99 protein-coding genes (2 of these 99 cut by a window edge) are annotated in these 115,343 nt (G+C 45.2%); 43 read left to right on the plus strand and 56 right to left on the minus strand.

Translation table 11 applies throughout. The annotated features are described in order from the left end of the window. Together BG260_RS00235 and BG260_RS00240 are read right to left on the minus strand one after the other, a co-directional pair. Positions 1–192, minus strand: partial view of a hypothetical protein gene (locus BG260_RS00235; RefSeq protein ID WP_069129932.1) — the 5' portion only. The gene continues 27 nt to the left of window position 1, outside the view; 192 of the gene's 219 nt are visible here — the first part of the coding sequence; the start codon lies at positions 190–192; its stop codon lies off the left edge, out of view. Positions 193–440: 248 nt separating this feature from the next. Beyond that, the gene (locus tag BG260_RS00240) at positions 441–1,862 is read right to left on the minus strand and encodes a DASH family cryptochrome (RefSeq protein WP_218089702.1); all 1,422 of its coding nucleotides are present in this window, start codon (positions 1,860–1,862) and stop codon (positions 441–443) included. Positions 1,863–2,003: 141 nt separating this feature from the next. Between BG260_RS00240 and BG260_RS00245 the strand changes: the two genes are divergently transcribed. From BG260_RS00245 to BG260_RS00255, 3 genes are all read left to right on the plus strand, one after another. Next, complete coding sequence (locus BG260_RS00245; RefSeq protein WP_069129934.1) at positions 2,004–3,239, plus strand: hypothetical protein; 1,236 nt, start codon at positions 2,004–2,006, stop codon at positions 3,237–3,239. Between the two features lie 151 nt (positions 3,240–3,390). Then, on the plus strand, positions 3,391–5,013 hold the full coding sequence (locus BG260_RS00250) for a BCCT family transporter (RefSeq protein ID WP_069129935.1): 1,623 nt from the start codon (positions 3,391–3,393) through the stop codon (positions 5,011–5,013). Between the two features lie 7 nt (positions 5,014–5,020). Then, on the plus strand, positions 5,021–5,926 hold the full coding sequence (locus BG260_RS00255) for a universal stress protein (RefSeq protein WP_069129936.1): 906 nt from the start codon (positions 5,021–5,023) through the stop codon (positions 5,924–5,926). An 85-nt stretch (positions 5,927–6,011) separates the two neighbouring features. Here BG260_RS00255 and BG260_RS00260 read toward each other — a convergent pair whose 3' ends face one another. Together BG260_RS00260 and BG260_RS00265 are read right to left on the minus strand one after the other, a co-directional pair. Next, a complete protein-coding gene (locus BG260_RS00260; protein ID WP_069129937.1) occupies positions 6,012–7,295 on the minus strand; it encodes a metal-dependent hydrolase family protein in 1,284 nt (427 codons plus the stop codon). 58 nt (positions 7,296–7,353) lie between these two features. Next, on the minus strand, positions 7,354–9,027 hold the full coding sequence (locus tag BG260_RS00265; RefSeq protein ID WP_069129938.1) for a M1 family metallopeptidase: 1,674 nt from the start codon (positions 9,025–9,027) through the stop codon (positions 7,354–7,356). Between the two features lie 345 nt (positions 9,028–9,372). Here BG260_RS00265 and hisS point away from each other — a divergent pair, with 345 nt between their 5' ends. Next, positions 9,373–10,635 carry a histidine--tRNA ligase gene (gene hisS / locus BG260_RS00270; protein ID WP_069129939.1) on the plus strand — a complete coding sequence of 421 codons (1,263 nt, stop codon included), beginning with the start codon at positions 9,373–9,375 and terminating at the stop codon, positions 10,633–10,635. A 16-nt stretch (positions 10,636–10,651) separates the two neighbouring features. Here the strand turns inward: hisS and BG260_RS00275 are convergent, their stop codons facing one another. The 3 genes from BG260_RS00275 to BG260_RS00285 all read right to left on the minus strand — a co-directional run bounded on the left by BG260_RS00275 (position 10,652) and on the right by BG260_RS00285 (position 17,481). Continuing rightward, on the minus strand, positions 10,652–12,439 hold the full coding sequence (locus BG260_RS00275) for a SulP family inorganic anion transporter (RefSeq protein WP_069129940.1): 1,788 nt from the start codon (positions 12,437–12,439) through the stop codon (positions 10,652–10,654). A 108-nt stretch (positions 12,440–12,547) separates the two neighbouring features. Further along, entirely contained in the window at positions 12,548–14,704 is a 2,157-nt protein-coding gene (locus BG260_RS00280) for a cation:proton antiporter domain-containing protein (RefSeq protein WP_069129941.1), read from the minus strand. A 152-nt stretch (positions 14,705–14,856) separates the two neighbouring features. Further along, on the minus strand, positions 14,857–17,481 hold the full coding sequence (locus tag BG260_RS00285) for a cation:proton antiporter domain-containing protein (RefSeq protein ID WP_141691488.1): 2,625 nt from the start codon (positions 17,479–17,481) through the stop codon (positions 14,857–14,859). Positions 17,482–17,585: 104 nt separating this feature from the next. Between BG260_RS00285 and BG260_RS00290 the strand changes: the two genes are divergently transcribed. The 4 genes from BG260_RS00290 to BG260_RS00300 all read left to right on the plus strand — a co-directional run bounded on the left by BG260_RS00290 (position 17,586) and on the right by BG260_RS00300 (position 21,478). Continuing rightward, positions 17,586–19,103: a M28 family peptidase gene (locus BG260_RS00290; RefSeq protein ID WP_176719392.1), complete on the plus strand. Its 1,518-nt coding sequence runs from the start codon at positions 17,586–17,588 to the stop codon at positions 19,101–19,103. A gap of 135 nt (positions 19,104–19,238) precedes the next feature. Further along, complete coding sequence (gene lysA / locus BG260_RS00295) at positions 19,239–20,387, plus strand: diaminopimelate decarboxylase (RefSeq protein WP_069129944.1); 1,149 nt, start codon at positions 19,239–19,241, stop codon at positions 20,385–20,387. Between the two features lie 467 nt (positions 20,388–20,854). Continuing rightward, positions 20,855–20,995, plus strand: coding sequence for a hypothetical protein (locus BG260_RS14095; RefSeq protein ID WP_176719393.1), 141 nt, complete (start codon positions 20,855–20,857; stop codon positions 20,993–20,995). Between the two features lie 96 nt (positions 20,996–21,091). Continuing rightward, positions 21,092–21,478, plus strand: coding sequence for a lipase chaperone (locus BG260_RS00300; RefSeq protein WP_069129945.1), 387 nt, complete (start codon positions 21,092–21,094; stop codon positions 21,476–21,478). 22 nt (positions 21,479–21,500) lie between these two features. Here BG260_RS00300 and BG260_RS00305 read toward each other — a convergent pair whose 3' ends face one another. Then, positions 21,501–22,151 (minus strand): STING domain-containing protein, encoded by a 651-nt coding sequence (locus BG260_RS00305; RefSeq protein WP_069129946.1) that lies wholly within the window; start codon positions 22,149–22,151, stop codon positions 21,501–21,503. Further along, positions 22,148–22,642 (minus strand): YybH family protein, encoded by a 495-nt coding sequence (locus BG260_RS00310; protein ID WP_069129947.1) that lies wholly within the window; start codon positions 22,640–22,642, stop codon positions 22,148–22,150. The genes BG260_RS00305 and BG260_RS00310 overlap by 4 nt, the downstream gene beginning before the upstream one ends. Before the next feature lie 385 nt (positions 22,643–23,027). Here BG260_RS00310 and BG260_RS00315 point away from each other — a divergent pair, with 385 nt between their 5' ends. Next, a complete protein-coding gene (locus BG260_RS00315) occupies positions 23,028–25,253 on the plus strand; it encodes a DUF5916 domain-containing protein (RefSeq protein ID WP_069129948.1) in 2,226 nt (741 codons plus the stop codon). A gap of 150 nt (positions 25,254–25,403) precedes the next feature. Continuing rightward, positions 25,404–26,201, plus strand: coding sequence for a dienelactone hydrolase family protein (locus BG260_RS00320; protein WP_069129949.1), 798 nt, complete (start codon positions 25,404–25,406; stop codon positions 26,199–26,201). 64 nt (positions 26,202–26,265) lie between these two features. Here the strand turns inward: BG260_RS00320 and BG260_RS00325 are convergent, their stop codons facing one another. The 3 genes from BG260_RS00325 to BG260_RS00335 form a co-directional block, all read right to left on the minus strand. Next, on the minus strand, positions 26,266–28,050 hold the full coding sequence (locus tag BG260_RS00325; RefSeq protein WP_069129950.1) for a M61 family metallopeptidase: 1,785 nt from the start codon (positions 28,048–28,050) through the stop codon (positions 26,266–26,268). Positions 28,051–28,185: 135 nt separating this feature from the next. Next, positions 28,186–29,463 carry a dipeptidase gene (locus BG260_RS00330; RefSeq protein WP_069129951.1) on the minus strand — a complete coding sequence of 426 codons (1,278 nt, stop codon included), beginning with the start codon at positions 29,461–29,463 and terminating at the stop codon, positions 28,186–28,188. Between the two features lie 75 nt (positions 29,464–29,538). Next, positions 29,539–30,795 (minus strand): sialidase family protein, encoded by a 1,257-nt coding sequence (locus tag BG260_RS00335; RefSeq protein ID WP_069129952.1) that lies wholly within the window; start codon positions 30,793–30,795, stop codon positions 29,539–29,541. Between the two features lie 143 nt (positions 30,796–30,938). Here BG260_RS00335 and BG260_RS00340 point away from each other — a divergent pair, with 143 nt between their 5' ends. Next, positions 30,939–32,933 (plus strand): ABC-F family ATP-binding cassette domain-containing protein, encoded by a 1,995-nt coding sequence (locus tag BG260_RS00340; protein ID WP_069129953.1) that lies wholly within the window; start codon positions 30,939–30,941, stop codon positions 32,931–32,933. A 1-nt stretch (position 32,934) separates the two neighbouring features. Next, entirely contained in the window at positions 32,935–33,603 is a 669-nt protein-coding gene (locus tag BG260_RS00345; RefSeq protein WP_069129954.1) for a WbqC family protein, read from the plus strand. A 208-nt stretch (positions 33,604–33,811) separates the two neighbouring features. On the opposite strand, the gene BG260_RS00350 is transcribed toward BG260_RS00345, so the two are convergent. The 3 genes from BG260_RS00350 to amaB all read right to left on the minus strand — a co-directional run bounded on the left by BG260_RS00350 (position 33,812) and on the right by amaB (position 36,418). Further along, complete coding sequence (locus BG260_RS00350) at positions 33,812–34,279, minus strand: PH domain-containing protein (RefSeq protein ID WP_069129955.1); 468 nt, start codon at positions 34,277–34,279, stop codon at positions 33,812–33,814. A 67-nt stretch (positions 34,280–34,346) separates the two neighbouring features. Next, positions 34,347–34,763, minus strand: coding sequence for a DoxX family protein (locus tag BG260_RS00355; protein ID WP_069129956.1), 417 nt, complete (start codon positions 34,761–34,763; stop codon positions 34,347–34,349). Between the two features lie 134 nt (positions 34,764–34,897). Further along, entirely contained in the window at positions 34,898–36,418 is a 1,521-nt protein-coding gene (amaB, locus tag BG260_RS00360) for an L-piperidine-6-carboxylate dehydrogenase (protein ID WP_069129957.1), read from the minus strand. 90 nt (positions 36,419–36,508) lie between these two features. On the opposite strand from amaB, the gene BG260_RS00365 reads away from it, so the two are divergent. Next, positions 36,509–37,282, plus strand: coding sequence for a TrmH family RNA methyltransferase (locus BG260_RS00365; RefSeq protein ID WP_069129958.1), 774 nt, complete (start codon positions 36,509–36,511; stop codon positions 37,280–37,282). Between the two features lie 220 nt (positions 37,283–37,502). Then, positions 37,503–38,837, plus strand: coding sequence for a PhoH family protein (locus BG260_RS00370; protein WP_069129959.1), 1,335 nt, complete (start codon positions 37,503–37,505; stop codon positions 38,835–38,837). Positions 38,838–38,889: 52 nt separating this feature from the next. On the opposite strand, the gene BG260_RS00375 is transcribed toward BG260_RS00370, so the two are convergent. From BG260_RS00375 to BG260_RS00400, 6 genes are all read right to left on the minus strand, one after another. Further along, positions 38,890–40,134, minus strand: a complete 1,245-nt coding sequence (locus BG260_RS00375) for a BaiN/RdsA family NAD(P)/FAD-dependent oxidoreductase (RefSeq protein ID WP_069129960.1) — start codon at positions 40,132–40,134, stop codon at positions 38,890–38,892. A gap of 102 nt (positions 40,135–40,236) precedes the next feature. Next, positions 40,237–40,998 (minus strand): FecR family protein, encoded by a 762-nt coding sequence (locus BG260_RS00380; RefSeq protein ID WP_069129961.1) that lies wholly within the window; start codon positions 40,996–40,998, stop codon positions 40,237–40,239. Positions 40,999–41,013: 15 nt separating this feature from the next. Next, complete coding sequence (locus tag BG260_RS00385; protein ID WP_176719394.1) at positions 41,014–42,120, minus strand: hypothetical protein; 1,107 nt, start codon at positions 42,118–42,120, stop codon at positions 41,014–41,016. 141 nt (positions 42,121–42,261) lie between these two features. Beyond that, positions 42,262–43,248, minus strand: coding sequence for an NAD(P)H-quinone oxidoreductase (locus BG260_RS00390; RefSeq protein ID WP_069129963.1), 987 nt, complete (start codon positions 43,246–43,248; stop codon positions 42,262–42,264). A 10-nt stretch (positions 43,249–43,258) separates the two neighbouring features. Further along, positions 43,259–44,725 (minus strand): lipopolysaccharide biosynthesis protein, encoded by a 1,467-nt coding sequence (locus BG260_RS00395; protein WP_069129964.1) that lies wholly within the window; start codon positions 44,723–44,725, stop codon positions 43,259–43,261. A gap of 2 nt (positions 44,726–44,727) precedes the next feature. Further along, entirely contained in the window at positions 44,728–45,654 is a 927-nt protein-coding gene (locus tag BG260_RS00400) for a glycosyltransferase (protein WP_069129965.1), read from the minus strand. Between the two features lie 48 nt (positions 45,655–45,702). On the opposite strand from BG260_RS00400, the gene BG260_RS00405 reads away from it, so the two are divergent. Next, the gene (locus tag BG260_RS00405) at positions 45,703–46,524 is read left to right on the plus strand and encodes a glycosyltransferase family 2 protein (protein WP_069129966.1); all 822 of its coding nucleotides are present in this window, start codon (positions 45,703–45,705) and stop codon (positions 46,522–46,524) included. 4 nt (positions 46,525–46,528) lie between these two features. Here the strand turns inward: BG260_RS00405 and BG260_RS00410 are convergent, their stop codons facing one another. The 3 genes from BG260_RS00410 to gatC are packed head-to-tail and all read right to left on the minus strand — an operon-like array spanning position 46,529 to position 50,217. Continuing rightward, positions 46,529–47,389, minus strand: coding sequence for an ATP-grasp fold amidoligase family protein (locus tag BG260_RS00410; protein WP_069129967.1), 861 nt, complete (start codon positions 47,387–47,389; stop codon positions 46,529–46,531). Then, positions 47,386–49,875, minus strand: a complete 2,490-nt coding sequence (locus BG260_RS00415; protein WP_069129968.1) for a YfhO family protein — start codon at positions 49,873–49,875, stop codon at positions 47,386–47,388. Before BG260_RS00415 ends, BG260_RS00410 begins: the two co-directional genes overlap by 4 nt. Before the next feature lie 51 nt (positions 49,876–49,926). Next, positions 49,927–50,217 carry an Asp-tRNA(Asn)/Glu-tRNA(Gln) amidotransferase subunit GatC gene (gatC, locus tag BG260_RS00420; protein ID WP_069129969.1) on the minus strand — a complete coding sequence of 97 codons (291 nt, stop codon included), beginning with the start codon at positions 50,215–50,217 and terminating at the stop codon, positions 49,927–49,929. Between the two features lie 188 nt (positions 50,218–50,405). Between gatC and BG260_RS00425 the strand changes: the two genes are divergently transcribed. Beyond that, positions 50,406–50,897 (plus strand): metallophosphoesterase, encoded by a 492-nt coding sequence (locus tag BG260_RS00425; RefSeq protein WP_069129970.1) that lies wholly within the window; start codon positions 50,406–50,408, stop codon positions 50,895–50,897. Positions 50,898–50,957: 60 nt separating this feature from the next. On the opposite strand, the gene BG260_RS00430 is transcribed toward BG260_RS00425, so the two are convergent. From BG260_RS00430 to BG260_RS00475, 10 genes are all read right to left on the minus strand, one after another. Next, positions 50,958–51,968, minus strand: coding sequence for an isocitrate/isopropylmalate dehydrogenase family protein (locus BG260_RS00430; RefSeq protein ID WP_069129971.1), 1,011 nt, complete (start codon positions 51,966–51,968; stop codon positions 50,958–50,960). 79 nt (positions 51,969–52,047) lie between these two features. Beyond that, a complete protein-coding gene (gene tsaD / locus BG260_RS00435) occupies positions 52,048–53,034 on the minus strand; it encodes a tRNA (adenosine(37)-N6)-threonylcarbamoyltransferase complex transferase subunit TsaD (protein ID WP_069129972.1) in 987 nt (328 codons plus the stop codon). Positions 53,035–53,166: 132 nt separating this feature from the next. Then, positions 53,167–55,095 carry a molecular chaperone DnaK gene (gene dnaK / locus BG260_RS00440; RefSeq protein ID WP_069129973.1) on the minus strand — a complete coding sequence of 643 codons (1,929 nt, stop codon included), beginning with the start codon at positions 55,093–55,095 and terminating at the stop codon, positions 53,167–53,169. Positions 55,096–55,134: 39 nt separating this feature from the next. Beyond that, entirely contained in the window at positions 55,135–55,563 is a 429-nt protein-coding gene (locus BG260_RS00445; RefSeq protein ID WP_069129974.1) for an Hsp20/alpha crystallin family protein, read from the minus strand. Positions 55,564–55,682: 119 nt separating this feature from the next. Next, positions 55,683–56,972 (minus strand): 3-phosphoshikimate 1-carboxyvinyltransferase, encoded by a 1,290-nt coding sequence (gene aroA, locus BG260_RS00450; RefSeq protein WP_069129975.1) that lies wholly within the window; start codon positions 56,970–56,972, stop codon positions 55,683–55,685. A 2-nt stretch (positions 56,973–56,974) separates the two neighbouring features. After that, entirely contained in the window at positions 56,975–59,962 is a 2,988-nt protein-coding gene (locus BG260_RS00455) for a tetratricopeptide repeat protein (protein WP_069130026.1), read from the minus strand. Between the two features lie 88 nt (positions 59,963–60,050). After that, positions 60,051–60,719: a CBS domain-containing protein gene (locus tag BG260_RS00460; RefSeq protein WP_069129976.1), complete on the minus strand. Its 669-nt coding sequence runs from the start codon at positions 60,717–60,719 to the stop codon at positions 60,051–60,053. A gap of 1 nt (position 60,720) precedes the next feature. Further along, positions 60,721–62,007 carry a GTPase HflX gene (gene hflX, locus BG260_RS00465; RefSeq protein WP_069129977.1) on the minus strand — a complete coding sequence of 429 codons (1,287 nt, stop codon included), beginning with the start codon at positions 62,005–62,007 and terminating at the stop codon, positions 60,721–60,723. 26 nt (positions 62,008–62,033) lie between these two features. Next, positions 62,034–62,624 carry a hypothetical protein gene (locus BG260_RS00470; protein WP_069129978.1) on the minus strand — a complete coding sequence of 197 codons (591 nt, stop codon included), beginning with the start codon at positions 62,622–62,624 and terminating at the stop codon, positions 62,034–62,036. After that, the gene (locus tag BG260_RS00475; protein WP_083750002.1) at positions 62,625–64,736 is read right to left on the minus strand and encodes a BatA domain-containing protein; all 2,112 of its coding nucleotides are present in this window, start codon (positions 64,734–64,736) and stop codon (positions 62,625–62,627) included. 194 nt (positions 64,737–64,930) lie between these two features. Between BG260_RS00475 and BG260_RS00480 the strand changes: the two genes are divergently transcribed. Beyond that, on the plus strand, positions 64,931–67,510 hold the full coding sequence (locus BG260_RS00480; RefSeq protein ID WP_083750003.1) for an FG-GAP repeat domain-containing protein: 2,580 nt from the start codon (positions 64,931–64,933) through the stop codon (positions 67,508–67,510). A gap of 8 nt (positions 67,511–67,518) precedes the next feature. Here BG260_RS00480 and BG260_RS00485 read toward each other — a convergent pair whose 3' ends face one another. From BG260_RS00485 to BG260_RS00540, 12 genes are all read right to left on the minus strand, one after another. After that, a complete protein-coding gene (locus BG260_RS00485) occupies positions 67,519–68,421 on the minus strand; it encodes a TIGR01777 family oxidoreductase (protein ID WP_069129980.1) in 903 nt (300 codons plus the stop codon). A 42-nt stretch (positions 68,422–68,463) separates the two neighbouring features. After that, positions 68,464–69,267 (minus strand): phosphatidate cytidylyltransferase, encoded by an 804-nt coding sequence (locus BG260_RS00490; protein WP_069129981.1) that lies wholly within the window; start codon positions 69,265–69,267, stop codon positions 68,464–68,466. After that, the gene (locus BG260_RS00495) at positions 69,264–69,548 is read right to left on the minus strand and encodes a hypothetical protein (RefSeq protein WP_245683871.1); all 285 of its coding nucleotides are present in this window, start codon (positions 69,546–69,548) and stop codon (positions 69,264–69,266) included. Before BG260_RS00495 ends, BG260_RS00490 begins: the two co-directional genes overlap by 4 nt. Continuing rightward, entirely contained in the window at positions 69,548–70,477 is a 930-nt protein-coding gene (locus BG260_RS00500; protein ID WP_069129982.1) for a type II CAAX endopeptidase family protein, read from the minus strand. Before BG260_RS00500 ends, BG260_RS00495 begins: the two co-directional genes overlap by 1 nt. A 3-nt stretch (positions 70,478–70,480) precedes the next feature. After that, positions 70,481–71,056: a DUF4199 domain-containing protein gene (locus BG260_RS00505; RefSeq protein ID WP_176719395.1), complete on the minus strand. Its 576-nt coding sequence runs from the start codon at positions 71,054–71,056 to the stop codon at positions 70,481–70,483. 19 nt (positions 71,057–71,075) lie between these two features. Continuing rightward, positions 71,076–71,510, minus strand: a complete 435-nt coding sequence (locus tag BG260_RS00510; RefSeq protein WP_069129984.1) for a DUF2085 domain-containing protein — start codon at positions 71,508–71,510, stop codon at positions 71,076–71,078. Beyond that, on the minus strand, positions 71,507–71,947 hold the full coding sequence (locus tag BG260_RS00515; protein ID WP_069129985.1) for an acyl-CoA thioesterase: 441 nt from the start codon (positions 71,945–71,947) through the stop codon (positions 71,507–71,509). Before BG260_RS00515 ends, BG260_RS00510 begins: the two co-directional genes overlap by 4 nt. Beyond that, positions 71,947–72,918 (minus strand): acetyl-CoA carboxylase carboxyltransferase subunit alpha, encoded by a 972-nt coding sequence (locus tag BG260_RS00520; RefSeq protein WP_069129986.1) that lies wholly within the window; start codon positions 72,916–72,918, stop codon positions 71,947–71,949. The genes BG260_RS00515 and BG260_RS00520 overlap by 1 nt, the downstream gene beginning before the upstream one ends. Positions 72,919–72,985: 67 nt before the next feature. Beyond that, positions 72,986–73,321 carry a gliding motility protein GldC gene (gene gldC, locus BG260_RS00525; RefSeq protein WP_069129987.1) on the minus strand — a complete coding sequence of 112 codons (336 nt, stop codon included), beginning with the start codon at positions 73,319–73,321 and terminating at the stop codon, positions 72,986–72,988. A gap of 7 nt (positions 73,322–73,328) precedes the next feature. Then, entirely contained in the window at positions 73,329–74,333 is a 1,005-nt protein-coding gene (locus tag BG260_RS00530) for an RluA family pseudouridine synthase (RefSeq protein WP_083750004.1), read from the minus strand. Positions 74,334–74,400: 67 nt separating this feature from the next. Next, positions 74,401–75,642 (minus strand): S1C family serine protease, encoded by a 1,242-nt coding sequence (locus BG260_RS00535; RefSeq protein ID WP_069129988.1) that lies wholly within the window; start codon positions 75,640–75,642, stop codon positions 74,401–74,403. Beyond that, positions 75,639–76,613 carry a DHH family phosphoesterase gene (locus tag BG260_RS00540; protein ID WP_069129989.1) on the minus strand — a complete coding sequence of 325 codons (975 nt, stop codon included), beginning with the start codon at positions 76,611–76,613 and terminating at the stop codon, positions 75,639–75,641. The genes BG260_RS00535 and BG260_RS00540 overlap by 4 nt, the downstream gene beginning before the upstream one ends. 125 nt (positions 76,614–76,738) lie before the next feature. Between BG260_RS00540 and BG260_RS00545 the strand changes: the two genes are divergently transcribed. Continuing rightward, positions 76,739–77,362 carry a thiamine diphosphokinase gene (locus tag BG260_RS00545; RefSeq protein ID WP_069129990.1) on the plus strand — a complete coding sequence of 208 codons (624 nt, stop codon included), beginning with the start codon at positions 76,739–76,741 and terminating at the stop codon, positions 77,360–77,362. Positions 77,363–77,364: 2 nt separating this feature from the next. After that, complete coding sequence (locus BG260_RS00550) at positions 77,365–78,777, plus strand: sodium:solute symporter family protein (RefSeq protein WP_069129991.1); 1,413 nt, start codon at positions 77,365–77,367, stop codon at positions 78,775–78,777. Here the strand turns inward: BG260_RS00550 and BG260_RS00555 are convergent. From BG260_RS00555 to BG260_RS00570, 4 genes are all read right to left on the minus strand, one after another. After that, entirely contained in the window at positions 78,774–79,061 is a 288-nt protein-coding gene (locus tag BG260_RS00555) for a hypothetical protein (protein ID WP_069129992.1), read from the minus strand. The genes BG260_RS00550 and BG260_RS00555 overlap by 4 nt on opposite strands. Beyond that, positions 79,058–79,474 (minus strand): tRNA (adenosine(37)-N6)-threonylcarbamoyltransferase complex ATPase subunit type 1 TsaE, encoded by a 417-nt coding sequence (gene tsaE / locus BG260_RS00560; protein ID WP_069129993.1) that lies wholly within the window; start codon positions 79,472–79,474, stop codon positions 79,058–79,060. Before tsaE ends, BG260_RS00555 begins: the two co-directional genes overlap by 4 nt. A 1-nt stretch (position 79,475) precedes the next feature. Further along, positions 79,476–81,020 (minus strand): T9SS response regulator signal transducer PorX, encoded by a 1,545-nt coding sequence (porX, locus tag BG260_RS00565; protein ID WP_069129994.1) that lies wholly within the window; start codon positions 81,018–81,020, stop codon positions 79,476–79,478. 182 nt (positions 81,021–81,202) lie between these two features. Then, positions 81,203–81,730 carry a ComEA family DNA-binding protein gene (locus BG260_RS00570; RefSeq protein ID WP_069129995.1) on the minus strand — a complete coding sequence of 176 codons (528 nt, stop codon included), beginning with the start codon at positions 81,728–81,730 and terminating at the stop codon, positions 81,203–81,205. 94 nt (positions 81,731–81,824) lie between these two features. Between BG260_RS00570 and BG260_RS00575 the strand changes: the two genes are divergently transcribed. Beyond that, positions 81,825–82,622: an alpha/beta fold hydrolase gene (locus tag BG260_RS00575; RefSeq protein WP_069129996.1), complete on the plus strand. Its 798-nt coding sequence runs from the start codon at positions 81,825–81,827 to the stop codon at positions 82,620–82,622. Between the two features lie 9 nt (positions 82,623–82,631). On the opposite strand, the gene BG260_RS14100 is transcribed toward BG260_RS00575, so the two are convergent. Then, entirely contained in the window at positions 82,632–82,802 is a 171-nt protein-coding gene (locus BG260_RS14100; protein WP_176719396.1) for a YegP family protein, read from the minus strand. A 185-nt stretch (positions 82,803–82,987) separates the two neighbouring features. On the opposite strand from BG260_RS14100, the gene BG260_RS00580 reads away from it, so the two are divergent. From BG260_RS00580 to BG260_RS00590, 3 genes are all read left to right on the plus strand, one after another. Further along, the gene (locus BG260_RS00580; protein ID WP_069129997.1) at positions 82,988–83,725 is read left to right on the plus strand and encodes an NYN domain-containing protein; all 738 of its coding nucleotides are present in this window, start codon (positions 82,988–82,990) and stop codon (positions 83,723–83,725) included. A 111-nt stretch (positions 83,726–83,836) separates the two neighbouring features. Beyond that, complete coding sequence (locus BG260_RS00585) at positions 83,837–85,519, plus strand: N-acyl-D-amino-acid deacylase family protein (protein WP_069129998.1); 1,683 nt, start codon at positions 83,837–83,839, stop codon at positions 85,517–85,519. A 157-nt stretch (positions 85,520–85,676) separates the two neighbouring features. Continuing rightward, positions 85,677–86,954, plus strand: coding sequence for a sensor histidine kinase (locus tag BG260_RS00590; protein ID WP_083750005.1), 1,278 nt, complete (start codon positions 85,677–85,679; stop codon positions 86,952–86,954). A gap of 24 nt (positions 86,955–86,978) precedes the next feature. On the opposite strand, the gene BG260_RS00595 is transcribed toward BG260_RS00590, so the two are convergent. Both BG260_RS00595 and BG260_RS00600 read right to left on the minus strand, forming a co-directional pair. Next, positions 86,979–89,516, minus strand: a complete 2,538-nt coding sequence (locus BG260_RS00595; protein WP_069130000.1) for a serine/threonine-protein kinase — start codon at positions 89,514–89,516, stop codon at positions 86,979–86,981. A 26-nt stretch (positions 89,517–89,542) separates the two neighbouring features. Further along, the gene (locus BG260_RS00600; protein WP_069130001.1) at positions 89,543–90,100 is read right to left on the minus strand and encodes a sigma-70 family RNA polymerase sigma factor; all 558 of its coding nucleotides are present in this window, start codon (positions 90,098–90,100) and stop codon (positions 89,543–89,545) included. A gap of 253 nt (positions 90,101–90,353) precedes the next feature. On the opposite strand from BG260_RS00600, the gene BG260_RS00605 reads away from it, so the two are divergent. The 3 genes from BG260_RS00605 (at position 90,354) to BG260_RS00615 (ending at position 93,235) form a co-directional block, all read left to right on the plus strand. After that, positions 90,354–90,887 (plus strand): OsmC family protein, encoded by a 534-nt coding sequence (locus BG260_RS00605; protein WP_069130002.1) that lies wholly within the window; start codon positions 90,354–90,356, stop codon positions 90,885–90,887. A gap of 53 nt (positions 90,888–90,940) precedes the next feature. Continuing rightward, a complete protein-coding gene (locus BG260_RS00610) occupies positions 90,941–91,765 on the plus strand; it encodes a class I SAM-dependent methyltransferase (protein ID WP_069130003.1) in 825 nt (274 codons plus the stop codon). 66 nt (positions 91,766–91,831) lie between these two features. After that, a complete protein-coding gene (locus BG260_RS00615; protein ID WP_069130004.1) occupies positions 91,832–93,235 on the plus strand; it encodes an FAD-binding oxidoreductase in 1,404 nt (467 codons plus the stop codon). Here BG260_RS00615 and BG260_RS00620 read toward each other — a convergent pair whose 3' ends face one another. Together BG260_RS00620 and BG260_RS00625 are read right to left on the minus strand one after the other, a co-directional pair. Further along, positions 93,236–94,468, minus strand: coding sequence for a M48 family metallopeptidase (locus tag BG260_RS00620; RefSeq protein WP_069130005.1), 1,233 nt, complete (start codon positions 94,466–94,468; stop codon positions 93,236–93,238). A gap of 151 nt (positions 94,469–94,619) precedes the next feature. Beyond that, a complete protein-coding gene (locus BG260_RS00625; RefSeq protein ID WP_069130030.1) occupies positions 94,620–95,378 on the minus strand; it encodes a patatin-like phospholipase family protein in 759 nt (252 codons plus the stop codon). 83 nt (positions 95,379–95,461) lie between these two features. Here BG260_RS00625 and BG260_RS00630 point away from each other — a divergent pair, with 83 nt between their 5' ends. From BG260_RS00630 to BG260_RS00650, 5 genes are all read left to right on the plus strand, one after another. After that, positions 95,462–96,400 carry a ring-cleaving dioxygenase gene (locus BG260_RS00630; protein ID WP_069130006.1) on the plus strand — a complete coding sequence of 313 codons (939 nt, stop codon included), beginning with the start codon at positions 95,462–95,464 and terminating at the stop codon, positions 96,398–96,400. Between the two features lie 98 nt (positions 96,401–96,498). Beyond that, the gene (locus BG260_RS00635; protein ID WP_069130007.1) at positions 96,499–97,173 is read left to right on the plus strand and encodes an alpha/beta hydrolase; all 675 of its coding nucleotides are present in this window, start codon (positions 96,499–96,501) and stop codon (positions 97,171–97,173) included. A gap of 56 nt (positions 97,174–97,229) precedes the next feature. Beyond that, positions 97,230–98,813 (plus strand): cation:proton antiporter family protein, encoded by a 1,584-nt coding sequence (locus BG260_RS00640; protein WP_069130008.1) that lies wholly within the window; start codon positions 97,230–97,232, stop codon positions 98,811–98,813. Then, on the plus strand, positions 98,803–99,456 hold the full coding sequence (locus BG260_RS00645; protein ID WP_069130009.1) for a DsbA family protein: 654 nt from the start codon (positions 98,803–98,805) through the stop codon (positions 99,454–99,456). Before BG260_RS00640 ends, BG260_RS00645 begins: the two co-directional genes overlap by 11 nt. A 54-nt stretch (positions 99,457–99,510) precedes the next feature. Beyond that, positions 99,511–100,410, plus strand: coding sequence for a diacylglycerol/lipid kinase family protein (locus BG260_RS00650; protein WP_083750006.1), 900 nt, complete (start codon positions 99,511–99,513; stop codon positions 100,408–100,410). On the opposite strand, the gene BG260_RS00655 is transcribed toward BG260_RS00650, so the two are convergent. Next, positions 100,404–100,598: a hypothetical protein gene (locus BG260_RS00655; RefSeq protein WP_069130011.1), complete on the minus strand. Its 195-nt coding sequence runs from the start codon at positions 100,596–100,598 to the stop codon at positions 100,404–100,406. The genes BG260_RS00650 and BG260_RS00655 overlap by 7 nt on opposite strands. Before the next feature lie 341 nt (positions 100,599–100,939). Here BG260_RS00655 and BG260_RS00660 point away from each other — a divergent pair, with 341 nt between their 5' ends. The 12 genes from BG260_RS00660 to BG260_RS00710 all read left to right on the plus strand — a co-directional run. Then, positions 100,940–102,172, plus strand: a complete 1,233-nt coding sequence (locus tag BG260_RS00660; protein ID WP_069130012.1) for an aminotransferase class I/II-fold pyridoxal phosphate-dependent enzyme — start codon at positions 100,940–100,942, stop codon at positions 102,170–102,172. A 167-nt stretch (positions 102,173–102,339) separates the two neighbouring features. Further along, positions 102,340–104,430: a S9 family peptidase gene (locus BG260_RS00665; RefSeq protein ID WP_069130013.1), complete on the plus strand. Its 2,091-nt coding sequence runs from the start codon at positions 102,340–102,342 to the stop codon at positions 104,428–104,430. Positions 104,431–104,801: 371 nt separating this feature from the next. Continuing rightward, positions 104,802–105,299 carry a GbsR/MarR family transcriptional regulator gene (locus BG260_RS00670; RefSeq protein WP_069130014.1) on the plus strand — a complete coding sequence of 166 codons (498 nt, stop codon included), beginning with the start codon at positions 104,802–104,804 and terminating at the stop codon, positions 105,297–105,299. Continuing rightward, positions 105,271–105,402, plus strand: coding sequence for a hypothetical protein (locus tag BG260_RS14430; RefSeq protein WP_281179563.1), 132 nt, complete (start codon positions 105,271–105,273; stop codon positions 105,400–105,402). Before BG260_RS00670 ends, BG260_RS14430 begins: the two co-directional genes overlap by 29 nt. 31 nt (positions 105,403–105,433) lie before the next feature. Continuing rightward, positions 105,434–106,189, plus strand: a complete 756-nt coding sequence (locus BG260_RS00675; RefSeq protein WP_069130015.1) for an outer membrane lipoprotein-sorting protein — start codon at positions 105,434–105,436, stop codon at positions 106,187–106,189. A gap of 106 nt (positions 106,190–106,295) precedes the next feature. Next, complete coding sequence (locus BG260_RS00680) at positions 106,296–107,513, plus strand: ABC transporter permease (RefSeq protein WP_069130016.1); 1,218 nt, start codon at positions 106,296–106,298, stop codon at positions 107,511–107,513. Positions 107,514–107,531: 18 nt separating this feature from the next. Further along, entirely contained in the window at positions 107,532–108,752 is a 1,221-nt protein-coding gene (locus tag BG260_RS00685) for an ABC transporter permease (protein ID WP_069130017.1), read from the plus strand. 265 nt (positions 108,753–109,017) lie between these two features. Continuing rightward, a complete protein-coding gene (locus BG260_RS00690; RefSeq protein ID WP_069130018.1) occupies positions 109,018–109,713 on the plus strand; it encodes an ABC transporter ATP-binding protein in 696 nt (231 codons plus the stop codon). A gap of 142 nt (positions 109,714–109,855) precedes the next feature. Then, complete coding sequence (locus BG260_RS00695) at positions 109,856–111,016, plus strand: hypothetical protein (RefSeq protein WP_141691489.1); 1,161 nt, start codon at positions 109,856–109,858, stop codon at positions 111,014–111,016. A 232-nt stretch (positions 111,017–111,248) separates the two neighbouring features. Next, a complete protein-coding gene (locus BG260_RS00700) occupies positions 111,249–111,785 on the plus strand; it encodes an REP-associated tyrosine transposase (protein ID WP_069130020.1) in 537 nt (178 codons plus the stop codon). A 262-nt stretch (positions 111,786–112,047) separates the two neighbouring features. Beyond that, the gene (locus BG260_RS00705) at positions 112,048–114,903 is read left to right on the plus strand and encodes a serine/threonine protein kinase (protein ID WP_069130021.1); all 2,856 of its coding nucleotides are present in this window, start codon (positions 112,048–112,050) and stop codon (positions 114,901–114,903) included. Between the two features lie 221 nt (positions 114,904–115,124). Beyond that, positions 115,125–115,343, plus strand: part of the annotated coding region (locus BG260_RS00710) for a DEAD/DEAH box helicase (RefSeq protein ID WP_069130022.1) (this coding region is incomplete at its 3' end). 897 nt of the annotated region lie beyond the right edge of the window; 219 of its 1,116 annotated nt are in view.

The raw sequence follows: 115,343 nt of genomic DNA on the forward strand, positions 1-115,343 counted from the left end.
AAACCAATATACATAACCGCAGTTGTCACATATCTTATTTAGAGCATCACGGTTCAGCCAGTCGAAACTGAAAAAGCTGGCACCCCGTGTATTCATCAGCGTACGGCGCGTCCAGAATTGATCGTGATCGCAAACCGGACAGGTTATCTTCTTTCCATCTACTGTAAATTCTTTCACTTCTTTTTTGGGCATAATATCATTTTTTGATGGCTGTTGATCTGGTTTTCAATGTATGTTAATTAAAGAAATTGTTTGGTTGAATTCACATCAAAGGGGGGCTTTTCTAGTAAGAGAACGCAGAGAGATCTCTTTATTCTAACCCCGTGCATTTCAATAGGAGATCTCTCCACTCTCTCACTCCGTTCGTTCGGTTAAGATGACAGCAGCCAATCGTAAGAAAGTGGTGAGCAAAGCGAATGCATCGAGAGATCTTTGTCTACTCAGTCTCGTTTTTTAACCTCCTCATAGCTCTTCTCAAGATCAATCATAGGTTTTGGAGAGTCCTTACCCAAAATGCACTCATTCAGCTTTTGCTGATCTTCACTCATCTTCCACGGCTCGTGCACAAACTCATCCGGCACATATTTCAGCTCCGGCAGCCAGTGACGCACATACTCTCCGTCGGAGTCATATTTTTGTGCCTGCCCAACAATGTTGAAGTAACGGTTCCGGGGATCGTGTCCCACGGTTGAATTATACGCCCAGTTTCCCCAGTTGCTGCATACATCGTAGTCGAGCAGCAGTGATTCAAACCATGCGGCGCCCCAGCGCCAGTCAAAGTTGAGATTTTGTGCAAGGAAGCTGGCTACATTTTGCCTTCCCCGATTGCTCATGTATCCGGTCCGTTTCAACTCACGCATATTTGCATCTATAAACGGGATTCCCGTTTCTCCTTCCTTCCACTTCTCAAACCTGGTTTGATCTGTTCGTTTTTCCAGGTTTTTCTCCTGAATGCCACCCAGCTTAAAAATTTTATCGCCGTGCTTGCGGGCTGAGTATCGAAAGTAGTCGCGCCAGATCAATTCAAACTTCATCCAATATGTAGATACATTTTTATGAACCTCGTTCTCATACTTCTCAATCTGATTGTGAATAGATCTTGCAGAAATACAGCCATGAGCCAGCCAGGGAGAAAACTTAGACGAGAAATCAGCACCCAGCAGACCATTTCGCTTAAATTTATAGTTTCTGAGCTCATCACTTTTAAAGAAGTAGTGATTCAACCTTTCCCACGCCTCATCCTCTCCGCCTTTAAATTTTAGCACGGCTCGACCATCCGGTTCAACGCTCTGAAGGCCCAGATCATCTAAAGCGGGCAACTCACCCGGATCGTCTATTTCGATAAACTCTATATTCTCAGGAACCGGCAGAGGTTTCCGAACTTCACCTTTTTTCTCCACTTTCTTTCGAAACTGCGTAAAAACATCCGGAATCTTGACAGGAGCAAAAGGCAGATCATCGGGTTGATACATCTCATGTCCCCAAAATTTTCTTATACGTATATCTACGTAGTTTTCAATACGTTTTTCTACCTGCTTTTCCTCAGATGTAACCTCAGCATGGTAGTAGAGCTGATCGATATGATAGGTTTCTATCAGTCGGGGAATTACATCTTCTGGCTTACCCATCTGAACAACCAAATTTCCACCGGCTTTTTTCAGGCTCTCCCGCAAACTGATCAGGGATTCAATCAAAAATTGTGACCTGAATGAGCCCGTTTTGGGCCAACCGTGCTCCGTTTTTACATAGTGCCTTGGATCAAAACAGTACAATGCGACTATCTTTCCCTCTTCTGCTCCTCTAAAGAGCGGTTCGTGGTCTTTAATTCTTATATCGTTTCGATACCAGATCAGTGTATTCATTTGCTCATTCTGCATTTAATTAATCTTCACAGGCAACATGGAAACGCTTTGAAAGCATTCCTTTTTTATTGGAATGATTCCGGCTCTATTCCCCTTATATGTTTCTGAAGCCGTAAATCAATGCTAACTAAACAGTTAACAATGAGAGAATTACATACAGCAATTACTTCCTTACTAATCGGCATTATTTTTACACTCTTTTCGGGTGTATTGTTCATTGCCGAAGCACAATCTGACGACGAGTCATCGCTCCATGTCGGTGGCGCGCTGCGTTATAACTTGCTTCTTCAAAGTTACGAGAGCGATATCGATGCAAACAGTTCTCAGTTCACATGGGACACTTGGAGAATTAATGTTCTATATGATAACCCCGGAGGAATCGGGCTGAATTTCGAATATCGGTTCTACCCTACGTTTGGTACTCATTTCATTAAACAGGGATGGCTTGATTACTCTATTTCCGAAAATACAGAGGTACAATTAGGTGTTACGCAGGTTCCGTTTGGTAACATTCAGTACAACTCCAATAACTGGTGGTTTAGCCTCCCTTATTATGTGGGTCTTGAAGATGATCATGATATGGGAATAAAATTCACCCATACCACAAATAACATGCAGTGGGATTTTGCCTATTTCTTCTCGGCTGATCCTGAAGGCCCGGTTGGCGGTGACGGAAACTTTGGCGTTGGCGGGTCCGGCCGTTACTCTTATGACGTAATTCCTGGCGACGATGCCTCCCTCACTGAGAGAAACCAATTTAATGTTCGCGGCGCCTATCAGTTCGATAGCGGAGAGTTTGGGGCGTCTGTTCAGTATGGACAGCTCTACAATTCCGTCCGTGACGAGATGGACAGTCAATACGCATTTGCCATTCATGCAGATTACAACGTTGGGAACATCAATATCAAACCGCAATTCCTGTACTACGGCATGGATGTAGCGGATGATTCGGGAACAGATCTTAGCACCGTTTATATGGGAGCCTATGGAATTCCATACGAGGTCTCCACTGAAGCCTGGATTGCGACTCTTGGACTCTCCTACTCATACGATGTTGACTGGGGACCGGTAACCAACATTAACTTTTATAATGATTTCAGCTATATGCAGAATACAATTGGTGAGGGAACCACAACTCTCGCATCCGGTGATCAGCTAACGCTGGATGACAATTTTCAGCACACCATTCAAAATATTACAGGCTTCATGGTTACTGCTGGCCCAGTCTTCACCTATTTTGATATTGCGCAAGGTGTTAATCAACCCTGGCTTACCGACAACTTTGGAGTTGGTGTTGGGCCCGGTCACGAAGACCTTGGACTCGGTGACTCAGAGTATAACATTCGATTCAACATCAACATCGGGTACTACTTCTAATTTGGTAACAGATCAAATCTATCTTGGCGATTGAATTGTCAATGCAAACTGCACTACCAATTACCCTTTGCGGGTGATTTGGCGGTGCATACCAAATTTACCATTTTAGAGTCGCCAAGCTCATTAACCTTAACTTAAAGGTAATAAACGTATGGCTTTACGAGGACAAGACGACAAACCGGAGTCTCAAAAAACCGGTATTAACCGATACTTTGACATTCACAAGCCGGTTTTCTGGCCGTCGGTCATTTTAATTACACTTTTGATCGTCGGAACGTTAGTTACCGGGGAAGCTGCAGAGGAGGTGTTCAGTACAATTCAATCCAGTATAACAGATTGGGCAAGCTGGCTCTTTGTAGCTGCCGTTAATATTTTCATCGGTTTTGCACTCTACTTTGCGTTCAGCAAGTATGGAGGAATCCGGCTTGGAGGAGAGGATGCCGAGCCCGACTTCAGCACGATGGCCTGGTTTGCCATGCTCTTTAGCGCCGGTATGGGAATCGGCTTGATGTTCTTTGCCGTGGCTGAACCGATGTGGCACCTGCTCTATCCGCCTCACGCCGAAGCCGGTACAATAGCTGCCACCCGCGATGCAATGGGTGTTACCTTTCTCCACTGGGGTTTACATGCATGGGGCGTCTATGCAATTGTAGCCCTGGCACTTGCATTTTTTGCCTTTAACCGCGACCTGCCCCTCTCCTTCCGATCAGTATTCTACCCAATTTTGGGAGATCGAATTGATGGATGGATCGGTGATGTTATCGATATACTTGCCGTTCTTGCAACGCTCTTCGGGCTTGCAACTTCGCTCGGCCTGGGGGCTTCTCAAGCCGGTGCCGGTATCGAGTATGTTTTTGGGCTCGAGAACACAACCAACCTTCAGGTAATGATCATTATCGGTGTAACGGCAGTCGCAGTGGTTTCTGTTGTACTCGGAATTGATAAAGGGGTAAAAGTGCTGAGTGAATTCAACATTCGTGTTGCTGCACTTTTTCTGCTTTTCATCCTGGTTGTGGGGCCAACCCTCTATATTTTAGGATCATTCGTACAGAATATCGGCCACTATGCACAGAACTTCCCATCCTATGCATTCTGGACCCAGTCTTACGAAGAGGGTGAGTTTATGTCTACCTGGACTGTTTTCTACTGGGCCTGGTGGATTTCATGGTCGCCTTATGTAGGTATGTTTATTGCCCGAATTTCACGGGGACGAACGGTTAAACAGTTCGTTTTGGGAGTTCTAATTGTCCCCACTCTCATTACCTTCTTATGGATGAGTGGATTTGGCGGGAGCGCACTCTATCTCGAAACCAACGGAATTGCAGAAATTGCAGCCGCGGTAGAGGCAGATCAAACCACCTCACTATTCATCCTGCTGGATCAGTTTCCATGGGCTATTATCACATCGTTCCTGGCAATTATTCTGGTTCTGAGTTTCTTCGTTACATCTTCTGACTCCGGCTCACTGGTTATTGACGGACTTACAAGTGGCGGTAAACTGGATGCACCGGTTGGACAGCGAATTTTCTGGGCATCCACCGAGGGGCTTGTAGCCGCGGTACTCCTGATTGGCGGAGGTCTGACTGCACTTCAGGCGGGAGCCATTAGTACAGGATTGCCATTTGTTATAGTTCTGCTGGTAATGTGTTACAGTCTGCAACGGGGTCTGCACAAAGAACATCAGGATATGATGCGTCAGGACAGAGACAAAGAGCGTCAGTCCTACAGAGACCTTGTCATGAATGCTATTAAAAAACAAAGAAAATCGGAGTGAGGAAATTATGAAAGATTCAAAACACTGGTTAGCGTGCCTCGATCTGTCCAACATGGACGAAATCCTGATCGGGTACTCTGCATTTTTAACATCGGTAGTGAAACCCAAAACCATCACATTTTTCCATACGGTTGAATCGGGACCAACAGCACTCGAAATTGTTGAACAGTTCCCGGAAATTGAGACCGAAGAGGAGTTTCTCGATCTGATTCGCGGCGAACTCAAGGAAAAAGTTGAGGGCCATTTTGATGATGACTCCATCGAAATAAGAATTGTCATCAAACAGGGAAAACCCACCGATCAAATCATTGATCTGGCCAACTCCTTAGAACCCGACCTTATTTTGATGGGGAAAAAGATCGGTTATGCAGGAGAGGGAGTGGTTCCGCGTCGAATTCTCAAATATGTCTCCTCATCAATTCTATTTGTTCCGGAGAACAGCCGTTATAACCTTGAAAAGGTATTGGTCCCGGTTGATTTTTCTGAACAGTCAGCAAAGTCCGTACAAACGGCAAAAGCTCTGGTGAACGATGAAAATGTAACAGCACAGCATATCTATCGATATCGGGCTCAGTTCTTTCCGTACACTCTCTCCGATGAAGAGAAGCGTGAGGTTGACTCGAAGATTGAGAAGAAGATGCAGAAGTTTATAAATGAGAACGGTATTTCTGATAAGGTGAATTTTGTTCTCACTCTGCATAAAAAGGGAAAAGTAGCTGATGAAGTCTACAACCAGGTTGTGAAGGATCAGGTCGATTTTATAATCGTATCGTCCAAATCAAAGAAACTGAGCAGTATTGTCGGTCACGATTTTACCGATAAGATGGTCGACTATGCTTTCGGTGTTCCGCTTCTGGTTCAGAAAAACAAGGAGAAGCACCGCAAGTTTCTGAAATCCCTTTTCGGAGATTAATCTGAAAATATAACCCAACAAAAAAGCCTGGAATCAACTCCGGGCTTTTCTATTTAAAACCGATGTTTAAACACTTTTTGCAGTTCTAATCGTGTTTGTAGACCACACCCTCCTTCATCACAAAACGGACATTTTCGAGTGTAGAAATGTCCCGAAGCGGATTCCCGTCTACGGCAATTATGTCGGCTAATTTACCTGCTTCTACCGACCCTATCTGATCTTCCAAACCTAATACAGCTGAAGCGGTCTGAGTTGCACTCAGTAGTGCCTCGGCTTCAGGCATCCCCACTTCTACCATGTAGCCAAACTCTTGGGCATTATCGCCGTGGTGGAACACACCGGCATCAGTACCAAATGCAATTTTCACTCCATACCGATACGCTTCTGCAAAAGTGTTCTGAATAAGCGGACCGATTTCACGTGCTTTTGGAACGACCAGCGGGGGATAGTATCCATCCACTTCCGCTTTTTCGGCTACAAATTTCCCTGCCGTAATGGTTGGAACATAATATGTGCCATGATCTACCATTGCCTGTATCACCTCTTCATCCATATATGTTCCATGCTCAATGGTATGAACCCCGGCTTTAACCGCCCGCAGCATACCCTCTTTTCCATGGGCATGAGCAGCCACATGCATCTCATAATCGCGGGCTGTTTCAACGATCGCCTGCAGTTCATCATTCATGAACTGAGGATTTTGTCCCGATTTTGCGACACTCAAAACTCCGCCAGTAGCCGTTATTTTGATATGATCAACCCCCAGTTTGTAGTTCTGCCGGACAGCTTCACGTGCTTCAACCTCGCCATTCACCACGCCCAGTTCCGGGCCCGGACTTCCCATCAAATCTCGTTTAAAACTGTTGGTTGGGTCTGCATGTCCACCGGTTGTTGCCAACGATTTTCCAACACTTATCACGCGGGGACCTTCCACATAACCTGCTCGAATGGCATCTCTCAAAGAAGTATTCACTCCCGAACCGCCCAGATCTCTTACCGTTGTAAAACCGGCCATCAATGTTCTTTTGGCATAGAGAGATGACTCGAACGCTACATCTTCAGGATTCTTCGTAAAGCGATCCAGATAGCGGCTGGGACCCGTTTCATTCTCAAGGTGAACATGCAGGTCAATCAAACCGGGCAGTACAGTTCTGTTGCTTAAATCAATTAAACTGCTTTCAGAATCGGGACGAAGAAATCCATCTTGAACTTCAACAATCCTGTCTCCATCTACAATAATCGTCACATTCGACCTCATCTCTTCTCCGGTTCCGTCAAACAGATAACCGGCATGGATGTAAGTCTGCTGAGCCTGAAGGCTTGTTGCAAGCCCGGCAATCAGAACAATTAAAATTAGGCGTACTTTCATGATTCTCCTTTAGTTTTGTTTTGTGGAAGGTATAATGAACCAATGCATTTCGTAACGATTATAATTTTTTCAAAATCCAGTGATGCGGATCCACTTCAAAATCGGCACTTTCAGGGATTTCAAATGAGATTCGGTTATTCTCGGGTACCAGTGTAATCCACTCCTCATTCACCCGAACTTCAACCGGCATCGGGAAGTTAATATTCCCCGGAATGTGCCACTGCATCACCACCTGAAGGCCCGCCCGTGTTACGGACAGCTCCGGCATTTCAGCCTGACGCAGATAAACCTCAAACAGCCACGCCAGATCCATCCCGGAAATATCTTCTGCCAGGTGAAGCAGGTCATCGGTAGTGGCGTATCGGACCTGTTCACCGGTAGTAATACTCTCCATCTCTTCTGTAGGGTATGCAAATCGCCTGAGAATTCTGAAAAAGTTCTCATCACCCACTACGTATCGTAACGTGTGCATGAACCAGGCTCCCTTATAATAGACATCGCCGCCGCGCTCGCCTTCTCTGATATCAAGCGAACTCATCGAAGATTCTCTTGGAGCCGTTGCCCTTGTTGATCTGATTCTGGTTCTTAAAAACTCCATCATCTCACGATACGACTCCTCTCCATTTAAATGTTCTGCGTAGAGCGGCTGCATGTAAGTTCCAATTCCCTCGTGAATCCAGAAATCGCGCCAGTCCCAAACCGAAACCAGATTTCCCCACCACTCATGGGCCAGCTCATGCTGATGGAGATCATCATAGCCTGCATTTTGCCCGAAGAGGTTGTCATTTTCAAAACTTGCGCCATAAGCAATTATTGACTGATGCTCCATTCCAAGGTAAGGCGCATGGGCTACACCGTATTTATCTGCCCTGAAGGGGTACGGCCCGACAATTTCCTCAAGGAACCGGATCTGTTCGGCAAACTGCGGGAAGAGGCGTTCGCTCTGTTCCCGAAATTCGGGCAGGAACCAGAATGTGATCTCCATCTCATCCCCCGCCGTACTGGTAAACGTTTCACTGATGGTTTCGTACGGTGCAGCGTTTACCGTTACGTTGTAGTTGTTGATCGGGCTGGAGACAAACCAGTGTGAGGTCTTCCATCCGTCGTCATGCTCGGTCACTCCCCGGCTCCTGCCATTTGCGGCAACCACAAGATTTTCGGGCATGGTGTAGTTAATAGCTACAGAATCCGCCTTATCGGTTGGATGGTCCTTATTTGGCCACCATGTCCAGGCCCCGAGTGACTGAACTGCTACCCCAACCCACGGCTCACCGGAAGGAGTACGATCCCAAACCATCCCGCCGGTCCACGGAGGATTATCTCCAACAATCGGTTGTCCACTGTAAGCTACATCCACAGATGTACTGAGGCCCGGTTGCAGTGTTTCAGGGAAATAGAGGTAAAATGTTTTGGAAGAACTGTTACGCTCAAGTTGTATCGGTCGTTCCCTTTCGTCACCGATCCAGTTCACAGATTCAATACTCAGTCTCGGGTCGAGATCGAGAGCTATGACGTTGGTCGGATGAACCACATGGAAATGAATTCCAACATTTCCCGACACCGTACTGTCTGCCGGGTCAATTTTCAGATTTAAATCGTAATAGTGAACATCGTAAGAAGCTTTCTCCGGCGGTAGCTCACCACCCGACTCGTAAACCAACTCGCGATCTTGAGCAAAGCCATTCAGTGCGATAAGAGATAAAAACAGTGTTAGAATTACGGTTCTGAGCATAATGTAGTCGTTATGTTTTCTTTTCCGTCAAAATAGAAAATTTCAGCTTAGTCGCTATAAGGGAATCTCAATCAATTTTAATGGTCCAAGAATAAAAATATTCACAACAGGAAGCTCCGAGGAAGCCTGTGACTGGACGGGGTTCGATGTTATATAAACAGAAAACTCCTTCGGAGAAGGTTCGGTTTTTCGATTCATCCAACATAAATATGGTCTATCCGCGAAACTACGGCCAATCATGTGCTATTTTACTCTTCCAATCTTCGAAAGGAATCTTACTATCTTTGCAAAATCAACCTTATCTTTGAGCCGAATTAACACAAACTCTGTAATCGCGACTGAAGAATGGCGCAACCCAAATACACCACACACCTCGGAATGGTAGATATTCTGCCTGATGAAGTACGAAAATGGCAATATCTCGAAAACCTGATCCGGGAAGAGGCCGAGAAGTTTAACCTCGAAGAGATCCGTACGCCTATTATGGAGCAGACCGAACTGATTGTCCGCGGCTTGGGTCAACTTACCGATATCGTCTCCAAAGAGATCTTCTCTTTCAGCCGCGGTGAAGACAATTACGTGCTTCGCCCGGAACTTACGGCACCTGTGGTTCGATCCTACGTCGAGAATCACCTCGATCAGCGCGGCGGTTCGCAAAAGCTCTACTACATCGGGCCGATGTTCCGTGCCGAGCGACCGCAGAAGGGACGTCAGCGCCAGTTCCACCAGTTTGGTATGGAGGTAATCGGCAGCAGCGATCCCGTGGCCGACGTGGAAGTGATCGCCTTCATGATTCACATCTATAAGAAAGTGGGAATCACCAATACAACGTTGAAGCTCAACTCGATCGGAGATCCCGAGAGCCGCGAAAAGTATAAAGAGGCGTTAAAAGCACACCTCAAACCAAACTTTGACAAACTGAGTGAAGTATCCCAAAAACGATTTGAAAACAATCCCCTGCGAATTCTCGACTCCAAGGAAGAGGAAGATCAGCCATTCATCGAGAGTGCACCGGTTATTACAGAGTACCTGGGAGAGGACTCTCTGGCTCACTACAATAAAGTAAAAGAGTATCTGAATGATCTTGAGATCCCATTTGAAGAGGATCCCTACCTGGTGCGCGGCATGGATTACTATACCCAAACCGCTTTTGAGCTGATCAGTCCCGACCTAGGTGCACAGGATGCACTGGCCGGTGGAGGGCGGTACGACCTTCTGGTTGAAGAGATTGGCGGGCAGCCCACCCCGGCGGTCGGTTTCGCCGCGGGCATGGAACGCTTGATGATCGCATGTGAAGAGCTGGGTATTACGCTGGGAACAGAAAAAGAGGTGGACGTTTATGTGGTAACACTTGGCGATGAAGCCCGCAAATGGGGGATCAAACAGTTACCTGTTTTACGTGATAAAGGACTTTCAGCAACGATGGACTACATGGGGCGATCGATGAAAGCCCAGATGAAGGATGCCAATCGCGAAAATGCACGTTACACCCTGATTGTAGGAAGCAATGAACTTCAGGAAGGAAAATTTACGCTGCGCAATATGAGAGAGAGTGAAGAGGTTTCACTGACGTTGGAAGAGGTGATTCAAAAATTAACTCCCGGATAACAATCGAAAGGATTACTCAATCCGCATCATCCAGATAGTCGCGAAGGCGGTGGGGCGTTTCTGCTTCGTCGTCTCCGTTTTGCTCATACTCTCTTTCTTCCTCCTTGTCCCACTTCTCAAGAAGGTAGATAATCGCATCATGCGTGGTTTCATGAAAATGGGTGCCACCGATTTTCCGGGCCAGCCCTGACCGCATCAGCAATTTTTGAACCGGTGTTTTCAGTCCGGCAAAATGCAATTCAATATCCCAATCCTCAAGCGTCTCTTTCACAGATTGAAGCGTCTCAATAGCTGTGGTGTCAATGTCGTTAATACTCTTGGCATCAATCACTACCGCACGAATCTGTTTATTTTGTTCTCCACTCTGCTGGATAATAAAATCCTTGATATAATCAGCATTGCTGAACTCCATGGATGAATCAAATCGAAGCAGCAGCAGTTCGTCAATCGACTTCGCTTTTCGATTTCGTTCAATATCCCTAAAATTTCTCGAGCCCCGAATATGCCCCAAAACGGCTACATTTGGGCGGCTGGTTCTGTAGAGGACGGAAAGCAACGAAGCCCCGATTCCGAGCAAAATACCCTCCTGAATACCAATAATAAGTGTACAAGCAAAGGTGAAAATAGCAATATATGCCTCTGATGGCTTGGTTCTGAACAGGTAGCGCAACTCTTTCACATCAATGAGAGAAATAGTTGCAGCAATAATAACCGCTGCAAGAGCCGGCATCGGCACAAAATAGAATAACGGTGTTAGGAAAAGAAGTGTGAGACCAATAATAATGGCTGTCACCACATTGGAGAGAGGCGTTCGGGTTCCCGCCTCATCGCTCACAGCCGTTCTGGAAAAACTGCCCGACATTGGTGGGCTTTGGAAAAAACTTCCTACAAAATTGGCCATCCCCAGTGCAAAAAACTCCTTGTTAGCATCAATCGGGTATTTGTACTTGTTGCCAAATGTTTTACCCAGAGACATAATCGCCATCAACTGAATAAGAACCAGAGTAGTTACCGTTGGAACTAATCGCCTCACATCATCCAGTGTGAATTCATGAAGCTGAAAGGAGGGCAAACCGGATGGAATCACACCGATCACATCAACATGATAGCGCTCCAGATTAAAAAACCATACAGAAAACCCGCCGGCGGCAATCAGCAGAAGTGCTCTCGGGAAGAGCGGATTGATCTTCTGCAGCACAAATAAAAGGATGAGCCCCGATCCCCCGATGGCCAGTGCTACCGGGTTAATCATCTCAATCTGCTCAAAAAGCTGCATGGCAAGAACTCCCACATACTGTGTTCGTTCAAGTTCAACTCCAAACAGGTTACCCATTTGGCTGAATCCAATAATGATGGGTGCAGCAACCATGAATCCGTAGATCACCGGTTTGGAGAGCAGATTCACCAGGAAGCCCATTCTGAAAAGCGACATGGCGATGTGAACCAGGCCAACAAGCATGGTAAGAAGCAGCACCACCGTCACATATTTGTCCGTTCCGGGATCCGCCACCAGTGATGCACCGGAGGCTATAATGATCATATCGGTGGCTACAATCCCCAGAGCGAGATGCCGGGACGTACCAAAGAGTGGATAGATGAGAAGAGGAATAAGCGAACCGTAGAGACCGTAAATAGGTGACAAACCGGCGATAACTGCATACGCCATCGCCTGGGGGATCTCAATCACTCCAACAGTAATACCGGATTTCAGGTCACCGGCTAAATCCTCTTTTGAATAGTTCGGCAGCCAGTTCAGTATATTGAACCGGCCTTTGATCCATGCCAGGATTGCCGTCAGTTTCATCTCTATTCGCCCTATGTGATAATCAGCTTTTGTTCACAAATCAAAGTTAACTGAACAATTCCCAAGAGTCCACCATGGAATAAGGTTAAGCGGAAAAAGCAATTTCCCTTATGTGTTAAAAACAATAACCGGACAAGGAGCCATTCGAATGATGTTCTCTACACGAGGTCCAAGATAGAGCCGGTTGGTTCCCGGTCTGATATTGGTGCCCACCACAATGAGGTCGATGTGATTCTCTTCTGCAATGGCTCTAATTACCTCTTCCGGACTTTCCCCTTTCCGAACCATACTTTCTGTTTTTACACCAAATGCCTCACCCAGCTTCTTCAGCTCCCCAACCGCATCTTCCGCAAACTGCTCACGGCTCTGTTCAATATCAGATTTCACATTCTGAACAGGACGGAGTTCATCCATCATTACGTTCAGGGCAAGAACCTCTTTATTTGAATCTGACTTAGCCACATAAAATGCCAATTCTGCGGCATTTCGGGAAGCTGAGCTGCCGTTCGTGGGAACCATGATTCTCTGAGGCGTCCAGTTCTCCGGAACACTGCCCGCTTTTACAATCAGCGTTGGGCATGGAGCAAATCGAGTAATAAAATCTACAATCGGGCTGAAGAGATGAGCTTTTACATCCACATCTTCTGTGGCACCCAGTACAACCAGGTCGTAATCTTTTTTCGCCTCATCCAGAATTGCATCACCCGGTTTATCCGAAACCACAACTTTAGTCACAACCTCGTGCAGATTGAAATATTGAGCCAGGTTATTCAGATACGTTTCACACGATGCCCGGTCATCTTTCGTGACCGTCATAATTGTGAGCGAAATTTGAGAGTCTTCACCAATCAAATCCAGAATCTGAGCCTCGGTTGACTGAATATTCTTCTTATTGACATCAGCCTCTTTACGGGTTCGAACCGGCAGCAGCACACGATGGATATCGGCAACCAGACTCTCCGCCTCCAGCTCCTCTTTCTTCAGTCGCTTCTCCTCCTCTTCACCGATGGTGACCCGCTTTAATACCCAGCGCAGTGCAAAAGGTGCCATCAGAGATGTGGCAATCGCCATCACAACAATGATGGAAAACATATCCTGCGAAAGTATACCCAGCCGCAAACCAATGGTTGCGATAATGATCTCCATCGCACCGCGGGCGTTCAGTCCGGCTCCAAAACTGAGGGAGGTCCAGTGATCTTTTCCGCCGATAACCCTTGCCCCTGTGTAAGTTCCAATCACCTTACCGAGCGTGGCGATGGCAATCACAATCAGAGTAATAACGAGCAACGTTGGGTCAAACAGGTTCAGCATGTTCACCTTAAGACCGGCAACGGCAAAAAAGATAGGTGCAAATATTCCCAGCGCTATACTCTCCAACTTGTTCACAACCTCTTCGGGCAGACGCGGCATCATTCCAAAAAGAATACCCATCACAAAAGCACCCAGGATAGCCTCAAGATTCAGCAGTTGTGTTATGGCACCCCAGAAAAAGGCGAGAATAATAACAAGGGAAAGAATCCGGTCGGTACTGATCACCTCATCCTGAACATAAACCAGCAATTTACGCACCATCCACCGGCCCAGGGTGAAACTGATAATCAAAAATGCCAGCACGCTTCCAACTGTTGTAAGAACGGTTCCGGTGGTAACAGCATCTCCGGCGGCAATACCGGCAACAATTGAGAGCAAAATCCACCCGATGGTATCATCGCTCATGCCTGCTGCGAGAATAGTCTGGCCAATATCGCGGCGCATCAGGTTCATGTCCATCAGCACCTTAGCAATAACCGGAATGGCTGAAATTGCCATGGCCGTTGCTACAAACAGAGAAAATACCAGCCGTTCGTCAGAATCCGCAAGTAGAAAGTCTGGCAGATGCTGACCAAGAAAAAAACCGGTGATGAACGTGACCGAAATACCGCCAAAAGAGACACTGATTGCCGTTTTGGCGTGTCGCTTAATGAGCTGGATATCGGTTTCGAGTCCGGTTATCAACAGTAAAAACATGGCGCCCAGCAGGGAGATAACCTCCAGAAGATAACCACTGACTTCCGTTTGAGGGATGATGAGTTCACCAAATGCAGGAAAAATACCCGCCAAAAGTGAGGGGCCTAAAATGATACCGGCCAGGATTTCACCAATAACCGATGGCTGACCGAGTCGTGTGGCCACTTCGCCAAATGCTCGGGCAGCTAAAAGAAGAACACCAACCTGAAAAACGAGAAGAAAAACATCATGATGTGGAGCAGCGGAAAATACGTCCATAGAATAAACCGAATCCGGTTAAAAAGTTTAACAGTTTGACGGCAAAAATAGTTATTGTTTAGATGAAACTAAAAATTATCGAAAATAACCGCCGTCATTCCTTAAATTTTGAATGTTCTTGTAGAGCCTGAACACTCATAGAGCAGATATTTTTACACTTCCGTTTCCATAACGGCCCGATAAACCTCGGCAGCTGTTTTTGCAGCCCGTACTGCCTTTAGGTTCTTACCCGGTTTGATGAGTTGAGCAACTTCGTTTACTCCCTCCAGGTGTTTTTCCGGTGAGCAGGATTTAGGACTGAGCAATATCAAAATAACATGTGCGGGGTGTGCAACCTGTTTTAGATTCAACCCCTTGTCGCTTACCCCTACAAACAGAAGCTGTTCATCCACTTTAGAGGTATGAGCTTCATAGAGCAGCACACCTGGCATTACCTCAGGGGTGTAATCAGCCGAATTTTTGAGCAGCCGTTTGGTTATTCGGCTCAAATCAATATGATCAAATGCGGGATCTTTATGGATGATCTGCTCCAGTACTTGGTCCGTTTCAGCCTCTTCAAGCCCTATCTTTATCCGTTTTTGTTGCAATAGCTGCAGATTCTCCCTCTCGGGTGAGCTTCCTCCTGCCCGCTCCCGGCCCTGAGCCGGATAGATGGTAATAAAGCTCAACTGTGGATAGCGCTGAGCTATCACCCTGGGTAAACGATCCAGCCCCGGCCGCCAGGAAACGGATCCGTCACGGGCGCTGAGTAAAACAAACAGGTCCTCTTCATCTTTAAAATCATCGTACCACGCCGGCAGATCCCCCCACTTCTCGATGACTTCAAACGTTACATCGGGCTCCGGCTGAATATTATCCACCCTAGGTTTCACATAGTTCTGACGTGCGGTTGTGGTTACAATCACCAGTTCATCTCCAATCTGATCTGCCATCAATTTAAGCGATCTTACTGCTTCGGTGAATCCCGGTTCAAACTCAGCAAACGGAGGCATTGCAACTACAATTCTCTTTGATGTGTTCACGGGGCGCTCAATTTTACTCACCATAATCATGGTTTGAACCTCCTCCAGAAGCTGATCCAGAATACTTCCAAAAATCTTCTGTTTGGCTGATATCTGTCCGTTCCAGCCAATAATGATGTTTGAAATCCGCATCTCACTAACCGCACGGGCAATTCCCTTGGCAATATTGAAATCAACGCGTGTAACAGGGTTGACCGGCACATTCGCCGCGGCTGCGTGAATCACGGCGTGGCTCAGCATCTTTTCTCCCCTGGCAACCTGCTCTTCGGCATCCCGGCCATCACGGGCTACTGTTAGCGGATAGAGTGGCTGATCCAGTTTCTGATCACGTACCATAAACGCAATATCCATCAATGCATCTGAAGTTTCAGGATTGGCCAGCGGAACCAGAATACGCTGCGGTGCTTCCGACGGTTTATACGGCTTCTTATCCTCCTGAGTAGCCACTTCACGTCCATACTTCTCAACCAGCCATGGGCCGACCAGGCAAGTCATCAAAATCATGATCACCACTGCATTTACCGCCGTGGAGTCAAAAAATCCCAGATCAAAGCCAATTAGGGTCACGGCAAGCGTGGCTGCAGATTGAGGAGTCGTGAGTCCATAAATGACAAACCCCTCCTCTTTAGTAAACTTAAACAGCGAGGTGATACCGAATGACGCAAGTCCCTTTCCTATAAAAACGAGCAGCGTAAAAATGATCGCCTTGAACCATACATCCAGACTTCCCAGAACCGAAACATCCACCAGCATACCTACGCTTATCAGAAAAAACGGAATAAAAAGTGCATTTCCCACAAATTGAACCCGGCTCATAAGCGTACCGCTGCCGGGTACCAACCGGTTTAAAAGGAGTCCGGCTAAAAAAGCACCAATAATTGGGGCGAGACCTGCAAGTTCGGCAAAGAAAGCTGTTGTAAACAGTATCGCCACCAAAAAGATGTAATCCATATTGCCTTGCGATTTTACATTTCGAAAAAACCAGCGTCCGAGCCGCGGCAGCAATATGACGGAAACGGCCACAAATGCGATAACAGAGGCGGCAAATCCGGTCCAATATCCGGCACCGCTATTATCCCCTGCGGTTCCGGCAACGATTGCGAGCACGCCCAAAGAGAGGGTGTCAGTCACAAGCGTTCCACCCATCGACATGGTGACTCCCATATTTTTGGTAATCCCCAATCGCTCAGCAATTGGGTAGGCAAGCAGAGTATGCGAACCAACAATTGAACCGAGAAGCAGTGAGGTTGCAACGGAGTAGTTAAGCAGGTACACACCTGCTGCTAATGCAGCCATCTGAGGCAATAGAAAAGAGACCAAACCAAAACCGATACTCTTATTCCGAAGTTTTTCAAACTGAATCAAATCCAGCGAAAGGCCGGCCATAAACATCAGATAGAGCAGTCCGACGGTTCCAAGAAGCTCAATGGTAAAATCCCGTTCAATCAAACCGAGGAGCCCGGGTCCTACAACGGTTCCGGCCAGAATCAACCCTACGATTGATGGCAATTTCACCTTTTTGGCCAGCATGGGTGCCAGCAGAATGATGAGCATCACCAGGGCAAAGATGATAACCGGATCCTCAAACGGCAATTGATATGAAAAAATTTGGTCCATGCGAATAACAGCAGTTACTTCAGGGTTGAAAGCAGGCAGGATACCGCTTTGATATGAAAAAAACATTAAAACGGATGTCAAATCTTTCAATCCGCATTTGTTTGTTACTTTGAATTCTTTATCCTCTGCTCTGAACATAATAGCCCAGAGCCGGTTATTTTGAAGTTCAAAACTTTTTGTTTGCAGTACCGTATTAAGGTCAACCGTTCTGACATACTTAAATATCAATGAAATTAAATCTCATGAAACGAATACTTCTCGGACTTTTCGTCGTCCTTGCATTCACGTCGATAGACGTTCAAGCACAAAACCCTTCCGCCCAGGATATCGAACAGTCTATTCTGAAAAGCGATGTTGAATTTGACATCTACTTCCTCGCTTCAGATGAATTTCTCGGCCGCGATACCGGTACCCAGGAGTTGAAAATTGCCTCTCGCTACATCGCCACAAGATTTCAACAATATGGCATGAAAGCAGCCCCCGGGCTTGACGGATACTATCAACATGTACCATTCCGAATGAACCGGGCGCCGGAATCGATACAGATGTCTGTGTTAGACTCCACATTTACCCTGAACCGACACTTGGTTGCAATGAGTCCATACCGGGGAGATACTGAAGCAGACGTGGTTGTTCTGGAGTACGGATCGCAGGATGAGATTTCCAACCACGAGCTGAATGGTAAGATTGTGATTGCCAAAGCCGGATTGCAGGGAGATGAAAACCCTCAACAGCTATTTCAAATTTCTGCGGTTAAACGAGCTCAGGTTGCAGAGGCAGGCGGTACCGGTTTGATCGAGATCTATCAAAATCAGCAGCTACCATGGCAAACCCTCGCCGGGTTCATGAATCGTGATCAATTGTCCCTGGATACTGATAGTGGTTCAACCAATGAAGAAACCTCCCCTATACCACACCTCTGGATGAACGGCCTTGCGGGAGATATAGACATGTTTTTGAGCGGTATCCCAGGTGAAACGATCTCACTATCAGTTAAAGGAGAAGAAAGCCGAACATTTTACAGCCGGAATGTGGTTGGCATAATTGAGGGAAGCGACACGAACTTAAAGGATGAGTACATCCTGCTGTCGGCTCACTACGATCACACCGGAACGACGGGTGATCCGAGCCAGGAAAACTACATTAACAATGGGGCAAGGGATAATGCTGTAGGTACAGCCGGTATTCTGGCTGCTGCCAAGTATCTCTCCGAAAATCCACCAAGGCGATCTGTGATCGTTGCCGCCTGGACCGCAGAAGAGAAGGGATTACTGGGAAGTGGTTATTATGCGGAGAATCCGCCGATACCACTCCATCAAACCGTTTACAATTTAAATATTGACGGCGCCGGATATAATGATATCACCAAGGTAACTGTAATCGGTCTGGGCCGGACCGAAGCCGATGACGACCTGAAAGCATCTGCCGAGGCATTCGGCCTGGAGGCGATTCCCGATCCGGTTCCCGAGCAAAACCTGTTTAACCGATCGGATAATGTTCACTTTGCACGGGCCGGAATTCCGTCCCCAACCTACAGTATGGGGTTGACCGCATTTGATGATGAGATCAACAAGTATTACCATCGCCCGACCGATGAACCACACACAGTTGATTATGAGTACGTAACAGCTTACATCCGTTCATACGTAATGGCTGCAACCCTGATTGGAAATGCTGACAAGGCCCCATTCTGGCTTGCCGGTGATGAGTATGAACAGGCCGGTTTAGAGCTTTATAATTTCGAGACAGAAAACTACTGAGTTCCCATTTAATTAACTATCAACCTGCCGTTTCCAGGCTCTTTTTTCGGGAAACGGCAGTGAAGGGTCTGACTCACTGAAAAGTATTCATAGTATTTCGTATCATAAGCGCCCTTACTTAACCAACTCAATTTGATGTTCGACGCTGAAACCATAGAGATCTTCAAATCTCATAAAACTCCGTTCTACTACTACGACCTTGGCCTGCTCCGCCGTACACTGGATGAGATCAAAACACATGGACTCTCGAAGGGGTATCATGTGCACTTTGCCATCAAGGCTAATTTCAATCTGCCCATTCTTGAAGAGATTCGTAAAGCGGGACTCGGCATCGACTGCGTGAGTGGAAATGAGATCAAACGAGCCATAGAATCCGGCTTTACAGGGAAACAGCTCGCTTTTGCCGGCGTGGGGAAAACGGATGAGGAGATTCAGATTGGGCTCGACAACAACATTTTTTCCTTTAACTGCGAGTCGCTACAGGAGCTCGAAGTTCTGAACTCGTTAGCCGGGAAAAGCGATAAAACGGCAAACATCTCCATCAGGCTAAACCCGAATGTAGAGGCCAAAACCCACAAATATATCACCACCGGGCTGAATGAGAACAAGTTCGGCATTACGGCTGACAAACTCCCGAAATTGTTTGAGATGCTCCCCTCCCTGGAGAATATCAGCCTCACCGGAATCCACTTTCACATAGGATCACAAATCACCGATCTACAGCCATTCAAAGATCTTTGTGATCGCGTAAATGAGATGCAGGATCTGTTTGAGAAGAATGCAATCCGTCTTCACCATATCAACGTGGGCGGCGGTTACGGAATTGATTATGAGAATCCCGATGATAACCCCATTCCCGATTTTAAATCTTTTTTTGAAGTGTTTGACAGAAACCTTGAACTGCGAGAAAGCCAGCAGGTGCACTTTGAACTGGGCCGGAGCATTGTCGGCCAGTGTGGCAGCCTGATCTCCAAGGTACTTTTTATTAAAGAGGGGGTGACAACCAACTTTGCCGTGATCGATGCCGGTATGACCGAACTGATCCGCCCTGCACTCTACCAGGCAAACCACCGGGTAGATGTACTCACGTCAGATAAACCACACAAAACGTACGATGTAGTCGGGCCAATTTGTGAAACATCCGACACCTTTCAAAAAAAGGTTCAGCTGCCTGAATTGCAGCGTGGTGACCTGGTGGCCATCCGAAGTGCCGGAGCCTACGGAGAAGTGATGAGCAGCGGCTTCAATTTACGGGAACGTGTGAAGGCAGTATATTCAGAATAGAAACTTGGGTATAAACTACCTTACAAATCGGTCAACACATAAACAGCCTCTAATATCAGAAGTGCGCATAGACAAGAGAATTCTGACCCTATCTGTCTTTAATACTCTTTCTTTCTGAGGAATTACACCAAGTTCAAATAGAAGCCTCAGAACCGGTGCTCAGCCTGCACAAATTTCCCGACTGGTCAACCCCGTATGATCAAACCGCAGGGTAAAATTAAGGGGAAATGGGATAATAATATGCACACTCTATTGGAATCATTGGCACGAATAAAGTGAATAACTGATTGCTGAATCCAATATCCAGAACTGAGTGAATATTAAAATTTATACAGATCACTATTTTAAATTATACATTTTTATATACATTAAGCACCTCGGGCTTAATAAGTTAGCTTGATTAAAATTCGTGATAAACTTGCTGATCTATCAAGAATCAAACAACTGTCAACGAAAACGGAGGTGCCATGATATTCAATCACGTAATCTCTGCAGTACTTACCTTAGCTCTACTCCTCATTCTATCAATTCCTGCCCATAGCCAATCAACTCTTGAAGATCCTGCCGATCAGGCCGGATATGGGCTTACTCTTAAAGTCAATTTCTGACCAAATGATACGCGCTTGACCTAACCGGGATTTGCAAAACGTTCTACATCGTATTTTGCAAATCCCATTATTTATTCAACTCCTTAATTCACTCCCGTGGAAAATTACTCTAAGCTTCTGATTCCCATCGTTCTATTTTTACTATCATTCATCATGATCGGAATACCCTACTGGCTCATACCGATTCAAGAGGTTACTCTCCCAAATGCACTCTATAGTCCGGCACTGACTGCAGTAGCGGTTGCCACAGCTCTTCTGCACTATCTTACAGAAAATACATTCATCACAAGCGTAAACATCATGGCAATGGTTTTGCCCGCCGTGGTTATGAGCAGAGTCATTGCGGAGGGCATTATCGATCCCACGTCTCACAATCTCTGGCCAATTGAGCTGATCATCGCCATTTTAATGGGCTATGCTATTGCACTTCCCTCTACGGTTGTCGGTGTCGCTATTCGAAAGCTCTTCGATCGACCCGTCTAAACATCAAAACCTTGACTCTTTATCACACCTTCTCAACTTTTATGCGTCTCAAAACGTAATCCTGCCGGTTATCCTCCAAAAGATCTTCCAGCTGCTCCGCAAACCCTTCGTAATATTGCCGGATCTTTTTCGGTTTGGTTTGACCCAGACTTATTTTCACAAAACGGGGTAGTGAAAACAGTGTTCTTGGGAAATCTGCAATTTTTAATCGATCTCCTTCTACCTTCGCACGCGACCAAAACGGAGTCCCGTCTTTTGCGTTGATGATATCGATATTTTGATATCCTTTCTGATTATTTAGAACATCTGAAATCTGATCCAGGCTATCAGAGTTCATCGGCATGTAAACCGTTATCTCAATACTGTTTATATCAAAGTGCATAGATTTATGTTCATCCCGGAACCTCACCTCCGTTCTTTTACCAATGTTCCGTGCCATCGGCTCCAAAAAGTTGATAAAATATCCGGTTGCAAGAATTTCGGCCAGTGCTTTCTCTTTCTTACCCAGATTGTTATGAATAAAAAGAGCAATCAACCCAAAAAGAACGGCAATGCCAATAATGACCGGAATCCAGGGTCGCTCGAAATAGGGAAGCGTACCCATGATGGAAACAATAGACGGCATCAGTGATATTCCAAAGTCCATCACCGATAAGAACTCTTTCCATTTCATGGCTGTGATTCCTCTTCAGGCGGGTTGTTAAACAACATCGTCTGTATCCTCCAGCCGCCATCCGGATCTTTTTTCCAGTGAATTAGTGCCCGGGCATCATACGACCACTCTTCTCCTTCATTTGAAATCCATTCCGCCCGAAAGGTGGCGAACTCCACGGCTACATCTCCGTTAAAATAGATCGACTCCGTTCTGTGCCTGTAGTCGACGGGCTGATGGTTATCAAACAAAAATTGATAAAACTCCCTGATTTCTTCCCGGCCGCTATTTGTCTTGTAATTATTTGGAATGTTGAGAGCATCAGCCTGATAGATCGATACTGAGGCTTCAGCATCACTCGCTTTCCAGTTTTGAGTAAACTGATTCCATAACTCCCTTAATTCCCCTTCCGGGTTTTCCGGGGCAGCACTCCCCGCCGATTGATTTGTGCATGATGTAAGTGCAGCGAAACCGAATACACTTACTGTAAAAAGAGTTGAAAGTACTTTCATAGCTATCGCTTTTTGAGTGATGGTTTGAGAGCAATAGCGCTGGAAAGGTGATATAAAAGCTTGTCGTATGATCAACTTAACTAAATTTCCGACAACCTTTGTCTTAGCTAATTAACCCAATTCATAGGTTTATTTCAATATCTGCACTCATCCATTTTATGGTTAACACAAACTAAATTTTTTACGTATTGCCTTCATCCGTTTTCCTATATTCTCTCATTGGTCTGAAATCTTTACATAATCGGCAAAACGTATCATACAGATCCAAGCGATACATCTGCTGAATAATCCATCTGCTTGATTCCCCGAATAAGAGTAGGAAACATCAGTATGACATACCCGGTTTTACAAAATCTTTATTAAATCAAAATCTGAAATCTATCGGATGAAACTGTTATTTCTTTCTGCTGCTCTTTTTAGTCTGTCTATTCTGCCTGATCAACCCATACTTGCTCAAACTACCCAGCCGGTTCCCGCTCCCACAGACTTTGAGGTGCACGCTGTATTTACAGATACGCCCCCATTTATTGATGGTAATCTGGACGATCCGGTCTGGCAGGAGATCCCTCCCATCACCACATTTACGCAGGTGTGGCCTCGCGACGGTCAACCGGCTACTGAAGACACCGAGGTTCGTATCGCCTACGATCGCGACAACCTCTATTTCGCCTTTCGTTTTTATGATGAAAATCCTGACCTGATCCGTGCCAAAAACCTGGAGCGCGGCGGACGTAACAACAGAGACGACCATGCCTATATCGGGATAGACACCTACCTCGACGGACGCAACGCCTATCTGTTTGAAATGAACGCTCTCGGCACACAGGATGATGCCCTGGTAACGAATGAAGTTCTCAACTACGACAGTTTTTCATGGGATGCGGTATTCTTGAGTGAAACTGTGATTGATGATGAGGGTTGGACCCTGGAAGTTGCCATTCCGTTTCGCCAGCTTCGGTTTCCTGAAGGTGAAGAGCTGGAATTTGGGTTGATGGTGTCACGTATGATCAACCGCAAAAATGAGCGCGTTCTCTGGCCGGCGATTGGGATGGAGTATGGCGGAAGTTTTGGAGTGCTGGCAGCCGCTTCTCAATATGGTCGACTGAAAGGATTGAAGGGGATTAACAGAGGAAAAAATATTGAGATTAAACCGTACGTGATATCCGGTGCACAGGAAGTTCGCCCGAGCCTGCAGGAGGAAGCCACCGATATCGACTATACCTACGACTTTGGCGGTGACCTGAAATATAGTCTCTCCTCCAACATAACGCTCGATCTCACTGTAAATACCGATTTCGCCCAGGTTGAAGCTGATAACGTTCAGCTAAACCTGACTCGCTTCAACCTTTTTTTTCCGGAAAAACGGGAGTTCTTCCTGGAGCGAGCCGGGCTTTTTGAGCATGGAAATGTCCGTTCAACCCAAACCTTTTTCTCCAGAAATATCGGTCTGACCGATCAGATTCTGACCGGAGCAAGACTTACCGGCCAAACCGGACGCTACTCTATCGGCCTGATGAATATTGAAACCGGCGGTGGAATGCGCGATCTATTTGGAGTCAACTCAACAAACAATACAGTAGCTCGCTTGCAGGCAAATGTTTTTCCAAGGGCAACGGTTGGAACCATTTTCACCAACGTTGAGCGTCCGGACGGATTTAATCGCGCGCTCGGCCTCGACACTAAATACCGTTTCTGGAGCTCCAGCCAATTCGATGCCTGGTTCACCAACGTCTGGGATGAGAACAGTATGCTGAACGATGCTGCCGGAAATATCTCCCTTCAACTTGAGAATGATCTTTATGAAGGCGGAACATCATTTACGTCCGTCGGAGTTAACTATCGGCCGGAGCTTGGCTTTGTACGCCGGCGTGATTTTCGTCAGTACTCTGCAAATCTCGGATATAAACCCAACGTCGATTTCAACTTGATCCCCTCTATCCGAAAACTCTATTTCCGAACTTCTTTCGACTATTTTGAAGGGCAGGACGGCACACTTCAAACCACTGAATTTTCAGCTTCCATACGGTCTGAGTTTGGAAACCGTCAATCATTTGAAGTAGAGTATGACCGACAGTTTGAGCGACTCATCAATGATTTTGCCCTCCGTTCGGATGCTATTATTCCCGCCGGAGACTACACGTTTCACACTCTGTCAGCCAGTGGAAAAACCGATGAAGCCCGTAATGTATTTGGATCGTTCGATTTCTCAACAGGCCAGTTCTACGATGGCAATCGAACTGACTTTGGTGTCGATTTCGGATTTCGACAATCGAGACACTTTCATGTAGAGGGCGGTGTTGGCCATACGATCATTCGTCTGCCGTTCGAGAATGGAGATTTCGAAGCCACCACCATACGAACATCGATGTTGGGTGCCATCAGCCGAAAGCTGTTTGCCAGGGCTTTGGTTCAATACGACAATTTTTCCAGAAACCCGCAGACAAACCTTCGCATCAACTGGATACACCGGCCGGGGAGTGATCTGTTCCTCGTATTTAATATCAACTACCATATCACCGGAGACAATGAGGACCTCTTCGATCCTCGGAAAGATTTCATCCTGAACAGCCGTGCCGGAATTGTGAAATTAACATATTTGATCATGATTTGATCCATTGGCTTGATGGATAGTATAGTGGAATAAAGAGAGCCCAAACGGACTCGGCACACGAGCCGGGCGTTCAGAGCCGACTGTTACAAACTGAACGATTTCACCGGGTTGTGACTTTAAGTCATATAGTCCGCAATCAATTGAATACCTATGAAATTTCTGATCATTTCACTTTCCCTCCTATTTACAAGCCATGTCCTATCCGCTCAGGATTTTGCCCTTCAGCAGCTCGAAGATTCACTGCGTCACCATGAATGGGTCGAAGTTCAGGATGGTGACCGTACCATCCACAATTTCGTTGTCTACCCTGAAGTCTCTGAAAATGCAATGGCTGTAATCGTTCTTCACGAAAACCGCGGACTCACCGATTGGGTTCGCAGTTTTGCAGATCAACTTGCGGCTGACGGTTATATCGCCATCGCCCCGGATTTGCTGTCCGATTTTGATGAGAGCCACAAACGTACCCGAGATTTTGAATCGAGTGATGCCGCCCGCGATGCACTCTATCATCTCGACCCGGACCGGATCACCCGGGATCTGATGGCCGTGCAAAATTATGTTTCGGGTTTACCCGCCTCCACCGGGGAAGTGGCAGTAGCCGGGTTCTGTTGGGGCGGTTCACAAACTTTCCGTTATGCAACGAATGCAACCGGACTTTCCGCGGCTCTCGTATTCTACGGCAGTGCTCCCACCAATGAGGAAGCAATCAGCCGGATTTCCGTGCCCGTTTATGGTTTTTATGGAGGAAATGATCAGCGAATTAATTCCACGATCCCCGAAACTTCAGAGCTCATGCAGAAATACGATAAAACCTATATCTACAACATCTATGAAGGTGCCGGACACGGTTATATGAGAACAGGTGATGCCCCAGACGTCACACAAGCCAACAAAACAGCTCGAGACAGTTCCTGGGAGTGGATTCGGGAAATCCTTAGTGAGCTTTAGAAATGTATTTTAAAAATAGAGCCCAACTCAAACCATTGGGCTCTTCTGGCTTGATGAATTTTTATTACTTCAGCCAGGCACTTCTCTTTTCAGTTTGTGATTCCGATAGCCTCTCAATCAATCCGGTGCGAATGGATGGATCCTCTGCCAACTCTATATTAACTGAATATTCCTCTCCAAGTCGGTTGAATGTAACCTCAACTTGATCACCCGGACTCTTTGAGCTCAAAATTTCATCTATGCTGTTCACACTTGCCAGCGATACTCCGTCAATTGAAACAATTTCATCATTCCGGTTGATTCCTGCTTCATATATCGGGGAACCCACAATCGCATTGGTTCTCAGTTTACCCACGCCATTCTCGATCTGAACCGCTGTACCCAAAGTTGCCCGGCCGGGATTTGCCCTTTCGATATTCACGCCTACCGATTCCAACAGTGATCGATAATCAGGCAACTTGCTGTCGTAAACAGAGTGGGTAAAAAACTCATCAGCCATTTCCGTTCCGGCATACTCTTCCAGAGCATCACGTATATCGCGTACCGTGTACGGTATTTCATTCCGTCCATATTTATCCCAAATAAGTACCATGAAATCATCCAGGTTCAGATCTTCATTTCTCAGCATCAGATCGAGCCCCAGGCCAAGAATGCTCCCATAAGTGTAGTAGGAAATAAACGTGTTCTCGCGGTTGGTAGGATCCACCGAGCGGGCTGCATCCACAAATGGTGCCTGATAGCTCATTTCAATTGGATTAAAGTAATTTCTGCCGGGAGAATTGACTACAAAATTGATCCCGCCGGCAAGCCCCTCCACATATTCTTGTTCTGAAATAATACCGGCCCGTACCAGTGTCAGCCCAGTATAGTAGCTTGTGAATCCCTCCGCAAACCAGAGTTCACCACTCATGTTGGCCTCCTCAAAATCAAACGGCTCGAGCGAGGCGGGACGAATCCGCTCTACATTCCAGACATGGAAAAATTCGTGGGATATTGTGCTGATTCTAAAATCACCCAACGCCCGCTCCAATGGTTTGGAACCAGTAACAATGGTAGAGTTTCTGTGCTCCATTCCATCACCGCTTGCGTTCGGCATGTAGCAGTTCAAAAAGGTGTACTCACCGTAATCGAAAGCCGGCATTTCGCCAAAAACTTCTGTCTGGTGTTCAACAATGGCCATCACTTTCTCAAAATAGTCGTCAATCTCTTCTTCTGAAGCATGGGTGTGAAGCGCCATCCGAATGTTCTGTCCCCGGTACTCCCTTTCCCTAAGATGAAAATTTGCTATCTCAACGGGACTGTCGAGGAAATAGTCAAGATCCGGTGCGTAGTATCTATTACCCTCAATGTGTTTTAGCTGTGTTGCCACTTTCCAGTCCCAGTCTTCCCTTACATTAAAGGTGATTTCAATAGGACGATGCTCATAATTTCGGGCCCAGGCAAATGTTGCCGGAATGTTCAGGTGGGCATGAGTCTCATCAATTTGTGAATAGGTTCCATCGCCGCGATTGGCAAACAGAGTGTACTCAAACCGAACCGTTCCGCTGTGTCCGCTCACATTCCACTGGTGTGGATTGGGCCGGGTTATCGTTAGTTCATTTCCATCTTCATCATACGCTTTAACACTATACACATTCTTGGCAAATTCATGGAGTGCATATCGGCCGGGAGATGTCCGGCTCATACGAACTTCGAGATCTTTCTCTTCCAAATTCTCAAACAAAATTGAGATCTCCGCCTCGTGATGAACGGCGTTATCAAAGGAAATTTCATATTTGGTTGCAGTTTGTGAAAAACCGAGTGAGTAGATACAAAATGTGAGGATTGTTGTAAGTAGCAGTCGTTTCATAGCGAGTGACTTTTCTTTCTTATTCTGATCGTTAAATGATTGTATCCGGCAGTGGCAATGTCTGAAAATAATGTTTAAACCAAAAAAGGCGGACCCTCTACAGTCCGCCTTTCCGGTCAGCTTTTTGAAATCTGTTTACTCAAAGTCTGTTATGAGAGCTTCAGACGGCCCTCGTTCCTGCTGAAGCCGTACGGCGGTTGCTTCAATTCCACGCATTACACGGAGCATGTTTTCACCGGCGATCTTTCGCAGATCTTCCTCACTATACCCTCTTCTGAGAAGTTCAGCGAACAACTCAGGATAGGTTGATACATCTTCAAGCCCTGTTGGAAGGGAAGAGATACCATCATAGTCTCCGCCAATTCCGATGTGATCCACTCCGACCTGATCGCGGATGTGATCGATATGATCCGCTACCTGTTCCAGCGTAGATTTTGGCATTTCATTTTGTTCTGACCACTCCTCCATTCTATCTCTGATGATGTCCGGCTGACCGGGATAGAGCGATTCTATTTTAGCACGGTAGCCGTTTCGCTCGGCGTAGTATTGACGCAGCTCTTCAGATGTAAACGACTCAACAAAAGTGACCATCACCAGGCCATCTTTTTCCGGCAGAAGCTGCAGTACATCATCCGGTACATTTCTAGGGTGGTTTGAGATGGCACGTGCATTTGAGTGAGAAAACATCACCGGTGCTTCAGAAACACGTATAGCATCTTTCATAGTAGCCGGAGTAACGTGTGAAAGATCCACGGCCATACCCAATCTGTTCATTTCGCGCACCACTTCTTCACCAAATTCGCTGAGACCGTCGTGTTTCGGATCATCACCGGCAGCATCAGCCCAGTCAAGTGTTCGTCCGTGTGTCAGCGTCATATAGCGAACACCCAGCTCATGAAACATTCGAAGTACGCCAAGAGAATTATTAATAGAGTGGCCACCCTCCATCCCCATCAGGGAAGCGATTTTCCCTTCTGCAAAGATGCGCTCAACATCATCTGCAGTATGTGCAATTTCAAACACATCAGGATACTCATGCGCCATCCGGTGAACAAACTCCACCTGCTCCATGGTCTGTTTCACAGCCTCGGCTTCCGGCAAGTTTGCCGACACATAAACGGACCACCACTGTGCACCAACACGGCCTTCTCTCAGACGGTTGATGTCGGTGTGCATGGCACGTTCGAGGTGTGTAGTATCGTAAAAATCGAGTTCGCTGAATTTATATCCGGCACGATTTCGATATTGCAGCGGCGCATCATTGTGACCGTCAAAAAGCGGAACACTTTCCAAAATTTCAATAGCCTGCTGGCGATAGTCGTCCCGGTCGGTCTGGGCAGAGAGGGAAGCGCACCCAAGAAACAGAGTTGACACAGTAATAAAAAGTATCAGTTTTGTAGAGTATTTGAGCATAGTATTTCGTTTAATTTAACATTTCAATATAAAATAGTGCTTATCTAGATGAAGACAAGTTGAAGAAACAATCTATTACAATTCAGGGATATCAAATGCATCAAACGGTACCAACGCCGTACGAACCCTAATGAGCGGAGCTGTTTGAGTCCACGCAAAAAAGAGACCGTCATCGGTTGCTTTCATCTGAGGAAACCCGCTGTTTCTGGATGGTGAGGTTAGTCCAACCAGTACACTCTCTTTAATATTTCCGGCGGAGTCTATTTCCGTAACCATCACATCTCCCACTTCGCCCCGGTGGCGCAACCAGCTTACATATATGCTTCCATTCTCCAGCAAAGCCAGATTTACACGCCCCATTGAACGATCGCCTCCAATCTGAATTGGTTCCCCAAAGGTTTCACCACCATTATCTGATCGAATGAGATACGTTCTCGACTCGTTTCCCTCCATCGTGAACCATGCCACCGCCACTCGGTCACCGTCAGCAACCACTTTGGGCCCGTTAACCGGACACGCCCCGATCCTCCAGTTATCGTTATGAACAGCCATCGGCTCACCCCATTCACCCGTTTCAAGATTGTATCTCGATATGTATATATCCCGAATTTCATCTTCTGTTCGATCACGATATACAGCAAGGAATCCATTTTCTGTTTTTACAAGATCGGTTTGGCAGCAATCACACACAGAATCGTCGATAATTCTGCTTCTTAGGATTTCACCGGAACGAGTCACTTCTGCTGATCGAAGTGTCATTGATTTGTTCATATCTTCATATTCATCGGCAGCCCGTCCCTCAGTATCACGACCATCCAGCCAAATGGCCAGAACTCGGTCCTCATCTATCGGACGGATGGTAACAAATCCATGCTCCGTCGCTGTATCGTCAAGATGTGGTGTGATAGGTTCAGCCCATCGCAGAGAGCCTTCCTGTGGGAATGAAACCTGAACATGATATGCATAAGGACCTCCCTCAACCTTTCGAAGCCAATGTGCAGCCATTGGTTCTCCCTCAAACCCGATAACAGACGGAAAATCCGCCCAGTTGGTAAAAAAGTTAGTCCCTACTTTAACCGTGCCGGGCATAGTCCATTGCCCTTCGCTGTATGTGGAGTACTGAAGTGCATACATATCCTCCTCAATCCCCATCAGCCAGCTCATGTAAATTTTACCCTCCTCATCCTGGTGTAGATATGGATAGCGCGAACCGGTATCAGCCGGACTGGTCAGTGCATATTCGTATACCGGTTGTTGCAGTTCTGTGTTGTTACACGAGGCAAAGAGAAGTATAGAAAATAAAACAGGAGCAAATCGTATCACTGTCTTCATATGAGAAATATTTAAATCAGATCAGAATGATTGGTATTTTTCACGCTTAAAATAACTTTGATCGGCCTAACATCCTAAACGGGTTAATAATTGCAGCCGGAAATCCGGTTCTAAAATTTTTAGAAGGGTTTTTACTTATTTTTATGCTTCAACTTGACAAAATCACTCTCTTTTTTGGCGATAGACCGCTCTTTGATGGCGTATCCACTACGATCAATCCCGGTGAACGAATTGGGCTCGTTGGACCAAACGGAGCCGGAAAATCTACCCTGCTCAAGATCATCGCCGGCGAACAAGAGGCCGACTCCGGAAGTGTAAATATGAGTAACAGTGCAACAGTTGGATATCTTCCTCAGGATGGTGTGGATCCCGACCCATCACTTTCCGTTTATGGTGAGGTAGAGCAGGCATTTTCTGAAATTCTGGCCCTCAGGGATAAACTGGAAAAGCTGCAAAATAAGCTGGACACACTTGATCCAAAATCTGAAGAGCATCATAAATCATTGGACGAATTTGGCAAAGTCCAACATCAACTCGAAAACATCGGGAGTTACACCCTTCAAGCCGATATCGAACGTGTCTTGATGGGGCTAGGCTTCAGCAAAGAGGATTTTACCCGGTCTACAACGGAGTTCAGTGGAGGCTGGCTGATGAGAATCGCTCTGGCAAAACTACTGCTCCGCAAGCCAACTTACCTGCTGCTGGATGAGCCTACTAATCATCTTGATATAGAATCACTCCAATGGATTGAGTCCTTTCTTAAAAACTATGAAGGTGCCTGTATCATCGTATCTCACGACCGTGCCTTTCTCGATTCCGTAATGACAAGAACACTTGCTCTTCGAAAAGGTGATTTAAACGACTATTCCGGCAACTACACTTTTTACGAGAAAAAGTACGCCGAAGAACAGGAGCTGCTGAAGAAAAAGATGGAAAATCAGCAGAAAGAGATGAAGCAGACACAGGAGTTTATTGATCGTTTTCGATACAAAGCCACGAAAGCGAAACAGGTTCAGAGCCGGATCAAACAGCTGGAAAAGATGGAAGAGATTGAACTGGATGAGGAGCAGTCTGAAATATCCTTCAGCTTTCCGCCCCCCGACCGTGCCGGTCAGGTTGTATTGAAACTGACCGATTTGGTAAAAAAATATGGGGATAACACTGTATTTGACGGAATTGACTATGAAATAGAGCGGGGCGATAAGATTGCGGTAGTGGGACCAAACGGGGCCGGGAAATCGACCCTGATTCGAATCTTGGCAGGCATCGAGCCAATCACTTCCGGAAAGAGAGAGGTCGGTTATAATGTAACACCCGGTTATTTTGCACAGCATCAGGCAGATGAGCTGGATCCGAAAAACACACCGCTTGAAGAGATGAGACTTGCAGGATCGGGTGAAAATGATACGCGTCTCAGAACCATCCTTGGATGCTTTCTATTTGTGGGGGATGATGTATTCAAAAAAGTTGGTGTACTTTCAGGTGGAGAGAAGAGCCGGGTTGCACTGGCAAAAATGCTGCTCAACAGCGGAAACTTTCTCATTTTTGATGAGCCGACGAACCACCTCGACATGCAGTCGAAAAACATTCTTCAGCAGGCTTTGCAGCAGTATGAGGGTACCTTGATGATTGTATCGCACGACCGGGATTTCCTCGATCCCATTGTGAACAAAACGCTCGAAATTCAGCCCGGATATATTAAAACGTGGCTGGGTAATGTGAGCTACTATCTCGATAAAAAGCGCGAGGAACAGGATGCAATTGAGGAGAAGAGTACTGGGCAGAAATCAGAAAAAATGGGCTCTGCAGATCCAACCGTAGGAATGACCCGGAAAGAGCAGCGCCGGTACGAAGCGGAAAAACGAAATGCGCTATCGCGAAAAGTAAAACCCCTCAAAAAACGGATTGAAGAACTTGAAACAGAGATTGAACAACTGGAAGTAAGAAAAATGGAGATTGAGGAGCAGATGGCTGATCCGGCGTTTTATGATGATGAAGACCGAGTGAAAGAGATTTCTCTGGAGTATGAGGCTGTAAAATCTGATTCCGCGGAAAAGATGGAGAAGTGGGAAGAGATTGCCGGACGTATTGAGCATATCGAAGAGTCGTTTGACAAAGAGTATCAGGCAGCGCGGTAATATGAAACTGGCAATCCTTCAACCTGTTCTGATTCCGGATCTACACGATTTGTCAACGATGATGACAGCCAATCACATTGTCTATCAAGATACCGAGCAGTGGTCAAGAAAAGGCCGAACCCACCGCGCATTGATTCGCACACCTGAAGGAACCGACTACATCTCCATTCCTGTGATGACGGCCGATAAAAAAAAGTCGATCAATAAAGTTCGAATTGATCATGCCAGAGACTGGATCAGCCCGATGCTTCGCTCACTGAAGTTCAACTACAGTAACAGCGTCTATTATGACTTTTATGAGCCTGAGGTTCGAGCTGATATCGAGATGGGTCACAATTTTGAATATCTGCTTGATTTCTCACTGTTTTTGAGAAAACGCCTGTTTCAATTTCTGGAGCTGGAAATTTCAGCGAAAATCGATTTTTCAAGCGGAATGGAGGGATACACCTCCGATCCGGATGAATTCGCAAAACAATTAGGGGCAGAAATCTACTATCAGGAGCATGATGCGCGGCACTACCAGCGGCAGGGAAAAAATCAGAGTGAGTTAAAGTTTACCCATCCGGAATATCGGCAGCATTTTGAGGGATTTGAGCCGTGGTGCTGTCTGTATGATCTTCTCTTCCAATACGGCCCGGAGAGTTTTCGAATATTTGAAGAGTTGGATTAATCCACTTGTTGCACGCCTTCAAGTCGTGCCACAAGTATGCCAGACTTTGTTAATTCGGAATACTACTCCGGAGGAGTTGCCTGTTTATAGCACGTAATGAATTGTGTAATATCCAGGCTCCATCGGAGCCTCCTCATTCTCTGTTCCTGGTTATTTAGAAGGTCTATTTCATCAAAGTCTTTTGGACTTCAACGATGCCATTCAAAGGTTAAGATGAAAAATAAGATTCAGGGTTAACTGACAACTGACTGTGAATTGCGTTCTTGAGCCTTTCAGCACTCTTTAAACCCTTGATTTTTTTAGTCCGGATCCCAATACCAAAGAGTGTTACCATACCTTTATTCCAAAATTTATCGACCCAATTTTGATATAAAGTAATATTATCCACTTTATTGAATGGATACTCTTCTGTTTGCAAATAATAATACCCGGAAACTATAACCAAACGCTTGTTTGTAACAATATACTCTCTATATGTCCATTTAAAGTATCCAAAAACTGTCCAAAACAGTCCTATCATTATAAAAATAAGACCGGCTTTATATACCTCCCCTGCCAAAATCACCGCAATATTATAGATCAAAAACAGTACCCCGCCATAAAAAATAGACGGGTGTTGATTGCTTCTGATTAATATATCTTCACCTTCTTTCTTTTGGAATTTTTTAGACGTCATGGAAGAGTGATCTATACCAAAATAACCATTATAGAACTATCACTTTATGATGCTACGGGCAAAACACTTACTTCCCAAATAATTTCTGATCAACGGAATATTTGCCGGCGCCGGTGAAGAACAGCACAATAAAACTGATCAGAAAAAACAGTCCCAACTCTTTTCTGCTGAATGGATCATCTGCATGAGCTACAAAAACAACCACCGCCATATTGATAATAAGAGGGATCAATGCCACTCGTGTAAACGCTCCGATTAATACAAAAACTGCACAAATCGCTTCGGCAAAGGTAACGAGAAGAAGTGAGGCCGTTGAACCGATTCCAATAGGATCACCGAAGCTGAAATCACCATCCAGGACTCTTAGGAGTTTTGGAATGCCATGAGTCATAATTAGTGCGGCTGCACCAATTCGTAAGATTAATATTGCAATATCGGGGCTGACAAATTGATCAAGTTTGGTAGAAAGTAAGTTTTTTAGCATTCGAGTCGAGTTTTAAGCTTGTAATTAAAACAATCGTGGCACGTCATTAAGGCGTGCCACGAATAGTTGTGTCTATATTTTTACCGGCTGGATAAAAATCCACCTAAAATGCATGAAACGCATTTACCTAACCATTACACATCAAACTCAATTCCCTGCGCAAGCGGCAATTCATCGCCCCAGTTGATGGTGTTGGTTTGTCGGCGCATATACGCTTTCCAAGCGTCTGATCCCGATTCGCGTCCACCGCCGGTCTCTTTTTCCCCGCCAAACGCACCGCCAATTTCCGCACCGCTGGTTCCGATGTTGATATTGGCAATTCCGCAATCGGAGCCTGCATGACTCAGGAATCTCTCCATCTCTCGCATATTCAGCGTAAACATGGATGAGCTGAGTCCCTGGACCACACCATTGTGCAGTTCTATCGCTTCGTCAAGTTCACTGTACTTAATCAGATAGAGAATTGGAGCAAACGTTTCGTGCTGTACGATTTCATAGTGATTTTCCACTTCACAAATAGCCGGCTTCACGTAATGCCCTTCCAGGTTTTCGAGAACGTCTCCTCCGCAAACTACGGAACCGCCCTCAGCTTCTACTTTCTTCAGCGCATTCTGCATGGCATCTACTGCATCCTGATCGATGAGCGGTCCAACCAGTGTATCGGAATCGAGCGGATCTCCGATATTGATGCTCTTGTAAATGTTCACCAAGCGATCTTTCAGCTCGTCATACACATCTTCGTGAATAATCAACCGGCGCGTACTGGTACAGCGCTGTCCGGCTGTTCCGACTGCTCCAAACACAATTGCACGAATGGCCATCTCCAGATCAGCTTCTTTACTAATGATAATCGCATTGTTTCCACCAAGTTCCAGAATCGTTTTACCCAACCGTGCAGCAACGGTTTTACCAACCTGCTTGCCCATCGGAATGGATCCGGTTGCGGAAATCAAAGGGATTCGTCCGTCGGTTGTCATCCACTCACCGACTTCGCGTCCACCGGTGATCATTCCGAAAACTCCTTCCGGAACGTCATTCTCTTTCAATACTTCCCCAATAATGTTTTGAACCGCTACCGAGCAGAGAGGTGTTTTCTCCGACCCTTTCCAGATGACGGTATCACCACAAATTGCAGCGATCATGGCGTTCCAGCTATACACTGCAACCGGAAAGTTGAAAGCGGAAATAATTCCAACAGGACCTAGCGGATGCCACTGCTCATACATTCTGTGTTGGGGACGCTCAGAGTGCATCGTTTTTCCGTATAACATTCGAGACTGCCCCACAGCAAAATCACAGATGTCGATCATCTCCTGAACTTCACCCAAACCTTCCTGGTAGATTTTACCCATCTCATACGATACCAGTTTCCCTAACGGCTCTTTGTATTCACGAAGTTTCAGACCGATCTGGCGGACAATTTCCCCGCGTTGCGGAGCCGGCATCATTCGCCACTCTTTAAAAGCTTCCTGTGATGCTTTCACCACCTGTTCATAATCCTCCTTGGAGGTTTCATAAACTGATGCGATTTCAGAACCGTCTGATGGTGTATGGCTTGTGATCAGGTTGGTAGACGTGTTTTCAATGTAATTTACACCGGTTGATGTTCCGGCATTCTTCTCTTTGATACCGAGCGTGCTCAAAAAATCTTTCATACTATATGTTTGTCTTAATTAGTAGTTTCTTGGAATATAGAGCCTTGATCAGCGAAACCCAATTTATGCAAAGCAGTTAAATAAATTTTTATGTCCCACACACCCCCTTCGAATCGTCAGCTCACTGAATGGAGAAAACTGCTTCAGGGAAAGTATCGCAAACGGCAGCAAAAGTTCATTGCGGAAGGGTTACGCTGTGTTGAGCAGATCATCAACCAAAAACGCATTCATGTAGAAGCTGCTGTGATTCAGAAAGACGTCGATCTCCCCGTTTCAATCTCAAATTCAGGGCTGCCCATTTTTGAAGTCAATTCTGACGAATTTGAATCCATATCCGATACTGAAACGCCACAGGGTATTCTCGCAATCTGCCGGATCCCGGAAGAGTCTGCCATTGATCAAATGAAAATCATGGGGGGTCTAATTGTGGCATTTGACGCAATTCAGGATCCGGGAAACCTGGGTACGATGATTCGCACAGCATCATGGTTTAATGTAACGGGATTGATCATCGGGCATGGAACTGTTGATCCTTTTCACCCTAAAGTAGTTCGAAGCACCGCCGGAGCTACAGGAGCGCTTCCATATTCGAAATCAAACCTTGCAGATGTTTTTTCAGATTTTGAATCTTCCGGCTGGAACGTTGCCGCATTGGATGGCGGATCAGATTCGATTTCCCTGAAGAGCGCCAAACCGACCATAAAAGATATCCTGATTATTGGTAATGAGGGAAATGGTGTTCATCCTGAGCTTATGAAAGGTAGGAAGAAGATCAAGATTGATGGAAATGCTGACCATGTGGAGAGTTTAAATGCCGCCGTGGCGTTGAGCATCGCACTCTATCATTTTTCGCCTAATACTTAAGTAACTTCACAGTTGGATATTTTTCACCCTGAGCAATTCTGAGTGATAGGAGATAAAATCATATTTTTTGGTGAGTGAACTGTCCGTTAAAAAAAATTTTTTCTTTGACAGATTAAATCACCATTAACTTTCCCCAACTTATTGATTCTATCGGGCCGTTTAGGTATAGTTAGATAAGCAATCTACAGAATAGCCCCCATAAACCTGAGCCGCTTTGCCTATGCCACGTGCCAAAAAAGCGAAGAAGATCTTTGTACTCGACACTTCCGTTCTTCTCTACGACTCCGACGCCGTCAAAAACTTTGAAAAGCACGATGTCGCTATCCCCATCACCGTGCTTGAGGAGCTCGACTCCTTTAAAAAAGGCAACTCCGTAACCAATCTTCATGCCCGTCAGTTTATCCGCTATCTGGATAAAATCTCTGACGCAAATATGATTGAAAAGTGGATTCCGCTGAACGGAAAAACTCACGGAAAAATTAGAGTAGTCAGTGATGAAGGATTGGATGATGTTGCTTCCAGACTTTTCGGTTCTGTTAAAAATGATCACCGGATTCTAAATACCGCTCTTCATTTAAGAGAAGAGGAGACCTCCAAAAAGGTGGTTTTAGTATCCAAAGACATCAATCTTAGATTGAAAGCACGGGCATTGAAACTCGATGCTGAAGATTATGAGACGATTCGGATCAAAGACATTGACCATCTCTACAAAGGAAAGACGGAGCTCCAGTTTGAAGACAACGCTCCCATCAACGATCTCTACAAGAAGGGACACATCAAACACAACAAGCTGGAAAAAAGTGATCCAATCACCAATCACTACTATATTCTGAAAAACCACTCCTGCTCGGCTTTAGGACATTACAACACCAAAAATGAAAGCGTGGAGCTGATCAAGCCGATGAGCGCCTACGGAATCTCTCCAAAAAATGCCGAACAGACGTTCGCACTGCATGCCATTATGAACCCAGCCATCCAATTGGTAACTATCACAGGAGCAGCCGGTACAGGGAAGACTCTCCTGGCACTGGCCGGTGCATTGGAGCAGAGAAGAGAGTACCGGCAAATATACCTGGCGCGGCCGATTGTCCCGTTAAGCAACCGTGATATCGGATATCTGCCCGGAGATGTAAAATCAAAAATCGACCCTTACATGCAGCCGCTTTGGGATAACCTGAGCATCATCAAAAATCAGTACAAGGAGAGCAGCGCTCAGTACAAAAAGGTTGATGAGCTGGTTCAGACCGAAAAACTTTCGATTGAGCCGTTGGCCTACATACGTGGACGTTCATTGAACAATGTGATTTTCATCATCGATGAAGCGCAGAATCTGACACCGCACGAAATCAAAACCATCATCACCCGCGCCGGTGAGAATACAAAAATCATCTTTACAGGAGATATATTCCAGATCGACACACCGTATCTGGATACACAAACCAATGGCCTCTCCTACATGATTGACCGGATTCACAACAATGATATCTACGCACATATCAATCTGGAGAAAGGTGAACGATCTACACTGGCGAATATCGCGAGTAAGTATTTGTAGATGATAGTCGTGAGTCCATAGGCTTGAGTCATGAGAGCTCAAGACTTGTATCTTACGACTCAAGACTAGAAATAGCATTCGCCGCCAGCCAGCCGTTCGTCCATGCCGCCTGAAAGTTGAATCCGCCGGTTACCCCATCGATGTCCAGAACCTCTCCCACAAAATATAACCCGGGGACTTTTTTACTCTCCAGCGTATCGGGATCAATTTCGTCCAGCGGGATTCCGCCACACGTCACAAACTCCTCTTTATAAGTGGTTTTGCCCTGAATATTAAATCGACTTCTAAATAGAGGCTGTGTCAGATCATGGATTTCCTTATTCGAAAGATCTGCCCATCGCTTATCTGTTTTTATTTCAGACAGTTCCAGAAACCGATCCCACAGTCTGTTAGGGAATGAAAAATAATCCTGCTTCGACACAGTTTTCCGGGCGTTTGAATCACGCAGCTTCATCAGTGCTTCGCGAACATCCTGCTCATTGGCGGGATAGACCCAGTTTATCAAAACATCAAACCGATACTCCAGTTCGTGTAACTCCCGCGCAGCCCAGGCAGATATTTTCAGAACAGCAGGACCGCTCAAGCCCCAGTGCGTAATAAGAACCGGACCGGCCTCTTCATAAGGAAGCTGTTCAATTTTTACATGAGCATTCTTTACAGAAATTCCGGCCAAATCAGACAGTACTTTTTCACGAAAGTTAAATGTAAAAAGGGACGGTACCGGAGAATGAACTGAATGGCCTAACGTTTTCAGCCAGCCATACGCTTTTCCGCGGTTGTAACCGCCCGTGGCAACAACAACCCGGTCAAAATATTGAGGCTCTTCACTTCGGATGGATAAACTGAATCCGCCGTTGCTTTCGGGCACAATTGCATCCACTTTAGTTTTCGTACGTATCTCTACTCCATTCTTTCGAGCTTCGTTCATCAGGCAATCTATGATTGTTTGTGAATCATCGGTAACAGGAAACATTCTTCCATCCGGCTCCGCCTTCAGTCTCACACCTCTCGACTCAAACCACTCCACAGTATCACTGGCCTGAAACTGTTCAAAACTCCATCGCAGTACTTTTCCTCCCCTCGGATAGTGACGTGATAACAGCTCCGGATCAAAACAGTTGTGAGTTACATTGCAGCGTCCCCCACCCGATATTCGTACTTTCGACAACACCTCTCTCGATTTCTCAAATATGGTAATATCCAGTTTCGGGTTTTGTCTTGCAGCATTTATAGCTGTAAAAAAACCGGCTGCCCCGCCTCCAATAATTGCAATCTTTTTGCCTGCTCTTCTATTCATGGTTGAAAAATACAAAAGTCATCGGCGAAATATCGAAGCAATAAAAAAAACCTCTTCCCAATAAATTGGAAAGAGGGCTCACTCACATTTACAGACTAACTGTTACTCCACAGTTGAGTCTGTTTGCTCATATACGCGAATTTCTTCTTCCACAGTGTCACCTGCTCTGTTTCTGAACTGAATTTTCATCTGCCGTTCAATCAGGTCACTCTCCAGAATTTGAAATTCCTCGGCCAGTTCCATCAGCTCCTCATCAGAAAGCTCACCGCTGTCTACAGAACCGTCGTCCTGTACCTGGATGAACATCCTGTTTGTAAGCGAACGGACCTCACCGGTCTCTCTTAATGTTACTTCAACTTCCCCCTCTTCTACCCAGATTTTATCATCGGCCGTTACACCAAAACGTGTTCCCTTCACAGACGCCACCGCCCGAGTCGTAGTTATCTCGAATTCGCGGTCCGGTCTGCTTTCCACATCCAGGAACATCCCTCCCAGTAACATGCCGACATGAGTACGCATATTCAGATTTCGTTCAGGATTAAGTTCACTTCGAATGACCATTTGAGATTGAGGACTGACTCTCGCAATCGACTCATCCAAAAACAACACCATCGCATACCCGCTGTTATTGGTTGTGAGTGTATCACCTGAAACCAACCCTCTTCCAACTTCCTGTAATGAGTCTCTGTATGATGCATTTGTTACTGTAACATCCGGCACATATCGTCGCACAAATGCAATCTCATCATCTGTTTCATTCAAAACCGGCTCTTCGTAAACCGAATCGGATCTGTCTGACATCATCAGAATAATTCCGGTTATAACTGCACCAATCACAAATAGAGAAATAATTGTCTTTTTCATTATGGCCACCTTTCATTAGCTAACTACTTTTAATTGATTCCTTTCAATTTTGCCTGCCATTTCCCTCAAAATTCTGAGTGCTTCATCTTTTGAATAGGACACTCCGTCTATCTGAATCTGATCAAATAACAAGCCATTTTCTATAAATTCCTCTGTGCGCTCTTCCCCAAACAAATTGACCAGGAGAGTCCTCATCTCACCTTCAATCGGGAAGCATGTAGTAAATTCAAAGCGTTCTGAAAATACCTGAACTTCCTCATTTCGAACGGTCTGTTTTGTGGTTTGAACCTGCCATCTATAGGTTTTACCCGGTTCAAACAGTCCGGCAAACCGTTCCGGTATCTGATACTGCGGGCTATCGGCTAACACATCCAGAACCACTCCTAAGGATTCATCGCGAATACTCTCTTCAGAGTGGTCAAGGTTAAACCGTTCATCAAAAAGTCTGTCGGAGTTCATCGCCCGGTCAGCATCAACAATAATCAATCTGTAAACCTGATTAGGCTCACCGTTCCATTGAAACTGAGGCGCTTCTTCAGAAACATTCAACCCTCTTAACCCCGAAATCACCTCCGGTTCAGATTGAATTGTCAACTCACTCCGGTTGAGAGTTGTCTCAAAAGAAACCGACGATCCTGATATTTTGCTAAACTCATCGTTCATTCTCTGCATGAGTGAAATATCGAGTGTGTATCGATCATCGGTGATCAGATACCCGCGTCTAATATTTTGAACCAGCCTTCTGCCATTCGATGTGAGTGTAAAGTCAAACGATGGTTCCCCTTCGATCGACAAGTTCGAAACATCAGATACATCAAGGTTTGAAAATGTAATTCTGCCGTTTGGGTTGAGCGTAAAGAGGCCGGAAGCCGTCTGTTCTACCATTAAAATAGTTCCAAACTCTTCGCTTTTCAGCTCCAGTTTAATAAAATTGTCCCGTAAAATTCCGCTTGAGGTATTCTCTACGGTAATATTGAACAGTGCCGTTGAAAAACTCTGTTCAGTCATTCCAATCAGCAGGTCATCCAGATCATTTTGCGAAAAGGTTTCCGACATACTCACACTGAGATCCACATCCGAATATTGCGGAGTTCCCGCAGCAGCGAGCATGAGCAGAGCCATAAATGATATAATTATTTGCTGAGCCATTTAGGTTTAACGGGTTCAATGTATTTCTTCATCGAAAATATCAGAACCTACGCATTTATGCCTATAAATCTGACTAACAAAGCCGTTTTTTTGATTAAATCTATCTAACTCGCTCTACATGCCCGTTAACACAATTTTGCCGGCATTTCTGTTTTCACTCATCATTTGATGTGCTTTCTCTACATCATTCCAATCAAAAATTGCACTAATAACCGGGCTTAACTCCTCTTGTTTGAACAGTTGCTCTGTTTTCTCCCAAAACTCTCCGGTCAATCTTTTTTTATACTCAACAGATCGATTTCTGAGTGTTGAACCTCGAATTGTCAGCCGTTTTCGTAAAATGGGTATCAAATTCAACTTCTCTACAGTAACTCCTCCCAGCATTGAGAGAATCACAACCCGACCATCCATAGACAGACAATCAATGTTACTTTCCCAATATGGCGAACCCACAAAATCGATGATAAGATCCATGCTGTTTTCACCAAACCGATTGCGGATTGCCTCAGCAAAATCTTCTTCTTTATAGTTGATCTGCAGAATAGAACCCAGCGAACGGCATAAATCCAGCTTCTCTTTGCTGCCGGCTGTAACGGCAATTTTTGCATGATTCAGATGTTTTGCCAGCTGAATAGCTGCTGTGCCTACGCCACTGGCTCCTGCATGAACCAGAACCGTTTCTTTATCCTTCAACTCCCCAAGCCATATCAAAGACTGGTAGGCTGTTAAAAAAACCTCCGGAATGGCAGCTGCTTCTTCAAAAGACATGAAATCAGGCATCAACATTGCCATGTCTTCATGGATGGTACATTTTTCAGCATACCCTCCACCTCCGAGAAGCCCAAATATGTGATCACCCTCAGAAAACTTTGTGACCTGTTTACCCACACTCTCTACCACACCGGCCATTTCCAGTCCCAAGATGGTTGATTCACCTTCAGGAACAGGATATTTACCTCTTTTCTGGAGCAGATCCGCCCGGTTCAATGCGGTCGCTTTTATCTTTACCAGCAAATCATACTCACCCGGTATTGGCTCTTTCACTTCACCCATTTCCATTACCGGTTTACCTGAATGATCATTGACAAGAAGTGCCTTCATCTTAATCCTTTCATTTTCTGTTAAAAATCAAATTGTGAATGTCTTCAGAAACTTTGAAGTATAGTATTGGCATCGCAAAGAGTAATAAAAAGATCAATGACTGAAGAGTTCCGGTTATCCATAAATTATCGATCTTAAAATTTACCCGGCTTGAGATGAAAAGTGCAATCACACCCAGCGATATCACAATAAATGTTTTATAGGTGAATGGTGTCAATTTCATTTTCCATTTTACGTATAAAAACTTTACTCCATTGTAAATAAAAATCGCACCGGCAGATGCAATCGCGGCCCCTTCAATTCCGTACAGTGGAATTAGCATGTAGTTTGCAAAAATAGTTACGGCTACCAACACAATATTCGTGTAAAAACTCACTCTGTAGTGTCGGGAGTTCAGTAAAATCACACCGTTCGCTCCATTGCCGATGTCTATCAATTTTCCAATTCCAATAATGAAGACCACCCATTTTCCATCCCGGTACACTTCAGGCAAAAAGGAAAAAAGCAGGTCTATATTTATCCAGATGATACCAAAAATGGCCATACCTAATATCAACTGATTAAGAGAAGTCTTCTTATAAATTCTATCGACCTCTTTCCACTTCTTCTGTTTAATAAATTCTGAAATTAGAGGAGTCGCAATTTTGTCAATAGATCGTTGAGGAACCGCAATCACCGACCCGACGTAAAAAGCGATCGCATAAATTGCAGTGCTATCCAGGCCGGCCATAGAGCCCAGCATTAAAACGTCCACATTCCACACCAGCACCGTTGTGAGACCGCCAAGCAGAGAATAGAGACTGTAATTCGCCATTCCCTTTACCAGCGGTTTTTTCAGAATGTTAAAATTGGGTTTGATTTGAAACTCCCTCTTCCGAATAATTTGCCCTAAAATAAGAAGTGGCTGCGACGCGTAGCTCAAAACAAACAGTGCCACAAACTCCGCAAAACTTATCCATCCAAAGAAATAGAAACCCAAAAACAGAATAGCAAAAAGTCGCTGAGAAACTTCATTCACAAGTGAACCGGTGGTGGAATCCCGGAGTGACCTTAGATAGTTATTGAGCACTTCAAAATAGAGTACAAAGAGCGTCAGCGGAAGCAGCCAGAGATAATAGTCCACAAATAGCGGGGAGCGATCTGAATAGACCTGAATTAGCAGTTCATCAAATAGAAAAAAGAGTAGTGTGAATAGCAGAAACCCACCGAAAGGAACCGTTAACGCCCAAAAAAGAAACCCATGTTCTTTCGGAGATGCATTTTTAAAAAATGGAAAATAACGCAAAATCAGGTTGTTAAAACCCAAGTGTGCAAATTGGGAGAGGATGAGAGCAGCCGAAACCATGACTCTTGTCAGGCCGTATTGATCGGGGTTCAAAATGTGCGGGTAGAGAAATACTGTCAGTACAAAACCCAACCCGATCCCAATATACGTAATCAGGCTGTTCCAGGCGCTCTGTTTGGCTATAATTCCCAACTCTACACTCCTCCCCGGTCAGCTTTCAGAAAGCCTCTCAAAACCCAAATTCTGAACTGCAAAATAAATGAGGCGGCTTTTGTTCTTCCTCTCATAAGATACCCGATGCTCAGTATGATACTGCCGGTAAATTTCACAATTTCACTCAGCAGCTTTACCGCTTTTTTCCCGGGTAACTCTTTAAGGCGGAGATTTTCGCTCAAACCAATTCCGATAGATTGATTTTTGAGGTACTCTTTTGTGAGACGCTTCTGTCCAATCCTGTGATGTAAACTCATTGACGGCCAGTAGTGGAGGTGATACCCATGTTCTCTTGCACGATCAAAAAAGGCCTTCTCTTCACTTCCCAGCAGTTGCTTCCCGATTCGTCCCAAATCGGTATCAAATTGACCGATTGTATCAAAAACCTCTTTTTTAATCAGCATATTTCCACCGCGAGGGAAATTCGTTTTTGGATAGAATCTCTCATCATCTCCCAAATCATGCAGGCCAAACATTGGCATCAATTCGTCCGGAATCCAATCGGGCTCACTCTCATCAAACCGAACAAATATCCGCCCCCCCGCACAAACAGCCTCCGGATATCTATTCATATAATCAATTGCAGCACTTACAAAATCACTCTTGAGTTCTACATCATCATCAATGTAGAGCAGTGTATCGGTTTCAGCTTCTTCAATCGCACGGTTTCTGGCATACGATAAGCCCTGCTTTTTCTCCTTCACCACCCGAAATTGCAGGTTACTGTTTGCCTCCTGAAATTTCCGGCAAACCTCCTGAGTTTGATCCGAGCTATTGTTATCAATAACTAAAATTTCAAACTGTGAGTTTTCAGCAGTTTGGTTCGCCAGATCGTTCAGTGTATCCCGGAGATAGCTAGCCCGGTTATATGTGCAAATGGCGATTGTTATGAATGTCTCTTTTATCATCTGTATTTTGTGTGAACGAAAATATAATCATTTGAAGGAAGAAGAAAATTGAGCAATTATCCACTTGTAAGTGCCATCATCCCCACCAAGAACAGAGCGAAACTTTTAGAGCGTGCAATCCATTCGGCATTAGAACAGACTTGGGAAAATATGGAGGTAATCGTTGTAGATGATGCTTCGGATGATTCGACTCCGGATCTGCTCCGTAATCTCCAAAATCAACATCCGAATATTTCCGTAGTCCGAAATGAATATTCACAGGGTGCCGCAGCCTGCAGAAATATTGCCATTCATCATGCCAAGGGAGAATATATCGCCGGATTGGATGACGACGATTTCTGGCGACCTAAGCGTATTGAAAAGTTGATGGAGGAGTTTGAAGATGGATTTGCAGCTGTTACTTCGAATGACCGACTCGATTTTGGTGAAAAAGAGATCGTCTGGAAAAAGAAAGCTGTTATTACTCTTGACGACCTTCTCTACTATAACCAGGTTGGCAACCAGGTACTGACCAGAAAAGAGTACATTGAAAGTGTTGGCGGGTATGATGAAAAACTTCCATCAGCGCAGGATTATGATTTATGGATTCGTCTTGCTCACGATTTTGGACCGATCAAAACGGCTCCCCACACACTGCAGGTCGTGAATATGGAGATTGATCGTGACCGAATTTCAACTTCCGGTGACGAGACTGTCGGTTATTATGCCTGCTTTGAGAAACATCAGGGCAAGATGAGTGAACAACAAAAAAAGTATCAACAGTACAGAATTAAACTTGCGGAAGGAAAAGAGACCGGATGGATTGAAATGTTCAGATCCACACCGTCACATCTCTATTTAAAAGAAGTAACCCGTAAACTGTTTCTATAACTACTTAGAGCTGCAGGTTTTCACCCAGTTCAAAGTCGAACCAATCCGGTTGATACGAAATAAACCCATTGCCCGGAAAGTTTGTAAGCTCTCCAAAATAGACCTTATTACCTACCGAGTAGAGGTCTACACGAATAAAGTTGAACTCAGAGGATAATTTTTCTGCTACTTCAATCATCTCATCCAACGTGCCGGGCGGAGTGATTGGGTTTTCAGAGTTGGGATAGAGTGATGTAACCGGAAGCAGGTTAAAATTTCGATCGTATAGATTGCGTCGTTGTTTCTCAAACCTCCCGATATCAACCTGAATCAACGCAACTCTTCCATGAAAACAGAATAATTTGTAATCTTTGGGAATCTCATTGTACTGATTGAGCAGCAGCTCTTCGGCAATTATATCCCGTTTTGCGTCTTCGTAAACCCACTCTCTGCCAAATTTAGCATAGTTGAACTCTTGCCACTCCCGGGTAATTTGAGCAATCTTCAAGAAATCAACGTTCTGCTTCCCATCTATGATCTCAATCATTCCGCAGCCGTGATTTGCCTTAAGCACAAACTGATCTGGAAGTGTTTCCCACTCCCGGGCAGTCAAATTTGATGTTTCCAATACTAAAGGAATCAGATACTCCTCTCCAATTTGATCTTTTACATACTCCCGGACTCTCTTCCGGCTGGCGGCCATTTTTCTTAACGGATTCCTATCATAAAGTTTGACGTACTGTATTTTCTCTGTAAATGACTGTGGCGTTTTCAGGTTTAACTTTCTGCCAACATCCAGCCGGTAGCGAATTTTTGCATACTGAACATCACTCAGAATTTTATGTAATCCGCCCCAAAAAAGCTTTCTGAGAAACCATTCTTTCATATCTTTTCAATCTCTTCCGGCGGAGATGAGTCACCGGCTCTCTTCATTTTCATCAAACCTATTCCAAGCGTAATCAGGAGCAGAATTGTTCCAATTCGAGCCAGCCAGTTACCCGTTTCATACCAAACCGGTTCAATAATCATTTCCAATGTGTGCTCACCGGCGGGAATTTCAAATCCCCGGAGTACATAATTTGTTCTGATCACGTCAATCGGTTCTCCATTTAAGGTTGCTTTCCAACCTTCGGGATACCAAATTTCACTCAATACCAAAAATCCTTCTGAGTCGGCGGTGATTTCAAGTGAAATTTTGTTGGCATTGTAGTCATTCACTGATACAGACCGATTTGCAGAATCGTACTCTATTGACCGAGAGTCTGCAACAAATGCCACCGAATCAGCACTAAAATCTTCTGATATACGTCGCAACAGCTCCGATTGATCTGTGAATGATTCAACACGATTCACAAACCAGGCTTTTGGCAATACATCCATATTTTCTAAAACCACGCCATCCTGTCCCCTGTAGGCCACCTCAAATCCCGGAATATTAAAAGCACCTTGTGCTGACATATAACGAATATTGAGCATATTCAAGACTCCCTTGTTGATGCCAAACGGGCCGGAGAAAAATGCCTCATCAATCAGATCCTGATAGTAGCCAAGTTTTGCACCGGAATAGCCGCCCGCAGATGGATAGAAAAATGCCGGAACCGCATTGTTAAATGGATTATCGAGCATCGGTAAAACACGATATTCCCAACCGGCGTCTGTTTCCACCTGATTCTTCAAAAATCGGTCCAGTTCCCGTTCGTTTCTTTGAAGTACATCCGTCCGGTCCAAACTTTGATCAACCAAAGAACTTTCACTTAAATAACGCTGATCCACGCGAATAAAATCGTAGGCAATGAATATACAAAAGAGCATACCTCCGGTAGAGATGGATATTTTCTTCATCCCCATAGCAAACAGAATTCCTATCCCGGCGGCAAAGAAAAATCCAAACCGAAGGGTATCGCCACGCGCTAACTCCTCTCTCTGCGGAATGAGATCATTCTGAAGATACCTGCTCACCGTTTGGGAAACTCTGGGATCATCTGCTGGAACCTCGTTTTGTGCGGCTACCTGCCGGGAAAGCTGCTCCCGCTCACCCGGTTTTTCAAACGAAAGAAACTGAAACCCGATCAGCATAACAACCATACCGGTGCCGGCTGCTGCATAAATCGGCTTTTTCCATTGGCTGGGCTTGTTTTCCCTGATCTTATCCAACAACCACTCCAGTCCAAAAACTGCCGGAACAGAGAAGCAAAACACAGAGATCATCAGCCACATTTCTGGAACCCGGAATTTATCAAACAGAGGAAAATAGGCAAACATCAGATTGTTAAGCGTACCAAAATTCTCACCCAGGGAGAAGAGCAAGGTTGCAATACCGGGACCGAGAAATACCCATTTTAGTTTGTGAGAAGATTTCCAGGCACCTACAACCAGAAAGAGTAGTGTCAAAGCCCCAAAATAGTGCGGACCGCTGGTGAATGTTTTAGGACCCCAGTATAGCTCCGACCCACCATACGCCCCGGGAATAATCAACGTGAGCAGCTCACCCCACCCTTGCGACCAGGCAAAAGCATAATCTCTGGCTAACCCCGTATTGCCGGCAAGTTCCGAGCCTCCCCGCATACTGTAGGGGGAATACTCCAGCGTGCTCCAATAGAGCTGAATGGAAATTAAAGTGGCAATAATTGCCGCGCCAACCAACCATCCGGTGTGTATCGCAAATGGTTTGATATTTCCTGACCTGATGGCTTTGGAAAGATCGTAAAAGAATAGTGTTAACAGCGGGAATAGGAAAAAGTAGGTAACCTGAGGGTGATATGCCCGCAAATGAAGAGTAAGCGCCCAAGCAAAGAGAAATGCGGCCAGCCAGGGATTCCATTTAGACCTTGTCAGAAGAAAGTATCCGTTATATAGCCACGGAATGTAGATATACGCTAAAAATTTAGCGTTGTGCCCCGCTCCAATAATGATTGGAATATAGGTCGAAAACCCAATAATAACTGCGCCAAAAACAGCCGACAAGGGTCGTACACCTAAGAGTAAAAACATGAAATAAGCTCCACCGAGCAGAATCCACATCTCGGCTGCGGGGTAGATAGAGCTCAGAAATTTCAGTAAGGTATTATCAAGGTTACTGATTTGCGGGGGATGGGAAATGGTTGTTGCCGGCATTCCGGAGAACATGTTCGTAGCCCAGTGCGCAACTTCGCCAAACTCCTGCTGATGCTGAATCAACGATTCCGCTCCCGCCCTCCACTGAATTACATCATGCCCCATGTACTGCTGACCGCCAAGAACCGTGGCATGAAACAGAATAACCGGCAGAATAAACAGAAACCCTAAACAGAGCAGATGTTTATTCCGATCAGCCAGTGACTCCCAAAAACCTTTGTTGGATTGTTTCTTCTGTTTGCTTTTATCAGCAGCCATTAAGTAAAAATGTAGGTTAGAATGGGATGTTCGAGTAAATAAAGCCGGAGCTTATTCAATTACACGCGGCACACGGAAGTAGTCGGAGTCTGCATCGGGGGCATTTTTAAGTGCCTCCTCATGGTCGAGCGGTGCTCCAGCTTCATCTTTTCTGAATGAGGAAGAAACAATTTCCGTCACATGCTCCAATGGTTCAACATCGGAGGTATCAAGTTCGTTGAGTGTTTCAATATAGCCGAGAATTTTATTCATATCGCCCTTAAGGCGTTCTGCTTCGTCCTCTTTCAGCTGAAGTCGGGCAAGATTAGCAATGTAATATACTTCCTCTTTTGATACAGACATGTTTCCTTATTTATCGGTGAATCAAATTTTCTTCGGTTTAAGGTAAGAAATCCTTCAGAAAAGCATAAGCCATCCGGCAAATCAATTTTTCAAACTATGTTGACCTCTGTTTCATAGAAATTCAAATCTCTTGCAATCCCCTCACGTTTTTACTTGATTACAAATATACAGTCATAAATCTATCTATTATGCTAGTCGGAATCTGTTCAGATACACACGATCACGTAAACAATATTCAAAAAGCGGTTCAAAAGTTTAAAGAGCTGAACGTTTCAAAAGTGATCCATGCAGGAGACTACTGCAGCCCATTCACCATTCCTCTGTTTAGCGGGCTTGATCTACACGGAATTTTCGGTAACAATGACGGCGATAAGTTTCTGTTGATGAAGAAGTTTGAGGAGATTGGAGGAACGCTTCATGGAGAGTTTTTTTCATTCGAAGATGATAAATTAAAGTTTGCTGTCTATCATGGCACCTACCCCGAAATTACCGATAGCCTGGAAAATTGCGGGAAGTATGATGTTGTCATCTCCGGCCATACGCATCAGGCAAAAGTTGGCACAGCCGGCGATACGGTTACCATTAATCCGGGAAGCGTAAATGGATTTGACCAGGATCCCTTAGTTGCCATTTTTGACACGCTTACCAAACAGGTAAAATTTGTTGAGTTAAACGATTAAAAACAGAAAAGGCTGTATGTTTCCACACAGCCTTTTATACATTTGGATCAAATGTTGAGTTTAATCTCGCAGCAGTTTACAGATCGCTTCAGTGTAGCTTTCTGTATTGCCTTCGCCACCGATGTCTTCTGTACATTCTTTTTTATGCTCCTGAAGAACGGTGTACACTGCAGAGCGGATCTTTTCAGCCAGTCTGTCTTCGCCCAGATACTCCAGCATCATCAGAGCCGAAAAGAGGAGCGCTGTCGGGTTTGCCATACCTTTACCTGCAATGTCCGGGGCTGAACCGTGAACCGCTTCAAACATAGCGGCATCATCACTGATATTTGCAGCACCGGTTACACCCAAACCTCCAACAAGCCCTGAAGCAAGGTCAGAAAGGATATCACCGAATAGATTTGTGGTCACAATCACATCAAACTGTTGTGGGCGCAGAACCATCTGCATGGCCATGTTGTCAACAATCAGATCTTGAAATTCGATGTCCGGATAATCCCGAGCAATCTCTTTTCCAATCTTCAAAAACAGACCGGTTGTAAATTTCAGGATATTGGCTTTGTGAACCAGGCTTACTTTCTTTCTGCCTCGCTTTTTCGCGTATTCAAAAGCTGAACGAATAATTTTTTCACTTGCTTCCCGGGTTACGACCGCAATTCCCTCAGCATGCTTCTCATCGTCACCAATCCAGTGCTCTTTACCGATGTAGAGCCCCTCAGTATTCTCCCTGAAGAGCACCAAATCCACATCACGGAAAGGCGTGTCGATGTTCGGAAGCGACCGGGCCGGCCGTATATTGCTATAGAGGTTAAACTTCTGGCGCAAAGCTACATTTATGGATCTAAATCCTGCACCGACCGGAGTGGTAAGCGGACCTTTTAATGCAATTCGATGCTTTTTAATTGCATCGATCGTCTCTTCCGGCAGAGGAGTACCCAATTCATCATTTGCTCCCGCACCGGCTTTGCACTCAATCCAGTTGATATCTGCACCGGCGGTATCTAAAATTTTAGTTACAGAATCCGTAATCTCTTTTCCAATTCCGTCTCCCGGAATCAATACAACATTATACATATAGCAATCAGTTATGGTGTTGAACTTTATTTCGACTGAAGATAGGGATTTTAAGACTCGAATGTGAGTGATTTACGCTCTATCCCACTCTTGAGAATGGTTTAAGGCTTAGATCATCAAACACTCCCTCACGTGCTTTTAGGGCTCCGGTAACAGCAATCATCGCTGCATTATCCGTACAATACTCCAGTGCGGGTATCATGACGTTCAAGCCCCTTTTTTCAGACAACTTATTCATCTTTTTTCTAAGCATGGAGTTTGCTGATACCCCGCCCGCGAGCATAACATGCTCTACATCTTTCTTCTTAACGGCACGTCGAAGTTTTGCAACCAGCACATCTGTAATTGCCGCCGATACACTTGCACAAATATCATTCAAATTTTGTTGAACAAACTCTTCTCCTTTCTCCTGCGTGTAGTACAGAACGCTCGTTTTTAATCCTGAAAAACTGAAATCCAGACCTTTATTAATCATTGAGCGTGGAAAATCGTGAAATTCGGGGTTTCCCTCCTTTGCCAGCATATCAACAACAGGACCCGCCGGATATGGCAGCCCCAGAATTTTACCAATCTTGTCGAATGCCTCTCCAGCTGCATCATCTCTGGTTTCACCAAGCACTTCATGATGAAAAGCCTTTTTTACATAAACAAGCCGAGTGTGTCCGCCCGATACAATCAAGCCGACAAATGGATACACCTCATTGTGTTCAATGAAATTGGCGTAAAGATGAGCGTCGATATGATTAACACCAATTATCGGTTTTTGATAGGTGAGAGCCAGCCCTTTGGCAAAACTGAGCCCCACCAGAAGTGACCCGATTAATCCCGGCCCCTGTGCAACGGCTATCACATCCACCTCATTCATCGATATTTCAGCTTCAACCAGTGCCTGCTGCACTGTTTTCCAAATCGTTTTATGATGCGCCCTGGATGCCAGTTCCGGCACTACCCCTCCGAACTGTTCGTGAATGGATTGTGAGGCGATAATATTTGAAAGAATCTCACCGTCTTTCCAAACAGCTGCTGCTGTTTCATCGCAGGAAGATTCTATTCCGAGTACATTCATTTAAGCCTGTATTGTTTTTAAACCGTCTGTTTCTACAGTCTCAAATATACGATTAAATCTAACCGGGATATAAAAAAAGCCCGCCTCCAACAGAAGCGGGCTTTCAATGATCTGTTTATGAATCAAAGAAATTTACTTTTTCTCATCATCATCTTCATCAACTACTTCGAAGTCTGCATCTACGGCATCATCGCCTTCGGCTGACTCTTCAGCATCAGCAGCACCGTCTTGAGCAGCTCCACCGGCTTGCTGTTCAGCTTCTGCGGCTTGATAAATCTCCTGGGAAGCTGCAGCCCAAACTTGATTCAGTTCTTCGATAGCGGGTTCAATTTCATCCACTTTCTCCTCTTTATGGAGCTCTTCCAGCTTGTTGAGCGCACCTTCGATCTTACTCTTATTCTCATCAGAGATCTTATCTTTGTGCTCATCCAGCTGCTTCTTGGTAGAGAAGATCAGAGAGTCTGCCTTATTGAGAGTTTCAATTCGCTCACGCACTTTTTTATCCTCTTCTGCGTGCTCTTCGGCAGCGTTCTTCATCTTTTCAATCTCCTCCTCGCTCAATCCGGAAGATGATTCAATTCGGATACTCTGCTCTTTACCGGTGCCTTTATCCTTCGCGCTTACATTTAACACACCGTTGGCGTCAATATCGAATGTTACCTCAATTTGAGGTACACCGCGTGGTGCCGGCGGGATACCGTCCAGGTGGAACCGGCCGAGTGTGCGGTTATCTTTAGCCTGAGCACGTTCACCCTGAAGAATATGAATCTCCACACTGCTTTGATTATCTGCAGCCGTTGAGAATGTCTCTTTCTTGCTTGTCGGAATTGTCGTATTTGCTTCAATCAATTTGGTCATTACACCGCCAAGAGTTTCAATACCGAGCGTAAGTGGTGTAACGTCGAGGAGCACAACATCGTCCACGTCTCCGGTCAGAACTCCACCCTGAATTGCAGCACCTACGGCCACAACTTCATCCGGATTCACACCTTTACTTGGATCTTTTCCAAAGAACTCCTTCACCACTTCCTGAATCTTTGGAATACGTGTTGAACCACCTACAAGAATGACCTGATCGATCTCATTCTTGGATATTCCGGCATCTTTCAGCGCTTTTTCACACGGTTTGATGGTTCTCTTCACCAGATCATCCACCAGTTGCTCAAACTTAGAGCGGGTAATGTCAATATTCAGGTGCTTTGGACCGGAATCAGTTGCGGTGATAAATGGAAGGTTCACATTTGTTTTCTGTGAACTTGAAAGTTCAATCTTGGCTTTTTCGGCAGCATCTTTTAGTCGCTGCATTGCCATCGGATCTTTTCGCAGATCAATGCCTTCATCTTTCTTAAACTCATCAGCCAGGAAGTTAATCAAACGCTGGTCAAAGTCGTCACCACCCAGGTGAGTATCGCCACTGGTTGATTTCACTTCAAATACACCGTCGCCAAGATCGAGAACGGAAACGTCGAATGTACCTCCACCAAGGTCATAAACAATAATCGTCTGATCGTCATCTTTCTTGTCAAGGCCGTACGCCAGCGATGCAGCCGTTGGCTCATTAATAATTCGCTTCACATCTAATCCGGCAATTTTTCCGGCTTCCTGTGTTGCTTTACGCTGTGCATCGTTAAAGTATGCCGGTACGGTAACAACCGCTTCTTTCACTTCTTCGCCGAGATACTCTTCAGCTGTCTGCTTCATTTTTTGCAGAACCATTGCAGAAATCTCCTGCGGTGCATACTTGCGGTCATCAATCTCCACACGGGCGGTTCCGTCATCACCCTTTACCACCTTGTAGGAAACCTGCCCAATTTCATCTTTCACTTCGTTGAACATGCGTCCCATAAAGCGTTTGATAGATGAAACGGTTTTTTCCGGATTGGTAATTGCCTGTCGTTTTGCAGGCGCACCAACCAGGCGCTCTCCGTCTTTTGAAAATGCAACCACAGACGGTGTTGTTCGTCCACCCTCTGAGTTTTGAATGACAACAGGCTCTCCGCCTTCCATAACGGAAACGCATGAGTTTGTTGTACCTAAGTCAATTCCTATAATCTTACCCATAATATTAACCTCGTTTTACTTTTTATTCTAATAAACTGTTTAATTGATTGGAATGGACTGGCTGTCGCCGTCTTCTTCCGAAACTGTTTTTGAAACGGTAATCCTGAGCACCCCATCATTAAATTCCGCCTGAACCGATTTGGGATCGGCACCTTCAGGCAGAGCAAATGCACGAGAAAAAGAACCCTGTTTTCGCTCACTTCTCACCAGTTTTTCATGATCTTCAAGAAACAACTCCCGATCGCCACTTACGGTAATAACTCCATTTTTCATCGTGATGGAGATCTGTTCCTTCTTCATTCCGGGCAGATCAAGGATTAACGAGAACTGTTTCTCACTTTCAACCACATCACATTTTGGCTGAAAGTTGGAAGCCCCTTGCACGGGCACCGCTCGCTCTACGAGCTGCTGAATATCTCGTCCTAATTTTGAGAGTTGTTTTTCCAAATCAATACTGAAGTTGCTCATGGTAATTTCAATTTTACCTGTATATGAGCAACCTCAATGCCAAGTTTACCCCAAGGCATTGATCACTGACGTATTGACATGCAGACGAGAGGTTTAGTAAGGCGTTGCCAAATTGACAACTACGATTGGATAAGCTGATGCAAATGTGTCCAGAAGTCCGGGTAAGAAATGGCAGTACACTCTGCATCTTCAACTTCAGAAAGCCCGGAGCCGCGAGTTGCCAACACCGCAGCTGCCATTGCCATTCGGTGGTCGTGGTGCGATTTAAACCTTGCCGGCCTTGGAGTAAATTGAGGATCACCGTAAATCACCATGCCATCCTTTTTCAGTTCAATCTCTGCACCCGATGCAGTCAAAATCTCAGCCATGGCCGAGAGACGGTCGGTCTCTTTATGGCGAAGCTCTTCCGCTCCGGAGATAACTGATTTACCATCGGCAAAACACATCGCCACCATCAAAACAGGGAGCTCATCAATGCAGTTTGGAATGAGTTTTGGATCAAGGTTAATCGGGTTCAAATTAGCCGAAGTAATAGTCAGGTCAGCTACAGGTTCTTTTCCGGCAAATGTGCTGTTTGATATCTCAAAATTTGCACCCATCTCTTCAAGAATATGAAAGGCACCCGTTCGTGAGGGATTCATCCCAACATGTTTCAGACTAAGCTTGCTCTCGGGGTTTATGGATGACGCCACAAGCCAGAAAGCTGCTGCTGAAAAATCTCCCGGTACTGCATATGATTGTGCAGGTATCACATCACTTCTGCTGCTTTGAATTAATTTACCCGACCCATAAGCCTCTGATTTCAGATTCAACAGTCTCTCAGTGTGGTCCCGGCTTTGCACGGTCTCCACAACTTCAGTCGGTTTCTCTCCAAACAACCCGGCCAGAAGAACACAAGACTTTAGCTGTGCACTTGCAATGGGAAGCGGATAGCGTATCGGCTTAATGCCGCTATTAAGGCCAATTTTTAATGGTGCGAATTCATGGTCACGCCCATCAATGCTGGCTCCCATCTGCTTCAGCGGTTCAATAATTCTTTTCATTGTACGAGATGATAGAGAGTCGTCCCCTACCATTTCACACTCAATTCCGGCCGCACTCACGATTCCGGCAAGCAGACGCATGGTTGTTCCCGAGTTTCCACAGTTGAGAGGTGAATCCGGCTTTTTGAATCCGTCTCGTCCAACTCCTTTAATTTCAACCCGGTTGCCGGTTTGCTGAACAGAAACACCCAACTGACGTAAACATGAGAGTGTACTCTGCGGATCAGCCGCTGACGAGTAGTTGTCGATAATGCTTATTTCACTGCTGATTGCAGCAAACATTGCCGCCCGATGCGAAATTGATTTATCCGGCGGCATCTGAATGGTACCTGCCAGACTGCCGGCAGGTTCTGTTTTTTGAATCATGATTAATTTCTGTTGAGCAGATTTTGGGCTTTTTCAGCTCCCGAGGTTCCCGGATATCGATCTACGATGGATTCAAGAAGAGAAATAGCGTCACCCCGACGACCTTCCCGTATGTGAATTTCCGCAATTTTATACTGTGCTTCAGCAACCCAAATGTCATAGGTCTCAAAAAGAACCTGAACTCTGGAAAATGCCTCTCGGGCGGCCTCAGAATCACCTGCTTCCAGAAAAGTCTGACCAAGTAAATATTGGGCTTCGGCTCCGGTATCCGTAGTATTATTCTCTGCTACAAGGGAGAAAAATCGTCTGGCTTCATCAACACGGCCATCTTCAAGCAGAACTTTCCCCATTCCAATCCGGGCCGGATCACTGTTCTCATTTATTGAAAGCACCTCTTCATAATACTGACGTGCCCGGTTAACATTACCCAATGCAAGGTTTGCATCACCCATGCCCAAAATCCCCTCCTGGCGATAACGGGAGTCGGTTTCAATCAATTGTTCGAAACGATTTAATGATTGCTGATAGTTACCTTCTTCATAATGCAGACGGCCAAGTTCCGATAGTGCGCCGGCCGTTTGGTCAGAATTTGGATAGTCGTTCACCAAGGTTTCAAGTGCCTCAATGGCCGCCACTCGATTATTAACTCTTTCATAGGCGTCTGCCATATTCATGTAGGCTTCGGGAACCAGCTCCGTGTTATTGGTAATTCGCAAGTACTGCCTGAACTCATCCACCGCTGCTTCGTAATCACCCGATTGCATCATATTTTCGGCCTGTCGAAATCTGAGTCGATCCGCCGTTGAAGAGGTCGGATTATCTGCCAGAAAGTCTTCCAGTACATCAGTTGACGTATCCTCTTCACCAGCGGAGAGCTGTGCAAACTGAATTCCGTTAATCGCTTCAATGATGTAGCTGCTTCGAGGATAATCTTCCAACACCTGCCGATAGGCGGAAATTGCCTGATCATACTGTCCGGCATTGTAGTAAGAGTCGCCAATATTATATTGTGCACGAGCTGCCCATTCTGTTCCGGGGTATCGATTGATCACGGTTCTGAACTCCTCAATCGCCTGATCATAATTGCCGGTATTCAAATAGATGTAGGCGATATTATACTGTGCTTGTTCGCGCAATGTGGAATAGGGATAAATTCTAAGCACCCTTCTAAATTGTGAAACAGCTTCAAAATTTTGATTCATTCTGTAATGGCTGTTTGCAACCTGAAACATTGCGTAATCACCGCCCGGCTCAGCCCCTATTGCCATGTTGTAATATCTGAGTGCTTCGCGATATTCCCCTTGTGCATAATAGGCATCCCCGATACGAAGCTGTGTATCAGTATCGTAGGGGAAAAGTGCCATGGACGGCGGCTCATAATTCTCAAGAAAATCGATCAGCGGATCGGTTGCATTTTCAAAATCCCCCATCATAAAATAGGACCAGCCGAGTGCGTATTTTGCTGCTCCGACCAGTTCATGATTTGGATAGCGCTCTATAAAACGGGCATACTGTTGTGCGGCGGGACCAAAATTTCTGATTTGATAATGAGCATCTGCGCTCCAGAAAAGTGCTTCACGACCCAGCGGTGAGTCAGGGGATTCATCATGAACCCGTTCAAAATCGGGTTGAGACTGGGCAAATGCCTGATTGCTGTATTGCACCCATGCCCGTTGAAACCTCGCCTGTCTTTTCACAGCGGGGTCCAGATCAGCCAGTTCATCTGCTATCTCAAATGTTTCAAGTGCTCGGGTATACTCCCCGTTTGCAAAATAGACTTCACCCAAAAATGTAATGACGTCGCCGGGATTTTCAAGCTCGTCGGCTCGTTGTGCCAGCGGACGTAAAGCCTCAATTGCTTCGCCGTAAAAGCCTACTTCAAAAGCCAAAACGGCCCATTCAAAATATGCTTGCTCAGAAAAAACTCCGTAGTCGTATCGATCCCCAAATTCACGAAATGTTTCGATCGCCTGATCTGAACGGCCGGCCATTTTCTCATTGGCGCCTTTGTAGTAAAGTGCCTTTCTTGCCAGTTCATCATCTCCTTGAGCAGCTTCGCCAAATGATCTGGCAGCCCAGTGATAGATCTCCTGCTTGTGATAAACCCACCCAAGCCCATAATGGGCAATTCTCAAATCGTCATCTTCATTCGCACCATTAATATATTGACGGTAAAACCGAGTGGCATCCTCATATCGGTTCAGTGCATTGTAACTCTCTGCCGTGAGGTAAACAGCCTTCTGGCGTCCTTCATGGTCAAGGTTTGGCAGTGCATCTTGAAAGGCTCCGATCGCATCTTCAAAATTTCCTTGCTGGTAGTACGACTCGCCAAGTGCAGTTCCAATTCGCCGGGTCATTGGGTCGAGCGGGTGCCGTTCCCTGAGCAGTTCAAATGCATCAGCCGATTCAGAAAACCTCTCCTCTTCCAGGAAGAGCCGACCTCTTGCATAGAGTGCTTTTGGAGACCATTCACTGCGGCGATGCTCATCAGATAGTGTCAGAAAGTATTGCCTTGCCTGCTCAAAATCACCATACTCCGCAGATGTTTCCCCAAGCATGTAGTATAGTTCTGCACGCTCCCGGTTTGATTGCGGATAGTTCAGTGCCTCATCCATCCGGCTTATTGCCGCCTCTAAATCACCCTGTTCTTTGTGAAGATTTGCCAGCTCCTTCAGTAAAACCGAAGATTTATTGCTGCCCGGATACATCTGAACAAAACGATCAACATGTGTATTTACACCCAGGGAGTCGACCTTTATGAAAGCGCGGGCATGCAGAAATGAGGCCATTTCTTTAGTTATTTCACTCTCTGCCTCCAACATTGCTTGCTCCAGTAGTGGAATGGAGGAGTCGTACAGCCCTTTATCAAACAGATGAATAGCCTCTTTTAAGGATGGCTGATAAGATTCCTGGTTCTGTTGGGCTAAAAGTGTTGCCGGAAAAGATAAAATCAGTACAGTAAGGCAGTAGTAGCGTAACGTTCGGCTCATGAAATTTTCAGGATAATAGATTCTTTTAACGAGGTAAATATACCAATCAGCATTCAATCTAATCACCAAAATTTGATGATTTTACAAACTATACATCAAGATAGCGAAGCAGCTCATCCGCACGGGAAGAGATGTCTGTTTGAAACAGATCGTTTCTGTTCTCTGTGGTTGTGAGATACCCATGACGCTGCAGAGAAGAAACAACGGCTGATGTATCGATATGGCTGATTTTAATCGATATTCGTAATCGAAGATTGTCACCCGAAGCCTGTTCAACCGTCAAACCAAGAATTTTGGCACCTTCCATTTCAATCAGATGAACCAGTTCTGAGATCGTAAAATCTTCTTTAGCCACATCAACCGTAAGGACCGATCCGGAAGTAGTAATATTGAGCATTTTTGAAAAAGCTTCCAGAATATCTTTTTTCTCTATCACTCCAAGATAACCACCTTCATCATCCACCACCGGTAGCAACCGGATTTCATGCTGAAGTATCAACCGGGCTACTTCAAACAGGTGCTGTCCCGCATATACAAAAATTGGGTTGTGCAGCTGAATCGAGTTTACAGGTGCCGATTCATCTTTCTGATCGGCCACGTCTTCGAACTGAATAACTCCAACCAACCTCCCTGTTGATGGCTCAAGTACGGGAATCTGCGTGGCATGCCACGCATCCATTTTGGCCAATACCGCAGAGATTGGGCTGTCGGGCCGGAGAGGAGTGAAATCGGTATTTAAAAGCTCTTTTGCTAACACGTCATTGGGAGTTTACCGGTTGAATTTCGGCCAGCATGCTTTCAAAACGATCTCGTTCTGCTTTTGACACGCTGCCTTCTATTGTAACGTGATTTCCTTCAAAATGTTCGCGATCAATTACTGCCACTTCGTGCAAATATGCTACTGCCTTATAATGCGACATTGGAACATCGTATGCAAATTCTACATAATCCTCTTCTATAAGCGATGTAATTCGTTCTTTAAGCTTACCCAAGCCAATACCGCGGGCAGCTGAAACAAACACGGCTCCGGGGAACTCTTTTTTGAGATGTATCAACTGGTTTGGTTCAAGCCGATCGATCTTGTTCAGCACAAGAATCATTTTCTTTCCTTCAATTTCTAACTCTTCAAGAGTTTCGCGAACAACGTCTATATAATCTTCAATTAATTTACTTGATGCATCCACCACATGAAGAAGAATATCCGCATCCCGAACTTCATCCAATGTTGACTTAAAACTTTCAATCAGGTTGTGTGGCAGTTTTCGGATAAATCCTACCGTGTCGGATAACAATATTTGATGATCCTCCAGGTCAAGACGCCGAACAGTGGAGTCGAGCGTGGCGAAAAGACGATCTTCAGCCAGTACATTGGTATCGGTCAATGAATTCATCAGGGTGGATTTCCCTGCATTTGTATATCCAACCAGAGATACCCGAATCGTTCCTTGTCTGTTCTTGCGCTGTGTGGTTCGCTGTTTATCGAGCTTTTCCAGCTTCTCTTTTAACGTAGAGATCCGTTTACCAATCAAACGCCGGTCAGTCTCGATCTGGGTTTCACCGGGTCCTTTTGTTCCAATCCCACCCTTCTGTCGAGAGAGGTGAGTCCAAAAGCGGGTCAGTCGTGGCAGCAAATACTGCAACTGAGCCAGCTCAACCTGCGTTTTTGCAGCCGCCGTTTTTGCACGTGATGCAAAAATATCCAGAATCAAACCGCTGCGATCCAGTACTTTATTGTCCACAGTTTTTTCAATGTTCCGTATCTGTGTGGGACTCAGATCATCATCAAAAATCAATACGTCTGCACCCTTTTCTGAAGCCAATGTTTTTAATTCTCGCAGTTTGCCCGTTCCCACAAATGTTGTAGGGTCGGGGTGCGGACGATTTTGCAGTATTTTCTCAACGGTGTCGGCACCGGCTGTATCGGTTAGCAATTCAAGCTCATCCAGATACTCTTCTGCCAGCCAGCGCGGTGTTTCAGGTCCGTAAATTCCCACCAGAATTGCTCTCTCTTTGTCGAGGGATGGTTTTCGTATATCGTCTAACAAATTCTTATAGCCTAATTAGAGTGAAATTAATCAAATGCTTTGATGTCGAAAGAAGTGCCGTGAACCGGAGACATTGTCTTGCCAATTTTTAATGAGACAAGTTTGTCAAATTTTGAACACTTCTCGTCCGGCACAAGCAGTTCAAGCCGGATTAATTTTTTTCTTGCAGTCTCGTTTCTATCTGACTTATCGTATATGAAAATGTATTCTGAACCCTTTTCTGTCGGCTTTTCTACATAATCACGTATCTGGTGCCAGGCGATGGTTTGAGACGGGTCATTTACATTCTTAACGATCCCATGATCTGTCACATAAACTTTCGTAGAGAAATAACTGGCTGTAAACCAACTAACTCCCATCCAGATATAACTTCCCAGGATTATCTGATACTTCTCCATCCCGTTGCTCCAGACATATCCTGCAACACCGAGCCCGAATATCAGAAATAGAGTTGAAAAAAGTGGATAACCAAATAATTTTCCACACTTCCAGCTCAACCGAATATTTCTAAGGCGCCAGGCATTTGCAACAGAATATGCCGCTAACAACGTGGCTCCAATTGTGAAAAGCGCGAGCAGCAATACAAAGAGGCTGTATATATCAGTTGTAATGTTCATTTAAGAATCAGATTCGATATTGTAGAACCTGCTGATTACAGATTCTGTCAATAATAATATAATTGCGGCGATGATAAACCAAAACCAAATTTCTCTGCCCAGTGAAGCACTTTCAAGCTCCGTAATCAGCTCTTCACCGTCATCATGCATCTCCAAAACCCGAACTTGTTCAAACTTATCACCGAGCAGTTCATTCAGTTCTGCATACTCTAACGATTTTAAATCTGATTCCATTGCATTTTGGTTGACTGAAAATAACAATTCTCTGTCGTCTGACAGAACCTTACCAAATCCGGGTGTCCACTCTTTACCATTATACGTTAATCGTGTTCCCTCAAACTGACGGGTAACATCGGCCAATACGGTTTCTCCACCCTTCTCAATCTCGGCTGATTCTACCGGGGTATCCAATAAAATGGAAAGGGGTTCTCCTAATCGGAAATCATTTAATTTAGCGCCTTTACCACTCGACAGATATTCCACTGTTCTGTAAAAGAATGGAGCAAAAAACGGTTTTACCGGAAAGTTTGACCAGCCCGGGTTACTGCCAATGGCAGAGTAGATGATCCTGCCGTTGCCCACCCTGCTCTCTTGGATCAGTGATTGTCCATTGCTTGTTTCGAGAAGTGGGAATGTACCTGCTCCATTTCCCGGCTCAATCGAAAACATGTAGAAAATTTCCGGCACATTCAGTTGGATATCCTCACCCTGCGGCACATCAAATATTGTGTCCAGAACAGGGTGTCCGCTTGAAGGTGCTGCCATCCGGTCAATAACGTCAAAAGAACCGTATGATCCGGAAACGTTCGTGTATTGTCCGGTACTCCCGCTTCCAAGTATCCGGTTGTAGGTAGAGATGTCCCCTTCGGCGGCAGGAATCAATAAAGCGCCGGCTCCATCCTGAACTACATCTAAAACGGATTGAGAAATGTAATCCGGAATGTTTTGCACCGCATCAAGTACAATAGCATCTGCGTCAAAAAAATCGTCCGGCCCTATTTCATCTGCCGTGAAGAAGTTTATTTCGTAACGATTTTGCTCCTCAGCCATAACTTCCAGCATCGGCAGCAGATAGGACTGGAATCCGGAAGAACTTCCATCATCGTGCACAACGACAATTTTACGTACTTTTGGGAGCTCAATCGCCGCATAGTAGTGGTCATCAAATGTAAGTTCATCACCATCAATTACAATTTCTGCTGAGATGAAGTCTTGACCATCAGAAGGAAAAGAAAATTGGAATTCGTGCTGTGCCCCCCCCTCCAACTCTATTGCCTGCTGACTTTGAAGTTCACCTTCAAGTATAAAATTCAAAAACCGGTTTGTTACACGTTCCTCACCATAATTCCGAACTCTGACACGCAGCCGCAATTCATCTCCTCCAGTTAACGCAGCCTCCTCAAGTTGCGTACTCTCAACCCCAACATTTGCACTTTGTGTTTCACCCACAGAAATAAAATGTACCCGGATATTGTCACTGCCTTCAAACTCGTTTTCAATCAGCTGCCCCAACTGAGATATCTGGGCGTCGGTTATCGCATAGAGCCATTTATTTGGCTCTTCAGCTTCATTCAGCCGATCGATTAAATCACTCAACCGTTCATAAATAAAGTTGCCTTTATTAACCGACTCAATTCTCTGTATCCTGCTGGCGGCAGCTTCCGGTGATAGAAAGGGCGTGTTTATTGATTCTCCGTTTGTAACATTCAACAGATATCGATCCCCCCTTTTTCCCATGTTAACAATCTGCTCCGCAGCTTCTTTTGCCTGATCCATAAATGGCCCATTCCGGTCAATTTGGCTCATCGACGGACTGTTATCAATTAGCACCGCAACCGCTTTCGGTTCATTGATGGCCGAAAGTCCAAACCCTCCGGGTAAAAAAGGTTTAGCTGCAGCAAAAACCAGCATCAAAATGGCGGCCATTCGAACAAGAAGCAGTAAAATTCTTTTGAACTTCAGCCGTTTAAGTGCAGTCTCTTTTAAACTGTCGAAAAAAGCCAGTGTAGAAAATCGGACTTTTTTCGGTTTCCTAACGTTGAGCCAGTAGATAAGCAGCGGTATGGATGCTGCCGCCAACGCTATTAGAAACAGAGGATTTAAAAAGCTCATTACACAAAAAGTTTATACCTTTACAGCCTGCCTGTTTGGAACAATTCATCCGAATGGGTATTAAGCTATGGTATTAACCGATCCTGAACAAACATATTATCCTGAAGCTGTCAGTGAATAATTTATCATCTATCCCACGCTATTTCGTTTTAATTTTAATTGTACTCATTGCGGCAGGTTGCTCAAATAAGTCTGTGAATCACTGGACAGAGCTGGTTCCGGGCGACACGCCATTTGTTCTCGTACCTGAGCAAAACACGGCCATTTTTGATCTCCTTGAGGCGCAATACACACCGCTTCTGGATGATATGACCCCTTCTGCCATTCAGTTAATTAATTATGTTGATGAGGAGGCTCCGGGAGAAACCTCAATCCAAGCCGTCCTTTTCTACCCAGATATGGCCAATGACTGGCAGCCGGTATGGATTTCGAATGCCCCATCCAACCTGTTTGGCCGTCTCACTGCAAAGCATCAAAAACGATTTGAGCAGAATCGCTACCTCTTTAACGGTTATACCATCGAAAAGCTATTCCTGGATGATCGTGTACTTTTTGTGATTACGCTTGGAGATTACTTCATCTTTTCGGAATCGAGCCTGGGAATTGAGAATATGATACGCACGCTCACCGGTGAAGACAATCCGATAAACCTGCTTCCGGAAGAGGCCGCAGCGGGTTCATTTATTGTCAATACTGTAAGTTTGGAAAGCTGGGTGAAGCAAGTTGCCCAGGTTACTTATAGGCCTCATCTTGCAAATATGTTTACCGGAGGAAGCCCTCTCGTTTTCCGAATGGATTCTACAAATGCTGAAACAGAATCCTGGCGTATGAGCGCAGCCATGAACCTGGGGGAAAACCGGTCTCCCCTGCTCCGATCAATCAGTTCGGAAGAGCGTGGATTTACTCTCGACCGATACATTCCTGTAAACAGTGCAGCATTCTCCATTCAAAGATTGCAGCCCAGATCGGTTCCACCCGAAGAGTACACACCGGAAACCGACACCGACCGGTTTATTGAGCAAAACCTATCTGTTTGGCAGGATATTGCAGCCGAGCTGGATTCTGAGTTTGCATTTGCCACCTTTGCAGAGTCGGGAGCAGAGAGCACCAGTGAATATCTATATCTACGAAAAATCAGCAGTGCATCTACGATCCGTTCCGCACTTAATGAGCTTGTTCAGGAAGATTTAATCATACGCGACGGGAACACTTACTCCATACAAAGCAGCTGGCTTGCCAGGCTGTTTGGAAGTGAGCTGAACCCAATGATCGACTTCTATGTGACCGTTTATGATGAAGTAGCGGCCATTGCAAGCCGAAAAGGGTTGGTTGAAAGTATAGGAGGTGACGCAAACCGCCGCCGTGTGATGTACTATGATGACGATTTCATGGAGATAAAAGAGACCATCAGTGAATCTGTAAGCTCAATTTTTTACATGAATGCCAGGGCTTTTGACACCTACATTCAACCATGGCTTTATCCTCAAAATTACCTCAGCACACTGCTCTCTCCCCTTGATCAGCTTGTGATTACCACAGAACTGGAATCACCTGACAGGCTCACGGTTCAAATTCACTCTTTTGAGCGGGAAAGTATCGATCAGCCCTATCGCGAAAGATGGATATTTCCACTGGGCGGTGCTGAAATTACCGGCCCTTCTGTACTGGCCGACATCACCGGCAGTTCAAGAAATGAAGTAATATTCTCTACAAACAGAGGCAATGTCTTTGCGCTCGCAGCAGACGGAACAACGGTTCTGGAAGCTTCCACCGGTGATGATACACCGATCGGAGCACCTGTGGTCTACGATTGGTACGGCAATAATCAGAATGTGATTTTACAGGCAGCCGGAAATAAAGTGTATGCCTGGAATAATTCCGGTGCACTTCTGCCCAATTTCCCTATATCATTAGATGAAAATATTACAACTCCTCTTACAGTTGAGGATATTACTCGAAACGGAGTAGCAGAGCTTGTGGTGGGAACCAATGACCGCAACCTGCACATTCTCAACTCAAGAGGCCGGGCACTAAATGGCTGGCCACAAAGTACAAATGCCACCATTGACGAGCCTCCGTTTATCGGTACTTACGAAGGTGAACGTTCCATTTTTACCTATTCGGAGAATACACTCCATGCCTGGTCTATCAATGGTGAGCGCCGAAACGGATTCCCCGTATTTCTTCCCGCTCAAATTTATGGTGCTCCATCCAAATTCAAAGAACATATTGTTGGAGCAGGGTATGACGGAAGCCTGTATGCAATCGGAACGAATGCACTCTTTGCTGACTCATTATCAGTAACTCATGCATCCGACTCACTATTTGTACAATCCATCCAGATATCTAACACTACATTGAACGCTACCCCGAGTAGTCATAACCTAATGCTCAGAGTGGATGATGAATTGGTTCGGGACGACTTTGTGCTCATTCAATCTTCCAACGGATCACTATTCCTCTACGATGATACAGGCAGATTGGTCGTTACGCAAACCATGGGGCAGCCCTCGTCAAACAGTTTCGCCCCATTAATATCGGATATTGATCGCGATCAAAGAATGGATCTGGTTGCACTTGCCAGTTTTGGCCGGCTTTACGCCTGGGATGTAGTTTCCGGTGCCAGAATTCTGGATCTGCCAACTACCGGCATGAACCATCCAATTATTCAGGATGTAACCGGTGATGGAAATATCGAGATTATTGCCCAGACCCGCGACGGTTTAAGAAGCTGGACAATTTTGGAGGTAAGAAAAGAGGGGGAGTCGAATTGATTAACAGGTCAAAGAATATCTCCGAGGGCTGTTTCTACATCTTCAAATTGGAAATTGAATCCTGCCTTCTGGAGTACTTTGGGCTGAACATTCAGGCTTGAAACAACCGGTACAGCAGCTTCTCCCAAGGCGATGTTCAAAGCGAATTCCGGCACACGGAAAAATGAAGGTCTGTTCATCACACGCCCCATAGCCGATGCAAACTCATTCATAGTTACCGGCTCTGGTGCAGTAGCATTGAATACCTCATCTATCTCTTCATTCTCTATTGCAAACACGATTGCATTACAAAGATCTTTCATATGTATCCAGGACAAATACTGAGTACCGGGACCAATCGCACCGCCAACGAATAATGAGAAAGGCAGCTTCATTTTCTCAATAACCCCTCCATCCTCTTCAAGGACAATCCCAAATCTCGAGATCACAACCCGAACCCCAAGCTCTCTTGCATTCACCGCTTCCTTTTCCCAATCTTTACAAACCTTTGCGAGAAAGTCATCTGCAGCTTTGCTCCCCTCCGTAATAACATCATCTCCGGCAGGTTTATAATAATTAATACCGGAAGCTGAGATGAAAACATCCGGTTTTTTACTCGAGGCTCTGATTGCATCTACCAGTTCACGGGTGATAGAAATACGGCTATCATAAATTTTCTTCTTGACCGATTCTGTCCATCGTTGTCCAAAGAGATTTTCCCCCGCCAGATTAATGACCACATCAGTCGACTCCATTACATCCGGAACTTCATCAAGCGTGATGAACTTTTGATTCTTGGTGTGCTCCGATTTGTAAGCTTTTGGAGATCGGGTGACAATGGTTAAGTAATTGCCCTGTTTGAGAAGTTCTTCACGTAAATATCTTCCCACAAAACCTGTTCCGCCAGTTATTAAGATGCGTTTTTCTTCCATAGTATTAATTAACAATCCGACCGGGAATTTCAATCCCTGTGGTTATAAAATTAAATAATATAAAAAGTAGATAAATGGAGCTGAAAGCAGAAGAGAGTCAAACCGATCAAACAAACCACCGTGTCCCGGTAAAATATTGGATGAATCTTTTACTCCGGCTATTCTTTTTACTCTGCTGGCGGAAATATCTCCAAGCGGCCCCGCAATACTTACAATCACAACCGCCGGGATAATAGCCGAAAGCCGCAGCGGATGAAAATCGGCCCAGAAAAATGCGATTAAAAATCCGGCGGCGGCACCCAGAAAACCGAAACCGAAACCTTCCCATGTTTTCTTGGGGCTGATCTTCGGAGCCAGTTTATGTTTACCGAACGATTTACCGCCAAAATAGGCAAAAACATCATTTCCCCAGATCATCAACAATAACGTCATGGTCAGCCAGAAGCCGTCTATAGTAGTAGTACCCAGCTCACGAATGTTAACCAGCATCATAAATCCAACAGTTGGGTAAACTCCGGTAAAAAGTGTAGTTAGCCATCGCACGGACCGATCGGACTGCCGTCCTGCAACCGCAATTACTGTGAGCAGAGAGGCAACCCCGGCCGCGGTAAGTATGAGCCACCAAGGTATAAATGGCGGACTCCATAGCAATAAAACTAAAAGAAGTGAGACCGGGAAGAAGTCACTAAAACCGGTTTTCACCATCATGTTGTGAACTTCCCAAACGGTAATCAAAAGCACGGCAAATATTGTGATTTGAAAGGCAGCACCGCCAAGCCACACCATCCAGATAAAAAATGCGGCGGCCGGCAAAGCAACAAGAATTCGTTTGGCTAGTTCACTCAAGAGTCTTCATCCTCCTCAGAATTTTCATCCTCTTCTGATTGGCTGAGCTCCTGAAGTGCCATACGCGCAGCCTTTTCAAACTCCTTGGGCACATAGAGATAAACCATTGACATCTCACCAATATTGAGGCTGTAGGATGAGTCACGTTTCGACAAAATATTGGATGGAATATTAATATTGGACAGATAGTTCTTTGCCATCTGCACTTCGTACTCCGTGCCCCTCTCCATCACACAGACCCAGTTATCAAACTGATTTGGCTTCGATCCTTTCAGCATCATTACTCCATTATCGCTTCGGTTCGGTGGATCATCGTGTAAATGACTCCCCCGGTAAGAATAATACTTACCAGAAGCAGCCATACAGATGGTAAGGATTCTGCAGTTACATCACCAAAGGCAAGTTCCGGGTAGGTTGTAGCCAACAGTACGGCTCCTCCGTTATTCACGAAATGTGCCACAATAGCCGGCCACAGACTCCGACTCAGCCAGGTCATCACAGCAAGCAAAATTCCGAGTGATGCAAGAGGCAGCAAATTTGGAACCTGCAGATGGAAAAGCCCAAATATTAATCCGGATACAATAATAGCTATAAATATTCCCCAGCTTTTTTGAAATGCCCTGAGAATATATCCACGAAATAGTAACTCCTCACAAAATGCAGGAACCAAAGCAATGTGGAATAGTCCAAACCAGACGATTCCGTCGGTTTTTAAAAACTGCTCGAACATTTCGTATTGAGAAACCTGCATATCTGTCCACGACTCCGGGATTGGGAGCAGTGAATTAAAATATCCCAAATAAAGAATGACAGGCTGAACCACAACAACCAAAAGGGCTCCCAAAAGGATGTAAACTGGTGTGTCCTGCTTCCACCTCAGCCTCAAAAACTCAGTAACAGTTCTTCTGCTCAGATGTAAACGGGCGATCAAAAACGAAGCGATCCCAAGAAAAAGAATCTGACCGGTTGAATTCCCGACAAACAAGAGATCGAGCCGATTCATGAGCACTTGTTCAACCTCAGCAGATGATGAAATCTCTCCGCTGAAAAACATCAGAGCCAAAAAGATGATGCCGGCTGTAAGCTGAAACATTACAAATGCAACAATGAGCCAAATTAAAGCAATTGCCCAATCGGCAAATCCGTTCCGTTCGGCCCAGGATTGAACAGTATGTTGTGTTGTTGATGAATCCGTTGAATTTAATGTCATTATTTAAAAATTGATCTCGTCTTCTTTTTTACCGAACACTTTCACACCAATCATGGCTGTTGCCATATTTAAAAGTCCGGGAATTGGAATTCCAATGAAAATTTGACGAAAAAATGAGTTACTTCGCATGGATTCAGCCATGGCATCAACCATATCATTTTTTGCATCGGCGGGAAGGTCCATTGCTTCAACATTGGCAATAGTCGCTTCAATCAATTTTTCGGTATAGGAAGGATCAATCAGGTGCCACATCTCATTGAGAACTGCGCTGAAAATAACGATCACGGCGCCGGTAAAGAATCCAATCAATGCACCTTGCCCAAGTTTAATAAATGGACTCACCTCTTTGGTGTAGTGCCACACAGTAAGTAATCCGGCAAATGCGGTTGCCAGACAGATCACACCGCTGCTGATCATGACCGGTGAAATGAATGAACCCGTAGGTTCTGCGTTGATCTGCTGATAGCCGAAAAAGAGCCCGATTACAAAGCTGACAACGCTAAAAATTGCCCCAACAATTGCAACCGAAGGCCAGTAGTTATTAAAGTTGAAAGACGCTTCCTGTTCTACTTCTTCCATTTCCATAATGTATCCCGTTTTATTTTGATTGAAACAGATCGGCGATTATGAGTGAACTAAAAAAACCTAATGGCGTCCCCAGAACAAAGCGCGAACTGTTTGTATTTTCCCATAATAAAAATAAGTTGCCTGAATAATCGATGATTTGAAGTAACCCTGCAAACAAAAGACAGAATAAAGGCCATTTTTTTTCTGCAATTTTGTCGTTAAACAGAGGAATCACCACCCACCCAATCCATAAGCCTAAAAATATTCCAAAACAGCGGGTGTTGACCGCCATTCGCTCCCCCATGAATGTAAACGTCCGGTCAGGCAGTTGATGACAAACCCCCATAAATAGCTGTTCTGTCCAGTGTACCCCGTCAGAGCCACCCCAAACTCCGCTGCCCAATGAAAAGAGTAGAAGCATGGTAAATGCTGCCAAGACGCCAACATAGATTCCTCTGTTTTTCATCCATCAGACCGGTTTTCCAGATGTAATAAAAAATGATCCGGAGCCTTGAGGGGCCGACGGGTTTTACTGTCTGTAAAACAGAGATTTACCTGTCCCAATACATTTGGATTTTCACTTCGATCAGTAAAAATTCTGTAGAATGTTTCGAGCCGAACCAGCGGTTTATCAAAAACAGAAACCTCTATCCTCATCTGCTCATCATAAAAGACCGGAGCTTTATACTCTATTTGAGAGTAGATAACCGGTAGCATAATTCCTTCATCTTCCAGTTTTTTGTAAGAAAAACCAAGAGAACGAATCATCTCGGTTCGGGCAACTTCAAAATACTCCAGGTATCTACCATAATAGACATACCCCATCTGATCCGTCTCACCATACCTGCTTCTAAGCGTATGGCTGTAATTCAGAACCGGATCGTTTTCCGGGAAATCAATCATTACGATTTACTGTTTTTACCGGAAGCTGTCTCCCATACCCCCATCGATGCGTACTTCTCTATACGCTGATCAATCAGTTTATCGGCGCTCAATTTCTTGAGCTTTTTCAAGCTTTTGAGAATTTGAGCTTTAACCGCTTCTGCAGCCTTGCTATAATCGCGGTGGGCTCCGCCAAGCGGTTCAGGGATTATACCGTCAATAACTTTCAGTTCGAGCAAATCTTTTGCTGTAGGTTTTAGTGCCGAAGCAGCCTGTTCTTTGTAATCCCATGTTTTCCAAAGTATGGACGAGCATGACTCAGGAGCAATAACCGAATACCAGGTGTTTTCCATCATATAAACTTCATTGCCCATTCCAATACCAATGGCTCCGCCACTGGCGCCCTCCCCAATTATAATGGCAATCATGGGCACTTCGAGTACGGCCATCATTTTCAGATTTTTGGCGATCGCCTCAGCCTGTCCGCGCTCTTCTGCCTCCAGGCCGGGGTAAGCACCCGGCGTATCGATCAGTGTTATCACAGGTATGCCAAATTTTTCTGCCATTTTCATCAGGCGATGTGCTTTACGGTAGCCTTCGGGATTGGCCATTCCAAAGTTTCTGTACTGCCGGCTTTTGGTATCACGTCCTTTCTGGTGCCCCATAATCATCACCGACTGCCCGTCAATAGTTGCCAATCCACCCACAATCGCTTTATCATCGGAGTGATATCGGTCGCCGTGGAGTTCAATAAAATCATCAGTAATCCGCTCAATATAGTCGAGCGTGTACGGGCGCTCGGGGTGACGAGCTAACTGCACTCTTTGCCAGCGTGTAAGGTTCGAAAAAATCGATTCACGAAGCTGATCCGCTTTTTTCCGAAGCCGGTCTATTTCAGGCTTCAGTACTTCATCATCTACAGAAATTTCCTGCAGTTCATCAATTTTCTTTTCCAGATCAGCAATTGGCTGTTCAAAATCGAGATATTGCATAATGTTCAATTTGATTTAAGCAGAGATTTAATATAATAACAATTCTGCTGCGTATCGTACACTTTTCTTATTCTGAAATTTCCATTTTTTCGGCAAAATAGGCGCAAAAATCACGCATATCGCCACTTATTCTCGGGTCGTTGATAGACTTTTCAAGCGTATCTGCCATGGTTACGAGTGTTTGATGGAAAAAAATCTTCATCTCATCTACGGTCATATCTTTGGTCCAAAGATCGAGCCGTAATGTATCTTTTCGAGTGTGATCCCACATGGAAAGGATCATGGCCCGGCAACTCGCCTCATCATATCCCTGCAAGTCTGTTGCATTCCACTGTATGTTTTCGGGGATGTTTTTCTCATCCAGTTCAACTTCAATATTGATCTTCTTACTCTTATCAGACATAATTTTATTATGGTTTACAATTTGTTCTCAGCATATCCAGCACGAACTGAAAATCTTCGGGCAGTTCGGAATCAAACGCCACATATTCTTCCGTGCCGGGATGAATAAATCCAAGGGTTTTTGCGTGAAGGGCCTGTCGGTTCAGTTTGGCAAACAGGTTGTTGAACATTGCTTTCCGAGATCCCGTGTTGGGCCCATAACGAACTGAATCCCCACCATACGTTTGATCTCCAAACACATAGTTGTGTTGGTGCTGCATATGAACCCGAATTTGATGGGTACGGCCGGTTTCAAGATTTATTTGAAGCAGTGCCAGGTGATCAAATTGTTCAATGATCTCAAAATGAGTCACGGCTTTCTTGCCTCTGTTCTCCTTCAGCACCGTCATAATTTTTCTATCTTGCGGAGACCGGCCGATATTCCCTTCAATTGTTCCGCTCTCAGGAGGATTTCCCCACACCAATGCCCAGTAGGTGCGATCCACACTCTTTTTAGCAAACTGTGCCGAGAGTTTTTTATGAGCCACTTCGTTTTTTGCCACTACAAGCAGGCCGCTTGTATCTTTATCCAGCCTATGCACAATCCCCGGACGAACGGTCTCTTCCTCCTCTTTAGACAGACTATCTGCATGATAAAGCAATCCATTTACCATGGTGCCGGACCAATTCCCAAATGCGGGATGCACCACCATACCGGCCTCTTTATTCACCACTATGATGTCATCGTCCTCATATACAATATTAATTGGGATGTCTTCCGGCTTTGCTTCGGGCGCCGGAGGTTTAGGCAGGCTGATCTCAATTTTATCACCCGGCTGCATGATGTAGGATGATTTTTCAATCTTTCCATTTACCAACACATGTCCGTCCTTAATCGCTTTTTGCACCTTATTTCGTGATGCATTCTGAACAAACGAGGTGATATACTTATCCAAACGAATATCCGTATGCTGCCCTTCGGGTACATTGAGCAGATATTCCGTTCTGTGGGGGTTTTCTCTTTCAACTAACATGCAGGCAAAAATACAAAAAATCTCCGTTCCTATTCAGTTGGTTCGCAGATCAAAAATAACAGTTTAATTATTGACGTGAACTATCTGCGGTGTTCTGTTTCACTTTCTGTCTCAGCTGCATTTCTGTTTCGAAAAGCTCGCCTTCTCGAATCAGTTCAACTCGCATGTCGTCGCCTACATCATAATCACGCAACAATGCCCAGGCGTGCATTTCACTCATCACCCGTTCATCCCCAATTTTAACAATTACATCTCCTGGAAGTATACCGCACTCAAAAGCTGGTCCGTTTTTATTCACACTGGTGACCAAAAGGCCTTGTACATACGGCAATCGGTACCTGTAAATCAGTTGTTCTGTCATGGAAGTAAACTCCATACCGGGGTCGTAATCCAACATTACCACACCGCTAGTCAGTAGCTGAGATATAATTTTCTCTATCCGGTTACTGGGAATGGCAAAGCTCAGCCCAACAAAACCGGCACTCGTACCCCCGGTATAGATAAACGTGTTCATTCCAATAACCTCGCCATTGCTGTTTAGTAAAGGCCCTCCCGAATTCCCACGGTTGATGGCAGCATCCGTCTGGATCATATCTATATACACTCTGGGGTTGTTTGGGTTAGCGCGAAAGTCCCGATTCTTTGCGCTGATTACACCTACTGTCACCGTTGGCTGGCCGTCATCAAACAGACCGAAGGGGTTGCCAAGTGCAATAGACCACTCCCCGACAATCACACTGTCTGAATCAGTAAAATTGAGGAAGGGAAATGTTTGATCTGAACGGATACGAATCAAGGCAATATCCGTCAATTCATCTACACCAACCAGTTCCGCATCAAATGTGGAACCATCACCGAGAGAGATTGAAATTTCGGACGGATCGCTCCCTACCACATGCTGATTGGTAACCACAAGCCCATCTTCGCTGATTATGAATCCCGACCCCATGTTGGTGTTTTCGCGGGGCATTTGTTCACCAAAAAAGAAACGGAAAAATTCATCTCTTGGGTTATCCGGTCGCCGAATGGGTTCAGTTGCCATAATACTCACAACCGCGGCACTGCCAATTTCAACAGCTCGGGTAATTGCATTTTCGCGGGTCGATTCTATCCGGGATTCTATATCCCGAGGCTCCCCGTATGGATTTTCAACATCCCGGGGGGGTATCACTCCCTGCTCGTCAAGATATGCGGCAGAGAACGGAGGCCGTTCAGAAGCCGATTCATCAGATTGACTGCCCTCCGGCTGACAAGCCGCCACCATCAGCAGTGCTGCTCCAAGTACAATATAGAGTGTTTTTCGATTCAAGCTTTTTTCAACTGTTTCTTACCAATTTCTATCACATCATCAATTGCCTGTTCCAGCGGACCGGGATGCCAGGCACCGGCTGCCTTTTTGTGTCCGCCGCCATCCAGTTGCCGCGCCCACACATTAACATCCACATCACTTCGCGACCTCAGGCTCATCTTAACGCCCTCTTCATCCAGATCTTTTAATAAAATTGCAGCTTTAACTCCCGCAATACTGAGCGGATAACTTACAAATCCTTCCGTATCACTATTTGTTGTACCGGTTTCTTTGAGCATCTCTTGGGTAACGTACATCACTGCAATCTGATTGCTTTCATACAACTTGATGGTACCTAAAGCCAGACTCAACAATTTGTATTGAGCCTCTGTTTTGGTTGAAAAAACCTGCTCAGCAACAATATTCGGTTTGAAATCCCCTCTACGTAAAATATCAGCTACAGCCTCCAGCGTTTCCGGCGTTACACTGTCAAACTGTAAAGAACCTGTATCGGTAATAATTCCTGTATAGAGAGCCATTGCAGCACTCGTGTCCAGCTGTTCGGGATTGTGCTCTTTGTATAGATTGTAAATTAGCTCGCAGGTTGAGGAAGCGCCCGGAACAGATATTTGCAGGTCAAATTCATCGTTCGGATCGGGGTGGTGGTCAATCATCCATACGGGCATATCCATTCCTTTATACCAGTTATCGGAATGAGAAAACCTGTGAAGGGCATTCCCATCCACCAAAATAAGCAGATCGAATGTTGCGATCTTTTCGATATCAAACTCCTGAACAGTAAATTTCTCCTGAAGCCATTCAAGGTTAACCGGAACATCATCATCGTTAAAAGCCTCTGCCTCAAAACCATTTTTTTGCAGCCAAAGAGAAAGCCCTACTTGTGCACCTATACAGTCTCCATCAGGTCGAATGTGAGAAATAACACCTATTCGATTATAGTTTTTTATCTTTTCGATGAATTCTTTAAACATAATTTTTTATCCTGATACTCATTTTTAAATCGGCATCTTACCCGATTTTTGAAAAGACATTAACGTACCTGTTATTAGGGTAAAACGTCAAATAAAATTTTTACTTCAACTTAATACACAAACGGATGAATGTTGTAATTTTATGTGACGGCACACCCCCAAAACCAGAACAACTTAAAAAGGAATTAAAGAACTCCTCACTATTTATCGCAGCCGATGGTGGAGCATTTACAGCAGATCGGATGGGAGTACATCCGGATGTAATTATCGGGGATCTTGACAGTTATCAAAAAACGGGGCAAGAACCGGGAGAGGTTATTCACGATCCCGATCAGGAGACTAACGACCTGGAGAAAGCTCTTGCCTATGCCTACAAAATGGAAGCAAACCATGTGACTGTTTTCGGGGCAACCGGGAAACGACTCGATCACACTTTAAAGAACCTCTCTGTTTTAAAACAGTTCCATAATCAATTTGAGTCCATCATTTTCAAAGACCGTTATTCAGATCTGTTTCTGCTTCCCATACATTTCGAAACAGAACTTCCCATGAAAACAACCGTATCACTTTTTCCCCTATCGGGCAAGGTTGACGGGATCTCAACAAGAGGATTAAAATACTCACTTACTGATGGAGTTCTGGAAAATGGTGTACAGGATGGAAGTTCGAATGAAACAATTGAAAATAAAATCGAAATTGTCCATAAAAAGGGAGACCTTCTCATCTTCATTAATCACAAAACTGACTAACTGTGGACGCTACTTTTTCGGGACTGGACTGGCTGCTGGTTGCAAGTTATTTCTTTTTTCTTATTTGGTTAAGCTGGAAAAAAGGGTGGTCATCAGACAATGAAGAGGAATTTTTACTCAGTGGAAGAAAAGTTACACTTCCCGCTTTTGTGGCCACGCTGGTTTCTACCTGGTACGGCGGAATTCTGGGTGTCGGCGAATGGAGCTATCAATACGGAATATCCCAATGGCTGATTCTGGGTGCTCCGTTTTATATCTTCTCGGCTATATTTGCCATCTTTCTGGCGGGTAAAATTCGCCTCAATAAAGCTTTAACGATTCCCGAAGCGATCGCCAACCGATACAGCGAACGAGCAGGACGCTTAAGTGCGCTCCCAATATTTATCCTGGTAAGCCCCGCACCCTACATTTTAATGCTCGGTCTTCTGTTCCAGTTTCTATCCGGCGGTGATGCACCCTTTCTCTTTTACGCTTCACTCGTGGCACTGTTTTCCGTTCTCTATATCACCATTGGCGGATTTGGAGCCGTTATTCGAACAGATATCCTTCAAATTATCCTGATGTTCTCAGGGTTTATTATTCTGTTGATGTTTGCCGTTGGAACATTCGGTGGTTTCGGGGAGCTTTCTGATGCTGTCACCGATGTACACTTCGATATAAGCGGCGGCAACTCCATCCAATATATTTTGGTGTGGTTTTTTATTGCCCTTTGGACCTTTGTTGATCCAAGCTTCCACCAGCGAGCAGCCGCGGCAGAATCTCCCTCCACTGCCCGAAAAGGAATTTTTGTCTCTATACTTTTCTGGATGGGGTTCGATTTTCTGACCGCTTTTGCCGGACTCTACGCATTTGCCATTCTGGGTCCCGGTCTTGAACAGCCGGTTTTGGCTTACCCACTACTTGCAGATCAAATCTTGCCTATCGGCTTGAAAGGACTCTTTTTTGTTTCACTGCTGGCCACCATCATGTCTACCCTGGACAGCTACCTGTTTATTTCGGGTCAGACACTGGGTCGTGACTTTCTGGTAAAGTACTTTCCACAAACCAATCCAAACCTACTCACGCGCATCGGAATTTTGGTTTCCGCACTTCTCGGCATTTTACTGATTATTGTCTATCCAAGCGTAATCGATTTATGGTATGTTATCGGTTCGGTTTTTATTCCCGGATTGCTGGTTCCCGTTTTAGGCATCTATCTGAGACCGTTCAGGCTAAAAAATGCTTATGCGATCGGAACCATTATTGGCGCTTCAGCCGTCTCGTTTATCTGGCTTATTTTGGGAACCTGGCAACCACATCAGGCCGAAGGGTATGCATTCTTTGGGGTTGAACCGTTTTACCCCGGCTTGGCAACCGCCATTATTATCTGGCTAATTGGGAGAGATGGAGCTGAGGATGAGCATCTGTCAGGTTAAGTTGATTTAAGCAGATGGCTCAGATTCAACTTATGGATCGGGATCAGATATTTGTTTGAAAATACATCTTTTTGAATACCAAGAAGGCCGGTCCCCCTGAAATCAACCACGCAGTAGTTATCTTCTGCACGAACTACCTCACCGATCCCATAATACTCCGGCGATGGACCGTAGTACACAAGGTCACCCAACTGAATGGGGTTTATCGCCCTTCGGTGATATGGATAAATTACCGGCAAAAGATCAAGCCGATAGGATAGCCGTCGGTTTTTCGTACTCATCATTCAAATATAATTTCACGTCGGTTTGCACCTGCGTTTCTGATCGTAATAACTTTTGCATCATGTGGTATTATTTCCTCAATTCTTTCAGGCCATTCCACCACACAAATGCCGTTTCCATATAAATACTCTTCTGCACCAATTTCAAGTGCTTCCTGTAAATGTTCGAGTCTGTAAAAGTCAAAATGGAACAGATCCATTCCATCTCCTTCATACTCATTGATTAAGGAAAAAGTGGGAGAAGTCACCTGATTTGCATCAATACCAAACGCTGTAACAAAGCCTTTTGTAAAATGAGTTTTTCCTGCGCCCAAATCACCTTTCAGGCAGATTACATCTCCCGGTTTACACTCTCCGGCAAACGATTTTGCAATTCGAAAAGTGTCCTGTTCACTGTTACTGATCTCTTTCTTCATCTCAGCTTTTCGATTTTAATACAGAAACAGGCAAAATCATCTCCTCCATAGAGGCACCGCCATGCTGGAATGTATCCCGGTAGCGGTTTTGAAATTTGTTGTAATTATTTGGGTACACAAAAAAGTAATCCTCTTTTGCAATAATATAGCTATTGGCCGGCGGATCTACTGGAAGCATGTACTCTTCGGGTTTATCGATATAAATAGCGGCACTCTCCTCCGCTCGCAAATTTCGTCCATACTTGTAGCGTAGATTCGTGGCCGCATCTTTATCCCCAAATACTTTGGTATCGCGCAGAGCACGCACTGAACCGTGATCACTGGTCACAACTACGGTAACATCCTCATCGGCCAGCTCCTTGAAAATTCTCAGAAGCGATGAGTGCTGAAACCAGGTCTCCGTCAACGACCGGAAAGCCGGAACATCCGGGGCAATCTGCTTAAGTACTTCAGAATCCGACCGGCTGTGAACAAGCGTATCCACAAAATTGTACACAATAGCCGTGAGCGGCGACTGCGTATAGTTGGAAATCTTACCGGCAATCCGGTTTCCATCCTCCGGATCGATCACCTTCTCATACTTCACCTGATCGGCAAAATGATTCCGCTGCAGATATTTTTTTAAAAGCTCCTCTTCGTGGCGATTCAGGGATGTTTCGTCCTGCCCCATTTCCCAAAGCTGTGGATAGCGTCGTTTAATTTCCTGCGGATACATTCCTGAAAAAATGGCGTTCCTCGAATAGGGTGTGGCCGTTGGTAAAATAGAATAGTAATAGTCGGTATCGATCGTGTAGTATTCAGAAAGAATCTGCTGAAAAAGTAGCCACTGATCGTACCGCATACAATCTATCAGAATAAAAACAACTTTTTCATCCTCTCTCAAACGTGGAAAAACTTTCTCCTGCATCAAAAACGGACTGAGCAGAGGTGCTTCATCATTTCCTTTTAACCAGCTTCTGTATTCCATCTTGATGAAACGGCCAAACGCCTGGTTTGCCTGCTGAAACTGATCCTGAAGTACCTGCTGCAATCCCTCATCGCTCGATTCCAGATTCATCTCCCAGTGAGTCAGGGTTTTGTAAATATCTATCCACCCTTTCCAATCGGTGTCATCATTGAAGCGAGATGATAGTTCATTAAAGTTTTTCAGGTAGGTCTGAGCTGCTTTTTCATTCTGAATGCGCTGTTTATCCAGAATACGCTTAACCGTTAACAGAATTTGATTAGGATTGACAGGTTTAATCAGATAGTCTGAAATCTTGCTCCCAATCGCATCCTCCATAATCGACTCCTCCTCGCTTTTGGTGATCATCACCACCGGCAGTGAAGGCTGAATATTCTGTATTTGATCGAGTGTGGCAAGGCCGTCCATCCCCGGCATCTGTTCATCGAGGAAAACAATATCAAACGGTTCGCGCCGAATCATCGACACCGCATCTTCACCGTTTGCAACCGGTGTAATTTTGAATCCTTTATTTTCGAGAAAAATGATGTGCGCTTTCAGCTGATCGATCTCGTCGTCAGCCCATAAAATTCTGTTGGCCATAAACTCTTTTTTTAAATTCTGTCTAAAAATAGTGAAAGCGTACGGGTATAGAAAAGCAACGGGGCAATTGACAAATTTTTTTACGTAATAACCTTCGATACGGTTAACACAGAGTGATGACGAAACAGAACCTGAAATTCGTCTACTTATCGGCCCAAAAAGTAAATAGTTATCAATTTACATTAAAGCTTAATAAGCGGCTTGATCGCTTCCAGGCGTTTTTCACCGATTCCCCGGATCTCTATAAGCTGATCCTTCGAAGTAAACCGTCCGTTTTCAATTCGCCACTCTATAATTCTTGACGCATAGGCAGGACCGATTCCCGGCAATTCCTGCAGCTGCTCCGCCGTAGCTGTATTGATGTTAATTAACGATACGGAATCGCTATTCGTGCCCCGGCTTGAAGAGTCGGGCGGAACTGTATCTTTCGGGGCGGTCTCAATCGCGGTGGCCGATATTTCCTGATTCACTTCAGGCAGTGGTTGATACCTGAGCATGATTTCATCATGTTCTTTCTGGAACTGAGCACTTTTTGCTTCAAATAGAGAGTCCGACACACTATAGTCAAAACCTCCCTTCGGAAACAATATCTCCGGAAATGAATAGATTCCGGTAAGAAAAACCGATAGTACAAGCATCACAATGATGGCTACTCTCTCGCTTCGTTTAATTTGTAATCGTTCAAACAGATAGAAAAGTTTTCGTTTCATCAGTCCGTAACTTTCTTAAGGTTGACGGGAGCTTTTGAATCAATTCCCTTACCTTTATGAAACAAAATCTGTTAATGCCTTACAGAAATCATCTATGACGCCTCATTTTTTCGAGTATCAGGGAGCAAAAATAGCCTGGCAAAGCACTGGGTCAGGTAAACCGCTGCTAATTCTGCACGGCTGGGGGAGCAACTCTTCCGTAATGATGCCTCTCGCTGATAAACTGAGTGATATCCGCACCTGCTACCTGATCGATTTTCCCGGTTTTGGGAACTCACCGGAACCGCCCGCTCCATGGAGTCTTGATCAATTTGCCGGGATGGTGAAGGAGTATGCAGCACACCAGTTTGGTAATGAAGCCGTTGACCTGCTTGTTCACTCCTTTGGAAATCGCGTGCTTCTGAAGTTGTTGACCGATCCGGATTTTGAAAAAAGAGCAGGGAAAATCATCATTACAGGCGGTGCCGGGCTCAAACCGAAACGGTCATTTAAATTTTACCTGAAAAAATACACGGCAAAAATCCTGAAAGCGCCCCTCCTTATTTTACCGGAGCGACTTCAAAAGAGAGGTTTGAATGCACTCCGAAACACAAGATTGTGGAAAATGCTCGGATCATCCGACTACCAAAAACTATCCGGTGTAATGCGTGAGACCTTTGTAAAAACAGTGACAGAGTTTCAGGATGAACTTCTTCCTAAAATTGATCATGAAGCACTGTTACTATGGGGAGAAAATGATACAGCTACCCCGATGGATCAGGCAGAGCGGTTGGAATCGGGGTTAAAAAATGGGGTTTTGGTCCGAATTGAAGATGCCGGTCACTACGCTTTTCTGGATCAACCCAATCAATTCGTATCCATTTGCCGGGCATACCTAAAGCCGGACCAATAAGTTAAAACATCAAAGCGCCAGCTTATAAGATGTGCAGGGGCCTTCTTCTTTTCCATTCTTCTCACACTCTTCGCGAGTCTTAAAACCCTGTTTGGAGAACTCAACAATATCACCGTTTTTCTTTACCTGTCTCCATCTCCATTCACCCTTCACATCTTCGTAAATTTCACACTTTGGCATATCTGTCTGTTTAGTTAAAAAATGTATTTAAATAACGATCTGTTGCATTCTGTATTGCAATAACGTCTCTGTACAGTATACCGCTACTGGCTCGGACACACAAGTAAGGTTCAGGGGTATCAGTTTTCAATCAATCTGAATCTATGGTACATTAAGTCAAAATTAATCCAACTCTGTATAGAAACATGGAACAGGAATCCGTTCGAAAACTGGCCGTTCTTATTGATGCTGATAATGCTCAACCTTCGGTTATTGAAAACCTGCTTGCTGAAATTGCAAAGTACGGTACGGCAAATGTTAAACGAATTTATGGCGACTGGACGTCTCCTCAGCTTAAAAGCTGGAAGGATGTGCTGCTCAATTTCTCCATTCAGCCCATCCAGCAGTTTGGCTACACAAAAGGTAAGAATGCGACTGACAGTGCATTGATCATTGATGCGATGGATCTGCTCTATACACAGGAGTTTGATGGATTTTGTCTGATTTCGAGCGATAGTGATTTTACGAAGCTTGCAGCTCGGATTCGTGAATCGGGCTTGGTTGTATACGGTTTTGGCGAAAAGAAAACACCGGAGCCATTCGTTGCTGCCTGCGATAAATTCATCTACACAGAAGTTCTCCGCGATGATGAAGAGGAAACCGGATCAGGAAAACGCTACTCCACCCTGGAATTGAAACAGGATACCAAACTGGTCAGCTTAATTCGAAATGCTGTAAAAGCTTCGTCAGATGACAGCGGCTGGGCCCACCTTGCACCCGTTGGCAGCCATATTGCCAAGCAGTCACCCGACTTCGATCCCAGAAATTATGGCTATCCAAAACTTGGCGAATTGATTAAAGCCACTAAACTATTTGAAATTGAAGAACGACCGGTTGGCCAGGGACAGTCCAAAGCGATTTATGTAAAAGACAAACGGAAATAAGCATTATCCTTCCTTTGGCTAATCACTTTCGGCCGGATAAAAATCTTTTTACACTTTTAATAATTGCTCCTTATTACTTTGATCTAAATTCAAACAAACTGAAGCCTCAATATGCTCAATCGGTTACTTATCCCACTCCTTGCTTTCGCAACTCTTTTTGCCTCTTGTACTGCAGAAAAATATGATATCGTTATTACCAATGGTATTGTTTATGACGGAAGCGGTGATTTTCCTGATGAAGCCGATATCGGAATACGAGGTGATAAAATTGTCACAATAGGAACCATACATAACACCTCAGGAGCAAAAAAAGTAATTAATGCCGGTGGAAAAGCTGTGACCCCGGGGTTTATCAACATGCTGAGCTGGGGAGCCGGTTCTCTATTAAATGACGGACGATCGATGAGCGGAATTAAACAGGGTGTAACCCTAGAGCTGTTTGGCGAGGGCAGTTCGGTAGGACCGCTTAGCGAAGAGATGCAGAGACAGCGCTGGGGAGACAATCCGTCTGACTATTTGTGGCAAACACTCGGCGAAGGCCTTCAGCACCTGGAAGATAACGGTATTTCCACTAATGTGGGATCATTCGTGGGGGCAACAACACTCAGGATTCACCAGATCGGTTACAACGACCGCGAACCAACCGAGGAAGAGTTGGCAACTATGAAGCAGCTCACGGATGAAGCCATGCGTGAAGGGGCCATGGGCTTAGGTACATCCCTGATTTATGCACCCGCATTTTATGCAAAAACAGACGAGTTGATCGAACTATCTAAAGTAGTTGGAGAGTATGACGGAATGTACATATCTCATATGCGCAGTGAAGGCAACCGGCTGGTTGAGTCGGTCGAAGAGCTCATTACGATTGGCCGGGAAGCCGGAGTGCATGCAGAAATTCACCATCTGAAAGCGGCCGGGCGGCAAAACTGGGACAAACTGGATCAGGTAATTGAGAAAGTTGAGGAGGCCCGCTCATCAGGTCAGCCGGTTACCGCGAATATGTACACGTATGATGCTGCAGCCACAAGCCTTGCCGCTATTTTTCCACCCTGGACTCAAGACGGCGGTCACTCTGCATGGATCGAACGGCTGAAGGATCCGGAAACCAGAGAACAGATTATTGAAGAGATTAAAACTCCATCCGATGGTTGGGAAAATTTCTACCTGATGGCAGGCGGAGGTAACGGGATTATTCTTGTCGGTTTGAGAAGCGATGAGCTGCAAAAGTATGTGGGAATGACACTCAGTGAAGTTGCGGCCGAACGCGGAGATAAAGATGAAGTACGCACAGCAGTGGATCTGACCGTAGAAGATAACAATCGAATTGGTGCAATCTACTATCTGATGAGTGAAGAGAACGTACAGCGCCAGATTCAGCTTCCATGGATGAGTTTCGGGTCAGACGGAGGTACTTTTGCTGCAGAAGGGGATATTCTGAACCGACAAATGCACCCACGGGCATGGGGAAATTTTGCCCGCCTGCTGGGTAAATACGTTCGGGAGGAAAAGCTAATTTCACTCGAAGAGGCGATCTATCGTCTTACAGGACTGCCTGCGACTAATTTAAAATTGAATAACCGCGGACTTTTAAAAGAGGGGTACTATGCGGATATCGTCATTTTTGATCCTGAAACCATTGAGGATCACGCCACGTTTGAAAATCCGCATCAGTACGCTACAGGGGTTGAACATGTTTTTGTGAACGGCATCCAAGTTTTGGATAATGGAGAGCATACGGGCGAATCACCCGGCCGATTTGTAAAAGGTCCCGGCTATTATGCTGCCCAAAATTAGATTTACCCCACTCTTAAAAACTTGATATACATACAACAAATCAGATAGCTTTATCTTTTTTGCCATTTGCAAACCCTGTGATTAGATTTCATACTAGGAATTGAAATTCATCTGACAGGATACCCCGGATAGACCACCATCATTTGTGGGAGCTTTAATGGCAAAATTATGGGATACGTATAAACTGAGAGTTCGTCAAAACTGTATGGGTGATTTCACCCGGATGGATGGTTTACAGTACTGGCGAAACAGGCTTTTTGCAAGTATTGTTGTCTACCTTTTTCCTCTCGGGCTTCTCATTTTAATTCCTTCGGCCATCGTGGTCTACTCGCTCAGTCTGCCAACGCTCACAATCGCATACCTCCTCTTCGGCATAGCCATCTCGATGATCTCCCTGTATGGCGGCATTGAATTGAAACAACGGAAATTCCTGTTTCTCTCACTGATCTATACTGTGGCTTCTGTCCTGATTTTTTATATGGGTGAACACGGTGCCGGCCTCACCTATCTGTTTGGGGCAACCATATTTGCACTGCTCATTCTCCCAACCCGTGCCGGCATTCTAACAATCTACATTAACATTTTCATCTGCCTTGCACACGCAGGGCTCATCTATCTTCAACAGGTCGATTATCCGTTACGGGAAAGTCACGAAGTCGCGTCATGGCTCTCAATTTCTGCCAACTCAATATTATTGAGTATTGTTGCTGTCATTTTTCTGCCGATGCTGTTCCGCGGTCTTCAGGAAACTATTGAGTCACAACAAAATTTAAAACAAAACCTCCTGATTCATCAAAAAGAGATCGAGGAGTCACTCGAAGAGAAAGAGACTCTTCTTGCTGAAATCCATCACCGTGTTAAAAACAACCTCGCCGTTATTTCCGGGATGTTACAGATCCAATCTTTTAAAGAGTCAGATGAAGAGGTTCAGGAAAAGTTACTGAACAGTACACTGCGGGTTAAATCGATGGCCAATATTCACGAACAGCTCTATCAATCAAACAGCTTTTCAAACATGGAGTTTGATGAAGGGCTGATCAGACTTGTAGAAACGATTCTCGCTACAATGAACCACTCCAAAGAGATTAATATAAAGTACGATCTGGAACCGATTCAGTTAAATATCAACCAGGCGGTTCCATGTTCGCTCGTTGTCAACGAAGTGATCACCAACTGTCTGAAACACGCTTTCAGGGATATGAATGAGGGAGAAATCCATATCAGCCTTAAGAAGGCCGGGAAGGCGGTAACCCTGAAGATATTTGATAACGGAGTTGGTATTCCCGAAGAGCATGAAAACCCGGAATCTGAGTCAATTGGTATGGAACTGATTCAAACCCTTGCAAGGCAGATTGACGGAAATTTTTCCTACAAACCGGCACCCGAACGAAATGGAACACTTTTTAACTTATCATTTGATGCAAAATTCTCCTGATGAATATTGAGGATATCAATCACCTTATTGAATACCTCTCTCCATACCGTGGACAACCTCTTGCTGTTTCACATGAAGATCCAACTCTGCCAGTACGGAGGCAAACTCATTCAGAAAACCCTGATCCGCTTCCACACCGGAGCTCTCTATTTTAATTTGTAATTGAATCAGCAATTCTTCTGCCTGATCAACCTTTCCCTGTTTCATAAGATTTTTTCCAAGATTCAGTTCGCTTGATAGCAGTCTGGGATGCATAGTATGAAGGTGTTCCCTCAGCAAGTCTGCTGTTTGCCGATAGTACGACTCAGCTTTTTCATAATCAGCCGATCTGGTGTAGAGATCTGCCATGGCCTGAATAACCGGTCGCCGAAGCGGATTGGAATCCGACATTCCATTTAAAAGCTCCTGATAAATTTCGCCGGCCTCATCATATCTCTCCAGGTTTTTGTAAAAATCGGCCAGCGACTTTCGACTGATTCCTGTTTCAATGTGGCCATCACCCAAAACCGTACTCCGGATGGTTAACGATCTCATTAAGTGTCTCTCTGCCTGATCATACTGCTCATCAATCAGGTAGGCTCTTGATAAGGATTCATGAACTCCGGCAATGAATGGATGGTTCGGGCTAAACAGATCTTCAAACAGTTCAAATGATATCCACAGATTTTTTAAAGCCTCCTCGGTCAATCCTGCATAGAGCAGGGCATCACCCAAACCGTGATATGCTGAAGCCATCAATCGATCACTGCCCGAAAACTCACGAAACATTTCTAATGACTCGCGGTGCATCTCCACAGCCTTAGAGTAGTTGCCGCGGGTCGTTTCAATGTTAGCTGCCAGGTTCAGTGTATTTGCATACTCTACAGATCGATGATTTGACACATTGCGGTAGTTTGATAATGCTCGGTCAAAAAGTTTATCAGCCTCTCTGTACTCTGCCAAATGGTGCAATGCAAAAGCGAGATGGTAGTAGGTATCAGCCAGCTCAACCGGATTCGAATTACCCCTTTTTTCATTAAAATCCGCAGCGCGCTGTAACAGTTTTGAAGCCTCCTCAAATTCACCGATTGAGACGTACACTCGGCCGATCGCATCAAAAATATGGGCCTGAACATCCGGTTGATCGTGTAAATTTTCGGCATTTAACCGCCCCCTTTCAAGAAGGTCGCTCACGGGCACCTCTCCTCCAATGTTTTCATAAGGGTCACCGGCTTCAAACATGCCCACCAGAAAATCCACTACCTGTTCAGATTTCGATGCTTCAACTTCCACCTGCTCGAGTGCAGCACGCGTTTGCGCTGAATACCTCGTGATTGTAAACAGGTATACAAGAATCAACATAAAAACAATAGCTGAGGCAACGGATTCAATCGGGTGGCGTTTTAGAAACTTAACCGTTTTATACAACTTTGCAGCAGGGTGTGCCACCACCGGTTTTCGATCTAAATACCGCTTCAGATCATCCGACATCTGCTCCACTGAATTGTATCGTTTTGAGGGTTCCTTACTCAGACTTTTCAGAATAATGCTATCCAGATCTCCTTTTAACTTCCTGCTCAGATGCCTGGAATCCATGTTCCTTTTATTCAAATCTTCTGAGCCCTTTACATTTCGAGCTCCCCCTCCCACACGCTCTGATGGCCGAGCGGGAGCAGATCTGCATATTTTATCCGCAATTTGTTCAGGAGTTAAATCATCCAGATTATAAGGTCTGAAACCTGTGAGCAGTTCATATAAAATGACTCCAAGCTGATACTGATCGGAAGTTGTTGCCATCTCTCCCATACTAATCTGTTCCGGACTTGCATAAGCTGGGGTGAGTGGAAGCAACCCTTTTCTTGATTCTGAATGTTCAGTCCCCTGCTCTTTGTCAATCGTTTTCGCAATTCCAAAATCCACCAGCTTCACTACACCCTGCGATGTCACCAAAATATTCGAAGGTTTCAGATCCCGATGCACAACCAGCTTCTGATGAGCGTATTGAACGGCATTGCAAACATCTAAAAAGAGCTCTATACGCTCTTTTACCTTTAAATTATGCTCATCACAATAGTCTGTAATTGAAATCCCCTCAATGTATTCCATAACAAACCATGGCTGACCATACTGCGTAACCCCTCCGTCAAAAAGACGCGCGATGTGATCGTTTTGAAGAGAAGCCAGAATTTGGCGCTCATATCGAAACCGTTGTATCTGCTGTTTAGACGTGATATTTCCCTTCAGCAATTTCAGAGCTACGTTCTGCTCATATTCGCCGTCGGCACGTTCAGCTAAAAAAACTGTCCCCATTCCTCCCGAGGCAATCTGCTTCACAATCTTGTACCTTCCAATCACCTCGCCATCCATTCTGCCATCTCTTTTTTCAGACAACACTTCATCACGAATGGTATTAAGCGGCAGATCCAGGATACTCTCTTTTTCATGTGCATCAATCAGTGATTGCACTTCCTGCCGAATCACTTTGTTTTCGCAGTTTTGATCCAGGAATTCTCTGCGTTCACTTCCATCTAACCTCAATACCTCCCAGAAGATCTTCTCCACTTTTTTTCTTTGTTGATCCATACTCGAACCTCTCTAAATATTCTATTCTATCTGCTAATTTCGCGATTCAGCCATGCTCGGGCAACCTGCCAGTCTCTACTAACCGTCGGTTCGGAAATTCCAAGCACACCGGCTGTCTCCGAAATCGTCAAACCGCCAAAAAACCTGCACTCTACAACTTTCGCTTGTCTTGCATCAATCTGCTCGAGCTTTTTCAGTGCTGAGTCAACGGTTATGATATCGTGCAAATCCGCTTCGAATTTTACATGCTCTGCCGACAAGGTCACTTTATGATTGTCGCCTCCTCTCTTATCTGCTTTTTTTCTGACAGCGTAGTTGACGAGTATATTTCGCATGACCTGAGAAGCAATTCCAAAAAAATGATTCCGATTTTTCCAGTCGATCTTGTTGAAATCTACCAACTTCAAGTATGCCTCATGAACCAAAGCCGTGGCACTGTAGGTATGGTCCGGCCGCTCTCCAATCAATCTGCCCTCTGCCATCCTATGCATTTCGCTATAAACCAAGGGGATCAACTGGTCCAGGGCGTACTCATCTCCTGAAGAGTGAGCTTTAAGAAGTGATGTTATGCTAACTCTCTCCATCTAAACCACTGAGCCTACAATTACTTCCCATACCAACATAAATGATAGAGGAAAACGATTTTTTCTGCTTTACATACCAGTCCGGCACCGTGCTACTTCAGAGAGATCTTTAATCTAACATGGTTAGACGGATCAGTCAACAAGGTTTAATAAAACTTACTGATGTAGTCAAGAGGGCTTAATTATTTCCAGAATCATTAAAAAAAACCTATCAAACTGAAACCCGAACACATTAACCTATAACTACACCATTATGGCCGATCGGGAAACGATAAAGAACGCCTGGCTGAGAAATCAGAAAGTGGTAGAACTTCGCCCTTCGAAAGGAATAGGCACTGCTACTACAAAAATCAGGCTGCACAACGGTACTACATGCGAAGTAACACACAAGCACTGGTCCTTTAAAGTGGATATAGGAAAAACCGAGGGAGGAAATAATGCCGGACCCGGTCCGGGAATTTTAGAGCGCGGAGCTTTGGGAAGCTGTCTCGCCATTGCCTATTCACAACAGGCCGCTGTTATGGGCCTTCAAGTTGATGACATTCGCATTCATGTTGAAACCGATATGGACGCCCGCGGCATGCTCGGAATTGACGATCGACCTCCCGGTTTTAAAGAGATCAGATATCAAGTTTTCATAAACAGCCAGGAAGCACCGGAAGACATTGAAGAAATGATCTGTAAAGCCGACAGGATGAGCCCGGTACTGGATGATTTTAAAAGAGCGATTCCTGTAAAAAGATCGATCCGGATCAACGATGAGGAATATGTTACATCTGCATCCTGATCAACTGTTCAAAAAAACCGTGTTTAAATCAATACTATTAAAACAGAACGAATATGGAACCACGACTTCAACTGCGCGTTCAGCGTTACGGCTGGGATAAAGCTGCAAATAACTACGAACCCTCCTGGAAAAAGCAATTAAAACCCGCAAGGGATAAACTTTTGGAAATGAGTGATCTCAAACCAGGAGAAACCGTTCTGGAAACATCCTGTGGAACCGGCCTGGTTACCTTCAGAGCAGCTGAACAAATAGGTTCAGACGGGACGATCGTTGCAACCGATCTTTCCCAGGGGATGGTGAATCTGGCAATGAATGCGGCTGAGGAGCGAGATTTATCCAACATCTACTTTTTGAGAATGGATGGCCAACAATTAGAAATTGATGACTTCCACTTTGATGCTGCCATCTGCTGTCTCGGTTTAATGTATTTCCCCGATCCGGTTGAGGGACTCAAAGAGATGCACCGTCTGCTAAAACCCGGCGGACGGGCAACCGTATCCATCTGGGGAGAGAGGAAAAACTGTGGATGGGCAGAGGTTTTTCCCATCGTTGACCGGCAGGTTGCTTCCGACGTTTGTCCGCTCTTTTTTCAACAGGGAACCGGAAATGTTTTAAAAAATTCATTCAAAGAAGCCGGTTTCGATCACACTGAAATTGTACGTTTCCAAACCGAAATGTACTACGCCAATCCTGAAACAGCACTCATGGCTGCATTTGCAGGTGGACCGGTGGCACTCGCCTATCAAAAGTTTGATGAACAGACCAGAAACCTCGTACATCAAGAATATCTCAAATCGATCGAACCGTTCAAAATGGGCAACGGTTACACAATACCCGGTGAATTTGTCGTGGCCCGTGGGGAAAAAGCATTGCAGTAAGATTTGCATTACAGGTTTGCACCTGCCGGCCTACATATCAATTAACAATTAAATCGAGAATAAAAAATGAATACGAAAAGAAGTCAACACTCTAATTCAATAGATCAAGAAACCATTCAAAAATTTCGGAATTCGATTCGGGGTAAATTTATTCAGCCTGATGATTCCGAGTATGATGAAGCCCGCAGTATTTATAATGGCATGATCGACAAGCACCCACGATTTATCGTTCAATGCACAAATGTTGCCGATGTCATTGCATCCGTAAATTTTGCCCGTGAAAACTCCCTGGAGACTGCCATACGCGGTGGTGGTCATAGCGGCCCCGGACTGGGCCTCGTTGATGGCGGAGTTGTAATTGATTTATCACCAATGAAAGGCATTCGTGTGGATCCAAGTGCTAAAACTGTTCGAGTGGAGCCGGGTTGCACCTGGGGCGAAGTGGATCATGCAACGCACGCTTTTGGGCTTGCAACCGTTAGCGGAGTTATTTCAACAACCGGGGTGGGTGGTTTAACACTGGGTGGCGGCCACGGATATCTCACCCGAAAGTACGGGCTAACAATAGACAATCTGATCAGCGCGGATGTGGTGTTGGCGGATGGAAGCCTTGTACATACCAGCAAAGATCAGAAACCCGAACTCTTCTGGGCCATTCGGGGAGGAGGTGGAAACTTTGGTGTTGTCACATCCTTCGAATTTCAGCTTCACCCGGTTAAAAATGTGTATGCCGGTCCAATGTTCTGGAAGGTCAACGATTTGGAAACTACCTTGAAGTGGTATCGGAACTGGTTAAAGAAACAGCCCGATGATATCTACGCTTTCTATCTTGTGGCTGAAGTACCACCCGGAGATCCATTTCCCAAATCTATACACGGAGAAAAGGTGTGTGGATTACTTTGGTGCTGCACAGGAGATGAAAAACAATTTAACCAAGCGCTGGATGAAGCACGAAACGTTATCAGCCCGCTTTTTGAATTTACGGGTAACATGCCTTATCCCGCCCTGCAAAGTATGTTTGATGAACTTTATCCTGCCGGAATGCAGTGGTACTGGAAAGGGGATTTTGTAAATGAAATCAGTGACAAAGCGATTGAGATTCACAAGAAATATGGTTCTGTTCCGACCATGCACTCCACCATGCACCTGTACCCGGTGAACGGTGCCGCCCACCGGCCTGCCAATGGGGATACGGCCTGGGACAAACGAAATGCCACTTGGTCGATGGTAATTGCCGGTGTAGATCCGGAACCGTCAAATGCTGAAACCATCACCAATTGGGCAAAAGATTACTGGAAAGCATTGCACCCTCACACCATGGGCGGGGCATACATAAACTTTATGATGGAAGAGGGAGAAGATCGCATCAAAGCGACCTATGGTAAAAACTATAATCGGTTGAAGAAGATCAAATCAAAATATGACCCCAACAATTTTTTCCACATTAACCAAAACATTGAACCGTCTTAGTCAACCATTCCGAATGGCCCTGATCCTCTCCAACACCGGAGGATGTGAATAGTTCAAAAAAACATAGAACGGATGCGGTGTAAGGTTACTCAGGTTATCCTTGGAAAGTTTTTTGAGGGCATCAATCATCGGTTTACCGTTACCTAACGTGGATGCCGCATAGTAATCGGCTTCATACTCATATTTCCGGCTCAACATCTGCATGCCGATTCCAAGAATGGTTTCCACAGGAGAATAAAGAAGTCCGAAAAAGAGCAGGCCCGCATAAACGCTCATTTGATCCATAAAGAAGGCGTCAAACAACGCCGGAACCTGCAGAAATATCGACAGCAGTGCAAACATGATCCCGGTCTGGAGGATGGAGATCGCCATATTTTTGATGATATGTTTTTTCTTGTAATGACCAATTTCGTGCGCCAGAACCGCCACCAACTCATCGGTTGTGTGCTTGTCAATGAGTGTATCAAACAGGGCTATCCGCTTATTCTTGCCAAACCCTGTAAAAAATGCATTCGATTTGGATGATCGTTTTGAACCGTCCATCACATAAACGCCCTGAAGCGGAAAGTTTACACTGTAGGCGTACTCTTCAATCGCCTGACGCAGTTCACCATCCTCCAGCGGTTCAAACTTGTTGAACAGCGGCATAATCCACGTGGGAGCCACATACTGCATGACCAGGGAAAACGCTGTAACAGCAAGCCAGGCGTACACCCATGCCCAGGGGCCGCCATACTCAAAGAAGGCAATAATACCGGCCAGAAGCGGTGCACCTATGAGTACAGACAGTAATATTCCTTTCAGCCGATCCATTACAAAAGTGCCCGGTGTGGTTTTGTTGAACCCGAACCGTTCTTCGATCACAAACGTGGAGTAAATTCCAAACGGCATGGAAATAATCATTTTACCCAATACCAGAGCTCCTATAAAAATAAGCCCGGTTCCGATTACACCAAACTCGAATCCTCTCGCCCACTGATCGAGCCAGTTAAATCCGCCGGCAAACCAGAAAACGAGCAGAATTAAAATGTCAACCGTACCGGTAAAAAAGCCGAATTTTGTCCGTACTTTGGTGTACTGCTGAGATTTCGAATAGGTCTCCTCATCATACACATCTTCAAACTCATCTGGCAGAGATTTATCAAGAGATTTCAGGTTGAGCAAATTGGAAGAAATTCCCAGCAGGTAATCGATTAGAATGGCAGCCAGGATGATGATAGTAAAAATGTTCATTTACAGTAAATCAGTGTGTCAGGTCAATAGTTTACATGTGTAGATAAATATTTAAAATCTCCTCAAAATAGCAGTTCTACTTTAGAGTCGTAACTTTTTATTTCACATAATTTCCGATAAATAGGTCTATTGATTCTGCTTAAAAACAGTATCACTCTAAAACTGCCCTTGCCGCCTCGTACCCCTCTTCAATTAATTTCTCGGTCTGGCTGGTATCTGCTTTGTTGTAAGCGCTAAGTTTCGGCTGAATCATAAAGATCTCATCATCCCTGATCTGCTGTTTAATCATGTTGTTCAAGCCAATATCAAACGTATTGACCAATACATCCACAATATCATCCGGACGCTTGTATTCCCGATTCGTAGTCAAATCCACGGCAATAATATCTTTGGCTCCCATTTCACGCAGCGGACTCACCGGCACATTTTCGCAGAGGACTCCATCCACCAGGAGCATATCCTCCCACTCAACCGGCACAAACACCCCCGGCAGGCATGTGCTGGCCATCACAGCTTTGTAGAGCGGCCCCCTGTTTAAAATAACTTTCTTACCAGTTGAAATATCTGTTGAGATCATGCTGAGTGGAATCTCAGCATCTTCAATGTTCACCTTTCCAAGCTGATCAAGCACATTTTTACCTAAACGCTCATTGCTCAAAATTCCAAGTTTTGAGAGTTTTATTCCGGTGATATCAAGCCAGTTTAAATCCAGCGCAATCTCTTCCAGCTTATCAATTGATGTTCCAAATGCTATGTGCGCCGCCACAAATGCCCCGATACTGGTTCCCGTAATAAATGACGGTTTGATATCTTTTTCATACAGAGCTTTGAGTATTCCCACATGAGCGGCTCCCAGTGCGGCACCCCCGCCTAATGCAATCCCCAGCTTATCGAATTTATTCGGGTTCATACCGGACATAATTTAGTTTAATGTTGAACTATTTTTGATTATCTTGTGTTAGAAAAGTAAAAAAGAAACAATTGGAAAACATTATGGCTGAATCAATCAAAGGCCTTCACCATATCACAGCGGTTTCAGGACCGCCCCAGGAAAATTTCAATTTCTACAGGAATAAGTTAGGGCTTCGGTTCATCAAAAAAACCATCAATTTTGATGATCCCTTTACCTATCACCTCTATTACGGCAACCACCATGCCGAGCCGGGTAGTGCCATTACGTTCTTCCCGTGGCAGCATGTTGTGGATGGTCAGCCAAACAAGGGTGAAGCAACTGCCGTGCAATATGCCGTTCCGGGCGGTTCCCTCGAATACTGGCAGAAACGTTTCAAAAAAAAGGGGATTGAAACCGGAGAAATCTATACCAGATTTGGGTTTGAGCATCTTCCATTGACCGATAACGATGGGATGAAAATTGAGATCGTCGCAGATGCGGACGTAAATGACAAAGAGACCGTAGGATATGGAGGCGTGGATGACAAACACGCTATTCGCGGGTTTTTCGGTACAACCTTAAGCTTGCCGGACATTGGCAGAACCGGAGAACTCCTTACTGAAATGGGGTGGAAATCTGAAGGGAATGAACATGGCCTGAGCCGCTACTCTTCGGAACCCGACAGCCGGCTCGGGCGTTACGTAGATTTAAAAGCCGAACCTAACTTAAACGGACGGTTTGGAAGAGGCTCAATTCATCACATCGCATTTCGCGTACCGGATGATAAGGCGCAGGCTGAGTGGAGTGAAAAGATCCGGAAGATGGGATTTCAGGTCACACCGGTGAAAAACCGTGACTACTTTCGGTCAATCTATTTCCGGGAAGCGGGCGGCGTACTATTTGAAATTGCCACCGATATTCCCGGGTTTGATGTAGATGAGCCTTTTGAACAGCTTGGAGAAAGCCTCAAACTTCCGTCCTGGTACGAAAAACATCGCGATGAAATAGAAGCACGACTGCCGAAGTTAAAAACAGATTAAAGTATAAGCCACAGAAGCACGGAAATATGCAATACAGTATATGTTATTCCGTGCCTCCGTGGCAATCATTTGAAATTGAAAAACCACTAAAACCAAATATGTTTAAAGCAAACAAAGAAAATCCATTTGAAGGACCCCATCAAAAAAGCAGAACTGTAACGGCCGGGGTTGAACCGGAAAAAGCTGACGGAGCCATCATTTTGATCCACGGGCGTGGCGCAACGGCGACTAGCATCCTTCCGCTTGCTCATGAATTCAAAGCAGATAATTTCCATTTTGTGGCGCCCCAGGCATCCGGCAACACGTGGTATCCGTACTCGTTTATGGCTCCATCAAAAAATAATCAGCCCGGACTTTCTTCGGGGCTTCAGGCTATTTTTAACATTGTTGCCAATCTTGAAGAGATAGGAATGCCGAAAGAGAAGATTATCATTCTTGGATTTTCACAGGGCGCCTGTTTGGCAACAGAGTTTGTGGCTCGTCACCCGACGCGATATGGCGGCCTTATTGCTTTCAGCGGAGGCATTATTGGAGACGGAGATTCCGTAAATCCCAAAAACTATACCGGTTCACTTGAGGGAACTCCCTATTTTGTAGGCTGTTCAGACAATGACGCTCACATTCCGGTGGAACGGGTTGAGGAGAGCGTAACCGTGATGGAAAAATTGGGCGCTTCCGTCAATAAACAGATCTATCCCGGTATGGGGCACACGATTATTCGAGATGAAATAGAAGAAGCTCATAAAATAATTAACCAAGTCAAAAGCCTGTAACAATTCTTATATTCAACACTTCTCATAAAGAAAAGGCTAATTTTACGGAATAATAGATGGATATAATCTGGATCGGCGTGGCGTTTCTACTTGGGTTTGCAGCATCAAGGATTCATTTACCCCCGCTCGTCGGATACCTGGCAGCCGGATTAACACTGGCTGCATTTGGCTATAAAAGCGGAGAAATGCTTGAAGAGATCGCTCATCTCGGTGTACTTTTTCTGCTCTTCACCGTTGGCCTTCACATTCGTTTAAAAAATATTCTTCGTTACGATATACTTGGTATAGGGCTGACACACCTGATCATCTCCACGGCAATCTTTACCCCCATCTCTCTGCTGTTTGGATTTGGATTAGAAACAGCCATAATCATCTCAATAACGCTCGGTTTTTCAAGTACTGTTCTGACAGCTAAAAATCTGGAGCGCCGGAATGAGCTCGGTGCACTCTATGGCCGGGCGGCGATCGGTATATTAATTATTCAGGATCTCGTTGCCATTGCGATAATCGCGTATACCGGCGGAGGCACACCCTCCATTTGGGGTCTTTCCGTTTTTACCCTGCCGCTTTTCAGGCCAATTCTGATCAAACTATTGGGAATAATAAAGGATGATGAAGTATGGATGCTTTTTGGATTGGCTCTGGCACTGGGTGGCGCATCCTTCTTTGAATATTTCAATCTCTCCGGTGAACTTGGAGCCCTTGCTGCCGGTATGCTTCTGGCATCCGATGAACGGGCAGATCAAATTGGAAAAAAGATGTGGGGCGTAAAAGAGGCATTCCTGGTAGGATTCTTTTTGGATGTGGGCTTAACCGGTTTCCCCTCTTTTTCTGAATATTATTATATAGGCATCATTCTGCTCATCCTGCCAGTGAAAACTGTTCTTTTTTATTGGCTGTTTATGCTTTTCAAATATAGAGCCAGAACCGGGTTTTTAGCATCTATTTCACTTACAGCCTATAGTGAGTTTACCCTTATTGCCGGACTTGTTGCGAATCAGAATGGTTATATTCCCGATGAAACCATTGTCGTTTTAGGCTTGATCACTGCTATATCCTACGCCATCAATGCCCCGATCACCATCAACGAAGAAAAGCTATGGAAACGCTGGCAAGATTTTCTTCTTAAGTTTGAACGGGAAGGCCGCCACCCGGAGCATCAAACCGTTTCTCTCGGTTCTGCAGAATACTTGATCGTAGGAATGGGAAATGCCGGACGCGCAGCCTATGACAAACTCCGGGAACAGAACAAACCGGTTGTTGGGATGGATATTGACCCGGACCGAATTGAGAGAAATCTTGAATCAGGGCGTCGAGTCGTTTACGGAGACATACAGGACTCCGATCTTTGGACAAACATCGACCTAGACAATATCAAATCTGTGATGATTGCCATGGGAAATCAATCTGTTAAAGAGAATGCAACGCGCACGTTACGAACTGCGGGATTTGGCGGGCTTATTTATGTTCTTACCATGCGCGAAGAGGAAGCTGAAGTGATGCAAAAAGCCGGTGCAAGTGCCGTTTCTATTCCAATCAAGGAAGCCGGAGAACGCCTGGCAGAACTCAGCTCAGAGAGCAATGAAAATTCTACTCAAATAAACTTAAAGGTAAAAGAATCGAAAAACGATGAGAAGTAGTATTACCCTGGTTTATGTTTACGATCCACTTTGCGGATGGTGTTACTCCTTCCATCCGGTCATTGAAAAATTGGCCGAGCGGTTTAAGAATCGGTTGAACATCCGGGTTGTGCCCGGTGGCCTGGCGGTTGACGAGAATGCTCTACCACTTTCTGAAGGATATAAATCTATTGATGATTCATTGAACGTCGTTGAAAACAAAACCGGTGTAGTATTTGGCCAACCGTTTCTGCAACTCCTGGATGAGGGTAGTTATATGTACGACTCCATGCCCGGTTGCAAAGCACAGAACGCCGTGAATCGCCTGGCCCCGGATGAGGCCCTCTATTTTGCAGGAGCAATACAACACGCTTTTTTTCAAAATGGTGCAAACCTCAACAAACCGGATACCTATCTATCCATCCTCGAAGACTTTCCAATTGATCCGGCTGAATTTGAAGCTGTTTTTACAAGTGACGAAATTGAGAAAATAACCCGCAATCAGTTCAAGTGGGTTCAACAAAACAACGCGTCGGCATTCCCTGCCCTCCTTCTTGAAATTGGCAACGACACTGGCCTGATGTCGAAAGGCTATCGCCCGTATGATACGATCGAATCTCACCTTCACCACCTAATTCGCAACATCGAGAGAATGAGCGGATAATTATTGGAAAAATTTCCATTTCTATTTTTTGATGATTTGGCTTAGTATCTCTCTATGCAAAAAAGCCATTCATCTATCTGTTTCATTGTGAACCCCGCTGCCGGAAAAGGAGATCGGCAGACTCTTCACCGGATCATTTCAGGAGAAGCTGAAGCAAGATGGCATACTTCTGAAGTTGTGAATGTTCAAGCTAATGATTCCGTTTCCGAGCTCGCAAAAAGGAAAGCTCAAACTTTCGACATTATTGTAGCCTGTGGGGGTGACGGAACGGTGAACAGTGTTGTGAGTGGCTTGGCAGAAACTAATGCAACTCTCGGGGTACTGCCGATAGGTACAGGAAATGATTTTGCAAAGGCAATTCAGGTAAGATGTAGCTTGACCCGATGTTTTGAGATATTACAACATCACCCTCCGGTCCCAATTGACCTGATACGGTACAGCGGAGATGCAGATGGGTGGTGCGTCAACACACTTGGGCTTGGACTCGATGGCCTGGCAAACTACTACTCTAAATCATACAAATGGTTGAGCGGACCCATTGTGTACGTACTCGGCGCCATCAAATCTGCATGGAAATTCCGGGGCTCTCAGGTTCAATTAAACGTTGATGGAGATCGCTTCAGCGAGAAACTGTTGATGATGACAGCATGTAACGGAAAGTGGGAAGGCGGGAAGTTTTATTTAGCTCCGGATGCGGATTTAACGGATGGACTGATCAATTTTATCACCATCAAAAAAATATCATTCTTAAAAATCCTCTTTTACCTCCCTTTTTTCAGGTGGGGTCCACAAAAATGGATGAAAGAGTTAAAAACAGAGTTGAGCCGGGAAATCGACATCCTGTCTGAGCTTCCGCTTGCAGTTCATGCCGACGGTGAACATGCAGGCTCGGAAATCCGGAATTTAAAAATCAACATAGTTCCGGGAGCCCTGAAAGTGATTACCGGCTATTGAATTTGCAGATACTCTTCGTAAACGTAGTCCCATAAACCGGCCAAATCTGAACCTTTGTTGTGTGGATTTTTGGAGGAGGAGGATTTCATTGCATCGATGCAAGCTCTCTCACGGGCGTGATGGATAGCTTTTAGCTGATGCTTGGTTGGATTTTCAATCATCTCTTCATACTTCTCTTCTTCAGGCATAATCATTCAAATTGGTTGAACATTCTGCTTTAAAATGGGAGATTCTTTTAATAAATCAAGAAACTTCATTTACAGTTTTTAACGATGATTATGGAAAAAACGTTCCCATTTCCATTGCAAAACACTGATAATCAATTAGTTAAAGATGTACAATGCAATTTTATCCATTAACCGGCAGTTCACTGTTCTTTTCATTTATATAGAAATGAAAAACAGGCCTCCGGAATTTGTTTTCGAGGTTCATTTTTCGTTAGATTCCAAAGATTTTTTGATTGAAAATTTGCAGGTTTATACCAATATATCTGTATGGAATAGCTAACATCCTGCTCAAAAATATATTTATGGATTTATTTGACAAGCTTGAAACACGGCCAGGACCACTCGGTAAATTTACATCAGACGGTTACGGATACTACACATTCCCAAAATTGGAAGGGCCGATCGGACCGGAAATGAAGTTTAACGGCAAAGATGTGGTTGTCTGGAGTGTGAACGACTATCTAAGTGTAGGAAATCATCCCCACATCCGGGAAACAGACAAAAAAGCCGCCGAACAATATGGTCTGAGTGCACCGATGGGCGCTCGGTTGATGACAGGAAATTCTGACGAGCACGAAGCGCTGGAGCGTGAACTCGCAGATTTTGTCCACAAACCGGAAGCATTACTGCTTAATTACGGCTATCAGGGAATCATGAGTGTGATACATGCCCTGGTTGACCGAAACGACTATCTGATTTATGATGAGTTGAGCCACGCCTGCATTGTTGACGGAAAGCAACTTGCTATGGCTGAAAAATCGGTCTTTAAACACAACGATCTCGAAAGCCTTGAAAAGCAGCTGAAACGGGCTTCAAACAAGATGAAACCGAACTCCTCTATCTTGGTGGTTACGGAAGGGGTGTTTGGTATGACGGGGGATCTTGGAAAGCTGAAAGAGATCATTGAACTGAAAGAGAAATACCCGTTCCGTCTGCTTGTTGATGATGCTCACGGGTTTGGTACGCTGGGCCACGACGGATCCGGTGCCGGCACACAGCTGGGTTGCCACGACGGTATTGATATCTATTTTGGCACTTTTGCCAAGGCGGTCGCTCTGATTGGTGCTTTTGTAGCTGCTGAACCACGCGTTATTGAATTTTTAAAAGCCAATACCCGAAGTCAGATTTTTGCGAAATCCCTGCCTATGCCGATCGTCGTATCCGCAAGGGAGCGAATTAAGCTGATCCGGCAACATCCCGAGTGGAGAGAGCAGCTTTGGGAAAATACCAAAAAGCTACGCTCCGGCCTTATAGACTTGGGCTACAATGTACTCCCATCAGAAAGTCCGGTTACTCCGGTACTGACGGAGGGAAGCACCGAGCTGGCGCAAACCATTATGCGAGAAATGCGTGAAGATCACGGTGTTTTTGTAAGCGGCGTAGCCTATCCGGTCGTTCCAAAAGGTGTGGTTTTGTTGAGACTAATTCCAATGGCCGGTCATACGAATGAACACATTCAGAAAACACTGGATGCTTTTGAGGCAATCAAGCCAACTGTTTTCAGTGAAATGAGCGAAGCTGTTTCGGCTGAATAGACGTAACTTTATCATCTGATTTCACAGGCATGGTGATTCATTTCACCGTGCTTTTTTTTGTTTAAGTTGTAAAAAATTTCAATCCTGATGAATGAGATGAATATCTGCTTTCGGATATCCTCCTTTTTTCTATTTTTAGATCATCATTCAAACCAAAGATTTTTTACATGAGAAAAATAAGCTACGTTTTAACACTTTTACTTTTAATCAGCGGGTTTTCGATTCAGCCGCATGCCCAGGTTGTACCTGAAAATCTTACCCTGAAAGAAATTTTTCACGAGCCGGTCATACCCGGAATCCGCCCCTCTTTTCGGTCGTTCAATACAACTCAGGACTCGATCTACTTCTCCTGGAATGACTCTTCCTACTTTGATACCGGTCTCTACAGAATGGCCCTGACTGACGGTGACCCTGAACCGATAGATAACAGCGAATATACCGGTTTTTCGATTTCCCCTAATGAACGGCTGATCGCCTACACAAAAGATGGAAATATCTATGTAGCAAACCGGGACTGGAGCAATGAGCGCAGAATTGTAGCTTCCCAAGAAAGAGAAATTTCGCCCGTATGGTCACCCAACAGCCGTAAACTTGCATTTGTAAGAAGCGGTGATGTCTGGGTAACAGATGTGACCCGGCCCGAAATGATACAGGTTACTAAACGCCCATCCGACGCACCGGGAATTTTTATTGAAGGGTGGTCGGGAAATAACCGACTGGTACTGCGCCAAACAGACTTTTCCGATGCCCGAACCATCTACTTCCCGGAATATGTGGATGAATTTGTATCACCGGGTGCTTCGCAGCGTGGAATACCCTCTGTCTCCTACTACACCGCAGATCTGGAAACCATGAAGCTGGATACTCTCTCATCCGGTGTACAGAGAAGCTCCATGGCGGGAAGTTTTACCGGCAATTTTTCAGTGAAAGACTCAATGGATGCGGCCCTGAAAGAGCGAAAAATTATCGCGTACAATCACCGTAATGGAGAAAAGTCTGTCATTTTTGAAGATACCACAGAAGGATGGCTGCACGGTACATCTATACGGTTTGCCCCAAGAACAGACCGGCTGATGATCATGTCGGAGCAGAGTGGGTGGAATCATATCTATATCGCCAATCTTCGCACCGGCAACCTGGAGCAGATCACTGATGGTGAGTATGAAGTTACCTGGGCGCGATGGCTCGGTGACCAAAAGCTGATTTATACCACAAATGAAGCCGACTATGGAGAGCGACACATTTTTATTCATGACCTGAACAACAATACCGTTGATCAGCTTACGACCGACGAAGCCTATCGATATCAGTTCAGGCTTTCGGATGATCAAACCAAACTCATTTATGCAAAAACCTATTTCAATGAGCCGTATGATCTCTACATGATCGACCTGGAAAATCCGGGTGAAGAGATTCAGTTGACAAACTCAGTACCCGAGCGATTCAGCGATTATAACTGGCAGAAGGAAGAGTATGTTCGATTTACCGGAAGAGACGGTGAAACCGGCCTGTCAATGTCGCTGCTCTATCCTGCCAACTTTGATAACTCCAGAACCTACCCGGTTGTTGTTTTTGCACATGGAGCCGGTTCGCTTCAAAATGTGTATAAAGGGTGGTCTAACAACTATTGGCGCGAGTATATGTTTCATCAATATCTGTTGAACCAGGGATATATTGTTGTAGAGGTCGATTTCCGCCACAGCACCGGATACGGACGAAAATTCCGTGAGGATGTTACCGACTGGATGGGCAAATATGAAGTGGAAGATATCATTGACGGGCTCGATAAAGCCCAGGAGATGACCGGCGGAGCCCTTGATCTGGATAATGTTGGAATTTACGGCGGAAGCTATGGCGGATTCATGGCACTCTACGCTGTGTCGGATGCACCTGACCGATTTCACGCAGCGGCCGCACTCCGAAAAGTTTCAAACTGGAGAAACTACTACTATGCAAATCCCTGGTACACCCTCCCTCGTCTGGGTGATCCGGATGAAGTACCTGAACATTATGACCGAAGTTCTCCTCTTACCTACGCACCTGAACTGGAACGACCTGTTATTTTACTTCACGGCTTGATTGATGATAATGTGGGCGCCCAGGACGCATTTCAGTATGCAGAGGAGTTGATTCAATCCGGCAATAGTGATTTCGAGATGATGATCTACCCATCTGAACGGCACGGCTTTACAAGCCCCTACTCGTGGCATGACGAATACCTCAGAATTTTTGAATTCTTCGAGAAGCATTTGAAGTAATTTACTCTTAGTGAGTTAACGTGATTTTCAAAATCCGCAAGGTCGAAAGACTTTGCGGATTTTTTTATGTCATACACTCATGAAACACATCAAAGTCGTGCCGGACTATTAACCTGAGTTCGATTGTTGAATGTAAAAGTCCCCCTTATTAAAGGGGGATTTAGGGGATGTTTATCCGAATGAAAAAAAGTTCGATGGACACCCTCTAAATATCGCTTCGCGTTCAAAAAATGAGCCCCTTGTTAGGGGAGACTTCTTTCTTATGTTATTGAAAAAATTATTAATCGAACTGAAGTTATTAGTGAATATTTGTCCATTCATTTAGTTCAATAATTTTTGAACTAAATGAACATTCTCTGTAACTTTTTTGTATGGAGAACGAAAAACAAATGTATATCGAAGAGTGCGGACTTCTATTCGAAAAGCTTGGTTTAACTCGAATGGCGGGACGTGCGTTCGGTTATCTGGTTGTTTGTGATGAAGATCATGTCTCATTCAAGCAGATTCAGGAAGCCCTGAAAGCGAGTAAGGGAAGCATTAGCGGAACCATGAAACAATTGGTTCAAACCGGAATGGCGGAAGCAGTCAGTTTGCCCGGAGATCGGAAAACCTACTACAGAATCAGCAAAATTAAGATTGGCGATATGATTCGGCAGCGGATCAGTCAGTTTATTGAGCTTGCAGACACCCTGCAGAAGGGAGATGACCTGAAAAATCGGGAGGATGAAACCTCCGGGTGGCTGACAGAGGCTTCAACATTCTATTACTGGATTGGTGATCAACTGGATGGGATCATCAAAACGTGGGAAAATGAGAAGCAGAAAATTATCCAACAATATCATGCAAACAAAAAAGAGCATTCAACCTGAATCAGGAAAGGATAATCCATCGCTGTTTAAGAAGATCGACCTGAAAATTGAGCAGTGGGTTCAGCACTTGATTGAACAGATTGAGTATGTGAAATCGCACTGAGACAATCGGGTACTAATCCGGAGAGGAATTCATGAACCGAATTAAAAAAGCGCTTCCATTTCTTGCCTTTTTACTTCTTACGGCCGGAACGGTTTACAGTCAATCCGCAGAAGAAATCATCAACAAAATGGAAGAGGTGATGCGTGGGGAGTCGAGCTACGCTGAGATGACGATGACAATTGAACGGCCACGTTATAAACGGGAAATGAGCATGAAGGCGTGGGCGCTTGGGGAGGATTTTTCACTGATATTAATCACCGAACCGGCGCGCGATCGCGGCACTACTTTTTTGAAACGTGAAAATGAGATCTGGAACTACGTTCCGAATATTGACAGGACGATCAAGATGCCGCCTTCTATGATGTCGCAGTCGTGGATGGGCTCTGATTTCACTAACGATGATCTGGTTAGAGAGAGTTCAACCCTCGAAGATTATGAACACTCTATTCTACGGAAGGAGACCTTGGATGGAAGAGAAACGTGGGTTCTGGAACTGATTCCCAAACCGGAGTCGGCCATTGTATGGGGAAAAGTGTTGATCTGGGTTGACCGGGAGCACTATATTATGTTGAAAGAAGAGAATTACAGCCAGCGAGGTGAACTGGCCAACACGCTCAACTTTACTGAAATCGAAGAGATGGACGGGCGTGTTTTTCCAACCCGGATGATTCTGACCCCCGCCGATAAACCCGATCAGCGAACTGTAATGAAATACAACACTCTGAAATTTGATATCGACATTGACCCGGATTTCTTCACCCAGCAGAATATGAGAAGAGTGAGGTGAGTGTTTTCAGTTGTCAGTATTACAGTGGCAACAGGAATTGACTTCATAAATTGGTTTGAAAGCTCCTGCTATGAAGGGCAAACGCTGACAACAAAAACTTAAATTCATGTACCTAAAACTGGCGTGGCGGAATTTATGGAGGAATAAGCGGCGGACGCTCATCACGGTGAGCTCGATTATGTTTGCTGTTGTGGCTGCGCTTTTTGTAGAGTCGCTGGGTGAAGGGACACGCCAGCAGCTTTTGGATAACATGACCGGCTTTCAAACCGGATACATGCAAATTCAGGACTACCGTTACGAGGACGAACCCTCGCTCGATAACGCATTTCTTTTTGATGATAGCCTTGAACAGAAGATTCAAACCGACCACCAAGATGTCGATTTCCTGATCCCGCGCATCGAAACCTTTATGCTTGCCGCGGGCGAGGAGATTACGCGCGGTGCCATGGTGATGGGAATTGACATTGAAAAAGAGCATCAATTCAATGAAATCCGTGATCGACTGAAAATCGGAGAATTTGGAGAATCGGGAGAACAGAAAGCCGTGCTGGGGGAAGGACTGGCCAATCGGTTAAATCTTGCCGTGGGAGATACACTTGCCCTCCTGGGTCAGGGTCGGTTTGGGATGATGTCCTCCGGTTTGTTTGAAGTAAGCGGCCTGATCGACTTTCCCATCCGGGAACTCGACAACCAGATCATCTATCTATCACTTGAGGATGCACAGTGGCTACTCTCTGCCGAGGAGCGAGTCACAAACCTGGTTGTAGTGCCGGAAAACCCGCGAAATTTGAACCCGCTTTCCCAGTCACTTTCAGAAACGGTTAAGAATGACGAACTGAGAGTCCTTACCTGGGAAGAGATGATGCCGGAACTGATTGAAGCGATTGAGTTTGATGAGCTCTCCGGCCGGGTGATGCTTTGGATTCTTTATGTCGTAATCGGGTTTGGAATTTTCGGCACCATCTTGACGATGACACTCGAGCGAAAACGGGAGTTCGGTATCCTTCTCTCCGTTGGAATGTATCGGACCAAACTGGCGCTTGTGGTATTTATTGAAACCTTGTTCATTAGCATCCTGGGTGTTTTATCCGGCTTCGGGCTCGGATCACTCATACTCCTCTATTTTCACTTCACCCCAATTCAGTTTACGGGCGACATGGCCGACCTGATGCACGATTTCGGTTTCGAGGCCACAATGGAGATCACATTTTCACCGGAAATCTACATGCTGCAGGGATCAGCTATTTTAGTTATTACACTGTTAATCTGCCTCTACCCTTCACTCAAAATAGCCGGGATGGATATTCTTGAATCCAAAAAATAATCCTTCAATCCAACTACCATGAAAATGCTTCTTTCCATAGCGTGGCGCAATATCTGGAGACATCCGGGGAGAAGCGGTGTGTTGATCGGATCCATCGTTGCCGGGCTTTGGGCCGGAATTATGGTCTCATCCTGGGGAAACGGATTGATCGATCAGCGGATGAATAATGTAATTAACGAAGAGCTGACCCACGCTCAAATTCATCATCCTGAATTTTTGACCGAACGTGAGCCCCGAATGTTCATTGAGCCGTTTGATGAAATCACCTCTTTTCTTGAAAGCGACTCGCGGGTCAAATCCTTCAGCCCGAGAACTCTGCTTGACGGCATGGTTCAGTCTTCGGCCACTACATCCGGAGCCCGCATCATCGGAATCGATAAAAACCGGGAAAGGGAAACCACCATATTTCATCAAAACCTTGTTCAGGGCGAATATCTTTCTGATGATGTCCGGCATCCGGTATTTATAGGCGAAAAACTGCAGAATAAACTCAATGTGGAGATAGGGGAACGAATCGTTTTGACCTTTCAGAACCTGGAAAATGAGATCACATCCGGAGCTTTTATCGTCAGCGGAATTTTCAGAACAGGGCAGACAATCTATGATGAACAGACGGTTTATGTAAAAAATGAAGACTTAGGAGAGTTGATTGCAGATCAGCCGGTCTATCACGAAATAGCGATGATGCTTCATGACAGTGAATTGAGCGACCAAATCGTGTCTGATTTGAACAGAGAGTTCAACAATATCTCAGCCGAAACCTGGCTCGAACTCTCTCCTGAAATGAGATACATGACGCAGTTCAGCGGAACTTACATGGTCTATATCATGATTGTAATCCTCTTTGCGCTCGCGTTTGGAATTTTAAACACGATGACGATGGCCATATTCGAAAGAACGAAAGAGCTGGGAATGCTGATGGCTATCGGAATGAATAAAGTGAGAATATTCGTCATGATCATGCTGGAATCGGTCATGCTAACGCTAACCGGTGCTGCATTTGGAATGTTTGTGGGATATCTGACGGTAAACTATTTCAACAAAAACGGGCTGGACCTCACCGCGGTTGGCGGCGATTCGTTTGAAATCTGGGGTTACGGTGCGCTGGTCTATCCCTACGTTACACCTCAGGAGTATTTTTATGTAACGCTGCTGGTAATCGCAACTGCAATGCTGGCAGCCGTCTATCCGGCCCTGAAAGCCCTTAAGCTCGTACCCGGAGAAGTCGTTCGTGATTAATATACAACAGTGTGTCTGAAAAGCTCTGATGAATGTGAATTTATTATTTGACATCAAAATTGGTACTAAGGGAATCCCCTCCTTTTTAAGGAGGGGAATTAGGGGAGGTTTAAAAAAGAACTAAACCATATTTCTTTACTTATTGAGTACAACAAAGATATTCAACCACCCCTGGCCCCTCCTTGCGAAGGAGGGGAAACACTTTTACCAATCTATGTCGTCAAGCTCAGGAAAATAAACTGTTGACACTGTAAAACTGATAACTATGCCTATAATTACAACACACAACCTCTCAAAAGTCTATAATCCGGATACCGTGCCGGTACATGCCCTGCGGGATGTAAACCTGGAGTTTGAAGAGGGAGAGTTCACCACCGTTCGCGGTCCGTCCGGTTCAGGGAAAACCACATTGCTGAATATGATCGGAGGATTGGACATCCCCACTGAGGGTCATGTTGAAATTGCCGGAACACGAATAACAGGGATGAAAGAGAGCAAATTGATTGAATTTCGCCTGAATAACATAGGATTTGTCTTCCAGGCCTACAATCTGATTCCGGTGTTCACAGCCTACGAAAATGTAACCTTCATCATGCTTTTGCAAAAGCGAAGCAAACAGGAGATGAAGGAACGGGCTCATGAACTACTATCGGCGATGGGGTTGAAAGACAAATTAGATTCTCGCCCCAAGGAGCTCTCTGGAGGTGAACAGCAGCGGGTAGCCGTAGCACGAGCCCTGGCCTCACGGCCCAAGTTCATTCTGGCTGATGAACCAACCGCAAACCTGGATACCGACTCTGCCATGAATCTGCTGGACATGATGGAGAAGATGAACCGGGAGGAGAATGTGACGTTTATTTTCAGCACTCATGATCAGCGGGTAATAGACCGAGCCAGAAGAGTCATCACCATGGTTGATGGAGCAATAGATAAGGATGAAAGAAAGTCCCCTCCTTCTTAAGGAGGGGATTTAGGGGAGGTTCTAATAGTTGCTGTTTTTAGAATTAAAATATCTATCAGATTAGATCTCACAGTAATAACCACCCTCTGTCCCTCCTTAAAAAGGAGGGAAGTATTTATTGCCTGTAATTTATTTTACCACAATGAAACACTTAATCCTCACATTAACACTTCTACTCTCGTCCACAACTGCAATTGCTCAGTTTCAGTCCGAGGATATTGAAATCTCCGGATATATGCAGGGAATGCCGGTTTGGATTAATGCGGATCTGCCTCCACCCTTTGAAAAAGATTCGTTTTGGGAGTACAGGTTACAAAACCGCCTAAACGTTCAGTGGTACCTGTCGCCGGACCTTACCTTTAATTGGGAAATGCGTACCCGTCTGTTTGCCGGAGACCTCGTACAGGATATTCCGTTCTATGCTGATGCAATCGATCAGGATGACGGGCTTGTGAATCTCTCCTGGCTTATTGCAGATCGGGAAAAATGGATGCTTCATTACATTCCGGACCGGCTAAATCTGGATTGGTACAGCGGAAACTGGCGAATTACGGCAGGGCGGCAGCGCGTCAATTGGGGCATTAACACCATCACCAATCCCAACGACCTGTTCAACATCTACTCTTTTTACGATTTTGACTATCCGGAGAGACCCGGGTCCGATGCAGTTCGTGTTCAATATTTTCTCGACTGGGCTTCCAGGTTTGAATTAGCCTACCGTTCCGCCCGTGATATGAAAAACTCCGTGGCGGCTATTCTTTACGGATTCAACAAAAGCGGGTACGACATTCAAATGATCACCGGATATTACCGGCATCGATGGGCAATTGGCGGTGGCTGGGCGGGAAGCATCGATCAAACCGGATTTAAGGGAGAAGTGATGTTTTTCGCAGACCTGGAAGATCAACCCGGGCAAAACCCAACGAATCTGATCGCTGCCCTATCTGCCGATTACATGTTTGATAGCAGCCTCTTTTTGATTGTTGAAGCCCTTTATAATAAGAATGGCGGACAGGATGATTTTCTTCTATTTGGTGAACCGCTTTCTGCAGATAATCCATCCTTCTCCCGGTTTCAATTCTCTGCTCAGGCAACCTACCCATTCACCCCCATCTGGAGTGGCTCCCTTGCAGCTATTACGTATCCGGATGAAGAGGCGCTGTTTATTTCACCATCGGTAACCTGGTCTGCCCTGCAGGATCTCGATGTAAACCTGCTAACTCAGATCTTTATTGGAAGTGCTGATTCCGTTTTTTCTGAGGCCGGGAATGTGATTGTCGGTTCCATCAAGTGGAATTTTTGAAACGAGTTTTGCCAGCAAAGCTGGCTGTATTCGTCGGGTAGCGGAGCTCCCGACGAGTACTTATCCTCGTTCACAGATCACCATCCATCCTCGCCCACAGCTCTGCTGTGAGGCGACTCTCGGCAGCTCCGCTACCACACACAGAACCCATTTCCAATAAAAAATCATGTAAGGAAGTCACATTTCCCGGTTCTTACAGATATACCCAAACAGTTCAGAAAATTTCAACCAGATGGGACGATCAAGATACCGGGTGTACGATCCGAGCTACCCCTATTTCATCACAAGCAGTGTAGTAAATGGATACCCGATTTTTTCCAATCCTTTGGCCGCTCAAGTTATCCTGAATGCTCTCAATTTTATTCAAAAAAAGAGAGATGCAACCGTTTACGCCTACGTAATTATGGAAAATCACATCCATGTAGTACTCCAGCATGATCAACTTCCAAAACAAGTACAGGAATTTAAATCCTGGACGGCGAGATCTATTATCGATCTGTTTTCAGAAAATGGACACACCTTCCAATTGTTCAAATTAAGGAAAGCCAAAAATCCACGTCATTCGGATTCAGTTCACCAGATATGGCAGGAGGGATATTATCCCAAGAAAATTTTCGGTGATGAGATGATGATCCAGAAAATTGAGTATATCCATAATAATCCCGTTAAACGGGGTTTTGTAGATCGACCGGAGGATTGGAGATATTCTTCAATGCGAAATTACTTAGGGATGGAATCATTAATTCCGGTTACGCTATTTGAACTTTGACAGCAGAGCTGTCTGCTTTCCGTCGGGGAGAGGAGCTCCCTACGAGTATTCATACTCGTTCATAGCTCTTCTATGTAACGAGAAGCCGGCAACTCCGCTGCTCAAATGATCTCGTGAAATCACCTAAGGTTTTGTGGAAATTTTCAGGGCGTATGATATATTATGCACTGACCTAAACAATCATCTGACGCAGCGCTGAACCTCCGCTAATCATTTACATGTGTTCAACCTTCAGGTACTGCGTTTTTAATATCCTATTTGCATGAGCTTTGACTGGAACATCATTGAATCGATTGTAGATCAAGCAATCAATCTGCCCCCTGAAGAGAGAGAGACCTATATTCGAAAAAATTGCGGTGATTCAGAGCAGCTTTATATGGAAGTGAAGAACATGCTCGACTCCATCCAGCACTCTGAGGGATGGATGGACGAGCCTGACCTTGTAAAAGATCAATTTCTAACCGACATCGAGAATGAAAAAAGTGATTTCCTCGATGAATCGGCAGTAGGAGCCGTTGTAGATAAATACAAGCTTGTCGACATTATCGGCCGGGGCGGAATGGGCACTGTCTATCTTGCCGAACGGGATGATGATTCGTATAAAAATAGAGTAGCCATTAAAATTTTGCGCAGGGGTTTGGACAGTGAGGATATGCTAACCCGGTTCAGGATTGAGCAGCAGGTTCTCGCACAGCTCAATCACCCCAACATCACACATATACTGGATGCCGGGATTTCTGAAGATGGCCGCCCCTACTATGTAATGGAGTTTGTGGAAGGACTCCCGATTACCGAATACTGCGAAATAAACAACCTCTCAACAGAAGAGCGGCTTGAACTATTTTTGCAAATTTGCGGTGCATTAACATTTGCACACCAAAAACTGGTGATTCACAGGGATCTCAAGCCTGCAAACATTCTCGTAACTAAGAGTGGAATTGTAAAGCTGCTGGATTTTGGGATTGCAAAAATCTTGTCTGATGATTTTCTCGGAGAAAAATCACCTGATATTACCAGCCATCATGAGCCCATTTACACGATCACCTATGCAAGCCCCGAACAGATTGCGGGTCAGCCTATCGGAACTGCATCCGATATCTATACTCTTTCGATCGTACTCTACCAACTGTTGACCGGCGATCACCCCTATAACGCATCCGGGATTGAACCTCATGAAATCAGAACCGAACTTGAAACAACCTCAATCAAAAGCCCTCGAGCTGTTATTCAAAATAGTGAGAACCCGGCTGTACCAATCCAGCAACTTAGGGATGAAATTGATGACATCATTCTGAAAGGATTACATTATGAACCGGAACTACGCTACAGCTCCATCGAAGAGTTCAGCCGCGACATCCGGAACTATCTGTCGAACCGGCCGGTCTCTGCGAAAAAACCGTCCAGATCCTATCGGTTCAAAAAATTTATACAGAGAAATCGCAATCTGGTCACACTGGGAACTGCCGCCTCTATCCTGCTTATTTTCAGTTTTACAGCCACGCTTTGGCAGGCAAATCAAACCCGCATAGAAGCCGAGCGCGCGCTGGCAGCATCTGAACGGGTTGTTGCGGTAAAAGACTTTCTGATCAGTATGATTACCGCCGGAAACCCGTGGGCAAATCCGGAGCAGCCGCAAACCGCCCGTGACCTGATCGATCAGGGGGCATTTGCTGCAGAAAATGAACTTTCCGACAGTCCTGATCTTGCCGCTGAACTTTTTGGAGTGATCGGTGCCAGCTATCAGGGAATGCGGGAAGATGCCCTTGCTGAAGAGTACTTAACCAAGGCAATGGAGTTGATCGATCAGGGCGTGATACTCGACCCATTGGTGGAAGCGGATATCAAAGCAAAGTATTCCGGGTCCATGCTGCGGGCCGGACAACCGGATGAAGCAGAAACAGTTTCAAACGATGCACTCAAGAAGATTCGAAATTTGGACGGGAGAGACATCACACTTATGGAGAGCGAGCTGCTCTATATGCTTGCCAATGCATATAGTTTGATGGGAGACACCCCAAAAGCGATTGAAAACACCCGGCTATCAGTCGATCTGACCTGCAATCGTCCGGAGGAATTTATTTTACAGTGCATCGACTACCTGACCGCTTTAAAAAATTTAGAGGAGTGGGGAGGTAATTACGAGGAGGGCTTGCAGGCAGCTGAAAGAGCATATGACCTTGCTCAGGAGTTTCAATCATCCATCTCAGATCAGATGAGATTAGCTGTTTTCGGCACCTATGGGAACGCCCTCTCCTATAACGCACAAACATCCGTGGCGATCCCATTGCTCGAAGAAAATGCAGAGCTGGCTGGCAGGCGGTATGGATTTGACAGCTACCGATATGCGCGTGCCTTGTATGATCTCTCCACAGCCTACGAGTTTGCCGGCCGCACGGTTGATGCTCTCTTGACAGCGGAACAAGTTCTGGAGATTCAGGCTGAAAATCAGATGGGGAATCCCATGAACTCCTATTGGCTCTACAGGGCGTTTAGAATCGCTATCGACTTACATCAACCGAATTATGCCCAAGATATTTACGACCGTTTTTTCCACACATTACCTGAACAGATGACAACTCACTATGTCGACGGTTTCCAGCTGGAATTTTTGAAACTCAACATGCTTCAAAGTCCGGATTCGCCTACGCTGAGAGAAGAAATATATCAGCTATATGACTCTTTCATGGAGAGGAGATCAGCACACACGGCTACAGCCGCACTGGCTGCTGCTGAACAAGCCATTCGAAACAACAACCCTGACACTGCAGAGATGTACGTTTCAGAGTATGAATCGGCTGAGACTCCCTCATCCAAAAGTGACATCCGGCCGGCCCAAAGCCTTATGATAAAATCAAACATTTCACTGCTTCAGGATGATATAAACCAGGCAAAGGTTTATGCGGAAGAGTCCTTAAGACTTTTACGCCAAATTGGTCATAAAGAAAGTCCATACGTTGCAGAGGCTAATTTACTTCTTGGAAAAATTCACTGCTCAAATGATGACGATGAAGAAGCTATTCAATACTTTGAGAAGTCAGGAACTTACTGGGAGAGCATCAAAAAGCTTCATCCGGAATTAGACGAAGATGTGATTTATACTAATCGATGTTTAAGATAGGAAGTGGAGTTCCCGGTGAGGATTCTTCTTCGCACAGAGATAACCATCCATCCTCGGCCACAGCTTAGCTGTGAAACGACCAACCGCCCCCCCCGCTGCCCCGCCTACTCACAATTCAGCTACCAAACATGGATCCCACCTAAACATTTCGTACCTTTTAGTTCACATTTTTAAGCCCGGCTTTTAATTTGAAAGCGGGCTTTTTTCATTTTATACCCTATATGACATTTAATTCACTGAATCTAACAGATCCAATCCTCAGATCTTTAAATGAAGAAGGATACACGAAGCCCACTCCCATTCAATCACAAGCCATCCCGGTTGCACTCAAAGGAACCGATCTTTTAGCATGCGCTCAGACAGGAACAGGCAAAACAGCCGCTTTTGCAATTCCAATTTTGGAAATCCTTAGCAAGAACAAGAGCAGGGACCGTAACAGA

The sequence above is a fragment of the Rhodohalobacter halophilus genome (assembly GCF_001715195.1).
GTDB lineage: Bacteria > Bacteroidota > Rhodothermia > Balneolales > Balneolaceae > Rhodohalobacter > Rhodohalobacter halophilus.

What these genes read in the sequence shown, in the direction of transcription:
- BG260_RS00650 (WP_083750006.1), top strand. Translation starts at nt 99,511, where the DNA reads ATGCAAAAAAGCCATTCATCTATCTGTTTCATTGTGAACCCCGCTGCC.
- BG260_RS00345 (WP_069129954.1), top strand. Translation starts at nt 32,935, where the DNA reads ATGAAACTGGCAATCCTTCAACCTGTTCTGATTCCGGATCTACACGAT.
- lysA (WP_069129944.1), top strand. Translation starts at nt 19,239, where the DNA reads ATGTTCGACGCTGAAACCATAGAGATCTTCAAATCTCATAAAACTCCG.
- BG260_RS00690 (WP_069130018.1), top strand. Translation starts at nt 109,018, where the DNA reads ATGCCTATAATTACAACACACAACCTCTCAAAAGTCTATAATCCGGAT.
- BG260_RS00700 (WP_069130020.1), top strand. Translation starts at nt 111,249, where the DNA reads ATGGGACGATCAAGATACCGGGTGTACGATCCGAGCTACCCCTATTTC.
- BG260_RS00575 (WP_069129996.1), top strand. Translation starts at nt 81,825, where the DNA reads ATGACGCCTCATTTTTTCGAGTATCAGGGAGCAAAAATAGCCTGGCAA.
- BG260_RS00240 (WP_218089702.1), bottom strand. Translation starts at nt 1,862, where the DNA reads ATGAATACACTGATCTGGTATCGAAACGATATAAGAATTAAAGACCAC.
- BG260_RS00375 (WP_069129960.1), bottom strand. Translation starts at nt 40,134, where the DNA reads ATGAATAGAAGAGCAGGCAAAAAGATTGCAATTATTGGAGGCGGGGCA.
- BG260_RS00285 (WP_141691488.1), bottom strand. Translation starts at nt 17,481, where the DNA reads ATGTTCAGAGCAGAGGATAAAGAATTCAAAGTAACAAACAAATGCGGA.
- BG260_RS00695 (WP_141691489.1), top strand. Translation starts at nt 109,856, where the DNA reads ATGAAACACTTAATCCTCACATTAACACTTCTACTCTCGTCCACAACT.
- BG260_RS00680 (WP_069130016.1), top strand. Translation starts at nt 106,296, where the DNA reads ATGTACCTAAAACTGGCGTGGCGGAATTTATGGAGGAATAAGCGGCGG.
- amaB (WP_069129957.1), bottom strand. Translation starts at nt 36,418, where the DNA reads ATGAAAGATTTTTTGAGCACGCTCGGTATCAAAGAGAAGAATGCCGGA.
- BG260_RS00410 (WP_069129967.1), bottom strand. Translation starts at nt 47,389, where the DNA reads ATGAAAGAATGGTTTCTCAGAAAGCTTTTTTGGGGCGGATTACATAAA.
- BG260_RS00355 (WP_069129956.1), bottom strand. Translation starts at nt 34,763, where the DNA reads ATGCTAAAAAACTTACTTTCTACCAAACTTGATCAATTTGTCAGCCCC.
- BG260_RS00545 (WP_069129990.1), top strand. Translation starts at nt 76,739, where the DNA reads ATGAATGTTGTAATTTTATGTGACGGCACACCCCCAAAACCAGAACAA.
- BG260_RS00430 (WP_069129971.1), bottom strand. Translation starts at nt 51,968, where the DNA reads ATGTATAATGTTGTATTGATTCCGGGAGACGGAATTGGAAAAGAGATT.
- BG260_RS00660 (WP_069130012.1), top strand. Translation starts at nt 100,940, where the DNA reads ATGGATTTATTTGACAAGCTTGAAACACGGCCAGGACCACTCGGTAAA.
- BG260_RS00350 (WP_069129955.1), bottom strand. Translation starts at nt 34,279, where the DNA reads ATGACGTCTAAAAAATTCCAAAAGAAAGAAGGTGAAGATATATTAATC.
- BG260_RS00620 (WP_069130005.1), bottom strand. Translation starts at nt 94,468, where the DNA reads ATGAACATTTTTACTATCATCATCCTGGCTGCCATTCTAATCGATTAC.
- BG260_RS00370 (WP_069129959.1), top strand. Translation starts at nt 37,503, where the DNA reads ATGCCACGTGCCAAAAAAGCGAAGAAGATCTTTGTACTCGACACTTCC.
- BG260_RS00280 (WP_069129941.1), bottom strand. Translation starts at nt 14,704, where the DNA reads ATGGACGTATTTTCCGCTGCTCCACATCATGATGTTTTTCTTCTCGTT.
- BG260_RS00330 (WP_069129951.1), bottom strand. Translation starts at nt 29,463, where the DNA reads ATGCTCAAATACTCTACAAAACTGATACTTTTTATTACTGTGTCAACT.
- BG260_RS00665 (WP_069130013.1), top strand. Translation starts at nt 102,340, where the DNA reads ATGAGAAAAATAAGCTACGTTTTAACACTTTTACTTTTAATCAGCGGG.
- BG260_RS00455 (WP_069130026.1), bottom strand. Translation starts at nt 59,962, where the DNA reads ATGAGCCGAACGTTACGCTACTACTGCCTTACTGTACTGATTTTATCT.
- BG260_RS00340 (WP_069129953.1), top strand. Translation starts at nt 30,939, where the DNA reads ATGCTTCAACTTGACAAAATCACTCTCTTTTTTGGCGATAGACCGCTC.
- dnaK (WP_069129973.1), bottom strand. Translation starts at nt 55,095, where the DNA reads ATGGGTAAGATTATAGGAATTGACTTAGGTACAACAAACTCATGCGTT.
- BG260_RS00630 (WP_069130006.1), top strand. Translation starts at nt 95,462, where the DNA reads ATGGCTGAATCAATCAAAGGCCTTCACCATATCACAGCGGTTTCAGGA.
- BG260_RS00590 (WP_083750005.1), top strand. Translation starts at nt 85,677, where the DNA reads ATGGCAAAATTATGGGATACGTATAAACTGAGAGTTCGTCAAAACTGT.
- BG260_RS00250 (WP_069129935.1), top strand. Translation starts at nt 3,391, where the DNA reads ATGGCTTTACGAGGACAAGACGACAAACCGGAGTCTCAAAAAACCGGT.
- BG260_RS00515 (WP_069129985.1), bottom strand. Translation starts at nt 71,947, where the DNA reads ATGATTGATTTCCCGGAAAACGATCCGGTTCTGAATTACAGCCATACG.
- BG260_RS00305 (WP_069129946.1), bottom strand. Translation starts at nt 22,151, where the DNA reads ATGAAATGGAAAGAGTTCTTATCGGTGATGGACTTTGGAATATCACTG.
- BG260_RS00335 (WP_069129952.1), bottom strand. Translation starts at nt 30,795, where the DNA reads ATGAAGACAGTGATACGATTTGCTCCTGTTTTATTTTCTATACTTCTC.
- BG260_RS00245 (WP_069129934.1), top strand. Translation starts at nt 2,004, where the DNA reads ATGAGAGAATTACATACAGCAATTACTTCCTTACTAATCGGCATTATT.
- BG260_RS00310 (WP_069129947.1), bottom strand. Translation starts at nt 22,642, where the DNA reads ATGAAAGTACTTTCAACTCTTTTTACAGTAAGTGTATTCGGTTTCGCT.
- BG260_RS00255 (WP_069129936.1), top strand. Translation starts at nt 5,021, where the DNA reads ATGAAAGATTCAAAACACTGGTTAGCGTGCCTCGATCTGTCCAACATG.
- BG260_RS00655 (WP_069130011.1), bottom strand. Translation starts at nt 100,598, where the DNA reads ATGCCTGAAGAAGAGAAGTATGAAGAGATGATTGAAAATCCAACCAAG.
- BG260_RS00500 (WP_069129982.1), bottom strand. Translation starts at nt 70,477, where the DNA reads ATGACATTAAATTCAACGGATTCATCAACAACACAACATACTGTTCAA.
- BG260_RS00635 (WP_069130007.1), top strand. Translation starts at nt 96,499, where the DNA reads ATGTTTAAAGCAAACAAAGAAAATCCATTTGAAGGACCCCATCAAAAA.
- BG260_RS00415 (WP_069129968.1), bottom strand. Translation starts at nt 49,875, where the DNA reads ATGGCTGCTGATAAAAGCAAACAGAAGAAACAATCCAACAAAGGTTTT.
- aroA (WP_069129975.1), bottom strand. Translation starts at nt 56,972, where the DNA reads ATGATTCAAAAAACAGAACCTGCCGGCAGTCTGGCAGGTACCATTCAG.
- BG260_RS00400 (WP_069129965.1), bottom strand. Translation starts at nt 45,654, where the DNA reads ATGATAAAAGAGACATTCATAACAATCGCCATTTGCACATATAACCGG.
- BG260_RS00265 (WP_069129938.1), bottom strand. Translation starts at nt 9,027, where the DNA reads ATGCTCAGAACCGTAATTCTAACACTGTTTTTATCTCTTATCGCACTG.
- BG260_RS00495 (WP_245683871.1), bottom strand. Translation starts at nt 69,548, where the DNA reads ATGATGCTGAAAGGATCGAAGCCAAATCAGTTTGATAACTGGGTCTGT.
- BG260_RS00540 (WP_069129989.1), bottom strand. Translation starts at nt 76,613, where the DNA reads ATGTTTAAAGAATTCATCGAAAAGATAAAAAACTATAATCGAATAGGT.
- BG260_RS00555 (WP_069129992.1), bottom strand. Translation starts at nt 79,061, where the DNA reads ATGATGAGTACGAAAAACCGACGGCTATCCTATCGGCTTGATCTTTTG.
- BG260_RS00510 (WP_069129984.1), bottom strand. Translation starts at nt 71,510, where the DNA reads ATGAAAAACAGAGGAATCTATGTTGGCGTCTTGGCAGCATTTACCATG.
- gldC (WP_069129987.1), bottom strand. Translation starts at nt 73,321, where the DNA reads ATGTCTGATAAGAGTAAGAAGATCAATATTGAAGTTGAACTGGATGAG.
- BG260_RS00365 (WP_069129958.1), top strand. Translation starts at nt 36,509, where the DNA reads ATGTCCCACACACCCCCTTCGAATCGTCAGCTCACTGAATGGAGAAAA.
- BG260_RS00260 (WP_069129937.1), bottom strand. Translation starts at nt 7,295, where the DNA reads ATGAAAGTACGCCTAATTTTAATTGTTCTGATTGCCGGGCTTGCAACA.
- BG260_RS14100 (WP_176719396.1), bottom strand. Translation starts at nt 82,802, where the DNA reads ATGCCAAAGTGTGAAATTTACGAAGATGTGAAGGGTGAATGGAGATGG.
- BG260_RS00385 (WP_176719394.1), bottom strand. Translation starts at nt 42,120, where the DNA reads ATGGCTCTGCTCATGCTCGCTGCTGCGGGAACTCCGCAATATTCGGAT.
- BG260_RS00605 (WP_069130002.1), top strand. Translation starts at nt 90,354, where the DNA reads ATGGCCGATCGGGAAACGATAAAGAACGCCTGGCTGAGAAATCAGAAA.
- BG260_RS00445 (WP_069129974.1), bottom strand. Translation starts at nt 55,563, where the DNA reads ATGAGCAACTTCAGTATTGATTTGGAAAAACAACTCTCAAAATTAGGA.
- BG260_RS00475 (WP_083750002.1), bottom strand. Translation starts at nt 64,736, where the DNA reads ATGAGCTTTTTAAATCCTCTGTTTCTAATAGCGTTGGCGGCAGCATCC.
- BG260_RS00625 (WP_069130030.1), bottom strand. Translation starts at nt 95,378, where the DNA reads ATGAACCCGAATAAATTCGATAAGCTGGGGATTGCATTAGGCGGGGGT.
- hisS (WP_069129939.1), top strand. Translation starts at nt 9,373, where the DNA reads ATGGCGCAACCCAAATACACCACACACCTCGGAATGGTAGATATTCTG.
- BG260_RS00675 (WP_069130015.1), top strand. Translation starts at nt 105,434, where the DNA reads ATGAACCGAATTAAAAAAGCGCTTCCATTTCTTGCCTTTTTACTTCTT.
- BG260_RS14095 (WP_176719393.1), top strand. Translation starts at nt 20,855, where the DNA reads ATGATATTCAATCACGTAATCTCTGCAGTACTTACCTTAGCTCTACTC.
- BG260_RS00580 (WP_069129997.1), top strand. Translation starts at nt 82,988, where the DNA reads ATGGAACAGGAATCCGTTCGAAAACTGGCCGTTCTTATTGATGCTGAT.
- tsaD (WP_069129972.1), bottom strand. Translation starts at nt 53,034, where the DNA reads ATGAATGTACTCGGAATAGAATCTTCCTGCGATGAAACAGCAGCAGCT.
- BG260_RS00380 (WP_069129961.1), bottom strand. Translation starts at nt 40,998, where the DNA reads ATGAAAAAGACAATTATTTCTCTATTTGTGATTGGTGCAGTTATAACC.
- BG260_RS14430 (WP_281179563.1), top strand. Translation starts at nt 105,271, where the DNA reads ATGCAAACAAAAAAGAGCATTCAACCTGAATCAGGAAAGGATAATCCA.
- BG260_RS00505 (WP_176719395.1), bottom strand. Translation starts at nt 71,056, where the DNA reads ATGGAAGAAGTAGAACAGGAAGCGTCTTTCAACTTTAATAACTACTGG.
- BG260_RS00470 (WP_069129978.1), bottom strand. Translation starts at nt 62,624, where the DNA reads ATGAACATTACAACTGATATATACAGCCTCTTTGTATTGCTGCTCGCG.
- BG260_RS00615 (WP_069130004.1), top strand. Translation starts at nt 91,832, where the DNA reads ATGAATACGAAAAGAAGTCAACACTCTAATTCAATAGATCAAGAAACC.
- BG260_RS00640 (WP_069130008.1), top strand. Translation starts at nt 97,230, where the DNA reads ATGGATATAATCTGGATCGGCGTGGCGTTTCTACTTGGGTTTGCAGCA.
- BG260_RS00585 (WP_069129998.1), top strand. Translation starts at nt 83,837, where the DNA reads ATGCTCAATCGGTTACTTATCCCACTCCTTGCTTTCGCAACTCTTTTT.
- BG260_RS00595 (WP_069130000.1), bottom strand. Translation starts at nt 89,516, where the DNA reads ATGGATCAACAAAGAAAAAAAGTGGAGAAGATCTTCTGGGAGGTATTG.
- BG260_RS00685 (WP_069130017.1), top strand. Translation starts at nt 107,532, where the DNA reads ATGAAAATGCTTCTTTCCATAGCGTGGCGCAATATCTGGAGACATCCG.
- tsaE (WP_069129993.1), bottom strand. Translation starts at nt 79,474, where the DNA reads ATGAAGAAAGAGATCAGTAACAGTGAACAGGACACTTTTCGAATTGCA.
- BG260_RS00705 (WP_069130021.1), top strand. Translation starts at nt 112,048, where the DNA reads ATGAGCTTTGACTGGAACATCATTGAATCGATTGTAGATCAAGCAATC.
- BG260_RS00570 (WP_069129995.1), bottom strand. Translation starts at nt 81,730, where the DNA reads ATGAAACGAAAACTTTTCTATCTGTTTGAACGATTACAAATTAAACGA.
- BG260_RS00645 (WP_069130009.1), top strand. Translation starts at nt 98,803, where the DNA reads ATGAGAAGTAGTATTACCCTGGTTTATGTTTACGATCCACTTTGCGGA.
- BG260_RS00425 (WP_069129970.1), top strand. Translation starts at nt 50,406, where the DNA reads ATGCTAGTCGGAATCTGTTCAGATACACACGATCACGTAAACAATATT.
- BG260_RS00320 (WP_069129949.1), top strand. Translation starts at nt 25,404, where the DNA reads ATGAAATTTCTGATCATTTCACTTTCCCTCCTATTTACAAGCCATGTC.
- porX (WP_069129994.1), bottom strand. Translation starts at nt 81,020, where the DNA reads ATGGCCAACAGAATTTTATGGGCTGACGACGAGATCGATCAGCTGAAA.
- BG260_RS00610 (WP_069130003.1), top strand. Translation starts at nt 90,941, where the DNA reads ATGGAACCACGACTTCAACTGCGCGTTCAGCGTTACGGCTGGGATAAA.
- BG260_RS00600 (WP_069130001.1), bottom strand. Translation starts at nt 90,100, where the DNA reads ATGGAGAGAGTTAGCATAACATCACTTCTTAAAGCTCACTCTTCAGGA.
- BG260_RS00485 (WP_069129980.1), bottom strand. Translation starts at nt 68,421, where the DNA reads ATGGAAGAAAAACGCATCTTAATAACTGGCGGAACAGGTTTTGTGGGA.
- BG260_RS00670 (WP_069130014.1), top strand. Translation starts at nt 104,802, where the DNA reads ATGGAGAACGAAAAACAAATGTATATCGAAGAGTGCGGACTTCTATTC.
- BG260_RS00390 (WP_069129963.1), bottom strand. Translation starts at nt 43,248, where the DNA reads ATGAAGGCACTTCTTGTCAATGATCATTCAGGTAAACCGGTAATGGAA.
- BG260_RS00520 (WP_069129986.1), bottom strand. Translation starts at nt 72,918, where the DNA reads ATGCAATATCTCGATTTTGAACAGCCAATTGCTGATCTGGAAAAGAAA.
- BG260_RS00325 (WP_069129950.1), bottom strand. Translation starts at nt 28,050, where the DNA reads ATGAAACGACTGCTACTTACAACAATCCTCACATTTTGTATCTACTCA.
- BG260_RS00290 (WP_176719392.1), top strand. Translation starts at nt 17,586, where the DNA reads ATGAAACGAATACTTCTCGGACTTTTCGTCGTCCTTGCATTCACGTCG.
- BG260_RS00530 (WP_083750004.1), bottom strand. Translation starts at nt 74,333, where the DNA reads ATGTTAGTTGAAAGAGAAAACCCCCACAGAACGGAATATCTGCTCAAT.
- BG260_RS00275 (WP_069129940.1), bottom strand. Translation starts at nt 12,439, where the DNA reads ATGAAACTGACGGCAATCCTGGCATGGATCAAAGGCCGGTTCAATATA.
- gatC (WP_069129969.1), bottom strand. Translation starts at nt 50,217, where the DNA reads ATGTCTGTATCAAAAGAGGAAGTATATTACATTGCTAATCTTGCCCGA.
- BG260_RS00315 (WP_069129948.1), top strand. Translation starts at nt 23,028, where the DNA reads ATGAAACTGTTATTTCTTTCTGCTGCTCTTTTTAGTCTGTCTATTCTG.